Origin of the sequence: Pontibacter diazotrophicus, assembly GCF_003367245.1 — a bacterium.
In the GTDB taxonomy this organism is placed as follows: domain Bacteria; phylum Bacteroidota; class Bacteroidia; order Cytophagales; family Hymenobacteraceae; genus Pontibacter; species Pontibacter diazotrophicus.
In genome coordinates this window covers 1-115,343 of the sequence record NZ_QRGR01000011.1, presented here as the reverse complement: position 1 = coordinate 115,343, position 115,343 = coordinate 1, and the positions used below count along the sequence as shown (strand labels likewise).

91 protein-coding genes and 1 pseudogene (1 of these 92 running past the window's edge) are annotated in these 115,343 nt (G+C 48.4%); 46 read left to right on the top strand and 46 right to left on the bottom strand.

Annotated features, from left to right (window positions below):
• The 3 genes in view from treY to treZ are tightly spaced (each overlapping or abutting the next) and all read right to left on the bottom strand, a layout consistent with a single transcriptional unit that may run on beyond the window.
• On the bottom strand, positions 1-1,559 hold the 5' portion of the coding sequence (gene treY / locus DXT99_RS11835) for a malto-oligosyltrehalose synthase (RefSeq protein ID WP_115565765.1). Its footprint begins 1,156 nt before the window's first position; 1,559 of the gene's 2,715 nt are visible here — the first part of the coding sequence; it begins with the start codon at positions 1,557-1,559; the stop codon falls past the left edge of the window.
• Positions 1,513-3,987, bottom strand: a complete 2,475-nt coding sequence (locus DXT99_RS11830; RefSeq protein ID WP_115565764.1) for a DUF3536 domain-containing protein — start codon at positions 3,985-3,987, stop codon at positions 1,513-1,515. Before DXT99_RS11830 ends, treY begins: the two co-directional genes overlap by 47 nt.
• Positions 3,988-5,835 carry a malto-oligosyltrehalose trehalohydrolase gene (gene treZ, locus DXT99_RS11825; RefSeq protein WP_115565763.1) on the bottom strand — a complete coding sequence of 616 codons (1,848 nt, stop codon included), beginning with the start codon at positions 5,833-5,835 and terminating at the stop codon, positions 3,988-3,990.
• 225 nt (positions 5,836-6,060) lie between these two features.
• Here treZ and DXT99_RS11820 point away from each other — a divergent pair, with 225 nt between their 5' ends.
• Genes DXT99_RS11820 through glgB form a run of 3 tightly spaced genes read left to right on the top strand, consistent with a single transcriptional unit; the run spans position 6,061 to position 13,879 of the window.
• Entirely contained in the window at positions 6,061-8,040 is a 1,980-nt protein-coding gene (locus tag DXT99_RS11820; RefSeq protein WP_115565762.1) for an alpha-1,4-glucan--maltose-1-phosphate maltosyltransferase, read from the top strand.
• Positions 8,041-8,094: 54 nt separating this feature from the next.
• A complete protein-coding gene (gene treS / locus DXT99_RS11815) occupies positions 8,095-11,424 on the top strand; it encodes a maltose alpha-D-glucosyltransferase (protein ID WP_115565761.1) in 3,330 nt (1,109 codons plus the stop codon).
• Entirely contained in the window at positions 11,417-13,879 is a 2,463-nt protein-coding gene (gene glgB / locus DXT99_RS11810; RefSeq protein WP_246000667.1) for a 1,4-alpha-glucan branching protein GlgB, read from the top strand. The genes treS and glgB overlap by 8 nt, the downstream gene beginning before the upstream one ends.
• Before the next feature lie 114 nt (positions 13,880-13,993).
• Here the strand turns inward: glgB and DXT99_RS11805 are convergent, their stop codons facing one another.
• Together DXT99_RS11805 and DXT99_RS27715 are read right to left on the bottom strand one after the other, a co-directional pair.
• Entirely contained in the window at positions 13,994-14,596 is a 603-nt protein-coding gene (locus DXT99_RS11805) for a DUF2179 domain-containing protein (RefSeq protein WP_115565760.1), read from the bottom strand.
• 286 nt (positions 14,597-14,882) lie between these two features.
• The gene (locus tag DXT99_RS27715) at positions 14,883-15,017 is read right to left on the bottom strand and encodes a hypothetical protein (RefSeq protein ID WP_262511360.1); all 135 of its coding nucleotides are present in this window, start codon (positions 15,015-15,017) and stop codon (positions 14,883-14,885) included.
• 332 nt (positions 15,018-15,349) lie between these two features.
• Between DXT99_RS27715 and DXT99_RS11800 the strand changes: the two genes are divergently transcribed.
• Positions 15,350-17,566 (top strand): bifunctional alpha,alpha-trehalose-phosphate synthase (UDP-forming)/trehalose-phosphatase, encoded by a 2,217-nt coding sequence (locus DXT99_RS11800; RefSeq protein ID WP_115565759.1) that lies wholly within the window; start codon positions 15,350-15,352, stop codon positions 17,564-17,566.
• 534 nt (positions 17,567-18,100) lie between these two features.
• Here DXT99_RS11800 and xseB read toward each other — a convergent pair.
• The 5 genes from xseB to DXT99_RS11775 form a co-directional block, all read right to left on the bottom strand.
• A complete protein-coding gene (xseB, locus tag DXT99_RS11795) occupies positions 18,101-18,379 on the bottom strand; it encodes an exodeoxyribonuclease VII small subunit (protein WP_115565758.1) in 279 nt (92 codons plus the stop codon).
• Positions 18,369-19,928 carry an exodeoxyribonuclease VII large subunit gene (gene xseA / locus DXT99_RS11790; RefSeq protein WP_115565757.1) on the bottom strand — a complete coding sequence of 520 codons (1,560 nt, stop codon included), beginning with the start codon at positions 19,926-19,928 and terminating at the stop codon, positions 18,369-18,371. Before xseA ends, xseB begins: the two co-directional genes overlap by 11 nt.
• A gap of 168 nt (positions 19,929-20,096) precedes the next feature.
• On the bottom strand, positions 20,097-20,654 hold the full coding sequence (locus DXT99_RS11785; protein WP_115565756.1) for a GNAT family N-acetyltransferase: 558 nt from the start codon (positions 20,652-20,654) through the stop codon (positions 20,097-20,099).
• A 122-nt stretch (positions 20,655-20,776) separates the two neighbouring features.
• On the bottom strand, positions 20,777-21,454 hold the full coding sequence (locus DXT99_RS11780; RefSeq protein WP_115565755.1) for a hypothetical protein: 678 nt from the start codon (positions 21,452-21,454) through the stop codon (positions 20,777-20,779).
• Between the two features lie 270 nt (positions 21,455-21,724).
• The gene (locus tag DXT99_RS11775; RefSeq protein WP_115565754.1) at positions 21,725-23,026 is read right to left on the bottom strand and encodes an NCS2 family permease; all 1,302 of its coding nucleotides are present in this window, start codon (positions 23,024-23,026) and stop codon (positions 21,725-21,727) included.
• Positions 23,027-23,310: 284 nt separating this feature from the next.
• On the opposite strand from DXT99_RS11775, the gene DXT99_RS11770 reads away from it, so the two are divergent.
• Positions 23,311-23,616 (top strand): Dabb family protein, encoded by a 306-nt coding sequence (locus DXT99_RS11770; protein WP_115565753.1) that lies wholly within the window; start codon positions 23,311-23,313, stop codon positions 23,614-23,616.
• Positions 23,617-24,281: 665 nt separating this feature from the next.
• Entirely contained in the window at positions 24,282-25,040 is a 759-nt protein-coding gene (locus tag DXT99_RS11765) for a Mut7-C RNAse domain-containing protein (RefSeq protein ID WP_115565752.1), read from the top strand.
• Between the two features lie 19 nt (positions 25,041-25,059).
• Here DXT99_RS11765 and DXT99_RS11760 read toward each other — a convergent pair whose 3' ends face one another.
• A complete protein-coding gene (locus DXT99_RS11760) occupies positions 25,060-25,527 on the bottom strand; it encodes a MaoC family dehydratase (protein WP_115565751.1) in 468 nt (155 codons plus the stop codon).
• A 274-nt stretch (positions 25,528-25,801) separates the two neighbouring features.
• On the opposite strand from DXT99_RS11760, the gene DXT99_RS11755 reads away from it, so the two are divergent.
• The 9 genes from DXT99_RS11755 to DXT99_RS11715 all read left to right on the top strand — a co-directional run bounded on the left by DXT99_RS11755 (position 25,802) and on the right by DXT99_RS11715 (position 35,754).
• Positions 25,802-26,959 carry an XdhC family protein gene (locus tag DXT99_RS11755; protein ID WP_115565750.1) on the top strand — a complete coding sequence of 386 codons (1,158 nt, stop codon included), beginning with the start codon at positions 25,802-25,804 and terminating at the stop codon, positions 26,957-26,959.
• 29 nt (positions 26,960-26,988) lie between these two features.
• Complete coding sequence (locus tag DXT99_RS11750) at positions 26,989-27,573, top strand: nucleotidyltransferase family protein (protein ID WP_115565749.1); 585 nt, start codon at positions 26,989-26,991, stop codon at positions 27,571-27,573.
• A gap of 101 nt (positions 27,574-27,674) precedes the next feature.
• The gene (locus DXT99_RS11745) at positions 27,675-28,136 is read left to right on the top strand and encodes a (2Fe-2S)-binding protein (RefSeq protein ID WP_115565748.1); all 462 of its coding nucleotides are present in this window, start codon (positions 27,675-27,677) and stop codon (positions 28,134-28,136) included.
• 2 nt (positions 28,137-28,138) lie between these two features.
• Positions 28,139-30,283, top strand: coding sequence for a xanthine dehydrogenase family protein molybdopterin-binding subunit (locus DXT99_RS11740; protein WP_115565747.1), 2,145 nt, complete (start codon positions 28,139-28,141; stop codon positions 30,281-30,283).
• Between the two features lie 316 nt (positions 30,284-30,599).
• Complete coding sequence (moaA, locus tag DXT99_RS11735) at positions 30,600-31,589, top strand: GTP 3',8-cyclase MoaA (protein WP_115565746.1); 990 nt, start codon at positions 30,600-30,602, stop codon at positions 31,587-31,589.
• 109 nt (positions 31,590-31,698) lie between these two features.
• Positions 31,699-32,904, top strand: a complete 1,206-nt coding sequence (locus DXT99_RS11730; protein ID WP_115565745.1) for a molybdopterin molybdotransferase MoeA — start codon at positions 31,699-31,701, stop codon at positions 32,902-32,904.
• Positions 32,905-33,010: 106 nt separating this feature from the next.
• Positions 33,011-33,487, top strand: coding sequence for a cyclic pyranopterin monophosphate synthase MoaC (moaC, locus tag DXT99_RS11725; RefSeq protein WP_115565744.1), 477 nt, complete (start codon positions 33,011-33,013; stop codon positions 33,485-33,487).
• On the top strand, positions 33,447-34,625 hold the full coding sequence (locus tag DXT99_RS11720) for an NTP transferase domain-containing protein (RefSeq protein WP_246000665.1): 1,179 nt from the start codon (positions 33,447-33,449) through the stop codon (positions 34,623-34,625). The genes moaC and DXT99_RS11720 overlap by 41 nt, the downstream gene beginning before the upstream one ends.
• A 70-nt stretch (positions 34,626-34,695) precedes the next feature.
• Positions 34,696-35,754 (top strand): HesA/MoeB/ThiF family protein, encoded by a 1,059-nt coding sequence (locus tag DXT99_RS11715; protein WP_115565743.1) that lies wholly within the window; start codon positions 34,696-34,698, stop codon positions 35,752-35,754.
• A 27-nt stretch (positions 35,755-35,781) separates the two neighbouring features.
• Here the strand turns inward: DXT99_RS11715 and DXT99_RS11710 are convergent, their stop codons facing one another.
• From DXT99_RS11710 to gloA2, 3 genes are all read right to left on the bottom strand, one after another.
• Positions 35,782-36,252 carry a GNAT family N-acetyltransferase gene (locus tag DXT99_RS11710; RefSeq protein WP_115565742.1) on the bottom strand — a complete coding sequence of 157 codons (471 nt, stop codon included), beginning with the start codon at positions 36,250-36,252 and terminating at the stop codon, positions 35,782-35,784.
• Positions 36,253-36,387: 135 nt separating this feature from the next.
• Entirely contained in the window at positions 36,388-37,452 is a 1,065-nt protein-coding gene (locus DXT99_RS11705; protein WP_115565741.1) for a ferredoxin--NADP reductase, read from the bottom strand.
• Between the two features lie 55 nt (positions 37,453-37,507).
• A complete protein-coding gene (gloA2, locus tag DXT99_RS11700) occupies positions 37,508-37,897 on the bottom strand; it encodes an SMU1112c/YaeR family gloxylase I-like metalloprotein (protein ID WP_115565740.1) in 390 nt (129 codons plus the stop codon).
• Between the two features lie 403 nt (positions 37,898-38,300).
• Between gloA2 and DXT99_RS11695 the strand changes: the two genes are divergently transcribed.
• Together DXT99_RS11695 and DXT99_RS11690 are read left to right on the top strand one after the other, a co-directional pair.
• Positions 38,301-39,581: an NAD(P)/FAD-dependent oxidoreductase gene (locus DXT99_RS11695; RefSeq protein ID WP_394851326.1), complete on the top strand. Its 1,281-nt coding sequence runs from the start codon at positions 38,301-38,303 to the stop codon at positions 39,579-39,581.
• An 8-nt stretch (positions 39,582-39,589) separates the two neighbouring features.
• Entirely contained in the window at positions 39,590-41,146 is a 1,557-nt protein-coding gene (locus DXT99_RS11690; protein WP_115565738.1) for a 4Fe-4S binding protein, read from the top strand.
• A gap of 80 nt (positions 41,147-41,226) precedes the next feature.
• Here DXT99_RS11690 and DXT99_RS11685 read toward each other — a convergent pair whose 3' ends face one another.
• A complete protein-coding gene (locus tag DXT99_RS11685) occupies positions 41,227-42,273 on the bottom strand; it encodes an alpha/beta fold hydrolase (protein WP_220273381.1) in 1,047 nt (348 codons plus the stop codon).
• 191 nt (positions 42,274-42,464) lie between these two features.
• Between DXT99_RS11685 and DXT99_RS11680 the strand changes: the two genes are divergently transcribed.
• Both DXT99_RS11680 and DXT99_RS11675 read left to right on the top strand, forming a co-directional pair.
• Entirely contained in the window at positions 42,465-42,854 is a 390-nt protein-coding gene (locus tag DXT99_RS11680) for a hypothetical protein (RefSeq protein ID WP_115565737.1), read from the top strand.
• A 313-nt stretch (positions 42,855-43,167) separates the two neighbouring features.
• Complete coding sequence (locus DXT99_RS11675) at positions 43,168-44,097, top strand: hypothetical protein (protein WP_115565736.1); 930 nt, start codon at positions 43,168-43,170, stop codon at positions 44,095-44,097.
• Between the two features lie 246 nt (positions 44,098-44,343).
• On the opposite strand, the gene DXT99_RS11670 is transcribed toward DXT99_RS11675, so the two are convergent.
• The 3 genes from DXT99_RS11670 to DXT99_RS11660 form a co-directional block, all read right to left on the bottom strand.
• Positions 44,344-44,904, bottom strand: coding sequence for a hypothetical protein (locus tag DXT99_RS11670; protein ID WP_115565735.1), 561 nt, complete (start codon positions 44,902-44,904; stop codon positions 44,344-44,346).
• Entirely contained in the window at positions 44,897-46,399 is a 1,503-nt protein-coding gene (locus tag DXT99_RS11665; RefSeq protein ID WP_115565734.1) for a PQQ-dependent sugar dehydrogenase, read from the bottom strand. Before DXT99_RS11665 ends, DXT99_RS11670 begins: the two co-directional genes overlap by 8 nt.
• Positions 46,400-46,746: 347 nt before the next feature.
• Complete coding sequence (locus tag DXT99_RS11660; RefSeq protein ID WP_115565733.1) at positions 46,747-47,469, bottom strand: hypothetical protein; 723 nt, start codon at positions 47,467-47,469, stop codon at positions 46,747-46,749.
• A gap of 306 nt (positions 47,470-47,775) precedes the next feature.
• On the opposite strand from DXT99_RS11660, the gene DXT99_RS27340 reads away from it, so the two are divergent.
• Genes DXT99_RS27340 through DXT99_RS11650 form a run of 3 tightly spaced genes read left to right on the top strand, consistent with a single transcriptional unit; the run spans position 47,776 to position 51,772 of the window.
• Complete coding sequence (locus DXT99_RS27340; protein WP_220273380.1) at positions 47,776-49,023, top strand: glycosyltransferase family 1 protein; 1,248 nt, start codon at positions 47,776-47,778, stop codon at positions 49,021-49,023.
• 45 nt (positions 49,024-49,068) lie between these two features.
• The gene (gene glf, locus DXT99_RS27335; protein WP_220273379.1) at positions 49,069-50,301 is read left to right on the top strand and encodes a UDP-galactopyranose mutase; all 1,233 of its coding nucleotides are present in this window, start codon (positions 49,069-49,071) and stop codon (positions 50,299-50,301) included.
• Positions 50,258-51,772 (top strand): glycoside hydrolase 5 family protein, encoded by a 1,515-nt coding sequence (locus DXT99_RS11650; protein ID WP_181885105.1) that lies wholly within the window; start codon positions 50,258-50,260, stop codon positions 51,770-51,772. Before glf ends, DXT99_RS11650 begins: the two co-directional genes overlap by 44 nt.
• 57 nt (positions 51,773-51,829) lie before the next feature.
• Here DXT99_RS11650 and DXT99_RS11645 read toward each other — a convergent pair whose 3' ends face one another.
• Entirely contained in the window at positions 51,830-52,390 is a 561-nt protein-coding gene (locus DXT99_RS11645; RefSeq protein WP_115565732.1) for an NUDIX domain-containing protein, read from the bottom strand.
• Between the two features lie 457 nt (positions 52,391-52,847).
• On the opposite strand from DXT99_RS11645, the gene DXT99_RS11640 reads away from it, so the two are divergent.
• The 8 genes from DXT99_RS11640 (at position 52,848) to DXT99_RS11605 (ending at position 62,204) form a co-directional block, all read left to right on the top strand.
• Complete coding sequence (locus DXT99_RS11640; protein ID WP_115565731.1) at positions 52,848-55,274, top strand: PAS domain-containing sensor histidine kinase; 2,427 nt, start codon at positions 52,848-52,850, stop codon at positions 55,272-55,274.
• Positions 55,275-55,582: 308 nt separating this feature from the next.
• Positions 55,583-56,254 carry a response regulator transcription factor gene (locus DXT99_RS11635; protein WP_115565730.1) on the top strand — a complete coding sequence of 224 codons (672 nt, stop codon included), beginning with the start codon at positions 55,583-55,585 and terminating at the stop codon, positions 56,252-56,254.
• 1,155 nt (positions 56,255-57,409) lie between these two features.
• Positions 57,410-57,727 (top strand): hypothetical protein, encoded by a 318-nt coding sequence (locus DXT99_RS11630; RefSeq protein ID WP_147294206.1) that lies wholly within the window; start codon positions 57,410-57,412, stop codon positions 57,725-57,727.
• A 470-nt stretch (positions 57,728-58,197) separates the two neighbouring features.
• Positions 58,198-59,082, top strand: coding sequence for a TIGR02587 family membrane protein (locus DXT99_RS11625; protein ID WP_115565728.1), 885 nt, complete (start codon positions 58,198-58,200; stop codon positions 59,080-59,082).
• Between the two features lie 6 nt (positions 59,083-59,088).
• Entirely contained in the window at positions 59,089-59,508 is a 420-nt protein-coding gene (locus tag DXT99_RS11620; RefSeq protein ID WP_115565727.1) for an ATP-dependent Clp protease adaptor ClpS, read from the top strand.
• Positions 59,509-59,552: 44 nt separating this feature from the next.
• Positions 59,553-60,449: a cyanophycinase gene (locus tag DXT99_RS11615; RefSeq protein WP_115565726.1), complete on the top strand. Its 897-nt coding sequence runs from the start codon at positions 59,553-59,555 to the stop codon at positions 60,447-60,449.
• 32 nt (positions 60,450-60,481) lie between these two features.
• Positions 60,482-60,868, top strand: coding sequence for a hypothetical protein (locus DXT99_RS11610; protein WP_115565725.1), 387 nt, complete (start codon positions 60,482-60,484; stop codon positions 60,866-60,868).
• 13 nt (positions 60,869-60,881) lie between these two features.
• Positions 60,882-62,204: a hypothetical protein gene (locus tag DXT99_RS11605; protein WP_115565724.1), complete on the top strand. Its 1,323-nt coding sequence runs from the start codon at positions 60,882-60,884 to the stop codon at positions 62,202-62,204.
• 117 nt (positions 62,205-62,321) lie between these two features.
• On the opposite strand, the gene DXT99_RS11600 is transcribed toward DXT99_RS11605, so the two are convergent.
• From DXT99_RS11600 to DXT99_RS11590, 3 genes are read right to left on the bottom strand one after another with little or no spacing between them, the layout of a single operon-like run.
• Positions 62,322-63,677, bottom strand: coding sequence for a DUF2254 domain-containing protein (locus tag DXT99_RS11600; RefSeq protein WP_115565723.1), 1,356 nt, complete (start codon positions 63,675-63,677; stop codon positions 62,322-62,324).
• Between the two features lie 40 nt (positions 63,678-63,717).
• Positions 63,718-64,632, bottom strand: coding sequence for an isoaspartyl peptidase/L-asparaginase family protein (locus DXT99_RS11595; RefSeq protein WP_115565722.1), 915 nt, complete (start codon positions 64,630-64,632; stop codon positions 63,718-63,720).
• A gap of 51 nt (positions 64,633-64,683) precedes the next feature.
• On the bottom strand, positions 64,684-66,006 hold the full coding sequence (locus DXT99_RS11590) for an erythromycin esterase family protein (RefSeq protein WP_246000664.1): 1,323 nt from the start codon (positions 66,004-66,006) through the stop codon (positions 64,684-64,686).
• A 561-nt stretch (positions 66,007-66,567) separates the two neighbouring features.
• On the opposite strand from DXT99_RS11590, the gene DXT99_RS11585 reads away from it, so the two are divergent.
• Entirely contained in the window at positions 66,568-68,568 is a 2,001-nt protein-coding gene (locus tag DXT99_RS11585; RefSeq protein ID WP_115565720.1) for a heavy metal translocating P-type ATPase, read from the top strand.
• A gap of 64 nt (positions 68,569-68,632) precedes the next feature.
• Here DXT99_RS11585 and DXT99_RS11580 read toward each other — a convergent pair whose 3' ends face one another.
• From DXT99_RS11580 to DXT99_RS11565, 4 genes are all read right to left on the bottom strand, one after another.
• Complete coding sequence (locus tag DXT99_RS11580) at positions 68,633-70,237, bottom strand: peptide chain release factor 3 (protein ID WP_246000663.1); 1,605 nt, start codon at positions 70,235-70,237, stop codon at positions 68,633-68,635.
• A 335-nt stretch (positions 70,238-70,572) separates the two neighbouring features.
• Positions 70,573-70,782, bottom strand: a complete 210-nt coding sequence (locus DXT99_RS11575) for a dodecin family protein (RefSeq protein ID WP_115565718.1) — start codon at positions 70,780-70,782, stop codon at positions 70,573-70,575.
• Between the two features lie 180 nt (positions 70,783-70,962).
• Positions 70,963-72,054 (bottom strand): acyltransferase family protein, encoded by a 1,092-nt coding sequence (locus tag DXT99_RS11570; protein ID WP_115565717.1) that lies wholly within the window; start codon positions 72,052-72,054, stop codon positions 70,963-70,965.
• A 108-nt stretch (positions 72,055-72,162) separates the two neighbouring features.
• On the bottom strand, positions 72,163-72,495 hold the full coding sequence (locus DXT99_RS11565) for a hypothetical protein (protein WP_115565716.1): 333 nt from the start codon (positions 72,493-72,495) through the stop codon (positions 72,163-72,165).
• An 805-nt stretch (positions 72,496-73,300) separates the two neighbouring features.
• Between DXT99_RS11565 and DXT99_RS11560 the strand changes: the two are divergent.
• Positions 73,301-74,835 (top strand): annotated as a pseudogene (locus DXT99_RS11560) (SulP family inorganic anion transporter).
• Between the two features lie 187 nt (positions 74,836-75,022).
• On the opposite strand, the gene DXT99_RS27020 reads toward DXT99_RS11560, so the two are convergent.
• The 6 genes from DXT99_RS27020 to DXT99_RS11530 all read right to left on the bottom strand — a co-directional run bounded on the left by DXT99_RS27020 (position 75,023) and on the right by DXT99_RS11530 (position 79,430).
• Entirely contained in the window at positions 75,023-75,169 is a 147-nt protein-coding gene (locus DXT99_RS27020) for a hypothetical protein (protein WP_181885104.1), read from the bottom strand.
• Positions 75,170-75,238: 69 nt separating this feature from the next.
• Positions 75,239-76,450, bottom strand: a complete 1,212-nt coding sequence (locus DXT99_RS11550; protein WP_181885103.1) for an MFS transporter — start codon at positions 76,448-76,450, stop codon at positions 75,239-75,241.
• Between the two features lie 240 nt (positions 76,451-76,690).
• The gene (locus DXT99_RS11545; RefSeq protein ID WP_115565835.1) at positions 76,691-77,458 is read right to left on the bottom strand and encodes an ADP-ribosylglycohydrolase family protein; all 768 of its coding nucleotides are present in this window, start codon (positions 77,456-77,458) and stop codon (positions 76,691-76,693) included.
• 70 nt (positions 77,459-77,528) lie between these two features.
• Complete coding sequence (locus DXT99_RS11540) at positions 77,529-77,720, bottom strand: hypothetical protein (RefSeq protein WP_115565714.1); 192 nt, start codon at positions 77,718-77,720, stop codon at positions 77,529-77,531.
• A gap of 73 nt (positions 77,721-77,793) precedes the next feature.
• On the bottom strand, positions 77,794-78,504 hold the full coding sequence (locus DXT99_RS11535) for a class I SAM-dependent methyltransferase (protein ID WP_115565713.1): 711 nt from the start codon (positions 78,502-78,504) through the stop codon (positions 77,794-77,796).
• A 299-nt stretch (positions 78,505-78,803) separates the two neighbouring features.
• Positions 78,804-79,430 (bottom strand): DUF2490 domain-containing protein, encoded by a 627-nt coding sequence (locus DXT99_RS11530; protein WP_181885102.1) that lies wholly within the window; start codon positions 79,428-79,430, stop codon positions 78,804-78,806.
• A 560-nt stretch (positions 79,431-79,990) separates the two neighbouring features.
• Between DXT99_RS11530 and DXT99_RS11525 the strand changes: the two genes are divergently transcribed.
• Together DXT99_RS11525 and DXT99_RS11520 are read left to right on the top strand one after the other, a co-directional pair.
• A complete protein-coding gene (locus DXT99_RS11525) occupies positions 79,991-81,571 on the top strand; it encodes a SulP family inorganic anion transporter (protein WP_246000661.1) in 1,581 nt (526 codons plus the stop codon).
• Between the two features lie 300 nt (positions 81,572-81,871).
• A complete protein-coding gene (locus DXT99_RS11520) occupies positions 81,872-82,654 on the top strand; it encodes a polysaccharide deacetylase family protein (RefSeq protein ID WP_115565711.1) in 783 nt (260 codons plus the stop codon).
• 19 nt (positions 82,655-82,673) lie between these two features.
• Here the strand turns inward: DXT99_RS11520 and DXT99_RS11515 are convergent, their stop codons facing one another.
• The 6 genes from DXT99_RS11515 to DXT99_RS11490 all read right to left on the bottom strand — a co-directional run bounded on the left by DXT99_RS11515 (position 82,674) and on the right by DXT99_RS11490 (position 88,841).
• Positions 82,674-83,972 (bottom strand): glycosyltransferase, encoded by a 1,299-nt coding sequence (locus DXT99_RS11515; protein WP_115565710.1) that lies wholly within the window; start codon positions 83,970-83,972, stop codon positions 82,674-82,676.
• Positions 83,973-84,176: 204 nt separating this feature from the next.
• A complete protein-coding gene (locus DXT99_RS11510; RefSeq protein WP_147294205.1) occupies positions 84,177-85,094 on the bottom strand; it encodes an O-fucosyltransferase family protein in 918 nt (305 codons plus the stop codon).
• A gap of 372 nt (positions 85,095-85,466) precedes the next feature.
• The gene (locus DXT99_RS11505) at positions 85,467-86,240 is read right to left on the bottom strand and encodes a metallophosphoesterase family protein (protein WP_115565708.1); all 774 of its coding nucleotides are present in this window, start codon (positions 86,238-86,240) and stop codon (positions 85,467-85,469) included.
• A gap of 76 nt (positions 86,241-86,316) precedes the next feature.
• Positions 86,317-87,405: an ACR3 family arsenite efflux transporter gene (gene arsB, locus DXT99_RS11500; protein ID WP_115565707.1), complete on the bottom strand. Its 1,089-nt coding sequence runs from the start codon at positions 87,403-87,405 to the stop codon at positions 86,317-86,319.
• Between the two features lie 209 nt (positions 87,406-87,614).
• On the bottom strand, positions 87,615-88,460 hold the full coding sequence (locus DXT99_RS11495) for an arsenite methyltransferase (protein ID WP_115565706.1): 846 nt from the start codon (positions 88,458-88,460) through the stop codon (positions 87,615-87,617).
• Between the two features lie 48 nt (positions 88,461-88,508).
• Positions 88,509-88,841 (bottom strand): ArsR/SmtB family transcription factor, encoded by a 333-nt coding sequence (locus DXT99_RS11490; RefSeq protein WP_115565705.1) that lies wholly within the window; start codon positions 88,839-88,841, stop codon positions 88,509-88,511.
• 443 nt (positions 88,842-89,284) lie between these two features.
• Between DXT99_RS11490 and DXT99_RS11485 the strand changes: the two genes are divergently transcribed.
• From DXT99_RS11485 to DXT99_RS11465, 5 genes are all read left to right on the top strand, one after another.
• The gene (locus DXT99_RS11485) at positions 89,285-90,223 is read left to right on the top strand and encodes a ring-cleaving dioxygenase (protein WP_115565704.1); all 939 of its coding nucleotides are present in this window, start codon (positions 89,285-89,287) and stop codon (positions 90,221-90,223) included.
• Positions 90,224-90,450: 227 nt separating this feature from the next.
• Positions 90,451-90,987, top strand: coding sequence for a YceI family protein (locus DXT99_RS11480; RefSeq protein ID WP_115565703.1), 537 nt, complete (start codon positions 90,451-90,453; stop codon positions 90,985-90,987).
• Positions 90,988-91,122: 135 nt separating this feature from the next.
• Positions 91,123-91,836: a pirin family protein gene (locus tag DXT99_RS11475; protein WP_115565702.1), complete on the top strand. Its 714-nt coding sequence runs from the start codon at positions 91,123-91,125 to the stop codon at positions 91,834-91,836.
• Positions 91,837-91,846: 10 nt separating this feature from the next.
• Positions 91,847-92,782 carry a ring-cleaving dioxygenase gene (locus tag DXT99_RS11470; RefSeq protein WP_115565701.1) on the top strand — a complete coding sequence of 312 codons (936 nt, stop codon included), beginning with the start codon at positions 91,847-91,849 and terminating at the stop codon, positions 92,780-92,782.
• 83 nt (positions 92,783-92,865) lie between these two features.
• Positions 92,866-93,495, top strand: a complete 630-nt coding sequence (locus tag DXT99_RS11465) for an alpha/beta hydrolase (RefSeq protein ID WP_115565700.1) — start codon at positions 92,866-92,868, stop codon at positions 93,493-93,495.
• 44 nt (positions 93,496-93,539) lie between these two features.
• Here the strand turns inward: DXT99_RS11465 and DXT99_RS11460 are convergent, their stop codons facing one another.
• Together DXT99_RS11460 and DXT99_RS11455 are read right to left on the bottom strand one after the other, a co-directional pair.
• Positions 93,540-94,754, bottom strand: coding sequence for an AI-2E family transporter (locus tag DXT99_RS11460; protein WP_115565699.1), 1,215 nt, complete (start codon positions 94,752-94,754; stop codon positions 93,540-93,542).
• Positions 94,755-94,999: 245 nt separating this feature from the next.
• On the bottom strand, positions 95,000-95,992 hold the full coding sequence (locus DXT99_RS11455; RefSeq protein ID WP_115565698.1) for a helix-turn-helix domain-containing protein: 993 nt from the start codon (positions 95,990-95,992) through the stop codon (positions 95,000-95,002).
• Positions 95,993-96,100: 108 nt separating this feature from the next.
• On the opposite strand from DXT99_RS11455, the gene DXT99_RS11450 reads away from it, so the two are divergent.
• Positions 96,101-98,539, top strand: a complete 2,439-nt coding sequence (locus DXT99_RS11450; RefSeq protein ID WP_115565697.1) for a TonB-dependent receptor — start codon at positions 96,101-96,103, stop codon at positions 98,537-98,539.
• 104 nt (positions 98,540-98,643) lie between these two features.
• The gene (locus tag DXT99_RS11445; protein WP_115565696.1) at positions 98,644-99,915 is read left to right on the top strand and encodes a PepSY-associated TM helix domain-containing protein; all 1,272 of its coding nucleotides are present in this window, start codon (positions 98,644-98,646) and stop codon (positions 99,913-99,915) included.
• A 370-nt stretch (positions 99,916-100,285) separates the two neighbouring features.
• Here the strand turns inward: DXT99_RS11445 and DXT99_RS11440 are convergent, their stop codons facing one another.
• Positions 100,286-101,362 (bottom strand): NADH:flavin oxidoreductase/NADH oxidase, encoded by a 1,077-nt coding sequence (locus DXT99_RS11440; protein ID WP_115565695.1) that lies wholly within the window; start codon positions 101,360-101,362, stop codon positions 100,286-100,288.
• A 350-nt stretch (positions 101,363-101,712) separates the two neighbouring features.
• Here DXT99_RS11440 and DXT99_RS11435 point away from each other — a divergent pair, with 350 nt between their 5' ends.
• Complete coding sequence (locus DXT99_RS11435) at positions 101,713-102,153, top strand: hypothetical protein (protein WP_115565694.1); 441 nt, start codon at positions 101,713-101,715, stop codon at positions 102,151-102,153.
• A gap of 67 nt (positions 102,154-102,220) precedes the next feature.
• Here the strand turns inward: DXT99_RS11435 and DXT99_RS11430 are convergent, their stop codons facing one another.
• A complete protein-coding gene (locus DXT99_RS11430) occupies positions 102,221-103,678 on the bottom strand; it encodes a M48 family metalloprotease (protein WP_115565833.1) in 1,458 nt (485 codons plus the stop codon).
• Positions 103,679-103,925: 247 nt separating this feature from the next.
• On the opposite strand from DXT99_RS11430, the gene DXT99_RS11425 reads away from it, so the two are divergent.
• A complete protein-coding gene (locus DXT99_RS11425; protein ID WP_115565693.1) occupies positions 103,926-104,387 on the top strand; it encodes a DUF4268 domain-containing protein in 462 nt (153 codons plus the stop codon).
• A 20-nt stretch (positions 104,388-104,407) separates the two neighbouring features.
• On the opposite strand, the gene DXT99_RS11420 is transcribed toward DXT99_RS11425, so the two are convergent.
• Together DXT99_RS11420 and DXT99_RS11415 are read right to left on the bottom strand one after the other, a co-directional pair.
• Positions 104,408-104,725 carry a peptide-methionine (R)-S-oxide reductase gene (locus DXT99_RS11420; protein WP_115565692.1) on the bottom strand — a complete coding sequence of 106 codons (318 nt, stop codon included), beginning with the start codon at positions 104,723-104,725 and terminating at the stop codon, positions 104,408-104,410.
• Between the two features lie 107 nt (positions 104,726-104,832).
• A complete protein-coding gene (locus DXT99_RS11415; RefSeq protein ID WP_115565691.1) occupies positions 104,833-106,671 on the bottom strand; it encodes a PAS domain-containing sensor histidine kinase in 1,839 nt (612 codons plus the stop codon).
• Positions 106,672-107,395: 724 nt separating this feature from the next.
• Between DXT99_RS11415 and DXT99_RS11410 the strand changes: the two genes are divergently transcribed.
• Both DXT99_RS11410 and DXT99_RS11405 read left to right on the top strand, forming a co-directional pair.
• Complete coding sequence (locus DXT99_RS11410) at positions 107,396-108,562, top strand: hypothetical protein (protein ID WP_147294204.1); 1,167 nt, start codon at positions 107,396-107,398, stop codon at positions 108,560-108,562.
• Positions 108,563-108,789: 227 nt separating this feature from the next.
• The gene (locus DXT99_RS11405; protein ID WP_246000658.1) at positions 108,790-109,728 is read left to right on the top strand and encodes an NADP-dependent oxidoreductase; all 939 of its coding nucleotides are present in this window, start codon (positions 108,790-108,792) and stop codon (positions 109,726-109,728) included.
• A 146-nt stretch (positions 109,729-109,874) separates the two neighbouring features.
• Here DXT99_RS11405 and DXT99_RS11400 read toward each other — a convergent pair whose 3' ends face one another.
• Entirely contained in the window at positions 109,875-110,750 is an 876-nt protein-coding gene (locus tag DXT99_RS11400; RefSeq protein ID WP_115565688.1) for an NAD(P)-dependent oxidoreductase, read from the bottom strand.
• Positions 110,751-110,859: 109 nt separating this feature from the next.
• Positions 110,860-113,325, bottom strand: coding sequence for a penicillin-binding protein 1A (locus tag DXT99_RS11395; protein ID WP_394851325.1), 2,466 nt, complete (start codon positions 113,323-113,325; stop codon positions 110,860-110,862).
• 568 nt (positions 113,326-113,893) lie between these two features.
• Here DXT99_RS11395 and DXT99_RS11390 point away from each other — a divergent pair.
• Positions 113,894-115,219 carry a sugar porter family MFS transporter gene (locus DXT99_RS11390; protein ID WP_115565686.1) on the top strand — a complete coding sequence of 442 codons (1,326 nt, stop codon included), beginning with the start codon at positions 113,894-113,896 and terminating at the stop codon, positions 115,217-115,219.
• The last annotated feature ends 124 nt before the right edge of the window (positions 115,220-115,343 follow it).

The following is a 115,343-nucleotide window of genomic DNA, read 5'->3' as shown; positions in this document are numbered from 1 at the left end:
AGCGGCCCCGTATATTGCTGGCTCCGCATCACAAAGTACAGCTTGTCATGCGTCGTCTGCTCTGTATCGCCGGGCTCTAATGTAAAGAGTTTGTGCAGCTCCTGAAAATACTCCTGCAGTTCCGGGGCCTGCGTATGGGCCTCCTCAAAGGCCTTATCCACCACCTGCATTTCGTCCTTAGACAGCGGCAGGCGGTTGCCATAGATACAGTAAACCGGCCAGGCACACAGCAATATTGCCAGCGCCTTTCGCCATTCCTCCTCCGGGTCAAGCGGTATCAGGTGGCGCTCCTGCAACAGGCGCATCAGGTTCTGCAACTCGCCCTGCATCTGGTCTTTCAGAATGAACATCTTCTTTTCAAACACCAGCTCCTCATAGACTTTGGCGGCACTTGGCACCAGCTTACTATAAGTTTGTGTCAGCTTTCGACGGCCGGAACCAGAGGTATAGAGGTTGCTCACCCACGCCAGAAAGTCGTAGCCGCTGTTGCCCTCAATTGGCCAGCGTTCCGGTAACTGCTCCTCGCCCTCCAATATTTTTTCTACCACGAGATAAGCATCGGGGCCAGCCAGCTTCCGCAGGCGCTTCAGGTAAGTGGTTGGGTCGAAGAGGCCATCCACGTGGTCTACCCGCAGGCCCTGCAGCAGCCCCTGGTCTACCAGTTGTTTTATAAACTGGTGATACTGCTCAAACACCTCCGGGTGCTCCATGCGCAGGCAGATCAGGTCGTTCACGGTAAAGAAGCGGCGGAAATTGATGCGCTTCTCTGTTTCCTGCCAGTGACATAGGATATAGTGCTGCTGCTGGAGTAGCTGCTGCAGTTTTCCATTGTCGTTGTTCATGCTTTGCACCATCCCCTCCAGTTCCTGCCTGAGCTGCGCATTGCTGTGAAGCTTCTTTTTAAAGTTATTCCAGGCGGCAGGGGAGATGCTTTCTTCTGATTCGAACAAAGCCAGGTCGTTGAGGAACTGCTGTACCAGGTTACTTATATCCGGTTCTCCCGCAACCGGCTGTATCTCCTTCAAAAGCGTTCTGTAGCTGGATATACTTAAGGGATAGGCGCTGTCGTAGTAGTTGACAGTGAGGCCTTTGTCTGTAAGCTTGAGCTGCAATTGGTTTTGCCTGAGTACCTCTTCTAAGGAATCCCCCAAAAAAGGAACCATCACCTGGCCTGCAAAGTCCGGGTGGTGAAAATCGATGTCGAAGAAGGTGTAGAAATGAGACTGCGGGCCTTTTTCCAGCACATCCATCAGCCACACATTTCCGGGATGGTAAGCCATGTGGTTGGGCACAATGTCCTGCAGCCAACCCATGTTCCTTTCTTTCAGTTCCGAGGCAATTTGCTTTAGCTCCTGCTTGGTGCCAACATCAGGGTTGATGTCGTAAGGGGCGGTTACGTCGTAGCCGTGCTCGCTGCCGGGGCGGGAGCAGAAAAAAGGAGCCGAGTAAACCGTGCTGATGCCCAACTCGTGCAGGTAGGGGATAATCTCCCGCACTTGTTTAAACGTAAATTTAGGCGATATTTGTAGCCTGTAAGTGGCTGCTGGAATGTATACCATGTTGTGTTGTTTTCAGATTTAGGTTTGAACAAAGCACATCGAACTTCTCAATCCATGCTGCGGCCTCTTTATCGCCACGTTCGCTGTGCTCCAGGTACTTCTTATATATAGTTTGTTGCATCCGGAAAGCAATGTTCTGTGCCTGCCAGTAATCGCCCTCTAATTTTGAGCTTTCCAGTACGTCGAGTAAATCAATCAAAAGCTGCATTTTACGCAGATCGCTAGGGTGCTCCTGTACATACTTTATTAGCTGACTTGCCCGGTGCGACAAGGCAAACTCGAGGGAGGTATAGCTTAGTTTTACCTTCATGCGCTTCGCTTCCTCCAGGAGCCGTTTTATCTCCGTTGTATTAGGGAATTCTGAATCAAACTCATGTAGCAGTTTAGTGTTTACAATATACTCTACAGTTGTTTGCAGTGGTTCCGGCAGTTTCATTCCCAAGGTTTTGATGGCGGATATCAGGGGGTAGTTGTTGTCGAAAAGCTGCTGAAAATTACTCTCCACGTTTTGCATGGCATTTTCCAGCACTTGATCCAGTATTTTCTTCTGGTCATCTTTAAATAAGTGCCAGAAGGAATAGCTATGGGATTCAAAGTGTTTGTCTAACAGCATAATTACCTCGCTCACGTTTCCGCGCTCAAAGGCTATACGTAACTCCCTTGTCAGGTTAGCATAATTTTCAGAAGTCATAGACTCACGCACGCCGCCAAACAGCTGGTGGTCGCCGAGGTGCAGCACGCCGAAAGTAATAACCTCTTCCTCCCAGGTAACCATAGAGCGGATATTGGCACGGCCAACTGCCAGCTTCTGCCGTCCGGCTGACATCTGTTCGTACTCCAGCGATGTTGCCCTGTAACTGTATAGCTCCACCTCTTTTGTATGTTCTGCAAAGAGCGATGATACAGCGTAATGCGCACCCACCCGCAGCAGGTTGATGATGGTTGGCTTTACTGAGTTGAGGTAGGCTTGTGCTGCATCTCCCATGTCTTTGTGATTGCTCTTTGCCTGCCCCAGCAGCTTGACGAATGGTCGCTCATAGTCCTGCCCGCTAACACTGTGTGCCAGCTGAATGGCTCTGGCTGCATAATAAATATCCTGCACCGTTTCTATGCCTGTCACCTCGTCGAAGAACCAACCGCAACTGGTATACATCAGCAGGGTATGGTACTGCATCTCCAGCAGCTTCAGAAAACGCACCTTCTCCTGCTGGCTCAGTTCGCGTGTGGTATGGCTTTGAATAAACGCAGCCACATTCTGCTCTGAGCGATCCATGATAACTTGTATGTAATCATTTCGGGTGGTCCATGGCGCTGCTCCCAGCTTTTTCATCTCCTGTTCAAAGAGCGGCGTAAGCTGGTCGCGGAGCCAGTCAAAGGCTTTCCGGAGAGGACCGCGCCACTGCTGATCCCAGCCATTATTGGCGCCTGTATTACAGCCGCAGTTACTCTGCCAGCGTTCTACGCCGTGGGCACAGCTCCAGGAGGTTTGCTCTAGGATTTCTGCCTCATACTGCGGCGGAAACTTTTCCAGGAATTCCCCATATACTGTGATCTTTGCATACTCTTTTGCCTCAATGTGTTCAAGCGCGTAGGAGAGGGCCATCTCTCCAAAGCGGTGGTGGTGGCCATAGGTTTCGCCATCCGTGGCAATGTGCATCAGCTGTGGTTCGTTTCTTCTCACATCGAGCGCGCCTACCAGGCGGTTTGCCAGATCTTCTCCACGGTTTAGCAGCCGCTCAAAGGCAATACCCTGTGAAACCGGGGCATCGTAAAAAAACAGCACGATTTCTTTGCCCGAGGGTAACTTGCAAAGGTAGGGCCGCCGCGGATCAATATTGGCTCCTATGGCATTGTGCCATTCCTTTTCCCCAACACGGCGGTAACGCTTTGCCTGGTACGGCGACAGGATGGTGAACTTAATGCCATTTGCTGCCAGCACCTCGAGGGTAGGGGTGTCAGCAGCTGTTTCTGCCAGCCACATGCCTTCAGGTTTACGGCCAAAGCGTTTTTCAAAATCATAGATGCCCCAGATAACCTGTGTCTGCTTATCGCGGTCATTGGCCAGCGGCATAATGATGTGATTGTATACCTGCGCCATAGCCGAGCCATGCCCCGAGAAGCGTTCCCTGCTTTCTATGTCGGCCTCCAGTATGGCCTGGTACGTCCCGGGCTCTTTCTTCTGCATCCACTCCAGCAATGTTGGCCCGAAGTTAAAGCTGATGTAGGCGTAGTTGTTGATAATATCCTCAATCTTTCCTTTCCCGTCGAGGATGCGGGAAGCGGAGTTGCGGGCATAGCACTCGTCCGTTATCCGCTCGTTCCAGTCATGGTACGGGGAAGCGGATTCCTGCAGTTCTACCTCGTTCAGCCAGGGGTTTTCGCGTGGGGGCTGGTAAAAGTGCCCGTGTATGCAGATGTAGCGGTTCATTTATCTTTGTTGTTCAAGGATGAGCACAGACGCTGGCGGAAGGCTCAAAGAGGCTTCTGCTTTCAATACTTCCCCGTTGCCTGTGCCGCCGCCGCCCCAGGCCGTATCGGCTGAGTTCAGAATCGGCTTCCAGTTTCCTCCTGCTGTTGTTGTATTCACTAGTGCTGTTTCCTGTGGTTGATTACTTATGTTAAATATACAGTATAGATTAGGTGCCGCCCCTTTATGGATGAGGTGCAGCACAAGTTTCTCTTCCTCCAGGTTTACCTCCATGTTCGGCTTGTCCGGCTTGGCCAGGGCAGGGGCGGTCTTGCGCAGCTGTATCAGCTGTTTATAAAACTCCCGCAGTTGCTTTTGCTTCTCATTAGACGTATAACTCCGCTGCAGTTTAGACCTGTTAAAGGTTTCCTCGCTTTGCGGGTCAGGCGCTTCCCCTTTCGAGGCAAAGTAGGCAAATTCCGCTTTCCTTCCTTTCCGCACAGCCTCCACCAGGTCCTTGTCTGTGTGGCTTACAAAGTACAGGAAAGGATTCTCCTCCCCATACTCTTCTCCCATAAACAGCATCGGCACATAAGGCGAGAGCAGTACCAAACCAGCCACCGCTTTCAGCATCTCAAAAGATACCAGCTGGGTGAGGCGCTCACCCAGCATGCGGTTACCGACCTGGTCGTGGTTTTGAGAACAAACCACGAATTGCTGCGCCGGGTTAGCGGTGGCATCGGTGCCAAGGGTTTTCTTGCGGTGCTCTGAATAAAGGCCATTGTAGACAAAGGTATGCTCCAGCGCTTTTTTCAGTTGTTCGGGCTTGCCGTAGTCTTCGTAGTAACCTTCCTGCTCACCCGTTACGAGTGTGTGGATGACGTGATGGTAGTCATCAAACCACTGCGCATCCAGGCCATAACCTCCTTTTTCAATCGGGTTAATCAGGCGCACATCGCTCAGGTCGGTCTCTGCCGTGAGTATATAGTTGCGGCCTTCCTGCTCTTCCAGCTGGTTTACATGTTCGCGTAGCTCCTGCAGAAAATGCTTGGCGCCGGTGTCGTAAATTGCATGTACGGCATCAAGCCGCAGGGCATCTATATGGAAATCACGGAGCCACATCAGCGCGTTTTGGAAGAAGAAATTGCGGACGTGGTCAGAGTGGGCATCGTCAAAATTAAGCGCATTTCCCCAGGGCGTGTGGTACTTGTCTGTAAAGTACGGGCCGTAGTCGTTGAGGTAATTTCCCTCCGGGCCCATGTGGTTGTACACCACATCCAGCACCACAGAAATCTCCTGCTCATGGCAGGCGTTCACGAGTTTTTTCAAACCCTCCGGACCTCCGTAAGACTCCTGCGTGGCGAAGGGGTAAACACCGTCGTAGCCCCAGTTACGGTTGCCAGGGAACTGGGCCACCGGCATTATCTCGATGGCCGTGATACCCAAGTCTTTCAGCTCCGGAATTTTTTGGATGATGGCTTCAAAAGTACCTTCCTCTGTAAAAGTGCCTACGTGCAGCTCATAAATAATCAGCTGCTCCAGGGGTAGCCCCTTCCAGTTTTTATCTGTCCAGTTAAAGTGGCTGTGGTCTATCACGGCAGAAGCTTTATGCACGTCATCAGGCTGAAAGAGAGAGGCGGGATCCGGCCTCTCTTTCTCCCCGTTCAAAGTAAACATATAGCGTGTACCAGGGCCGGCGTCCTCTGCCAGAGCCGTCCAGTAACCGAAAGCCTCACGTTGTAGTTTTAGCCTTTTTTTATTTGGAGTATGAAGCGATACCTCTACCTGCTCCACCTCCGGTGCCCACACGGTAAAGGTAGTTCCTCTGCCTGGGGTGTAATCTGCTCCAATTTTTCTTAATATTGACATAAAAGTAATGGATTTTCACAGCTCGTATTAACTTGCTTCACGGGCTTAAGGTTATACCTTTTGGTGAAAAGATAGGTGCCTGAAGATAAGCTTTTTGCTACATTGGCTATAGGTATGGGTGCAGTTACGGGTGATATTTGCTAATATAGAATATTGTCCGTAACCTATTTATCTGAGCACAGTAACTAGTAAGTGACAAAATAGAACTACTACACAGACTACTACATGGAACATCTTGCAGGAACCAAACGCATTATAATTGAAAAAATAAAACCAGAAATAAACTGCGGAAAATTCCCCGCCAAACGGGTAGTGGGAGAGGAGATGACAGTGACAGCCGACATCTTTGGTGATGGGCATGATGAAGTAAAAGCGCAACTGATATACCGCAACACCAGCAACACAGACTCAGAAGAATGGACAGCCGTTCCAATGGAATTCCTGGGGAACGACCACTGGCAGGCCACTTTTACCCCCGATACCATGGGGCGCTATGAGTATACCATAGAAGGGTGGGTAGATCATTTTTATACCTGGCAGAAAGGCCTTAAGAAAAAGTTTGAGGCGGGCCAGGATATAACAGTGGAGTTGCAGATTGGGGCGCAGATGATAGAAGAAACCGCTGCCCCCGCAGAGGCTAGTCAGCAGGAGCCACTGTACAGTGTAGCACACCAGCTGCGCCACAACCCCAACCATGCCGATGCCGTGGCGCTTGCTACAGGCAAAGAGATCTCAGACCTGATGAGCACTACCGGCGAGCGGGAGAATGTGACGACGTATGACAAGCGGTTGCAACTGGACGTAGAGCGGAAGAAAGCCCTATTTAGTGCCTGGTACGAATTCTTCCCGAGGTCCGCTTCGCCACTGGCCGGGCAGCATGGTACTTTTAAAGACTGTGAACGACTGCTTCCCCGCATTGCCGAAATGGGCTTCGATACCATTTACCTGCCACCTATCCACCCGATAGGGCATGCTTTCAGAAAAGGTAAAAACAATAATCCTTCCGCTCAGCCAGGTGAACCCGGATCTCCGTGGGCAATTGGTGCTGCTGAGGGAGGCCACGATGCAATTTTGCCGGAACTGGGTACGCTTGATGATTTCAGGCATTTTGTGCAGCAGGCAAAGGAGCATGGTATAGAGATCGCGCTTGATTTTGCCATTCAATGTTCCCAGGACCATCCTTATGTAAAAGAGCACCCGCAGTGGTTTAAGTGGCGCCCGGACGGAACCGTGCAATATGCCGAGAACCCACCTAAAAAGTACCAGGACGTACTGCCTGTCAACTTCGAGACAGAAGACTGGCAGAACCTGTGGCAGGAACTGCGCCGGGTGCTGCAGCACTGGATTGACCAGGGTGTTGTCATATTCAGGGTAGATAACCCACATACAAAGGCTTTCGCTTTCTGGGACTGGGTAATTGAAGATATACATAAAGATCATCCGGAAGTCATCTTCCTGGCAGAGGCCTTCACCCGCCCACGCGTGATGGAGCGCTTAGCAAAAGGTGGGTTCACGCAATCGTATACCTACTATACATGGCGCAACTCTGCCGAGGAACTGAAAGAGTACATGCAGGAGCTCACAAAGACGGAGATGCGCGAGTACTTCAGACCGAACTTCTGGCCGAATACCCCGGATATCAATCCACCTGCGCTGCAGGAAGGGGGCGAGGCGGCACACATCACACGTGTCGTAATGGCGGCCACCATGTCCTCTAACTACGGTTTGTACGGCCCGGTGTACGAGTTTAATATAGCCACGCCTGTACCCGGAAAGGAAGAGTACCTTAACTCTGAGAAATATGAAGTCAAGCACTGGGACTGGGGTAAACTGACCAAAACCCGGGAGGTGATTACTATGATTAACAGGGCACGCAAAGTAAACACGGCACTGCAGACAACCTGGAACATTGCCTTCGGAGGAACCGATAACCCGGCATTCCTGTGCTATGCCAAGTGGAGCAGCGACTTCAGCAACAAAATCATTGTTGTGGTTAACCTTGACCCGTATAACACACAGGCAGGCTGGGTGCAGGTGCCGCTCGCTGACCTGAAAATGGGCAATGGGCAATACGTGGTGCACGATCTCTTAACTGAACGAAAATACACCTGGACAGACGAGTGGAATTATGTTGAACTGCGCCCGCATGAAATGCCGGTGCACGTTCTGCGCATCGAAGAAACCAGCGCAGGCCACAACTTATAAAAATAACCGGTTACCTTAAACCAACTAAAAAAAGAACCCTTTTCACCACAAAATATGGCAGACGAAAAAGAACTGTTAGACGACAACATCCATTGGTACAAAGACGCCATCATTTATGAGCTGCACATTAAAGCTTTTAAAGATGGAAACGGCGACGGTATCGGCGACTTTAAAGGCCTGATGCAGAAGCTGGATTACTTAGAAGACTTAGGCGTAACAGCTATCTGGCTGCTGCCCTTTTATCCTTCACCTCTCCGCGACGATGGTTATGATATTGCTGATTATTTAGGCATCAACCCATCTTACGGCAACATGCAGGACTTCAAGCTTTTCGTGAAAGAAGCGCATCGCCGGGGTCTGAAGGTGATTACAGAGCTGGTTATTAACCACACTTCTGATCAACACCCGTGGTTCCAACGCGCCCGAAAAGCAAAGAAAGGATCGAAACACAGAGACTTCTACGTCTGGACCGATGATAACACGCAATGGAAAGATGTCCGCATCATTTTCACTGATACGGAACAAAGCAACTGGACCTGGGACCCGGTAGCACAGCAGTATTACTGGCACCGTTTCTTCTCGCATCAGCCGGATTTGAATTACGATAACCCGGAGGTGCAGAAAGAGGTGTTTAAAGTGTTGGACTACTGGTTTGATTTAGGAGTGGACGGCTTCCGCCTGGATGCGGTTCCTTACCTGTTCGAGCGCGAGGGCACCAATGGTGAGAACCTGCCGGAAACACACGATTTCCTGAAAAAGCTGCGCGCGCACGTGGATAGTAAGCACGAAGGAAAGCTGCTGCTCGCAGAGGCGAACATGTGGCCGGAAGATTCTGCCGCTTACTTCGGCGATGGCGATGAGTGCCATATGAATTACCACTTCCCTATTATGCCGCGCCTGTTTATGTCGGTGAAGATGGAGGACCGCTACCCGATTATAGATATCTATAACCAGACACCGGCTATACCGGAAAGTTGCCAGTGGGCCATGTTCCTGCGAAACCACGATGAGCTGACGCTGGAAATGGTAACCGACGAGGAGCGTGACTATATGTATAAGGTCTACACCAAAGACCCGATGGCACGCATCAACTTAGGTATCCGTCACCGCCTGGCCCCGCTGCTGGGCAACGACCGCAACAAGATTGAGCTCATGAACGTGCTGCTCTTCTCGATGCGCGGTACACCGGTGGTATACTATGGTGATGAGATTGGCATGGGTGATAACTATTATCTCGGTGACCGCGATGGCGTACGCACGCCGATGCAGTGGAACGAAGACCGCAACGCAGGATTCTCTTCTGCAAACCCACAGCGCCTGTACCTGCCTGTTATCATTGACCCGGAATATAAGTATGAGTCAATAAACGTTGACACGCAGACCCACAATGCCAACTCGTTACTTTGGTGGATGCGCCGCATCATCAACATGCGCAAGCGCTACAAAGCCTTTGGCCGCGGTACCATCAAATTTCTGTCGCCTAACAATTCAAAAGTGCTGGCATTTGTCAGGGAGTATGAGAACGAGACCATCCTTGTGATAGCAAATCTTTCACGCTTCCCGGAGGCGGTAGAACTGGACTTGCACGATTATAAGGGCCGCACCCCGGTAGAGGTATTCAGCAAAAACAAATTTCCTAATATCAAAGAAGAAGAGTACCTGTTCACCATTAGTGGTCACGGTTACTACTGGATGGAGTTACAGCCGCAGGAAGTGGCTGAAGATTCGGATGGGCAGCAGAAGGCAACACGCATAGGTTCTTTAAAAGCGGCACTGGATGCTAAGACACTGAAAACACTGGATGCTGAAATATTGCCGCCTTACGTGTTAAAGCGCCGCTGGTTTGGAGGCAAAGCCCGTACGGTGCAGCGCATGCAGGTTATTAACAACATGCCGATGCCACTCGGCAAGACAGGCGCCTCGATGCTCTTTATTGAAGTGAACTACAACGAGGGACTGCCGGAGTTGTACCAGCTGCCTATAGCCTTTGCCACTGGCGAGGAGGAGGAAGAGCTGCGCAGCGATTCACCGACAAGTGTGATTGCCCGTGTCGCTATTGATGGCAAAGAAGGTATTCTGTACGACGCCCTCTTCAGTGATGAGTTCCGCCAAAGTCTCTTGCAGATGATGGTGAAGAAGAAGCGAGTTAAGCAGGATGACGCGGAGCTTGTTGGTTACAGCAACAAGAGTGTGGCATCAGACCTTCGTAAAGCCGAAGAACCCCTCACCTCTAAAATACTGGCAGCAGAGCAAAGCAATACTTCAATTATCTTCGATAATTCGCTCTTCCTGAAAGTATACCGCAAGCTGGACAGAACCATGAACCCGGATGTGGAGGTAGTGCAGATGCTGACAGAGAAAGTTGGTTTCGCAAACACACCGCGCTTCCTGGGGGCAATTGAGCAGCATGAATCTGGTAAGCAGCCGATGGTGCTGGTAATGCTGCAGGAGCTGGTGCCGAATCAGGGAGATGCCTGGAGCTACATCGGAGATTCACTCAAGCGCCTTTATGAGCGCATCCTGACGCAGAACGAGCGCCTTAAAGCAAAACAGCCTGCCGGTTCCCTTTCCCGTCCGCAGGCCTTCTCCGAGATTCCGGAAGAAGTGCAGATGCAGATAGGAGGTGCCCATGTAGAGCGGGTAGAGTTATTAGGCCTGCGTACCGCTGAAATGCACCTGGCCCTTGGCAGTGTTGACGATGAAAAGGATTTTGTGCCGGAGGGGTTTTCGCTGCACTACCAGCGTTCCCTGTATTCATCCCTGACCTCGTTGGTGCGCAGTAACTTCGATAGTTTGCAGAAACACCTGCCAAACCTGCCGGAGAACGTGCGCGGAGAGGCCGAGGAAGTGCTGAACATGCGCGAAGAAGTGCTGGAGCGCCTGAAGATGATTTTCGCCAGAAAAATTGATACCCTGAAAATCAGAACCCATGGCGATTACCACTTAGGGCAGGTGCTCTTTACTGGTAAAGACTTCTACATCATCGACTTTGAGGGAGAGCCGGCACGTTCCTTTAGTGAGCGCCGCTTAAAGCGCTCTGCCCTGCGCGATGTGGCTGGAATGATTCGCTCGTTCCATTATGCCGCTTACAGTGCCATGTTCCAACAAGAGGGGCTGCGTCGTGAAGACGTGGAGTACCTGGAGACATGGGCGGAGCAGTGGTACCAATACGCCAGTGGCTTCTTTATGCATAATTACTTGGGTAAGACCCGAGGTTCTGGCATTGTGCCGGCTAAAGAAGAAGACTTCGAGACGCTGATCCATACCTTCCTGTTAGAGAAGGCGATCTACGAACTTGGATATGAATTGAATAATCGTCCGGATTGGGTGCTCATCCCCATCAGAGGCATCAAGTACATCATGAAAAAGTATAAGAATGGCTAAGAAAAAAGAAAGCACAACCACCGAGACCACGAATAGAACGCAAGCAACCGGCCAGGATACTGGTCAGGATATAAACAAGACAACCTCTAAAAGGGGCCGTAAGCCAGCAGCATCCGCTGCTGGTGAGAGCCAGGAGGGGACTACTGCAATGCGGGGCAGAAAGAAGAAAACGGATGCCCCTGCGGCTGAAATGGGATCTCCTGTAACCGGTGCTACATCGGGTGAGGAGGGAGCAAAGCCTGCGAAGCGTGGCCGACCAAAGAAATCAGAAACAGGAGCTGCGCCTCAAACTGCCTCAAGGGGTAGTAAGACTAATAAACCTGAGGTTTCGGTAGAAGACTCAGAGGTAGTAGTGCCTGTTGCAGGTAACGATACGGTGCAGGAAAACATTGTAGTGAAAACAAAAGGCACCGATAGAACTGCAACGGCAACGGAAACTTCTGCTACATCGGCAGCCCAGGAACAAATAAGTGCAGGGAATGGAAACCAATCCACTGCAGCACAAACAAGAGAGGAGGAAACCATCACAGAAGAAACATCATCACCGGCAGTGCAATACGCCAGCTTGTTATCAGAGTTCGATATTTATCTCTTTAAAGAAGGCAGGCACTATAATTTGTATGATAAGCTGGGCTCGCACTCTATGGAGCATGGCGGAAAACAGGGTACCTACTTCGCTGTTTGGGCTCCCAATGCAGAGCAGGTATCTGTGATGGGGGACTTTAACGGGTGGAGCCGCGACAGCCATAAACTAAACCTGCGCGGGGATGAATCCGGTATATGGGAAGGCTTTGTGGCTGACGTGTCGGCTGGAGTGATGTATAAATACCACATCAAGTCGCGCTACAACCTGTATCATGTAGAGAAAAGCGATCCTTTTGCTTTCAGCCGTGAGCGGCCACCTCAAACAGCCTCTGTTGTTTCAGACCTGAATTATGACTGGCAGGATCAGCAGTGGCTGGATCGCCGCAAAAGTATAGCTGATCAGGCACAGCCATACAGCGTGTATGAACTGCATTTAGGCTCCTGGCGCCGTAAACCGGAAGAAGATAACCGTTCGCTCACATACCGTGAACTTGCTGAGGAACTGCCTGCCTATGTGAAGGATATGGGCTTTACGCACATAGAGCTGATGCCGATTATGTTCCACCCTTTCAATGGGTCATGGGGATATCAGGTAACAGGATATTTTGCACCGGCCAGCACATTTGGTTCGCCACAAGACCTGATGTACCTGATCGATGTACTACACCAGCACGATATTGGTGTTATTCTGGACTGGGTGCCTTCGCACTTCCCGTCTGATGAGCACGGCTTGGCTTACTTTGATGGTACGCACCTGTTCGAGCATGCCGATCCGCGAAAGGGCTATCACCCTGACTGGAACAGTTACATCTTTAACTATGGCCGTAACGAGGTACGCTCTTTCCTGATAAGTAATGCGCTTTTCTGGTTAGACAAGTACCATGCAGATGGGTTGCGTGTGGATGCCGTGGCCTCTATGCTGTACTTAGACTACAGCCGCAAAGAAGGAGAGTGGATACCGAACGAATATGGCGGCCGTGAGAACCTCGAAGCCATCTCTTTGCTGAAGGATTTCAACCACGCTGTGCGGGAACGCTTTCCTGATGTTAAAACCATTGCAGAAGAATCTACTGCATGGCCAGGTGTAACAGCACCGGTAGAGCATGGGGGCCTTGGCTTTGACATGAAGTGGATGATGGGTTGGATGCACGATACCCTCGACTACTTCTCCAAAGATCCTGTCTATCGCAGATACCACCAGGGCGAGATTACTTTCAGTATGATGTATGCTTTCTCGGAGAAGTTTATGCTGCCGCTTTCACACGATGAAATTGTGCACGGTAAGGGTTCACTTCTGCAGAAAATGCCTGGAGATGAGTGGCAGCGATTTGCTAACCTACGCACACTCTACGCTTACATGTACGCGCACCCGGGAGGTAAACTATTGTTTATGGGGGCGGAAATAGGCCAGAGCAGCGAATGGAACCATGACAGCAGTGTGGAATGGCACCTGCTTCAGTACGGATACCACCATGGCATACAGGAGGTGCTGCGCGAGCTGAACGCTATCTATAAGCAGGAACCTGCACTTTATGCGCACAGCTTTAGCCCGGAAGGCTTTGAGTGGATTGATTATAACGATGCCCACAATAGTGTAATGAGCTTCCTGCGCAAGAGCGATAACCCGGATGATACGTTGCTGGTGGCTTGTAACTTTACACCGGCCATGCACGATCATTATCGTTTAGGTGTGCCGCAGGCAGGTGAGTGGGTACAGGTATTTAACTCCGACGATAACCGGTACGGAGGCAGCGATCAGCATAATAGCGGGCCTATCAGCACGGTTGATGAACCGCTCCATGGGCGCGATTACTCGCTAACGCTGAAGTTGCCACCACTTTCTGTGGTGTTCTTTAAGATACAGCGATAGGTATAAGTATCTTCAGAAACTTTACAAAACAAAAAGAGGCAGCGTAATTACACGCTGCCTCTTTTTGTTTTGCTCTTTTCGTCGTACTACCTGTGACGTCGTATCAGTGTCTTACTATTTTCCTTTGCGCAGTGGAAAAAGTTTTCGAAAGCTCTTGTTTTCATCTTCTATAGTATTAGGTGACGTTTCGGTTTCAGAAACAGAGCGGACGTCTTCTATAGAATAAAAGGCCTGCGGGTTATAATTTCGGATAATGTCAATAACGTCATTCAGCTTTTTGCGCTTCACGATCATGAATAGCAGGTTTACTTTGCCCCGCGTGCCGCGTGCATCCACGCTGGTAAGCCGATAACCGTGTCCCTTTAGCTGCTCAATCAGTTTATCTGCGGGCTCTACCGTAATCACACGCACCACTGCTTGTCCTAGTGCCAGCTTCTGCTCAACCCGCAGGCCTAAAAAGTTGCCTGTGGCAAACCCGCCGGCCCAAGCCAGGTAAGAGGCCACGTTGCTCAGGTTCTCCATCACCTGCGTAATAGCAATCAGCCAGATAAGTACTTCTAAAAAACCAAGCAAGGGTGCAATCACTTTATCTCCTTTAGAGATAAAAACAATCCGCAACGTGCCTAAAGTTACATCGCAGATGCGCGCCAGAAAAATAAGAGCGGGTATGATGACCCACTCGACTATTCCCGGATCGATTCCTTCAAAATAATTCATTTCTTCATCAGGAGGCGGAGGTAGCACCTCATTCTTTATTTATAGTTTTTAATAAACTCAACTGTCGCAGGTAATACATCCCCGACAAACTCAGTACGTGCTTTAGACAAAACGACGGTGTAGTGCTGTTGTACAAACAGAAGCTTTTCGCCTACCCGACAGCGCAGGGCCCTACTTATCCCAGAGCTACCGGTGCTCATCAGTGCACGGAACTTAGGTATCCGTTTTTACAACTCTAACCTGCAGCCCTGCCAGCAGGTTAGGGACAGGCCTCTGTGCGGTAAAGTCAATTACCATACTGGCCTACACCGGCAGTTGCCAAAGAGTCGGCATCTGGTTTCCGGACAGCTTCAAAGCTCAGCAAAATAAATGAAGCCGCCATAAAAGTGTCAATAGAAAAGGGCAGTTTCTTTGTTAACATAGGCTGTGCTGATATGGCACGTTATTCTATAAATTTTCAAGAACCGGACAAACCGGATTAAGAGCTAGCGGAGGTTTATATGATAGCGCGATACTACTGCAGATTAGACTATGAAGGTATGTTTTATCAAATAAAAGCTGTAAATACTTTGAAAGAGACTTGATTATAGCTATTTTTATATATTACCTCAACACAAATGATATTTTATGCGTATGGATAAATAGGTAATTGTATCCGACCGAAACTAAATTAACGCGAAAAATAGGCTTGTAAGATAGCATTGATATTCCCCAACCGCTTTCTTAAACTGCCTGCATAAACATACCTGAAAAATGGCAAAACTGATCATCGTATCTAACAGGCTTCCTGTAAAACTGCAAGAGAAGGAGGGTGAGTTACTCTACAAAACAAGTGAAGGCGGGCTTGCTACGGGCCTTGGTTCCATCTATAAACAAGGGGATAACCTTTGGATAGGATGGCCTGGTATGGTGGTGGACGATCCGAAGAAGCAACAGCGCATCGCCGATGATATCCGGAAGGAGAGCATGAGCCCTGTTTTTCTAACTGAAACTGAGATAAAGGAATTCTACGAAGGCTTCAGCAACGAAACGCTTTGGCCTACATTCCACTATTTTAGTCAGTATGCCATCTATGAGCAACAGCTTTGGGAAACCTATGTGGAGGTGAATCAGAAATATTGCGATGCGGTAGTGGCACAGGCCGGACCGGAAGATACCATTTGGGTACATGATTACCAGCTCCTGCTCTTGCCGTCTATGTTGCGCGAAAGACTTCCTAACAGTACCATCGGTTTCTTTCAGCACATCCCGTTCCCGTCTTACGAGATATTCCGTTTACTGCCATGGCGAAAAGAACTGCTGGAAGGTATGCTCGGCTCTGACCTCGTGGGCTTCCACACCTACGATGACATGCGCCACTTCCTAAGCTCAGTGAACCGCATCGTAGGATACGGTAGCATGCACGGGTGGATCAATACCAACTCCCGCTCTCTGCTTGTAGACTCGTTTCCGATGGGAATAGACTACGAAAAGTATAGTAGTACAGCCGCCACCGAGGAGGTACAGAAGCGGGAGCAGATTTACCGGGGCAACCTGAATGCAGAGAAGGTGATACTTTCCATCGACAGGCTGGATTATTCCAAAGGTATAGCACAGCGCCTGAAAGCCTTTGAACTGTTCCTGGAGAAATACCCGGAGTTCCATGAAAGGGTGACGCTGCTCATGCTGGTGGTGCCAAGTCGTGATGCCGTAGAGAAGTACAAAGAGCTGAAAGAGGAGATAGATGAACTGGTAGGCCGTATTAATGGCAGGTACAGCCGTATCAGCTGGAACCCAATCCAGTACTTCTACCGCTCTTATCCGCTCGAAACGCTTTCCGCTTTCTATCGCATGGCCGATGTAGCGCTGGTAACGCCTATGCGCGATGGGATGAATTTGGTATGTAAGGAATACATCGCCAGTAAATCAGACCAGAAAGGAGTGCTGATACTCAGTGAGATGGCAGGAGCCTCTAAAGAGCTTTCTGATGCCCTGCTTATCAACCCGAATGATATAAACCAGATGGTAGAGGCGCTGAATACCGCCCTCACAATGCCAGAGGAGCAGCAAATTGCCCACATGAAAAATATGCAGGAGTCGCTGCAGCGCTATAACATTCATCATTGGGTGAGCATGTTCATGGACCGCCTGTCATACGTCAAAATCAAGCAGTTGTCGCTGGCAACTTCTTACCTCGACGATGCGACGATCCAGGAAATGAACGATGCCTACGATTCTGCCAGCTCACGCCTGTTTTTCCTGGAGTACGATGGTGCTTTAGTTGATTACCGTAATCGCCCGCTGATGGCCCGTCCGGATGATGACCTGATGGAATTACTGGAACGCCTCAGCAGCAATAAGAAAAACAGGGTAGTAGTAGTCAGCAGCCGCGAAAAAGCAACTATGCAGGATTGGCTCGGGCACCTGAACATCGATATTATAGCAGAACACGGCGTCTGGATAAAGCAGCGAGGCACTGGCTGGCAAACCATGCTAAGCCTGCTGGATGACTGGAAGAAAGATATCCGGATGATTCTGGATTTGTATGTAGACCGTACGCCAGCCTCCTTTATAGAAGAGAAGGAGTATTCGCTGGTGTGGCACTACCGCCGCGTAGAAACCGGGCTTGGCGAGCTGCGTGCCCGTGAGTTAGTAAACCACCTGAATTTTATTGCCTCCAACAGTAACCTTCAGGTGCTGGATGGGCAGATGGCAGTAGAGATAAAAGCGCAGGAAATAAACAAAGGAAAAGCATCCAGCTATTGGTTGAGCAAATTCCCGCACAAATTCGTGTTAGCCATTGGCGATGATTGGGGTGATGAGGATATTTTTAAAGCAATGCCGCGCGAAGCCTATACTGTGAAAGTAGGTAACTCCTATTCAGTAGCCAAGTACCATGTGGATACCTGTGAGGAAGCCCGCCAGACACTGGACAGATTGGTGCAGACAAGAAGGCAGGAACAGTCTCCTGGTGCCCTGATGACTGGTTGATTAATCAATCAATAGAACTTGCATTGACAAAGAACGCCCTCTGTTACAACTCTGTAGCAGAGGGCGTTTTGTTGTAAGGTATGTTGGGAATTGGAAAGCCTCCATTGATTTTAAGTTGACCTATGCGCATCGGTTTACTTGTCAAAAGGCAAGATTTTCTATCGAGCGGCAGGTTCAGATTACATCACATAGCCTGATGCATGGCTTCATTCGCAACATTCCTTTGGTGTAGGTACAATGGCAGTGGAGCTCTATAATTTATAACGCATGCTATTCTCTCTAATAAAAGAATTTAAGTCCCAGCGGGACGGCCTGTAGATAGAAACCAAGCATTCAACCATTTGAGCTCCAGCGGAGCGGCCTGTATGGGAGACTTAACAGGCCACTCCGCTGGAGCTTGAACTTAGCATTAAAAAGAAACTATCAACAGGTCGTCCCGCTGGGACTATTTATATGATGGATACAAGTAAAAAGCACAAAAGGCTGCCTTCCTACAGAAAGCAGCCTTTTGCGATAGCTTGGTTTAATCAAAGTTTAAAATAATGAGCCGTTTCCATTGGCAGTTCCTGCTCTTCCTTCCTGCGCTTTATCCAGGGCAGGGGCCTCACAATTTTCCTCGTTAAAAACCTGGTCGATGGCCTTCTCAGCGCTACGTAGTTTCTCTTTGCAGAGCTTGATTAACTGCGACGAACGCTGTACTTTCTGGGTCAGCTCATCTACATCCACGGAATCATTTTCAATAGCCCGTAAAATTTCTTCCAACTCCTGCGTCGCCTCGCGATACGTTAAATTCTTTAGATCTTTATTTGTCATCTTCGTCAATGTTTACAACCATACTGTGGAGTGTGCCGTCCTGCATTTTCGTCTCAATCACGTCTCCGTTGTTAATGTCTTTAATACTTTTAGTGATTTTACCATTCACCAGCGTTAAGGTATAACCACGCAAGAGCAAACGCTCCGGGTTATTCGCCTCTATACCCATTTCCAATATCCGCATGCGGTGGTTTTCGTTCTGCAACTTCTTTTGAGCGCAGTAAGCAACTTTGTCGCTGTTCTTCGTGAAGCGAAGCTGCGCCTGTTTCAGCCCGTCTTTGGCTTCTGTTTCAATACAATGGACCAGCGTTTTCAGGTCTTGCTCCTTCATGTGCAGGTAGCGCTGGCTCTTACCCTCTACACAAACAGACAGCTCCTGCAGATAGGTTTTAAGCTCGTGCAGTAAATCCTTTGTATTGGCGCTGATATCCTTGTCCAGGTTACAGACACGGTGCTTTTGCACCTCTAAATAGTTCTTTGGCTTTAGCAGCAGCCCCCGCGAAAGTAGCTCTAATGTGTCTCTTTTCTTTTGCAGCAGTTCCTTTGTCTGGTTGGAGATGCGCAGGCTTACACGCTCCAGCAAACCATCTGTCACTTTCAGTTGCTGTGCCGAGAACATCCGGATACTGTCGAGCAGGCTTTCGTTGTACTCTTCCGCTGACCTAAAGCGGTCGATTAGAAAATTAGCAACGGCTGTCGGTGTTTTTAAGCGCGTATGCGCTATCAGGTCAGAGATACTCTCGTCCCGCTCATGCCCAATGCCTGTCAGCACGGGGAGAGGGGAATGGCCTATAGCAGCGGCAATGGCGTAGTCATCGAAGCAGCTAAGGTCGGTCTGTGAGCCTCCGCCCCTGATAATGATAATTGCATCAAACCTGTCTTTATGTTTTCCTGCCAGGGCCATTGCGCGCTTTACAGAGGCCGGTGCCTCATTGCCCTGCACGCTGGCCGGGAAAAGTGTTGTATGGAAGGAGTAGCCAAAGCTGTTGTTTTGCAGCTGATGAATAAAATCCTGGTAGCCCGCTGCTGTGGCCGACGAGATGACCGCCAACCGCTGTGGCACCAGGTCTAGCTCCAGGGCTTTGTTGGCCTCTATCAACCCTTCTGCCTCCAGCCGTTTCAACGTTTCCTGCCGTTGCCGTGCCAGGTCTCCGATGGTATAATTCGGGTCGATGTTGACAATGTCGAGGCTCAGGCCGTACAACTCATGGAAGCGCACTGTTGCCTGGAAAAGAACTTTAAGGCCCGCCTTGAGCGGTTGCCCCGTCTTCTCCTCAAAGTAGCGGCCCAGCATCTGGTACCGGGAACTCCAGATAGTAGCGCGGGCCTGCGCGAGCATCTGCCGTGCATCATCGCCTTTGTCTACCAAGGTAAGGTAGCAGTGGCCTTTGCGACGGTCAGCAGATACCTGTGCCACCTCTGCCACCACCCAATAGCTATCCGGAAATGCCATTTCCAGCTCTTCCCGAATCTGCTGGTGCAGCTGGTGGAGCGAAAGAGGCGTATGCAGCTCTTCTTTTACGGTCTGCCGGATGGAAAATTGAGCCATGTAAGGGATAGTGGATTTCTGGTTGTGTCAGTATATCAGGCCAATATAAACCTGCTTCTGAGGCACAATATAAGCTTTTGTCGTCGGAGCACAAAGAGCAATTAGCCGCCTTTTTTTAATTTAAAATATAGATGTGATTGTATGTAAATTGATTGTCAACAGCTTCTATTAGTGAAACCGCTCATACACCTGCTGTTTTATGTGGCTGGCAACCTGCACTAGTTCAGCTGCATCGGCTATAGGTTCTGCCGACATAAGGTACAATGGCACTGGCTGCCCTCCTCTCTGATAAGGTGGCTGGTGGTAATCGAAGGTGTTATGGAGGGTAAAGCCATGCAGATCCTGATAGAAGCGGATTCGTCTTTGACTGGTTTCATCTACCGGACGCTCCACTTCCAGCACAAGCTTTGTGCTGCTCCGGGTCAGTAGCCATTGTGTCACGTGCTTTCCCAGCCCATGCCCCTGGTGAGCAGGATCAATAGCTAAATGCTCCAGGAAATAGAAACCCTCTAACTGCCAGTAAATGCACAGTCCGGCTACCTCTTTGGCAGAGGCGATCATATACAAAAACATGTCTGGCTGATGGAGGAGCGTGAGCAATTGAGAGAACTCCCGCCGCTCCTCAGCAGGGAATGCTGCTTCATAGATGTTTTGGAGAGCAGAGACAGCCGGGTGATGTTTGTCCTGGATGTGCAGGAGATCAATAGACTTGTTCACTGCTGGCATGTTTTTTCTTTTACGCTGCTGTTGTATATGCTCCTAAACGCCCTGTGCCGTTACCGGTGAAAACACCAATAACGGCACAGGGCTTTAGTTCTAAGTATGAAGCTGGCAGGTAAACTGCCCCCTTACACGTGAGACTGCTTTTTCAGAGCAGCGATTTGCTGATTCAAATCTTCTATTCTGTTCATCTCCGTCTGAAGCTCTCTTTTCAGCTTAAGTTCTTTTTCGCGGGCGCCTTTTTTATACTCATCGTACTCCTGGTTTACTTCATCATAGGCTCTACGCTTTTCTACAGCTACGTTTTTGCTGCTTTTGTACTGCAACAGGAAAATACCCAGCAGGATAAGCAGCGTGATGATGACCACAAAACTCAGGATAACATACGTTTGCTTCTCCATATCTATCCCTAAAACAGAGAGATTGGCAACATCATGGGCATTTTGCTGTACCTCCTGTTCTTTGGCCGCATACTGCTGTTTTAGTGCCTGTAGTTGCTCCTGCTGTGCTGCAATGCTGTCCTTCGCCTGCGCCAGGTCTTGCTCTGTTTGCACGCCCGCTTGTTTCAGGTTTTGCTCTCTTGCCGCAATCGTCTCCTGCACACTTTTCCAGAAGGAATCGAGCGAGGCAACATTCACGACCTTATACGTTCTGTTGTTCTCCGTGTAGGAGTTAGAATTAGCCTTCAGGTTATTGAATTGCCTGGCTAAGTTATCTGTTGCAGGAGTTCCTTCTTTGGCTGTTCCCTGTGCACTTGCTACCAAGCCCGATAGCACAAAGAAAAATGATAAAAAGACTGCCTTCATAATATAATAAATAAAGATCCAGGAGCTAGCCTGGGTTTAACATAAATAAAAAAGCCTGTTTGTTCTGTCAGGAGATAGTATTTGCTCTAAATGGTTGAATAAAGCTTACAAAGACTAACAATCGAATTTCGTTTTTATTGTTAAAGCTGGCAAAACATCTCCATTTAGTTAAGTGTAAAGTTCAGTGACTGGTGCAAATACAGCCAATTCTGTTCTTCCAACGCATACTCTACCCCCCTTTTTAAGGAGCCAGAAATATTCTTTATGATGCTATAGCAGAGCAAGAATACAAAATGCATCGATAACTAGCAAAGCTAAAGTGATATCCTTTGTCTTGCCTGTGGCCAGTTTTATGGCTGTCCAGGAGAGGAACCCCCAAATAATGCCCTGTGTAATGGAGTATGAAAATGGAATCAAAACCATGGCCAGAAATGCCGGAATAGCCTCATCCAACTGCCCCCAGTTTATCTTCACAACAGGCCGCACCATAAAGACACCCACCAGCACAAGGGCCGGAGCAGTGGCGATGGCCGGTACTACAGACAGGAGAGGAGCAAGAAAAAGGAAAGGGAGGAACAGCAAAGCACCTACTACTGCAGTGAGTCCTGTGCGTCCACCTGCCTCTATACCCACTGCCGACTCAATATAAGCTGTTCCGGGGCTCGACCCCACCAAACCAGCCAGCGTTGTGGCAACGGCATCCGTCATAAGGGAGCGCTTTACATTTCTTGGCTCACCCTGCTCGTCCAGGAGGTTGGCGGCTTCTGCCAGGCCCACAAACGTAGAGACACTGTCGAACATATCCGTGAATACAAATGCGAAGATGATGGGTACCACCGCCCACTGCAGCGAGTTCACGTAATCTAGCTGGAGCAGCAGGCTGAAATCCGGAGCCGCGAAAAGTCCCTGAAAGTTCACTAAAGGTGCTACGCCCTCACCGCCATACCAGCGGCCTATCGGGTATGCGGCCAGCGTTGTGAACAGAATGCCAATCAGTATGGCCCCTCTTACATTTTTTGTTAGCAGCACTGCAGTGAGCAGCAAACCTGCGAGAAAGGTGAGTAGGGCAGGAGTAAGCTCCCCGATGCCAAGGATGGTGGCTGGGTTTGAAACGATAAATTTCGCATTTGCAAAACCTATCAACGTGATAAACAGGCCAATACCTGCCGCGATGGCAAAGCGCAAAGGACGCGGAATAGCCCGTACAATGAGCGTACGTACATTGAAGGCAGACAAAATCAGGAAAACTACGCCCGACCAGAATACTGCTCCCAACGCCACCTGCCAGGTAATCCCTAGTCCTAACACAGCCGAGTACGTGAAGAAGGCATTTAATCCCATACCGGGGGCCACCAGGATCGGGTTGCGGGCGTAGAGGCCCATCATCAGACTGCTAAAGAAACTCACGAGCACGGTTGCGGTGAGCACTCCGGCAAAAGGCATTCCCGCCTGGCTAAGGACGCTGGGGTTTACTACAATGATATAAGAAGTTGCCAGAAAGGAAGAAACACCGGCAATAACCTCAGTTTGTACGCTTGTGCCGTTTTTCTTCAGCTCAAAGTATGACTCCATTTTAAGTCGGTTAATCTTTGTTATAAATAGGTGCTGGACAAATAAAGCCTCAAAGGTACTAAAATCTGATGTGTTCGTAGCTGCCAAAAAGGCAGGTGTGGTTTTGTCTCTCTTTGGTGCTAGGGCCTTTGTGTCTGTTACCTGTTGACTATGGTTCTGGAGATAGGCCTCGGAAGAATAAGGGACCCAATTTGGTAATAGCACGTATTAATGCTAATTTTCAGATATAGAAAATAGCTATTTACAGACTATTCAAAATCAAATAATCATCAAAAGATAAAACTATGTTTGTACACCACGTATTTTTCTGGCTAAAGAATGCCGACTCGGAAGAAGATAAAAGTAAGTTGCTGGAAGGGCTGAATAAGATGAAGTCCATAGAAGGAATTCGCACCGTTCACATTGGTGTGCCGGCCACAACGAACAGGGATGTAATTGAAAAGGGGTATGCTCTTTCGTGGTTGTTAATATTCGACAGCCTGGAGGACCAGGAAACGTATCAGGTGCATCCGGTGCATAAGAACTTTGTGGAAGAGTGTTCCTCTCTTTGGTCGAAGGTAGTGGTGTATGATGCTGTAGACGCCGGATAACGAGGCCTACTTCCTATATGAGGAGGAGTTTTGTCTAATAGAGCGAAGCTATATCATCTGATGGTGTGGCTTCGCTTTTTTATGCAGGATAATGTGAAGCTATATGAATGAGACTAATTTACCTGAAGCTTTCCATCGAATAGGCTTTTTGAAGTTTTGTCTAAGCTGCCGTAGCAACGGCTTATTCAGCGAATCATAAACAGCCCTTTTCATTTTGTCTTCCTGTGCTCTCAAGGCCGAGTGGCCTCGTCGTGGGGGTAGGGGCCCTCTTAAGGGCATCGCGCTGTGTATATTTCCTGTCAGGAGGGGCCCTTTTAAAAACGGTTGCCACTGGCGTGGCACCGGAAATTTACTAATAGAGGGCCCCTATCCCCAGGCGCTCAACCCAAAGACTGGAAACAGATTCACTTCGTGCTGACGGTTTTTGGTAGTAAACATTGACGATGGAAAAAGCCTAGAGCGACCTGAAGCAGCAGGCTCCCATCCTTGGACAAGGAGGGGTAGGGGTGGTTTGACCCGGTACATCAGAAAAAGCGATGGAAATAAGGTGTAGACTTGAATAGATTCGATATCAATACAAGGCTAGAAATCAGAAACTTAGTTCAATACTGCCACACCTGCAGCAGTAAGGCAAGTACAAAGCCTGGCTCTAACTATAGAAACGTATGGATGCAACAGCGACAATTGAGTTTTTCGGCAGCCTGAATGATTTCCCTGCTCTTTCAGGAAAAGAGAGTAAGCTACAGTACAGGTTTGCAGGTACTCCAGCCGTAAAAGATGCGATTGAAGCTATTGGCGTTCCCCACCCGGAGGTAGATGTGATTCTCTTGAATGACATGCCTGTTGACTTTACCCATCCTTTGCAAGCCGGTGACAAGGTAGCCGTATACCCGGCTGAGGCAAACAGAGGATGGCCGGAAAGCTTTTCGCTGCAGGCAAACTACCCCGCTCCAGACCGATTTGTTTTAGATGTGCACCTCGGCAAGCTGGCAAGGGCGTTGAGGATGCTGGGGTTTGACACCTGTTATGAAAACGACTACTCAGATAAAGCCATCGCACACATAGCCGCAACAGAAGAGCGCATCGTGCTGACGCGGGATGTTGGCCTGCTAAAGCATAAAAGCATCCGTTGGGGCTATTGGCTGCGCTCCCAGCACCTGGAGGAGCAATTGACAGAAGTTGTCAATTATTATAACCTGAGGCACAAGCTGACTCCTTTTACCCGCTGCTTAGCCTGTAATGGAAGCATTGCACAGGTGCCTAAAGACAGCGTAATAGAGCAGCTGCCGCCTAAAACGAAGCTGTACTTCGACGCGTTTTATCAATGCGACTCCTGTAACCGCGTCTACTGGAAAGGATCACACTATGAGCGGATGCAGCGATTTATTCAACAGCAGACGCAGTCTCCGAAAAGCCTGGAGTAGCTTTCAGAAGGGTACAAGTCTAATCATTAAAGTGATACAGGAAGGTAATGATGCCGGTGAAAGCAGGTTTTTTGCTGCCTTCAATCTCCATAGTAACTTCCAGCCTTGCCTTTGCAATACCCCGCAGGTCCTTTACCGACAGCAGCTTTGCCCGCAGGCGTACCTGGCTGTCCACAGTGACGGCCTGGTTAAAGCGGAGGCTTTCAATTTCATAGTTCACCTGCATCTTCAGGTTTTCGATAGAGGTAATCTGCTGCCACAGGTAAGGCAGCAGCGACACAGTTAAGTAACCGTGTGCAATGGTGGCTTTAAAGGGGGTTTCTGTTTTGGCTCTTTCCGCATCAAGGTGAATCCACTGATGGTCCAGCGTGGCATCTGCAAACTTATTAATTTGCTCCTGCGTGATGGTGTGGTAATCTGATACGCCCATCTCAGTTCCTTCGTATTGCTCTAGCTCCTGTAAGCTCCTGATTGTTACCTTGCTCATGTATAGCGTTCTTTCTTTAGATTGATTTGCGTCGTGTTGATTGGCCTCTTTTCTGGCTTACTGCTACAACTTGCGTAGCATTTGCATTGGCTAATATAGCGTAATTTTAGCAATCGTGTTGCATGATGATAGTCTTCTGCAGCTCGATTTGATCCTGCAAGGGAACCGGTTGAAGCTAAATCTCCTTGTATACGTTATATAAGCCACGACAGAAATTAGTAACTTGCTATCTTATCACACTGCTCGTTTTTAAGATAGAATGAAATAGTCTGAGATGAAGGAAGTGCAGGACATAGTGCGGGCTTTTGAAGAAGCCCAGAAGGAAGGCAGACAAACGGCGCTGGCAACGGTAGTGCATGTGCAGGGCTCTTCTTACAGACGGCCCGGCGCCCGTATGCTCGTAAACGAAGACGGCAAACTGACAGGTGCCATCAGCGGCGGTTGCCTAGAGGGGGACGCGCTCAGAAAAGCAAGGCTGGCGATGGTACAGCAAAAGGCGATGCTGGTGACGTATGATACCACCGATGAAGATGATGCCAAACTGGGCGTAGGCCTGGGTTGTAACGGTATCATACAGATTCTGATTGAACCCATCGACCCGGAGGATCCGGAAAATCCTGTCGCGCTGCTTCAATCCTTTTTAAGTAATCGCCTGCATGCGGTAATGGTCACGCTGTTTTCCCTGGACTACCAGGCAACCGTGCAGCCGGGAACCTGTTTATTTACTTCTGAAGGGGGTGCCATAACAGGCAGTTTTCAGGACAAATCCCTGGAGAAGGCGCTTATTGCTGATGCGCAGCAAGTGTTAAAGGATCGTGCTTCTATGACGAAGACATATGCGACACCTCAGACGGTTCTTACCGGTTTCATAGAATTACTGAAGCCTGCCGTTTCTCTCATCATAGCAGGTGCAGGAAACGATGCCATTCCGCTTACAGAGATGGCATCCATACTCGGATGGCAGACAACTGTAGTAGACGGACGCGCAAATTACGCTACGGCAGAAAGATTCCCTGTTGCACAGCAGGTACTTGTAGTAAAGCCAGAGCAGGTTTTGCCGAAAATAAAGCTGGACGAACAAACCGTTTTCGTGCTGATGACGCACAACTATAACTACGATACTGCTATGCTGCGCCAACTGCTACCGCTGCGTATGCCTTACGTGGGTGTGCTCGGCCCTAAAAAGAAATTGGAGCGGATGCTGGAAGAACTACAGGAGGAGGGTATGCAGCTAAGCGAAGAAGACTTGAAAAGCATCTATGGTCCTGTTGGATTGGATATAGGGTCAGAAACGTCTGAGGAAATTGCGCTTGCTGTTGTTTCCGAGATAAAGGCAGTGCTCTCCAAAAGAGCAGGCACGCCTCTTCGTGATAAACAGGATGTTATTCATTCGCGTGAGCAGGAAAAAATCAGGCAGGTGACGCTGGAGTAGTACAAAGGATGACAAAGAAAAGTAGATAAATGACAGGACTTGTTTTATTAGCAGCAGGAGCATCAAAACGCCTGGGTAAGCCGAAGCAGGAGCTACATTACCAGGGGAAAACGCTGTTGCAACACGCTATAGATGTTGCTGTTGCATCTGCTTGTAAGCCAATTGTAATGATAACAGGAGCTAATGCAGAGAAGCTTTCTACCGGAAATATGGATGAGGCTATCATTACAGTACATAATCCGGAGTGGCAGGAGGGAATGGCTTCCTCTATTCGTTTAGGACTTGATAAACTAATGGCTGTTGAACCTGAAGTCTCAGATGTCATCCTGATGGTGTGTGACCAGCCATTTGTAGATGCCGCACTGTTAGATAAACTTATTCAGACGAAACAGGAGAGTGGCAAAGGCATAGTGGCCTGTGCTTATGGAAACACCTTGGGTACGCCTGCCTTGTTTGATAAAGCTTACTTTACGGAGCTGATGGCGCTGAGCGGGAAAGGGGGAGCCAAAGAGTTTTTATTCAGGTACAATACCGATACTGCCGCTGTTCCTTTTCCTCAGGGCGCTGTTGATATCGATACTGCTGCTGACTATGATTTCTTATTGTCGTCATAGTCAGTGTCTTAGGCAGATATATTTTAGCTGTTTTTTGAATTTCCTACTGCATACTGGCAATATTTAATTAATTTAGAATTTAATCTCATACATAGATTCATATGGCCACTTATAAGCTGCAAATCAACGGTCGAAGCTACGAGGCCGACGTTGAGGCAGACACTCCTTTATTGTGGGTGCTGCGCGACAACCTGGGGTTAGTCGGAACCAAGTACGGGTGCGGCATTGCGCAATGCGGCGCGTGTACGGTTCACGTGAACGGGGATGCCGTTCGCTCCTGCGTTTACCCGGTTTCTGCCGTAGGCACCTCCAAAGTCACGACCATAGAAGGACTTTCTGAAAACGGTGACCATCCGGTGCAGTTAGCCTGGAACGAAGTAGACGTGGCGCAATGTGGCTACTGCCAGGCGGGCCAGATAATGGCAGCAACCGCCTTGCTCAACAAGAACCCGAACCCGACGCAGGAAGAAATCGATAACACGATGAACGGAAATATCTGCCGTTGCGGCACCTATCACCGTATTCGTGAAGCCGTTGCTTTAGCCGCCAATAAATCTAAATAGCCATGTCAAGTTTATCTAAACCAAGCAGACGCAATTTTATGAAGCTGGCCGCTACGGCAAGTGGCGGTCTCTTCCTGGGTTTCAGCTGGACCAGCTCTGTCGCTTCGGCGCTGGAGGTAGTAAGCGATACAGCCATTGCCGCAGGTGAAATTGAATTCAACAGCTTCTTAGCGCTTTCGCCAGACGGTATTGTGACCATCTTTTCCCCTAACCCGGAGCTGGGCCAGAACATCAAAACCTCTTTCCCGATGATTGTGGCCGAGGAACTCGACGCAGACTGGACAAAGGTGAAGGTGGTGCAGGCTCCATTAGATACAAATAAGTTTGAGCGCCAGGTAACTGGTGGTAGCGGTGCCGTTCCGCATTCCTGGGATCGCCTGCGCACAGCCGGTGCCACCGCACGCCATATGTTAATGGAAGCAGCTGCCAAGCGCTGGAAGGTGTCGGCCAGCACTCTCACCACTGATAATGGGATGGTGGTGCACCAGGCAACTGGCCGCAAACTGAGCTATGGCGATCTGGCGACCGAGGCTTCAAAAGTACCGGTTCCAAAGGACGTAAAGCTGAAGGACCCGAAAAACTTTAAGCTGATTGGTACAGCGGTACGCAACGTGGATAATCATGAGATGATCACGGGCAAGCCCCTTTATGGCATGGATGTCTATAAAGAAGGTATGTTGTTTGCCATGATTCAGCGCCCGAAGGCCTTCGGTATGAAATTGAAGTCAGTGGATGCCGCCGCAGCAAAGGCCATGCCTGGTATTGTGGACGTGGTGACCTTCAAAAGCAATGTAGCCGTGGTGGGTAAATCTACCTGGCAGGTAAATAAAGCCCGTAAAGCCCTTAAATTAGAATACGAGGAGGATGCTCCGCTTGAAAGCAGTACTGATCATGATCGTATTTTCAAAGAACTGCTGGACAGCCCGGATGCAACTGTTCACAGGAAAGATGGTGATGTAGCGGCAGCCTTCCAGAAGGCGGCGAAGGTTATCAAGAGCGAGTACCAGTGCCCGTTCCTGCCCCACAGCCCGATGGAGCCCATGAACTTTTTCGCGCATGTGCGCCTGGATGGGGTAGAACTGGCAGGACCTACCCAAACTCCTGAAAGAGCACGCAGCGAGGTAGCAAAGTTGCTTAACATTGCTCCAGAGAAAGTAACGGTGGAGTTAACCCGACTCGGTGGTGGGTTTGGCAGAAGGCTGAGTGCCGACTACGTGGTGGAGGCAGCTGAACTTTCCAGCATCATCAAAGCACCGGTAAAAGTTATATGGACCCGCGAAGATGACATGACAGGCGGTACGTATCGCCCGGCGGTGCGTTACCGCTTTGAGGCCGCCCTCGATGCCAAAGGCAATATGATTGGCTACAAACTGCGTGGTGTGGGAATGAGCTCCGGTAATCCGACCCGTGAAGACAATTTCCCATCTGGTAGCGTAGACAACCTGCTGATTGATTCGGTAGAGCACAAATCGCCGATTACCACAGGCCCATGGCGCGCACCAATTACCAATTTCCTGGCATTTGCAGAGCAATCGTTTTTGGACGAGGTGGCTCAGGCAGCCGGCAAAGACCCCGTGCAGTTCCGCCTGGAGTTGCTGGCTAAAGCAAAGAAAGCACCTGTAGGTGAAATCAAGTATGACATCGACCGTATGAAAGGTGTCATTGATTTAGCTGTGGAAAAATCCGGCTGGGGCAGGAAGAAAGGAGTAGCGCAGGGATTCAGCGTTTATTTCTCACACAGGTCTTATGTGGCCCAGGTAGGAGAGGTAGCGGTGAAGAATAATGTTCCAGTCGTAACAAAGGTATACGCTGCCTGCGATTGTGGTATGGTGGTTAACCTGAGTGGCGCTTATCAGCAGGTAAAGGGTGGAATCGTGGATGGCCTCGGTCATGCAATGTACAGCAACCTCACGTTCAAAAATGGGGCACCGGACCAGAAAAACTTTAACAATTACCGGCTGATTCGCCTGAAGGAAGTGCCTGAGGTGGATGTTTATTTTGTTAACAACGGCATAAACCCAACCGGTTTAGGTGAACCGGCGCTTCCGCCAACTGGTGGGGCTGTTGCAAATGCCATTTACAAAGCAACAGGCAAGCGACTGCGAAACCAGCCATTTATAGAGCAGGCAGAGTTAAAAACCGTTTAAAAGAACTTTATATAGAATAAGATGGGACATGTCGCCAAGTGTAAAGCTCAACCTGACACTGGCGACATGTTTCTTTTTTCAGGGATGGTGATATAGTTTTGATGTATAAAAGAATACCCACCCCTGCCCCTCCGAGGAGGGGAATTTCTACAAGTATAATTTATTCCCCTCCGTGGAGGGGCAGGGATGGGTCCTTTTTGTACTTCGCGTAACCAGAAAGAATCAAACTAAGGTATCGGAAAAGTGGTTACAGAAACAGGCATGCTGCGGAGAGATTTCTGCAATACCCTTCACCAGAATTTCAGAGGAACAAAAGATGTTGATAGACAAACACGGAAGAAAGATAAACTACTTAAGGCTGGCGGTAACAGACAGGTGCAACCTGCGCTGCTTTTACTGTATGCCGGAGGAGGGGCTTGACTGGCTGGGCAGAAAGGAATTGATGACCTATGAAGAGATGCTCCACATTTGTTCTGTGATGGTGAAAATGGGGATAGAGAAAATACGCATCACGGGAGGGGAGCCTTTCGTGCGGAAAGAATTTATGTCCTTTTTAACTAAACTGTCTAAGCTGCAGGGCCTGCAGGAACTTACCATTACCACAAACGGCGTACTAACTGCTCCCTTTGTCCCTGAGCTTAAGAAACTAGGCGTAAAATCCGTTAACCTCAGCCTTGATACCCTCGACAGAAACCGGTTTTTCGCTATCACGCGCCGGGATGAACTGCCAAAGGTATTGGAAACCATGGAAGCCTTGCTGCACCACGACATAGAGGTAAAACTGAATGCAGTGGTCATGGAGGGTAAGAACACAGATGATATTCTGCCCCTTGTAGAACTTACCAAAGACTTACCAGTCAGTGTCCGTTTCATTGAGGAGATGCCCTTTAACGGGGAAGGCAACCACTACACCAGCCTTACCTGGGACCATGTACAGATACTAAATACCATCAAAGATAAGTATCCTGATATCCAGAAAGTCCCTGACGCACCTTTTTCAACCTCTTATAACTACCAGGTTCCCGGCCACAAAGGCAATGTAGGAGTAATTGCAGCTTATACGCGTTCGTTCTGCGGCACCTGCAACCGTATCAGGCTTACCCCACTTGGCGTACTGAAAACGTGCCTGTATGGTGATGGTGTGATGAATGTAAAAGACCTCATGCGTGCAGGTGCCGGCGAAACTGCATTACAGGCAGCTTTGATGGATGCTATTGGTAAGAAAGAGATAAACGGCTGGGAAGCGGAGAGAAACAGTTTAGAACGTTCTTCTCTAAATGCTTCCATGGCCACTATCGGAGGATAGTTTTTACCACCACCCATAATCCTGTTCCTTTATTCTTAGGAATACAACTGATGCACTTCACTCATCAGTGAGAAAATCATTTACACAGACTCAAATCCCATTTTCAGATATGGTTCAAGTTGAGGAAGCAGAAGCAATCATTAAGGCAGAAGTTAAAGATTTCGGTACGGAAAGCGTGCCGTTTGAAGAGGCTTTAGGCAGAGTGTTAGCCGAAGATTTAAAAGCAGACAGAGACATGCCACCTTATAACCGTGTGGCCATGGATGGCATTGCATTTCGGTATGAGGCGATTGAACAAGGTATTCAAACTTTCAACATCACCGCGACACAGGCAGCAGGAGACAAGCCTGTAGAAATCCAGTCTGCAGAAGAATGCGTTGAAATTATGACGGGGGCCGCTTTACCCGCCTCCACAGATACAGTGGTAAGGTATGAGGACCTGGTGATACAGGACGGGATGGCAACCCTCCAAACAAACGGAATCAACAAAGGCCAAAATATACATGCGCAGGGGAAAGATAAAAAGCAGCAGGAGCCTGTTGCGTTGGCGAGTCAGGTAGTTACTCCTGCGCTTATAGGCGTAGCTGCAGCAGTGGGAGCGAAGGAACTGCAGGTAAAAACGCTTCCGAAGGTGGTGGTGATTTCTACCGGAGATGAACTGGTGAAAGTAGAGGAAACACCCTTGCCTTACCAGATAAGGCGCTCTAACAGTTATACCATAAAAGCTGCTCTACAGCAATATGGCTTGCAGGCTGACTTGCTGCATATTCCTGATGACGTAGCCACTCTGAAGCGGCAGCTGAACAATTGCCTGCAACAGTATGATGTGCTCATCCTGAGTGGAGGCATCTCTATGGGGAAATTTGATTATGTGCCGCAGGTGCTGGAAGAGTTGGCGGTAACGAAGCTTTTCCATAAAGTGAAGCAAAGGCCGGGGAAGCCGTTTTGGTTCGGGAAGCATGACAATGGCGTGCATGTGTTTGCTTTACCGGGTAATCCGGTCTCCACCTTCATGTGCTTTCACCGGTATTTTCTGCCCTGGCTCCAGGCGTGCCTGGGTATTGGGGCAAAATCAAGTCTATATGCTGCGTTAAGCAAGGACATCACTTTTAACCCTTCCTTACAGTATTTCCTGCAGGTGAACATAAGCCTGAACGAGCAGGGGCAAATGCTGGCCACACCGCTGGAGGGCAACGGCTCCGGCGACTTTGCCAACCTGGTAGAGGCAGATGCTTTTTTGGAGCTTCCCGCTGAAGGGTGTAACTTTAAGCAGGGAGAGGTATACCGGGTGTGGCCTTTCAGGCGGAAGGTTTAAACTATAATACCCGAAGCTTTCCTTAGAGCATGTTTAAATTTCGTTTTCGCTTGCAAAGTATGAATTTTAAACATACTCTAAGTACTCAGATTCTTAAGACTATAGCATGAGTGAATTTTCACACTTAGACAAAGAGGGAAAAGCCACGATGGTGGATGTAAGCGGGAAGCAGGTGACTCACCGCACTGCCACAGCAAGAAGCATCGTGGTGCTGCCATCCGAAGTACTGGAGAAATTTACCGCAGACGATATACAGACGAAGAAAGGCTCCGTATTCCAAACAGCTATTATTGCAGGTGTGATGGCGGCGAAGAAGACCGGCGACCTGATTCCGCTCTGCCACCCGATTGGTATGGATAACTGCAACATCAGCATTCAGATAAACGAGCAGCAGGAAGTGGTGATTGACTGCACGGCCAGCATCACGGCGAAAACGGGTATCGAAATGGAGGCTTTGGTCGGGGCATCTGTGGCAGCGCTCACCGTATATGATATGTGTAAGGCCCTGAGCCATGATATTGTCATCAAAGAAACGAAGCTGATTGAAAAAACAGGAGGAAAGCGTGACTTCAAAAGAGCATAAAAAACACAGTGTAATTTCGAGGCCTGCGTATGGCAACTTCGCACGCAACGAGTGGGCAATAGTGGGCACACCTTGTGGAGCTATCAAAACGCTGGCGGATGCGGTTATTAAGGCTCTGTCTGCTGATTATAAATGCGCGTATGTAGATGCTTCGCATGCCCATTCAGATGGGGGTGAGACTCTGCCCGGCCGCATGGCAGCAGGTGCTGTAGCAGAATATACCGACCAAATCAGTTACCATCAGTTTGACTTAAACACTGAGTTGGATCCTTTCCAATTCAGACAGTTCTTTTCTGATATGGATGCGGTGCTGGTAAATGGAAACCACCAGCAGGCGAAAGCGCAGGTGGTGGTGATAGATGAAAGTAAAAAAGCATCCCTACAAAAGCGCCTGGAACAGCTCACGAATGTGCAGCTTATCTTGTTGGCTGATAATGCAAAGGAGGTGTTTGACTTTGTGCAGGAGGTGATTCCGGATTGGCAGAAACTGCCCCTGTATCGGCTGAGTGAAACAGATAAGATTATCACCTTCTTTCAGAAGCAATTGCAGCAGGCAAAGCCAGTGCTGAACGGATTGGTATTAGCGGGAGGAAAAAGTGTGCGCATGGGGCAAGATAAAGGAACCATGCAGTGGCACGGGAAAGAGCAGCGGTATTATGTAGCGGACCTGCTAAAGCAATTCTGTCCGGAGGTGTTTATTTCCTGTCGCCCCGAGCAACAGGAAGAATTTGACAGCAACTACAAAACAGTGGTAGATACCTTTACAGGTTTAGGCCCTTATGGCGCTATCCTTTCTGCGTTTCGGGAGCAGCCGGATGCGGCCTGGCTGGTAGTAGCCTGCGACCTGCCTTTGCTGGACCAGCATACCTTGCAGCGCCTGACTGATAACAGAAGTATTTCTTCTGTTGCTACGACTTTTGAGAGCCCGCATGATGGTTTCCCGGAGCCGCTCATTACCATTTGGGAGCCGAAAAGCTACCCGCTGTTGCTCGCTTTCCTGGCCCAGGGGTACACGTGCCCGCGCAAGGTCTTACGTAACAGCGACATCAACATGTTGAAGCCTATAAACCCTGATGCACTCCTGAATGTCAACACGCCGGAAGAATCTGAGAAAGTGAAACAGATGATGCAGGAGTAATTCATCAGACATCAGTATTTTAATTTCCCAGACTTAAATCATCTTATTTCAGAACCAAAAGAATACCCTCATGCAACCCGACTTACTGCGATACAGCTGCCAGATGTCTTTACCAGGCTTCAGCGAGACTTCACAAAAACAACTGCAAAATGCACGTGTGCTTATTGTAGGAACAGGAGGTTTAGGCTGTCCTGCGGCACAGTATTTAACGTCGGCAGGAGTGGGTACTATTGGTATAGCGGATTTTGATACGGTGTCGGTCAGCAATCTGCACCGGCAGATTTTGTTTACGCCGGAGGAGGTAGGCCAGAAAAAAGCCTTAGTAGCATGTGAGAAGCTACAAAAGCAAAACCCCGGCGTAAAGCTGGTGCCGCATGATGTAAAAGTCACTTCTAATAATGTAATGGACCTCCTGCAGGACTATGACCTGGTGCTGGATGGAACAGATAATTTTGACACCACCTACCTGTTAAATGATGCCTGTGTGCTGGCTGATAAACCCTTGGTGTACGGTGCTATTTATCAATTTGAAGGGCAGGTAGCGGTGTGGAATGCACCCAATGAGGACGGAACAAGAACCCCGAACTACAGGGACATTTTTCCGGATGTAGACGCTTCTCAGGTGCCTAATTGTGCGGAAGGGGGTGTGATACCCACGCTGGCAGGTATGATAGGCTGCATGCAAGCGAATGAGGTGATCAAGTACATCACAAAAACAGGGGAGGTGCTGACTGGGAAAATGCTGCTGGTGGATGCACAAACTATGCAAAGCCGCATCATCAAAATCGGTACCGTAACCAATACAAGCATCACGACTTTACCGGAAACAGATTTTGTGCCCACTATCACTGCCCCTGAGTTAAAAGCAGGTATAGAACAGGGAGTTTATGAACTGGTGGATGTACGGAATACAGCTGAACGCTTGCTGTACAGTATAGGAGGGAAGCATGTGCCGCTCGATAAAGTAGAGCAGGACACTTCTTTTCTGGAAACAGGAAAGCCAGTGGTTTTCTATTGTGCCTCCGGAAAGCGAAGCGCCGAAGCAGCAAAGCTTATTCGGAATAAGTATCCCAATGTGGAGGCGCTTTCACTGGAGGGTGGTGTAAAAGCCTGGATGGAGCAGGGTTAAAAGAAGAAACCTGTCCTGGTTAGCAGTCTAGGCATCAACTTTATGGTCGGCTACTACCTTTTTCATGCACACGCTGTTCTCTACATTTTCATACTGGCCGTAGTTAGGCATGATTTGATAGTCGCTTTTGGTATATAACCGTATGGCTTCCGGTTGGGCCTTTCCTGTTTCTAAAATAAGGGTATGAAAGCCTATCTCGGCCGCCCATTTTTCTAGCTCGCTCAATATCTTTCCTGCAATTCCTTTCCCGCGAAACGCAGGCCGCACGTACATGCGCTTCACTTCACCGGTGCCTTCTGCATAAGCCTTTACAGCCCCGCAGCCCACTGCCTGCTCCTGTTGATAAGCCACTACGGCATGCTTTATCATGTCTATCTTATTAAACTGCGCATAAAAGCTGTGGTCTTCTCCATCTCTGATACTTAGATCCGCATCGAGAAGGCGTACAAGCTCTACAAAGTCTTTATTGCTGGAGTCTGTCCGGGTTACAGTTACCATGGCTTTTTAAGGTTTAATTTGACAAGATAAATGTAGCACTTTAATTCAATCCTATTTCTATAAAACTGTTTGGTATTCGTCGCAGGAAAGTTGAAGATACACCATGTAACCAGTAGTATACTTACCTTTCAATCTTTACATTACCTCCAGCACTACTTCTCCTCCAAAGGGGTAGCCTACACAAGTCAGCGTTAAACCTCTGGCGAGATCCTTTTCGGTTAGCACTTCGTTATAGGACATCCACACCTGGCCTTTTGTGCAACGGGCGGCGCAGCTGCCGCACTTACCGGCTTCGCAACTATAAGGGAGTGGCATACCAGCCTTGTTAGCTGCCTGTAAAATGGTTGTCGGGTGCTGTACCTGCACGTTGTACTCCCGGCCTTTGAAATGCAGTGTCACCTGGTGCGAATCAGTATCGGGTGGCAGGAGCGGTACCTTCACCTTTGTCGTGCTGAAATTCTCCCGCCTGATGTTATCGTTCGGGACCTCAACCTGTCGCAGGGCATAGAAGCACATGCGCATATAGGTGGTTGGTCCGCAGAGGTAAAACAGCGTCTGGTGGTATGGAGCCACGGCGTATTGCCGCAACAGGTCCTGCAGCAGGTCTTTGTAAAGCCTGGCCCGTGACAGATCCGGAGAAACACTATACAGGAACTCAATGTGGAGCTGCTCCGGGAAGGCTTGCGCCAGTTGCTCCAGCTCCTTCCGGAAAATAGCTTTTTTAGGGTTGTTGTTGCTGTAAATGAGCACCACTTTTAGCGCAGGGTAAGCATATAGTAAAGTCTTGAGCATGGAAAATACAGGGGTGATGCCGCTACCAGCCGCCAGCAGGAAGAACTGCTTATACTGGCGCATATCGTCAGGTAAGGTGAAGAGGCCTGAGGCACCGATGGTGTAGAGTTTGTCGCCTACCCGGGCTTTGTCAATTAACTCCCTTGAAAAAAAGCCGTTCTCTACGCGTTTTACGCCTATGGTCAGCGGTTCCTGCAGCGCTGGAGTGGAGGTAATGGAGTAGGAGCGGCGTACTTCCCCGCTGTGGCCCTGGTGGGCAAAAGTCAGGTACTGCCCCGGCTGATACTGAATATCTTTTGCATCGTCGCCTCCAAACACAAAGGTTTTTACCCCGGGGGCCTCCTCCCGAATGTCAGTGATGGTTATGGCTATGTAATCCGGATTTGTCGCTAATTCATTTTCTTCCATACTGTAGGTTCTTACGGAAGTTCAAATTAAAAAGGTCCTGCTGGAGGAGAAGGCGTTAGATTTCGTACAACTCCAGTGGCAGATCATCGGGGTCAGAAAAGAAAGTAAAGCGCTTGCCGGTATACTCATCTACACGAACTGGTTCGGGAGTTATACCCTGCCGTTGCAGTTCCTGCACAGCGGCCTTGATGTCTGCTACCTCAAAAGCAAGGTGGCGCAACCCACTTGCCTCTGGTCGGGAAGGCCGCTGAGGAGGAGCAGGGAAGGAGAACAGCTCGATTATATATTCCCCGTTCAACGCCAGGTCAAGCTTGTAAGACTGTCGCTCTGCCCGGTACACCTCCCGGATAACCTCCAGGCCAAGTATGGTGGTGTAGAAGTGTTTTGAAATTTCATAGTCAGAGCAGATAATGGCAATGTGGTGAATTTTGTGTAGTTGAAGCATATGCTGCAAGGGGTTGAACGCCTGAAATGGAAAAGCTAGTTTACAGCAACCGGCACTTTAAACCTAGCAGGTCCGGGTAAATTCTGCGGCTATACCTGCTTTCGGCTACCGGTACAGTAAATTCCGCTTTAAAAGCTTTATCTTTAGTATCCGCTTCCCAGCCCGTGTTAAGCAGGGGTGGTTGCAAAAGGTTGAACAACTGTAAGAGCTGGCGGTTACACCCAAAGATACATCGTGGCACAGCAGGCTGATTATTTTGCTGTACAATACTATACACAAACGGGAATTAGCATCAAAAAGAAAAGAATTATAAGTGAGCGATAACCCTGAAAAGAGCACCAGCAAAGGGCGCAAAATCGTCATCATCGGGAATGGCATAGCAGGCGTTACCTGTGCGCGCCATATCCGCAAAAGAGACAGTGCAGCACAGATCTTCCTCATATCTGGCGAAACAGAGCATTTCTTCTCCCGCACGGCGCTGATGTACCTCTACATGGGGCACATGAAGTATAAAAACATAAAGCCCTACGAAGATTATTTCTGGGGCAAAAACCGGCTGCAACTAGTGTATGACTGGGTAACAGGGATTGATTTTGAGGAGAAAACCCTGCAGCTACAACAGCATGACTCTATTTCCTACGACACCTTGATACTGGCCACAGGCTCTGTTGCAAATAAATACGGATGGCCGGGGCAGGACCTGCAGGGCGTGCAGGGCTTGTATAGCTACCAGGACCTGGAACAGATGGAGGCGAATACTATCTCGTGTAAGCGGGCAGTAGTAGTAGGGGGTGGACTTATCGGTATTGAGATGGCAGAGATGCTGCGCAGCCGCGACATTCCCGTTACCTTTCTGGTGCGCGAGGAAAACTTCTGGGGAAACGTGCTCCCGAAGGAGGAGGCGCAGCTGGTGAACCGGCATGTGCTGGAGCATCACATTGATCTGAAACTGGTATATGAGCTAAAGGAGATTCTGGATGATGGTACCGGTAAAGTAGGTGGCGTTGTCACCTCCGCAGGAGAGCGAATCGATTGCCAGTTTGTGGGATTGGCGGTAGGGGTGAGCCCTAATATTTCATTGTTCAAAGATACACCACTGGAGACTAACCGGGGGATACTGGTAGACGAGTACTTTGCCACCAACATACCGGACATTTATGCCATCGGCGACTGTGCCGAGTTTCGAACACCGGTCGTGCACCGCAGAAGCGTAGAACAGACGTGGTATACAGGCCGCATGCATGGCGAAACGCTGGCCTACAGCCTCACCCAAAAGCCAGTGCCTTACCACCCCGGTGCCTGGTTTAACTCCGCTAAATTTCTTGATATTGAATATCAGACCTATGGCGTCGTGCCCGCCAGGTGGGGCGATGAGTTGCAGTCGCTGTACTGGGAACATAACGAGGGCAAAATCTGTTTTAGAGCGATGTTCGAAGCCGATACCAAAGTGCTGACTGGCGTTAACGCTTTCGGGCTGCGCCTGCGGCACGATTTCTTTGACAAGGCCCTCCGAAACGGCAGCACCATAGAAGAAGTGCTTGCCAGGCTGGACAAGGCAGATTTCAACGGCGAGTTTTTCGATAAAGGCTATCAGCAGGATATTGTACGGGCGTACAACGAGCAGTTTGATGCATCGCTGCCGGTTCATAAGAAAAAGGGCCTGTTTTCGTTTTTAAGGAGTTAATCCACACCATGAAGTATATAAAACCTATCGGACTGACGCTGTTTTTAGCATCGCTGGTCTTTTTTACCTCGCTGTTGTTTCTGGGGCAGTTCCGGCTCACGGATGCTGTTTTACAGGAAGCGGTGAGTGAGGAGCATTACCCTATTCTGAAGGAGGAATTGGCGCCTATGATAGGCGAAACATACGACTACAACTTTACCTTTGCCAGTGACTTTAACGCTTACTTCGGAGCCTACAACGACAGGCTAAGGATAGAGGGGCAGTATGAAAAGGTGATTTGGGATGATTACGCTTTCTCAGTCACCAAAGCCGCCAGCATAGGCTTTGTCGCCGATAATAAGCTGCTCCTGCTGCTGCTAACAATAGTGGCGGGTTCCCTGGGAGTGCTACTATACGTGTTGCCAACGCCGCAGCATAAAACCGGCGGGCTAAAACAGGAGGGCGTGTACCACTCATCTCTCAAATCAAGAGGCTGGGTGGGTATTGTGGTGGGTACTTACCTGATTGCCTTCTATGTGTTGCTTTATTGGTTTGCCGAGTATATTACTAATTGGGTGTTGCTGGCCGACCCTGTCAGTATTGCCCTCTCCGGCAACCAGGCCAGCAAGTGGTTTATGTATGGCCTTATTTATACACTGGCGATTCTGGTAATGGGCGTGCGCATGTTCCGGAAGTATCGTGGCAACAAATACCAGACACTGCGCACGGCCTCGGTTATGTTTTTTCAGCTGGCGTTCGCTTTCCTGATTCCGGAAATACTGGTGCTGTTCAATAAACCCTGGAACGACTTCAAGCACATCTGGCCCCTGGATTATACTTTCTTTTTTGAGTACCGGGTAGAGAACATGCTGAGCAGCGGCGCCATCGGTATGTTTATGCTGATATGGGGAATCCTGCTCGTCATCATTGGTGTGCCCCTCATGAGCTACTTCTATGGCAAGCGCTGGTATTGCAGTTGGGTATGTGGCTGTGGTGGGTTGGCCGAAACAGCAGGTGACCCGTTCCGTCACCTGTCCACCAAATCTTTAAAAGCCTGGAAAATTGAGCGGTGGATGGTGCACGGTGTGCTGGTGTTTGCAGTCGTAATGACGGCGATGACCATTGCCAATTACTTTGCCGAATTCACCTTGCTCGGCGATGCAACCGGTGTGGTGCACCAATGGTACGGCTTCCTGATTAGTGCCGCCTTTGCCGGTGTGATAGGTGTTGGATTTTACCCGTTCATGGGTAACCGTGTGTGGTGCCGCTATGGATGCCCACTGGCGGCTTATATCGGTATTGTGCAGCGCTTCAAATCCAGGTTCCGGATTACGACAAACGGCGGGCAATGTATTTCCTGCGGCAACTGTTCTACCTATTGCGAAATGGGCATAGACGTGCGCTGGTATGCGCAGCGCGGGCAGAATGTGGTGCGGGCTTCCTGTGTGGGCTGCGGCATTTGTGCTTCTGTGTGTCCGCGGGGTGTGCTGAAGCTGGAGAATGGCCCCGAGCAAGGCCGCATCACCGATATTCCTATCTTAACCGGGAACGACTCCATCACAATCCATCAGACCGTTCGCAGCTAAGGCGAAGGACTAATGAAGTAAGAGTGGAGGAGCAGGCAGTTGCACATCAGTAAGAGAAAAAACTTTTGATAATTTCTCTCTTAAACTGGCTGTTTCTTCAGAACCTCTTGTAACACGTCGTTTATGGCAGCAGCAACTTCCCCTGGGTGATCTTCTGGTGTGAAGTGGCGCCCGCCCGGTATGCGGGTGAAGGTGGCTCCAAGTTCCGTGGCAAGCCTTTTACCGGAGGCCATGCTCAACGCATCGGCCTCGCCCCAAACAACGCGGGCAGGTGCATTTATCTGATATAATTTGCCTGCTACAGCCATGGTGTCTCTTGCGCGCAGGTGCCGTAACTGGTTTGCAAAAGCTTTTGGGCCAATGGCACGTGCATACGGCTTCCAGTGTAGTGCTATCGACTCCAGGAGGCGCCCGGCGTTGTCATGCCCAAGGTTCAGTAGCCCGGCCAGGAAGAAAGGTTTTACCAGTTGCGGCGGTAGCTTTTCTATGTTCTCTTCCATAGCGCGAGCCATGTGAACGGCCGTAACGGGCCAGTTAGCATAAGCTACGGAGTCAGCCAGTACCAGTCCCTGGCATAATTCCGGGTGACGCGTCAGCAACTCCTGGAGCACGCCTCCTCCAAGGTCGTGGCCTACGAAAACAGCTCTTGTAATGCCCTGGTGGTTTAGCCAGGCATAAAGGTATTCGGCCTGGCGTGCAACTGAAATGTCTCGTCCTATGCCTTCAGACATTGACCAGCCAAAGCCCACCAACTCCCAAGCGAAGCATTGTACCCCAGCCCGTTCTACTTTTGGAATCACATAACGCCAGAGTCTCGGATGAGTCGGTATGCCGTGAACCATAACGATTGGGATACTGCCTTCGCTACTGTCGCCATGCGCTTCCCATCGCATTTCTATGCCGTCCACAGTAGCATGATAATCATTTTCCGGGGCAGACACGTCATCCTGATTGGCAGGAGCAGGTTTGAATTGTGTTTTCCACAGTCCCTGTCCTAGTTCTATGGCGGCTACCGTAACAAAAGTAAGTTTCCATTTACTCCGGCGGGGAAGCGCAAGTGCCAGTCCAACTGCCGCTGCGCCCATGATAAGATGAATATTTTGCTTGATGTTTATATTTGTCTTCATTCCAGAAATGTTTGTATGGGAGCCTGTTGCACAGGCCACGCAGGATGATATTCCATCTTATACGGTTGCACTTTGAAATGTTTGGGATGCTTTTTTGAATGAGCAACAGGTTTATCTGAAGTTTGAGAAGTTATTCTTGGTTTTATGTCCTGGGTTTTAAAACTTGTCATACCTAAAGCTGTTAAAAACACATGAACCAAAGGCTGCAGTTTGTATACAACGCGAAGACGGGGCTCTTCAACAAGCTGACCGATTTTGCACATAAAGCCATTTCGCCAGCCACTTATAACTGCAATTTGTGCGCCTTAACTTACGGCACTTTTGCTATGAAGCAGGAGTGGGCGGAGTATATTAAAAGCCTGCCGCTGGAAGTCGTGTTTATTTACCGCGACGAGTGGAAGTTTAGAGCTGCTCACCGTGATTATCCACTGGTGGTGCTGCAAACAGGGGCGCAGGAGCCGGAGGTGCTGCTAGATGCCGAGCGGCTGAATGAGCTGAAAAGCCTAAAGGAGCTGAAGCAGGCCATACAGGCTGCCTTGCAGGACGCACGCAGCAAACATATAAGTGCTCCTCCAATTTAGTTGCTAGAGAGAATTCTCCCCTCAAGGGGACAGTTTCGCAGTTATTACATGTAATATATATAATAATTTAATTAGAGGAGCACTAGTAACTGACATCACAAAAATGTCCCAGCGGGACGACATGTAGATAGAACAACCACCTGACAAATCTTTAAGCTCCAGCGGAGCGGCCTGTCACATATCCCAAATAGGTCGCTCCGCTGGAGCTAAGTATGTCGACTAACTATTAAACTACCAACAGGTCGTCCTGCTGAGACTATAAGCTGAGAAACGTTGTTTTGTGTAACATCCATAATCAATATCCCATTATAACATGACACTACTTACATACCTCCTGCTACTCTTTTCAATAGCCGCCTGTAGTCCTTTAGGAGCGAACAACGCGAATCAGAGCGACCGAAAAGTTGATTTTGATGCTTTCGGAGATTACTGGTATCAGGGTAAGGCGGAACTGAATTCTTATGACCTCGAGCAGTACCGCTACGGCGAAAAACGTACAGGTGAAGCTGTACTCATATTCGTGACGGAAGACTTCTCTAAGGCGAAGCAGGTAAAGCTGGATAACCCACAGGAAAATGAGCAGGATGCGCAGAAAGTGCTGAAGCTGAACATGACAAAGAATTTCATCACTGGCATATACCCGTATTCGATGATGCTCTCGTCCTTCACGCCAGTATATGATAAGGTGCCGGCTGTTAAAGTTGCAGCCAGCGTGCAGGAGTGGTGCGGGCAGACGTACACGCAGATGAACCGGCAGGCAGGCGGGTATAATGTGGAGTTACGTTCCTACTTTGAGCGGGAGGGAGACCAGCAATTAACCGTTGATGCCCGTGCAGAAGATGAAATATGGAACCTCATCCGTTTGAATCCCAAAGAAGTACCAACAGGAAAACTGAAACTCATACCGGGCCTGCTTGACCAGCGCCTGACGCATATTCCGCTGGAGGCCCAGGACGCGACTATCACCATTCAGCCGGCCCAAGCCGGGGTTGCAGATTTTGAAGCAGGAAAGCTTAGCGTGTGCACCGTTACGTATGAAAGCTATCCCCGCGTGCTGCGCATTTATTTTAGTTCTGCTTTTCCTTATGAAATTGCCGGATGGGAAGAAGTGCGCAAACTAGATGACGGGCAGGAAGAAGTGAGCAGCGCTACCCGTAAAGCGGTCATGCTGCAAGACTACTGGACCAAGAATGGAAATGAGTTTCAGCCACTGCGCAGGGATCTGAACCTTACTAATCCGTAGCCTGCCTTGGGCGTGTGTCCACAAGCATGAATGATGGTTGTTTCGTTTCAGCTGAATAGGTTCTGAAGGACGCAACAGTTCCAGCGGAGCGGCCTGTTTGAAATGTATGAACAGGCCGCTCCGCTGGGACTAAATGTGCTTAAGGACCATCAGGCTGGAAACAGGTTGTCCCGCTGGGACTTCTATCTTCTTGTGCATTTACTATCAGAAAGGGAGAAGTCCCATACCTGTCAAAGCCCCTCAACTTTAAAACCGCTCATGATAAAGAATTGACATGGAGCACATTTCCAGCACACATTCCTGCAAGAGGAGCTGGTCCGTGGACTTATCTGCTACTAGTTGAAAGGCGATGTGGGCCACCTGCGGGATGCCCAGCGCCAGACCCAGTTGCTCCGCCACCGCAATCGCTCCCATGGAATTATAGTTGGAGAGGTATACCTGGTGGAGGTCCTGCCAGGGGCCTCTGGCCCCGCCTGTGAGTGCAATCATATCACCCAAAGCCTCCCGGGCTTTTCCGGCCATCGTGCCCAAGGCGGTGCGTATATCAGAGGGTGTGCGGTCTATGGCAGAAAACAGCTCTCCCCGGATCACCTCCTCATGTGTTTCTGCCCGCATCGCTATTTCTGCGAGGTACTGCTTGATGTGGGGCTCGTCTATTTTCTCCACCGTGTCCTGAACCAGCTTCCGGTAAGATGCCTGTGTGAGCAGCACGTTGTTGAACCAGGTGGCAGCTCTGTCGAGTTGCTTGCTCCGGGTTTCGTTGTCTAACTCAATGAGGATGGGCTGCATTTGTGTTGTATTATCCATTATTCGCTTCCTTTTTAGTTATTTTCCATAGAACACCTGTGTGCGCAAAGGCCAGCATATTGCCTGATGTTACCTGCACTCCGCCAAAATCCAGCACATAAAGGCTCTTACCATCAGGGCTGAACTTGCAGGAAACAGGGCGCTCTATACCGCCGCCGCCTACTTTAGAGGCCGGACCCATCTCTTTGTTATGTACAAAAGGTTCTGCTGTGCCGTTTTTCACGTTTACCCGAATCACTCTGAAGCCATGGGTGAGGTCTTCCGGGTGTGGTGAGTTTAAGGGTGCCATACTTCCCCACTCCGCCACAAAAAGGTCGCCTCGGAAGCCGAATGCATCTGACCGTGAAAAGTCCATGCGGCACATACAGGAATGCGGCTGCTCTAAAAAGGCAGCAGGGCCAGCTAACGGAGGATGATTTTCCATCAGCATTTCAGCCGGTGTGCCTCTGCCTGGCAGGTGGGATGGGTGGTTTACCGGTAGTCCATCATGGCAGAAGTCGGGGAAGCCGTACCAATCAGGTGTTGTAATGGAGCCAAAAGGCTGGGAGGCATTTTTAATGTGCCAGATACAATCGGGGTCCATGGAGATGGCACGTTCTCCTTTCTCCTCGAAATCATTATCCGTTACGTAAAGTTCATCCTCCTCATTCAGGGCCATGCCAAACGGATTCCGGATGCCCCAGGCCAGTAGTTCCATATCAGTGCCATCCGGGCGGGAACGCCAGACGGCAGAGTTGCAGTTGATATCGCCTTTTACTACTTCTCCTTTTTCTGCTGCTATCCCGAAAGGTTTAAATGGTCCTGTCTCTACCATATAAGGGTAGGGCATACGCGGGTCTCGACTTCTGACGTTGTTCCCGCTCAGTGTCACATCCTGCCCCGGCACGTCATGCGCCAACGGGTGCTTTGCCATATCCACAGTAAACCCTGCCGGCAATACCACGCCTTGCTGTGATACAGAGCCGTTTCCGAAATACATCAGTCCGTCCTTCCCGAAAATAGGTCCTCCGGGCTCGTGCCAACCCCCGCTGGGCAGCGAGTCAATCAGCACTTTCAGTTCACCAGATTGGAGGTTGTACTTGACTATCTGCATATGATAGCCGCCTTTCAGGGCCATGTACAGTTCGCCGTCCCGCCAGGTAATGCCTCGAGGCCCAGCCTGCACGTTCATGTCTATGGTTTCGGTCTCTCCGTTAGCATGAAGTGCAATAACACGGGCAGGCATATAGGGGCGGGTGGGCCACGAACTGCCTCCTTCGCTCACGTACACGGTTCCTTTATCGTCGAATGTTACATCAGTAGGGAAGGAGAGGCCTACCATCACGGGCTCCACAGTATATCCTTCCGGAACCACCACATCACGGGCATCTACTGTGGGTCTTGCGGGAGTTGGTAAGTTATGAAGGTCCTGTGGGCTGGCAGTGCCTGCCTGGAATTTGGATTTTGAGATTTTGAACCCGGTGTTCTTGCGCCTTTCTGCGTTACTTGTTTCCATAGGTTGAGTTTAGAGGTATAGCTGTTTCAGCTCTGCCAAAACAGGAGAGCATAGTACTAAAATTGGAGATGCAGGCAAGGGTGTCGTGCCAAATCAACTGGCTGGGTACACTCTCCATCAAAGCTGCTTTTCTATTCAACAGATAGAGAGAAAGCAGCAGTTGGGTCGGTAAATCGTGTCAGGGTAATGTGGGTAATTTATACAGTTGCAGATAAGCAAAGGTTATCCTAAAAACTTTCTGACAGAGGAGGTGCGTAATCGATATTGGAGAGGGGGGTAAGGGATGATGTAAGGCAGCACTGCTTTCCGGGTGAATTGCGCTGAGGAGCAAACATCCTATTTGCAGGCTAATCTCCTTCCTGAGAACTAAACAGCAGCTCATTACGGTTTTTGCCGACGACTGTGACTGCTCCCATCTTACGCAGGCAATAGGTTATCTGGCGGCAACGATGAAGCGGTAACTGTAAAGAAGCAGCCAGATCTTTGTTGGAAAAAGGTTGGAGAAGTGTTTTGGGTATAAAGGCGATAAAATCTTTTGTATTACTGAACTGATGAGATGCAACAACTGCTATGAGCCGCCTGTCCACCACGCTCACCCGTTTACGGTGCTTGCTGCCTTTCCCGTCGCGGCACCTGACTTCTTCTTCATTGATGAAAAGCACCTCTAACGAGAAATTGTCATGTGTCATTAGTTCGGGTATCCGCACCAGTTCTTCAAACAGATCAGTCAGTTTCCCTTTGTAAGGCGACTTGCGGCGGGAAGTTGTCTTTTGCCCGGTGGCATCCACCTGCACCACCCATTTCTCAGCTGTAACAGGATGCAGCAGGTGCACCTTGTGTTGCGCTATAAGTGAGGTTAATTTGTTTCGTATGGCTGAAAAGTTGCGGGTCTGAATTTCAATGAGCTGATCCCCCCGCACCATGTCAATCACGTAACCGTCTAAAGGCACTTCAAACTTATCCTCAGGCAACGCAGCCCATTGTTTCAGGGCTGCATGCAGCGAGCGTTCATTTCGTAACCCTATTCCATTGCTAACTACTTTTTCTGTCTCTTTTGCTGCTCCGGGCATAAATTAAGAATGCTGCTTTGGCTTTTTGATAAGTGAGGCTGGCAAAGATAACAAAGCATCCGGAAAGGGCCTTGCCTTCATAAGCATAAACAACTGGATGGTAAAAACAGGGCTTGTAGGAGGGAGATTTTAAAACGGAATATATAACTATATAAATTTAATGTTTAAACATTTTGCGTATTTGTACTTAGTGTTTATACGTGTTTATGGCGTATTTTAAAAAGATTAAAGTGCGTATGTACAGGGATGTTTACACGTTCCTGTTGTAGCTGTTCCTGCTGCTGCAGCTTTTACTATTAATTACATATGCTTAAAACAAACTTGATACCCCCGGTTTCGGAAAGATCCGGTGAAAATTGGACTGCCACTACTACCAAGGCCCCTACTGATAAAAGAAAATCAAAGAGTAATACAACAGAAATCGATAACTTCTTACAAAGCCTGCCGGATGTTGTTTGTCTTTCTCACCTTCGCTGGGATTTTGTTTACCAGCGCCCTCAGCACCTGCTTTCTAGGTTTGCTAAGTATGGGCGGGTGTTCTTTGTAGAAGAACCCATCTTCGGGCAAACTCAGGCCCCAAGACTGGATGTCTCCTCCCGCGAAGAAAATCTGTATGTGGCGGTTCCTCATTTGCCACACGGCTTAACGTCAGAACAAGCTGAAGAAGCACAGCGCACGCTCCTGAACAGCCTGCTGAAAGAGCAGTTGCTGGAGCGTTTCGTGCTTTGGTATTATACCCCAATGGCCCTGAGCTTCTCAAACCACCTCACACCAGCTTTAACCGTTTATGACTGCATGGACGAGCTGTCGGCGTTTAAGTTTTCGCCGCCACGCTTAAAGGAATTGGAGCAGGAACTGTTCAAAAGAGCTGATTTGGTTTTTACCGGAGGCCAAAGCCTCTATGCCTCTAAGAAGAAGCAACACATGCAGACGCACCTGTTCCCGAGCAGTATTGACAGGGCACATTTTGCCAAAGCAAAAGAACCGCTGGACCAACCCACAGACCAGGCTGCTGTACCGGAGCCACGTATCGGTTTCTTTGGCGTGATTGACGAACGGATGGACCTACAATTATTAGAAGCCGTAGCCGATACACGACCGGAGTGGCAGCTTGTGATGGTAGGACCGGTGGTGAAGATTGACCCGGCGGATTTGCCAAAGCGGCAGAACATTCACTACCTCGGAGGCAAGACGTACCAGGAACTGCCAGCCTATATAAGCGGGTGGGAAGTGGCGCTCCTGCCATTCGCCATCAATGAATCAACAGAATTTATCAGCCCCACCAAAACACCTGAGTACTTAGCGGCCGGAAAGCCGGTGGTGTCCACGCCTGTGCGGGATGTGGTGCAGCCTTATGGGGAGGCAAAACTGGTGCACATTGCCCGGTCACCGGAGGAGTTTGTAGTTGCAGTAGAAACAGCCATGGGCCAGGCAAACGACCTGAAGTGGCGCAGCGAAGTAGAAGCTTTTCTGGCAGACAGATCCTGGGACAACACATGGCGCGGCATGGTGGCGCTCATGAGCCAGGCACTGCAACAACACAAGACAGCCTAGCCTTTAGCCAGGGTTTTCATTCATTTAAAGCAGAAAGGGAGAAGTATGTTCGATTATCTGATAGTGGGGGCTGGCTTTGCCGGTAGTGTGGTGGCTGAAAGGCTTGCATCCCAGTTAAATAAAAAAGTACTCATCATAGACAAGCGGCCGCATATAGCGGGCAACGCTTTCGATCATTATAATGAGGAGGGAATTCTGGTGCATAAGTATGGGCCGCACATCTTCCATACCAATTCAAAGGATGTGTTTGACTACCTCTCCAACTTCACGGAGTGGCGGCCTTATGAGCACCGCGTACTAGCTAGTGTGGACGGGCAACTGGTGCCCATGCCTATTAACTTAGACACTATCAACAAACTGTACGGCCTGCACCTGACCACCTTTGAGGTGGATGATTTCTTTAAGTCTGTGGCAGAAGAAGTGCCGGAAATCCGTACCTCCGAAGATGTGGTGGTGAGCAAGGTAGGGCGGGAGCTGTATGAGAAATTCTTCCGCAACTATACGCGGAAACAATGGGGTATGGACCCCTCTGAACTGGACAAGTCGGTGACTTCGCGGGTGCCGGTGCGTAACAACCGGGATGACCGCTACTTCACCGACACTTTCCAGGCCATGCCCAAACACGGGTATACGGCTATGTTTGAGCGGCTGCTCGCCCACCCGAACATCAAAATCATGCTGAACACGGATTACCATGAAATACTCGATGTAATACCGTTCAGGCAGATGATTTACACCGGGCCTGTGGATGAGTATTTTGATTTCAGGTATGGAAAGCTGCCCTACCGATCGCTGGAGTTTAAGCACCAGACCCTGGAAACTGCTTTGCATTTGCCTGCTGCGGTGGTTAACTACCCAAACGAGCACGCTTACACCCGCGTAACGGAGTTCAAGTACCTGACAGGGCAACAGCATCTTAAAACCAGTATTGTGTATGAATACCCGAAGGCAGAAGGTGACCCGTATTACCCGGTGCCGAAGGCTGAGAATGCGGCCATATACAAGCAGTATAAGAAGTTGGCCGACCAGACCAAAGATGTATATTTTGCCGGGAGGCTGGCCACCTACAAATATTATAACATGGACCAGGTAGTGGCCCAGGCGCTGACACTCTTTAAAAAACTGAAGGAAGCGCAGGAAGAAAAGCCTCTTGTATTGGATGGTGTTGCCGTTCTAAACGGGAATGGAAACGGCAAGGGAACTTTAGTAGCAGCTACTTTAAAAAATGGCATAAATGGAGCGGACGAAGGAGCTCATACTCAATTCAAAGAAAACTGATTTAAAGGAGAAACAGGAAAGCGGCGCTGCAGCGCAGGGGCAACAGGCGTTTCAGGGTGGAGCAACAGATTTTCCCTGGATACAGGTAGCCCCTGACGCACCCTATTTTATCACGGAAGAGGGAGAGAACTGGACGCCCATCGGGCAAAACGATGCCATTACCTGGCCCGACTTTGCCAACGCTTTCAGGCGAAAGGACCTGAAGCAGGTGGAGGATCACCTGGCGTGGCTTTCTGAACACGGTGTAACCTGCCTGCGCTTTATGCTGGAGTATGCGCAAACAGAAAACCGTTATTTTGAGCGTCCAGCCGGTACATTCTCGCCCAACATGGTGCGCCTCTGGGACGACCTGTTTGAACTTTGCGGCAAATATAAGCTCCGCATCCTGCTCACGCCCGTGGATACTTTCTGGATGTGGATCAGGTGGAAGCACCACCCGTACAACAAAAAGAACGGCGGGCCGTGCAGCGACAGGCCGCAGTGGCTGTTGTGTACTGATACGCGAAAGTTTATCAAAGACAGGATCACGTTTGTGGCGGAACGCTGGGGCGGAAGTGGCGTTCTGTTTGCCTGGGACCTGTGGAACGAGATACACCCGGCCCATGCCAACAACAGAACCGATGTTTTCCATAGTTTCATTAAAGATATAAGCGAGCACCTGCGGGAAATAGAAATGCGTTTGTACGGCCGTAGCCATCCGCAGACTGTATCGCTTTACGGGCCGGTGCTGGACGAGAACCCGGAGGTAGCGGATGCTATTTTCCGTCACCCTAACCTCGATTTCGCCACTACCCATTTTTATGATGCGGCCACCATCAACAATCCCAAAGATACCTTATGGTCCGCCATCGTGACGGGGCGGCTGGTGCGGGAGGCGCTGGAGCATGTGAATAAGGCGAGACCATTTTTTGACAGCGAACATGGCCCGATCCACGCCTTCAAAGATCGCAAAAAAACGCTGCCGGAGCCTTTTGACGATGAGTACTTCCGCCACATGCAGTGGGCGCACTTTGCCTCTGGTGGTGCCGGAGGAGGTATGCGCTGGCCAAACCGCCATCCGCACGTCCTGACACACGGCATGCGCCGCGCCCAGAAAAGTATGGCCGCTTTCGCCAGCCTCATCGACTGGAAGCACTTCAGGCGTAAGAACCTGAACTATGAAGTGCAGACAAATACTGCTGCAGTAACTGTGTTCGCCTGTGCTGATGAGGAGCAGGCAGTCGTGTGGGTGCTGCGCACAGACACTGTACGCAAGCGCGAAGGAACGTTCAAGCAAACAGTGCCGCCCATTGAGGTAGGCTTGAAGGTACCCGGCATGTCGGAAGGAAAGTACCGCTTCACGATGTGGAGTACCGCTGAAGGCAGGCCGATACTTCAGGAAGAGGCGCTGAATACGATCCAGGGAAGCCTGAGCATAGTAATTCCTGCTGTTGTGACAGATATCGCCCTGGCTATCCGGAAAATTGGCTGAGGTGGTATGGTTGAGGGCAGCGCAGCTTCATGCTACACTTGCAGTTCATCCCATACATCACTTCTTTATAGAAGTTTCCTGCTTTTGCGGGATTTTCCCGAGGCGGGCTGCCAGCCATTGCACGGCAATAATGGTTTTGGCGTCCCGTAAGGGGTGGCTTAAGGGGTGGCTTAGCAATTCTTCTTCAGTTAGGGTAATTATCTCAATGTTTTCGTGCTCATCATCTAAACCGCCACCTTTTTCAGTTTTGGCACTTACCTCCGCATAATAAAGGTGCACCACCTCGGTACAGGCGCCGGGAGAGGTGAAAAAGTCCCATATATGCTCTATGTGGTCAGCTTTATACCCTGTTTCTTCTTCTATTTCTTTTAATATTGTTTTCTCAGGATCGTTGTCTTCTACAACACCGGCCACTACCTCTACTAAATCGGTTTCGGCACTGTAGCGGAACTGCTTCACAAAAATGTACTTATCCTGTGTGGTGTCGTATAGCAGTGCCGCCGCAGCACCACCGCTGTCGAACTGTTCACGCTCAATCTCTTCGCCCTTATCTTCTAATATTACTTTCCTGAAAGTATAGAAACCATTGTATATCGTCTCTGTCCGTTTTATTTTCATATGCTGATTTTATTCTGTAGTTGTGCCTGTTTACGCTTTCTGGCTTACTATAGCTGTTTATAAGCAGCGTATAAGAAGGAGAGGGTAAAGAGGTTTCACCAGTAGAACAGCCTGCATGCAGCATGTTGTCAGTATAAAGTATATATTCTGGATATAATAAATATGAATTTCCTTATCTAACAACCAAACAGGCAATAGAGGCTGCTACCGCTGCACAAAGGTGAAATATGCGTAGGGAGGTGGTAAAATACGGAGCGGTAAATACTTAATTGTGATCTTTAAAGTATGATTCATCCGGTATCATCAATAGCTTGTTCTTAATACGCGTAACTTTATAGGGGGTATAAAGATGCAGGCTGAGGAAAAGTAACTGAACATTGCTTTTGTCTAAATGTGTAGTGTGGTAGTGGTCGCTGGCTAGCCTGCTTCTATTTATCTGCTTTAACGGAAATTTAAAATGAGTAAATCAGGAGCTGGTAATAGAACTGAAACTGCCAGAGAATCGGCTGAAAGGGTGAGGCGGAACCGTGTGGCAGAGGCAAATGGGCGTGAGAATAAGCAGCTACAGAATGTTGCAGAAAAAAAACTGCTGTGTAGCGAGATGCTACTCCGCGAAACGCAGTCTATTGCCAGCATCGGAAGCTTCAGCTATGATATAGAAGCCGATGAAATGGAGTGGACGGATGAGATGTACTACATCCACGGCTACCAGCCCGGAGATGCAGCCCTGAACTTCAGCGGTATTGTCAGCCACACGCACCCAACGGATCGGGAAAGGGTGGAGCGTATCATACACCATGCGTTGCAAAACAGGGAAAACTATGCTTTTACGATGCATTATGTGCTGCCTTGCGGGGAATCACGCTATATCCATAACATCGGGCGTTTTGTGACGGAGGCCGGTAAGAGCGCCCGCCTGATAGGTACTGCACAGGATATTACCTCTCTGAGGCAGGCGGAAGCGGAGGTAAAGCAGAAAAACCTGGCGTTGCATGGAAGCCACCAGCGGCTGCTGAGGGAGGTAGAGGAACGAAAACTGGCAGAAACGGCGCTGAAAGAAAGCGAGGAGAAATGGCGGTCGCTTGTAGAAAACACCCCCGATGCGATCTCCCGCTTCGACCATGAACTGCGCTTTATTTTTGCGAATAGCAGTGCGCAAAAGAAACTCGGGCTTAGCCCCGGTCAATTGCTGGGCAAGACATACGCTGAATTGGGGTTGCCTGAGGAATTTGCCAGATTCGCTATGGCGAGCTTTAGACATGTGTTTGAGACTGGACAACAAAAAACAAGATATGTCTCCCTGAATTCGCCAGCAGGAAGAAAGCACTATTACTCCATTTCGGTTCCCGAGTTAGACGCGTCCGGGCGTGTAAAAACAGTGCTGAACATAAGCCGGGAAATAACGGATGTTAAAGAGAAGGAGAATCTGTTAAACGCTGTCCTGAATAGTTCAACCAGCGGTATCGGGGCTATAAGGGCTATCAGAGACCAGGAAAAAAGGATAGTTGATTTCAGTTTTCTGCATGTGAACAGGCAGGCACAGGCGATGCTGCAGCAAACAGCAGAGCAACTACAGAGCATGACATTACTCGAGGTACTACCTAGTTTTAAAGAGTCAGGATTGCTGGACAAGTGCATCAGGACAGTAGATACCGGTGAGGTCTTGTATGAAACACTGTACTATGGCTATGATCACCGACCGGCCTGGTACCAATTGGTGGCTGTGAAGCTGGAGGATGGTTTAGTCATGACTTTTGCCGATATAAATGAGCAGAAGCTGACGGCCCTGGCCCTTGAGCAGGCAAACATTGTCCTGCGGCAGGAAATAGCAGAAAGAAAAGAAGCTGAACGGGTGGCACGGCTGGAGAAAGAATTTAAAGATAGCATTATTGAGCACGCAACAGACGGCATCAGTGCTTTTGATAAAGATGGTGCCTACACCGCATGGAACAGAACGGTCGAGCTATTTACAGGAATCAAACGTGAGGAAGTTATCGGGAGAAAGTTCAGGGAGGTGTTTCCTGCATTAGCGCATTCGGAACTGGCAGAGAAGATTGACAGAGCCCTGAACGGAGAACATACCCAACTGCGTAACATTCCTTTCATGAACCGCGAGGGCTACTATGATGCTAAAGTTGTCCCTAATTTTGATCAGAAGGGGGAGCTTATAGGCGGCATTATTGTGGTGCACGACATAACGGAAAGCCTGAAGAACAAAGATAAAGCTATTGCCCAGAACCTGTTGCAGCAAAAGATGGTCGTGAATGCCATACTCGAGGCGCAGGAGGATGAACGTAAACGCATAGCAGAAGCGATGCACAACGGCCTGGGCCAGCTGCTGTATGGCATCAGGCTGTATGTAAATCAGCTGGAAATAGAGGATATAGTACAGGATAAAAATTATAGAATAAGGCAGCATATAGATCAGCTTTTAGCGGAAGCCATAGACAGTACCCGCAACCTCTCTTACGAACTAACTCCTGCCATATTAAAAGATTTCGGGCTGAAAATAGCGCTGGGGGAGCTTTGTGAGAAGCTCTCGAAGGCGGGGCTTACAATTTCGCTTGCCACGTACGAGGTGAGCACGCAACTGGAGGAAAATGTGGAGCTGGTTACCTACCGTATTACACAGGAACTGATAAATAACGTGCTGAAGCACGCCAACGCCACCGAAGCAGAGATTGAGATAGAGCAGAAGAATGACAAACTAGTGATCTGCGTCAGCGATAACGGAAACGGATTTAAACAGGAAGACAGATTAAGGCAGGGCATTGGGCTCTACAGCATTACAAACTGGGTTAAATTGCTGAACGGGCAACTGGATATTATGAGCAAAGAAAACACGGGTTCAAAAATAAAGGTGGTGCTGTCTCTTGAGCCCTGATGCCGCTCTTTACTTTACCAGCTTATTTTGTTTGAAACCGCAGCCGCCTCAGGGTAAGGCAGTGGGCCTGATGGCTAAAAAACCTACGGGATTAGTGCGTACTGGAGTAGTAGGTATATATTACCATAAATCATTTAAATGTTTGCATAAAAAGTGTACGGGAACTACGGAGCATACGTATAGAGTTTGTAAGGGCACGGTTCAGAAGAAGCATCAAACTATAAATAGGAATCAGAATGTTTTACGCCTGAACTATTTTTAGTAAAAGTATAAAAGAGTTTTATAGAGCTTCAACAGGAGAATTTAAAATGGGAGAGAACAATTTGATAAGAGTAGTACTGACAGATGACCATAATATTATCAGAGAGGGGCTAAGGTCTTTATTAGAAGACGATGAAGAAACAGTTGTGGTAGGAGAGGCTTCAAATGGTAAGGAATTATTGGATTTGCTGGAGCACACACCTGCGGATGTAGTGCTAATGGACATTAACATGCCTGTAATGGATGGCTACGAAGCGACAAAGCAGGTAGCCGAGCGCTTCCCCGATACAAAAGTGTTGGCGCTCTCGATGCTGAACAGCGAGCCATTTGTTCAAAAAATGATGGAGAATGGTGCGGCAGGGTATATTCTGAAGAACACAGGTAAAGCCGAACTCCGATCAGCCATTAAGTTAGTTGCGAACGGCAGCCAGTTTATGTGTGCAGATTTAGCCATTAAGTTCCTTCACAAATCGTCGACTCCCGAAGAGGATTCAGATAAGCCAAGCCGCGGCGGCAACGTGCTGTCCAAGCGCGAATTAGAGGTATTGGGCTTGATTGCTGAGGGATTCACCAATGCAGAGATAGCTGATAAACTGTTTACAAGTAAGCGCACCATCGAAACGCACCGGCAAAACATACTTGAAAAAACCAATGCCAAAAACACGGCTAACCTCGTTAAGTACGCCATCCAGAACGGCTATATCAGTATCGACTCCTAAGAGCAAATTTTTACTCCCCTTTGAACTAGTGAAGGAGGCAAACCTGAAAAGGCTCATTTTAAGTTTCGCCGTGCAGGCTGCGAAACTTAAAATGAGCCTTTTCACATCTTACTTTTGTTGAGCCAAACATCACCCTGGCATGCGTTAAAAAGGGAGTCTTATCGTACAGAAAGCACAAAAAAGAGGGCCTTCACTCCCAACTTAAGTTGAAGAATAAAGGCCCTTCTATAATAGCTATATGATGTAGACTGCCTCAAGCACCCATTTATCAGCATCCACATCATTCTTAGCTTTTTTAGGTCTGTTCCAGGTACAGGACTTCTTCCTATACTGGCAGTGACTTATCAGATAGCTTAACCAACCAAAAGTATCTGTGCACTTAATAACAGCCGTTTCCAGTCTATACGGCCTTCTTTCTGTTATGGCTTCCTTAAGCGATACTATTGGTTACTAATACAATTAAACTACCACTTTATACGGTATGCCTACGTATCTCTTTGCACCTTTTCTTTACCATACCAATTGGCTGCTGCGCAAAGTAAACATCGGCTAATGATAGCCCCAGCGCAACAATGTGTTCATTGCCTGATGTGAGAGAGTTCTTTCGCGCCTACGGATCTGGCGTGTTTGTGGGATATAGTTCTGAAGCAGGCGGTTCTGATGGAGGTGTTGCGCCAGTACCTCATTTACCCTTTCCAATTGCTGTATACAGTTTGGCTACTCTTCCAGCCTGCGTTGGAGGGAAGCAGAGGCCATATTGGGGTGCTGGCTCCATTTTAAGGTTTTGCTAAAAATAGAATGGTATAAATAGCAGGAATTAAAAACAGCTACGCAGGAAGGCTGCGTTATTACGGTATTTTGAAAGCGGAAATACTTAATAACGCCTGGTGTGCTTGACCCGAAGGCAGATAAGCCGTAAATTTAGACAAATAAAGCAATTAAAAGCAGCGCCATTAATCTGACGCATTAGTTTTTAAAATGCTATGTTTTTACAAGACTAAGGAGCGGCCAAACTTAAACGGGTGCTGAGGATGGCCCTCCTTACGTCTTGCTAAACATATCGTTCTCTTCAGAACCACCCTTCCTGTAACGTGTTGCAGCACGAAACAGCATCTGGCAGCATCGATGCACCCGCTCAACAAAAGAGGAAACTTTATGAGCACATCAAAGATAAACCTAACAAGCATTATTTACAGTAGCGCAGAAAAGCATGCAGTAAATGGAAATAAGAACCTGATGGCGCATGACGGGAATCAGATGTGCCCACCCTTAAAGAGAACAGGTTTCATCAAGGTTGATGAAAGCATGCATAAGTCTGGCGGTGGTTACGCTCCCAAGTCTCATGGAGTGGCCATGGATGAAAACAAGTCTGACAAGAAAACTGGCGCTTCTTCATATAGTGATTTTATTCTCTATAACTATGGGAAAGCAAACGAGCACTCTCAGGCACCAGACGCGGGCAACGAGCCTTAGCCTTACCTAATTATATAAAAATATTGAATAGACCAGGAGCTCAACAGATCTCATAGTAAATAGTTTTTCATAGTATATAGTTTTAGTTCAATTAAGTTTAGTTTTAACACGTTCTGCAAGTATTAGATGTTCTTGTGTTCAAATGAAAGAAGCCTGCATATTGCAGGCTTCTTTCATTTTATTGGCTGTGTAATATGCTTTGAGCTGAGAGTAAGAGTTGCCATACTAAGGAAGGATATAGAGCTAAATTCAGTATTTAACCGTGTGCTTGATAGGTGTAAGTACTGATATTGTACACAATATTTAACTCTTGAAACCGGCCAACGTAAATCCACACACCTTATTCCTTGGTAACGAAAATACGGTTGTAAGACTTATTTGTGCAATTTTTTGGCTGAGAGAAGCAGTTATTGCTATACCAGGACTTACGATAACGTTTGCGGGGTAAGAACAAAGACAGATTAAGGCAAATGGAGCAAAAGCAACAGCAGACCAGCATGAACAGGCCGATATCGCAGTCGCTGAAAGAGTATGCGCGCGGTATAGCCGGTGGTTTGCTGTTCAGCTTTCCGTTGCTGTACACAATGGAGGTGTGGTGGTCCGGCTTTATCGTCACCTCCCTGGACCTTATCGTGCTGATAGTGGTAACATACCTGCTGCTACTGGGCTACAACCGTTTTGCCGGCATGCGCCCCGATGTGTCGTGGCGCAGCGTCTTCGTGGATTCTGTGGAGGAGATGGGAATAGGTTTTTCCCTGTCCTTTTTGATGCTGCTGATGCTGGGCCGGATTGATTTCGACGGCATGTCTGTCCAGGAAATAATGGGCAAGGTTGTGATAGAGGCGATGGCTGTGTCGATTGGAGTGTCTGTGGGTACGGCGCAATTGGGCATAGGCAGGCAAGGGGACCCGCAAAGGCCCGACAAAGGCTATGACAGCCCTGAGAAAGATGAAAAAGGGGCGACAGGCACTATGGCAGCCGTTGTGTTGTCTATTTGTGGCGCTATACTGGTTGGAGGTAACGTGGCCCCTACAGAGGAAGTGCTCCTGATTGCGGTGGAGGCAAAGCCGATTCAGATTCTGTTTATGGCCATCCTGTCGTTGGCGCTAAGTGTTATCGTTATCTATTTTAGTGACTTTAAAGGCACCCCTGTCAGGTTATCCGGAGTTTTGGTGTTTGATGTAGCCTTCGATGCCTGCCTCTCTTACCTAGTGGCCCTTACCGCCTCAGCCTTTGCCCTGTGGTTTTTTGGGCGCTTTGATAATATGAGCTTTTGGATTGCCTTTTCCCAGTGTATTACGCTGGGTGTAATTGCAACACTGGGCGCCTCAGCTGGGCGGCTGCTCATAAAATAAATTTAGATGGATGACAACGGTAATCATAAGAAGCAACAGGAGGTAAAAGACCAGAAAAACCTGCTGGAGTGGGCGGTGTTCTGGCTAAGCCTGTTGCTGGTGACTACTGTTATAGGTTACCTGGGGTACCAGGCCTATACCTATACGCCTTCCTCGCCGGAGATACGGGTGGAGGTACAGCCGGAACCTACTCCGCAGCAGCCGAACCGGTACCATGTGCTGGTGCATAATGATGGGGCCATAACCGCAGAGGCCGTGAAGGTAGAATTGGTGCTGCAGGAGGCCGGAGAGGAGGTGGAAAAAGTAGAGATGGAGATGATGTGGGTGCCGCAGCAATCCAGGCGGGAGGGTTGGGCAAACTTCACCCGAAAACCAACGAATAAAAATAGTGTCTCAGCCCACGTAGTAAGCTATCAAAAACCTTGATGATTAATTTAATAAGATGACAACCTACTTAATATACTGAGACTGTGGCAAAGAAGAAAGTATCAGACCGACATAAGGATAAACAAGAGGCTCCGGTGCCAAAAGGACGCCTGCTCGCTATTGGCGGGCACGAGGACAAGGGCAAAAAGGAGCTGACGGAGGAGCAGTCACGGAATGTGAACTTTGAGAAAAAGGAAATCCTGCAATTCCTGGTAAGTGAGCTAAAAGGAGAGAATCCCATGATAGCCATCGTGCCTACAGCCTCTACTGTGCCCGCGGAGATTGCCCAGGATTATAGGGAAGTGTTTCAGGAGCTGGGTGTAAAGAACATAGAGGTGATTGATATAAGGAAACGCCCTGATGCAAGAAACAAAGAATTCTGTGATATAGTAGAGCGGGCAGCGGGCATTATGTTCCCAGGGGGCGATCAGCTGCGGTTAACCTCTATTCTGGGTGGCACATCTGTGCTGGAACTCATGAAAGAGCGGTTTACCTACGATGAGGATATCATCATTGCAGGCACAAGTGCCGGTGCAACGGCCATGTCTACTCCTATGATTTATGAAGGGGAAACGAAGGAAGGGTACATCAAAGGAGATGTCCGGATTACAACAGGCCTGGAGTTCCTCAAGAACATTGCTATTGATACGCACTTTATCGAGCGGGGCCGTATCGTGCGCATGTCGCAATGCATCGCTACAAACCCGGGTTGTATTGGCATAGGCCTGGAGTCGGACACTGCTATTTATGTAACAGAGGGGAAGCATATACGGGTAATAGGGAGCGGACTCATAACGGTGGTAGACGGAATGGGGATTACAGACACCAATATTCACGAGATTGGTACAGGGGAGGCCTTTACTGTCCGGGACATGAGGGTACACCTGTTATCTAAGGACGAGTGCTACACCATCCCTACCTTCGACCAGTTACACGCTTAAAATAGAAGCTTAAAGCCCCACAAACATCATTCATGAGACCTGACCTGAGTTTAGTTGCTATTATACAGGGAGCCTATTGGTTTTTAACCGGTGTGTGGCCTTTCGTGCATTTGCGCAGCTTCCTTTGGGTAACAGGTCCGAAAGAGGATATCTGGCTGCTGTACACAGTGAGCGTGCTCATTACAGTGATAGGTGGTGTGCTGTTAGCGGCTGGTTTACGGAAACAGGTAACGCAGGAGATAAAATGGCTGGGTATTGCCAGTGCGGCGGGCCTGACAGGCATCGATGTTTATTATGCCTTATCCGATGTTATCTGGGATGTGTACCTGCTGGATGCGGTGGGGGAGGTGATACTTATTGTGTTGTGGTTTTGGGCCGGAAGAAAAGGTCTTGTGGCAGGAGAAAGTAGTTTTAAGTGAAGGGAGGAATAATATGCAGCATTTAGAAGAGCAGGTGAAAACGAGGCATTATCCTAAAATAGCGAGGTTGGCAGAAAGTGCCACGCCGGATCTGAATCAGAACGAGTTTCGCCGGCATTGTGTAGCAATAAGCGTTCTGCAGGAGTATATGACGCTGCCTTCAGACCCTTGCCTGATACCCAGCGCAGATGGTGCGCTGGATGCGCTTGTGCTAAACATGCCGGCATTTGCGCTGCAGGGGCAGGACAACCCGCTGTGGAAGGCAAACCAGGATCTGCTCCTGAAGCTGCCCGCTGATACAAAGCTTTACATCATGATACAGGCTTCTGTGGAAGGTATTTTACAGGAATGGCTGGAAGAACATAATCTGCTGGCACGTGCCACTATCTATACTGTTCCGGCGCAATACGAAAAAGCCGCATGGTCGGAAGATGAGTATACAATGGTGGTGGATGCAAAAGATGAAAAAGTATACATGGTGCAGCCCCACACGAACCGGAAAGCTGCTGATGAATACGTTTGCTACCATGCCAGCAGGCACTTTGGGTGGGAGCGTATTAAAGTGCCACTCTATTTTGAAAGCGGAAACATTCTTGTCGGGGATAATTTCTTCCTATTGGGTGCTGACCATGCCGTAGATACCTTCCTGGATTTAAACGAACTGGTGCCGCAAACCAAAACACTTTCTGCCGGCAAGGCGCTTATAGAGCCATTCCAGCGGTACCTCGACCAGGAAAGGGCTTTGTTCTTTGTTGGCAGTGCCTTGCAAATACCGTCAGAGAGGAAAAGGGAATTCTATAGAGACGGAGAAAAATGGACAGAAATAATTTACCAGCGGAACAAGGAAGGAACCTCCCAGCCCACGTCTTACCTGAACTTATTTCTGACGCTGGCAGGCCGGAACGGAGACGGCAGGTACCGGGTGTTGGTCGGCGACCCGCAGGTGGCTTCGGAGTTGTTGGGTAACGCCACCACAGAACTGGCCACGCCGGAGGTATTTGATAATATTGCGGAAGTTTTGGAGCGGCTTGGCTTTGAGGTTATCCGCAATCCTCTCCCGCTGATTTACGTGGACGACGAGAAAGAACGGCTGCGGCAATGGTATTTTGCGTCCTATAACAACGCGCTCGTGGAGATAAGGGGAGAGCAGGATAAAACAGTATGGATGCCCACGTATGGCCATGGGAGCTGGCAGGAGCTGGAGGTAACGGACAGAGAGAATGAGGCAATTTGGCAGCGCTTAGGTTTTAAGGTCATCAGGTTAGGAGACCATCACCCCTTTGCTGCTCACTCAGGAGTTTTGCAGCTGATAAAAGGGTATGTTCGAAAACGGTAAATCCTTAACCTTCCTGACGCATTATCTGAGCCGGCAACAGTTGTGCTCTTATTATAATTTTACGTTCGGGCTGGTAGCAACCTGTCCGTACGAGGACATGTGACTTACATAATTCAATCAACAAAAAACATCTTCTACATCTAACAAGTGAAGCTGGTAGCGGGGCGGGGCAATAGCATTGAAGGTTGTTATTGCTTCATTCAGCCGGCCTCTGTCTATGAGGTTCTCGATGTTTTTGTCTGCATCGTATACCACTGCGAGGGCGTGTTTCGCGATTACCTCTTCATGCGCATTGTAGGGGCTCTGGTGAAGCAGGTTATATAAGCACCTTAAGAGGCGAATATTTATTTGCAAATCACCTTTCCCATACGTTCTGATAGGGCTCAGGTAACGGTGCAGTAACTCATCCAGCGTAATTTTTTTCTCAATTACCCGCAGGTTGTTTTCCGCATCGAGCAGGCAGTTCCGTTCTTCGCTCTGTACCCGGTAAATGAACAGGAGTGTCAGGAAGTCAATCGCTTTCAGGGCGGTGCCCGGGTCGTTGATGCCCGGACTTAGCGCCTTAACAGCCACCTCTGAGATCTGCTTGACTCCCTGCTCATAGTCCTCCATTATTACCTCTTCTTCGCTCAGGTCAAAGCAGTCCTGCAACTGCTGTGTAAGTTCTGCATGCTCCTTTGGGTCAGATGAAAGGCGCATCAGGGGCGTACCTTCCACTGTAAACGCCCCTACTTCCACTAGTATTTCCAGCTGCAGATCGTGCTCCTTAGCAAGTTGCTTCAGTTCTGTTAGTTGTATGCGCTTTAAGTAGCCATTTCCGTCGTTTTTCAAGGTATAGGTAAGCGCCCTGACTTGTTCTACTTCTGAACTTTTGGTTCTGTTAGCCAACTCATTTTCACGGGACAACGCATTTTTTGCTTTCCTGAAGACACTGTTTATGATGTTATCAACCTGTATTGCCTTTGAAATAGAATGGATAAAGTACACGAACAGCACGAGACAGACAACCGCGAATGTCATTGCCAGTAAAATTGCAATGGCTGGTACATCGTCCTCTCCTCCTCCGTTCTCCGTTTTGAAGTTGAGCAGCAGGAGCAAGGTATAGATGATGGTGCCAATATAAAAGCCAAGCACCACCTGGTGATATTTTACCGTTGTTAAACCTGGAATTACCCGGGGAGACTGGTTACTTGAAGCCTGGCTCAGCACAATCATTACCATCGAGAAGCTGAACACGGTTAAGGAGATAATGCCGCTAGCAATGGTGCTCAGTATGAGCCGGGCATTATCTTCTTGTGGTACCAGCAGGGAGGGCAGTCTCCGCTCTATAGCCAACGCAAGGGGCAGCGACTCGAAATATAAGCTGCCCACCGCCAGAAGAAGAAAGGCTGTAGAGATAACAGCCGGGAGAAAAGCGATGCTGCTGGTAAACGTAGCTTCTCTTTTATAGGTGGATGTGGTCAGTTTACTCATGTTTGCACCATGTTCTCTTTCCTGAGGGTGTAACTGCTTTTTAGTCAGTGTCGTCTTTCCAGACAGCCACGACAGACTCCCCACCTTGTATACGATAGGCGCGTTTCATCTGGTTCGTGTTAAAGGCGATGGCAACTTCTCCGGTGGGGGATACCGCAATGATGCCTTTATCGCCCTGCAGCTTATCGTCATCTACTTTGATTGCCTCCTCACAGGCATGCTGCAATGAGTTCCCGGCGTATTTAACCTGCGCATATACCTCATGCGCCAGCACACCCTTCATGATAGGCTCGCCTTCCCCCGTGCAGCTAACGGCGCAGTAGGAGTTGTGCGCATATGTGCCGCCACCAATTATCGGGCTGTCGCCCACCCGCCCTTTGTGCTGAAACGAGAGTCCTCCTGTAGAGGTGGCTGCCGCCACATTGCCGGCCTTGTCTACGGCTACAGCGCCTACAGTGTCATGCTGGCCAGTCAGCTGTTCCTCCAGTTTGTCTTTCCACTTTTTTGTTCTCTCCTCAGTAACAAAGTATTCCGGCGCCTCCATCTCGAGCCCCTGGCTCAAGGCAAAGGCTTCGGCTCCTTCTCCCGACAACAGCACATGCTTGCTTTCCTGCATGATGGCACGGGCCAGGGTAATAGGGTATTTAACATAGTGTATGCTGCAGACAGCACCGGCTTTCAGGTTTTTTCCATCCATGATGGCCGCATCGAAGGCAGTTTCTCCCTGTTCGTTCAGGTTGGCACCCCGGCCAGCATTAAAGAGCGGGAAATCTTCCATGCTTCTTACGGCTGCCTCCACGGCATCAAGGGCGCTGCCGCCTCCTTCCAGAACGTCATACCCTGCCTGCAGCGCTTGTTGCAGGCCCTCTCTGAATTGTTTTTCCTTCTCAGGGCTTATCGTCTCTGGCTTTACAGTTTCTGCGCCTGCGTGTATGGCAATGGCATATTTACTCATAGTCGCTGTTCTTTGGATGTTTAAGAAGATGTTCAGCATCTAGTGCATTCACTACTGCAAAGGATGCAGCGCCTCCGTCTGGTCTATAAAAATAAAGGCATTATACCGCTCAGGCAGCACAGACGGAACATAGTTTCCTGTTTCATCACCCGGGTTGTAGGTTACCCCGATGGCCCGGTGGCCAATCCGCTGCATAAATAGCTGTTGCCGGCGGAGCTCATCCAGGAGTATGATTTTGTCTGACGGTCCGTGCCTGTGCAGCATCCATTCCCAACTGCCGGACTGTGCCTCTGGCACGTTCATCACCTGTGTGGCGCTTCCCCAGCTTTGGGCCGCCATCACTGTTCCGCTATACGTGCCAAACCCAACAATGTACACTTCTTCTTCTCCGTACTCTTCCCGCGTTAGCTGGCCTACGTTTACCATGCCGTTATCTGCCATAGTGGTAGCCCGCGCGTCGCCTACGTGCGTGTTATGTTCCCAGACTATAATTTTAGCATCGGGGCCATGCTGTTCCAGCAGCCGGTCAATGGTGCCCATCATGTGCTCGTCGCGGATGTTCCAGGACTGGGCACTACTCACGGCGGCAGCGCGGTAGTAGCGTTCTGCATTTACGGCTACCATGGCGTTCTGTAAAGCATTGAAAGCGGCTTCATCCCGGGGAGACGCAGCTGCCACCCTGTTCTGCACAGCTTCCAGCAGCGCGGCCAGTTCATCGGCACAGTTTTCAGACGAGGCGCGGGTAGCACTGCTATAGGCGTTTTCGTTTTGGTTATAGGGGGCAAAACAACTTATTGCTTCACGTGCAGTCTGAGCCGCGGCGGGGTCTGTGTTCTCCAGGTATTCTGTTACCTCGTCTAAAGACTCCCACATGCCATATACATCCAATCCATAAAACCCAACCTGTGCCTCCGCGGCTCTTCCGGCATTATACGCTTGTAGCCATTCTGCCAGGTCCGCTATTTCTTCATTCGCCCACATCCAGGTGGGCCAGCGGTCAAAGCCTTGCAGGAGTGCTTCTTCTGCTGTAGCGGCATTGCTGTTGCTGCTGATGTGGTTATTCAGCGTATAGGCATCTGTCCAGTCGCCTTCCACAGCGATTATAGAAAAGCCTTTTTCTTCTATGAGCCTCCTGCTTATTGCGGCGCGCCAGGTATAAAATTCTGAAGTGCCGTGCGTGGCTTCTCCCAACAATACCACCCGGTCATCGCCTATTTCGTTCAGGAGTACATCTATATCTGCTTCCGTTTGCAAGGCATGAACAGCTGCAGCGGGCAGTTCCTGAGTGTTTCCTGTAGTGGTTTCCTGCTCCTCTTTCTCACAGGAGAAAAAGAACATGGTTAGTAAAATGATAACTTGTTGTATGCTTTTCATCCTGATTTTCCCTTCTTTAAATTCAATATCTTCCCAAAAATATCAGTACAAACCAAGTGCAGCCCAGTTTCATAGGACTCCTAATTTGCTTTATGCCTGATGGGTTTACCACAGGGGTATAAGTATTATTTTACTTTTTCCAGAAGATGTGGTTGACCAGGTATACCCGCTGAACTAATTTTTAGTGTTTTATGCTCTATTTATACAGGTTTATACGGAGGGCCTTTATTTGTATAATTTAGTAAGAGTTGAACAAAACCTTGTTTTGGTAAAACTGATACCGTGCTGCTATGATTTCCGCTTGGCTTATGAGCGTGTTAAGGCAGTATTTTTGCATTGGCTATGCGTGGGCAGTTAAGAGCAGGCGGTAAAATATGCAATTTTGATTTAGAATTGTGTAACCAATCACGCAGAGAAGAGGAGTATCTTTGTTTATAGATAGAAAGCAGATTCATAATCCCTTGTTTTCTCTGCAGCATGATGTAAACAGGCCTTGGTAGCGGAAGCGGAAAGGAATACGTACAATTAACAGAGGGTGACAAGCGGGAAGAAGATATACTTATGAAGAACAATAAAGCAGATATAGAAACAGAATTCAAACCATTAGAGATAACCTCGCCCAGAACAGCCGAGGCGCCGGGGCCGGACATGGACAGCTGTTGCTCCGGTGGGGCGTGTGCCGCCTCCTCCGGCCAGGTGAAAGAGGCACAGGAAGAGGCGAAGGAATCATACCTGCCCACTATCGTGAGTTTTGTGCTCCTGGTAACGGGTATTGCCTTGGATTATTTCGATGTTGCCTGGTTCACGGGCCTAATCAGGTTCCTGACATTTGGGGTGGCTTATGTACTGGTGGGCTGGCGCGTGGTGTGGCATGCCATCAGGAGCGCACGAAGCAGCTTCTTCAATGAGTTCCTGCTGATGACGGTGGCCACGCTCGGCGCTTTTTACTTAGGTGAATATGCAGAGGGTGTGGCGGTGATGCTGTTCTACGTGGTAGGAGAGCACTTTCAGGAAGCAGCCGTTATCCGCTCCAGAAGGTCCATCCGGGACCTTATTGACAACCGACCGGACATGGTAAACCTGCAGACAGCAAGCGGAGTGACCAGTGTGCCTGCCAAAGAGGTTAGAGTAGGAGAAACAATGTTAGTGCGGCCAGGGGAGAAAGTAGCCCTGGACGGACAACTGCAGTCAGACGCAGCTGCCTTTAACACAGCAGCACTCACCGGAGAAGCGAAGCCCGATACAAAGCGGCAGGGCGATAAAGTGCTGGCAGGTATGATTAACCTGAACACAGCGGCTACCCTGCAGGTGACGGCTGCTTACGAGGATAGCGCCCTGTCTAAAATACTGCAGCTGATTGAGCAGGCAAGTGGGCGCAAGGCAAAAACTCAGAAATTTATTACCCGCTTTGCCAAGGTTTATACACCTATTGTGTTTTTCCTGGCGCTGGGCATTACGTTGCTTCCTTACTTTTTTGTAGACACCTACGTGTTCGGCGACTGGTTTTACAGAGCCCTTGTGTTCCTGGTCATCTCCTGCCCCTGTGCTCTGGTGGTGTCTATTCCGCTGGGTTACTTTGGAGGTATTGGAGCTGCTTCGCGTAATGGTATTCTGTTTAAGGGAGCTAACTTCCTCGACCAGGTAACGCAACTGGACACCGTGGTGATGGACAAAACCGGAACCCTGACAGAAGGTGTTTTTGAGGTGCAGAAAGTAAGTACGCTGTGCCCAGATGAGCAGGAGTTTCTAAGCTATGTAACAGCCGTGGAAAGCCTTTCTACGCACCCGGTGGCGCAGGCTGTAACTGCGTATGCAGGCAAGCCAGAAGTACAGGCAACGCAGGTGCAGGAAGTGCCTGGCCATGGCGTGAAGGGGCTGGTAAATGGCCGCGAGGTGCTGGCCGGAAACGGAAAGCTGCTGCGCCAGTTTGGGGTGACTTATGATACATCCATCGATGCCATACCAGATACAACAGTGCTTGTAGCCATAGATGGCAGCTACGCCGGCCACCTTGTAATTGCTGATAAAATAAAGGCAGATGCAACTGCTGCTGTTAAGGCGCTACGTAGTTTGGGCATCAAACGCCTGGTGATGCTTTCCGGCGACAAAGACAGTATTGTGCAGAAAGTGGCGAAAGAGCTCCAGTTAGACGAAGCTTATGGTGGCCTGTTACCTCAGGATAAAGTAGCTAAGGTAGAAGAGTTGAAAGCACAGCAAAAGAAAGTGGCCTTTGTGGGAGACGGTATTAACGATGCCCCCGTCATTACGCTTTCGGATGTGGGTATAGCGATGGGGGGCTTAGGTTCCGACGCTGCCATTGAAACAGCTGATGTGGTGATACAAACAGACCAGCCTTCTAAAATTGCGACGGCCATCTCTGTGGGCAAAAAGACGAAGCAGGTTGTGTGGCAGAACATCGGAATGGCTTTCGGTGTGAAGGCAGCCGTACTGCTCCTGGGCGCTGTAGGCGTTGCCTCTATGTGGGAGGCCGTATTTGCCGATGTAGGCGTAGCCTTGCTCGCTATTCTAAACGCCGTCAGGATTCAGCGGATGAAGTTTTAAAGCAAAAAGCCTGTACCTCGATTAGGAGGTACAGGCTTTTTGCTTTAAATGCAGTATCAGTTACTTAATACACTTCTGCTGCAGCATCGAGTTTAAAGTCTGATGTAAAGTGGAATTTCAGAGCAGGGTAAGACTCCTGCACCGACCGCAGTACCCAGGCGGTATCGGCGAAAAATACCGGGTTTTCGTCTTTGTCGTAGGCGATGCTGCTGCCTTTGAACGATATAAAGCGAGCCAGCGCCTCCTTGTCTTCTGAAGTTATCCAGCAGGCTTTGTAGTAGTTGAGGTTGTGCAAATCGGCGGTAGCGCCATACTCCTGCAGCAAGCGGAATTTGATTACGTCGAACTGCAGTTCGCCCACTGTGCCAATGATTTTGCGGCTACCCGGCTGCTGCACAAAAAGCTGTGCCACCCCCTCGTCCGTCAGTTGCCGGATGCCTTTCTCCAACTGCTTTGTCTTAAACGGATCTCTGTTGATCACTTCTTTGAAAATCTCAGGGGAAAAGCTCGGCAGGCCTTTGTAATGCAGCAGCTCACCTTCTGTAAGCGTGTCGCCGATTTTAAAGGAACCGGTATCATACAAGCCTACTACATCGCCGGGCCATGCTTCCTCCAGCAGGGTTTTCTCGTTGGCCATAAAGCTGGTAGGGCTGGAGAAGCGAAGCTTCTTGTCGAGGCGTGTGTGGTAGTAAAACTTATTCCGCTCAAACTTGCCCGAACATACCCTGCAGAAAGCAATGCGGTCGCGGTGGTTGGGGTCCAGGTTGGCGTGTATCTTAAAGATAAAGCCGCTGAAAGCATCCTCATCCGGCATCACTTCGCGCTGCGATGCCTCGCGGGGCTGCGGGTAAGGGGCAACTTTCACAAAGGTATCGAGCAGTTCACCCACACCAAAGTTGTTGATGGCGCTTCCGAAAAAGACCGGTGCCAGGTAAGCCTCCCTGTAAAGGTCCAGGTCGAAGTTCTCATAGTACCCCTCCAGAAACTCCACATCCTCCCGCAACTGCGCGGCGAATTTGGGCCCCACAAGCTGGTCTACCTGTGCATCATCTATATTTTCTATTTCGACAACATCCTTTGCCATTTTGGTTTTGTTCACCGAAAAGAGGCGGAGTTCTTTTTCATAGATATTGTATACTCCCTTAAACTGGGCTCCCATACCAATGGGCCAGCTTAGCGGCCGCACATGTATGTTCAGTTCCTGCTCCAGTTCGTCCAGCAACTCGTAAGGGTCGCGGCCCTCCCGGTCCATTTTGTTGATGAAGATGATAACCGGTGTATTGCGCATGCGGCACACCTGCATTAGTTTGCGGGTTTGCTCCTCTACGCCCTTTACGCTGTCTACCACCAGTATCACACTATCAACGGCAGAGAGGGTGCGGTAGGTGTCTTCGGCAAAGTCGCGGTGGCCGGGGGTGTCGAGGATGTTTACCTTATAGCCGGCATACTCAAAACCCATTACGGAGGTGGCAACCGATATACCCCGTTGTTTCTCTATCTCCAGGAAGTCGGAGGTGGCTGTTTTGTTTATCTTATTGCTTTTTACAGCTCCCGCTGTATTGATAGCGCCTCCGAAGAGGAGCAGCTTTTCTGTAAGGGTTGTCTTGCCCGCATCGGGGTGACTAATAATCGCAAATGTCCTTCTTTTAAGGATTTCTTCAGTTACCATCAGGTGTATGTGTTCTCTGGTCTGCGGGAAACCAGGTAAAAAGTAGATTTAGTAAATACCTTTCCTGCTAGCCCTGCTTGTACAGGAAAAGGATGAGCATGTCAGGGTTGTGTAGAAATGCTGTTGTATGCGTAACAAAACATAAGGATATAAAATTACAAAAACAGAGGATGCAAACAAAGCAGGAGGGAAAAGGCACTATAGGAAGTTGCTGTTTGGCATGTGCTGCCGACAGGAGCAGGAGCTATGGTAAAAGGTTGGTGCAGGCGAAATAACAGTGTATGTAAAAAGGCAACCGTAAGATTGCCTTTTATGAAATGTCTGGTTGTTTTCAGTTAGTCTAACTTGTTTACTTCAAAAGAAATCTTAGCATTCACGCCATAGGACACAATCTGGTTGTTTGTCACATTTGCGTTCATTTCTTTAATATAAATAGATTTTATATTTTGAACAGACTTAGCTGCCTCTGCGAGTGCGTTTCGGGTTGCGTCATCAAAGCTCTTCTCTGAACTTGCGATTACTTCTATAATTTTTATTATTGCCATGTTGATAGGATTATACGTGAAACAATTTTATTACAATATTTTTTACGCGACAATCTGTATAGGGTTAACTAAAGTGTTGCTAATCAGTATTTATCAGGCTCTTGTGTCCTCTGGCTTTCGCAGTAACATTCCTGCTTAAAGTATTTGTTTATCTCTTATACAGATAAAGCTGTTTTATTGTCAGCTTGGTTTCATAGAAAAAACCCGCTCTACTCTTGCAAGGTTAAATTTTTGAATGATACGCTGGGTAACAGGAGTCAGGATAATTTCCCGGATTTTATCAATGATAAAGCCTGCAAAGAAAACCAGCACTGTAATAAGAAGCAGGCTGAAGAAGTGTAGCCAAACAGAGCGATGCTGGCTCAGGTTGAACAGGTTCTCGATAAGATATTTTCGGGTGAGCGGGTGATCATGAAACAGGTATACGCCCAGCACATACGGTGATATGCTGTTGACGAAGCTACTTCTGAACCGGAGGTTTTTGAAGAAAAAGAAAAAGGAAACTGCCGCAATCAGCACCAGCGGGTTGTTATAGGCATATATCTTTCCAATACCTGTCTGGCTCATTTGGGTGATACTAAAAATAGCAAGCAGGAACACCGTCAGCGAAGAGACTACATACACTGCAGGGGAGTATTTTGTCAGCTTATCCAGGTTGACGTATTTGCTGATGTACTGGGCAATCAGGTAGATATGTACAAAGCTTATCAGTGAAAAACCACTGTTGGTGCCTACTATGGGGCCTGCCCCAAACATGAACCCGGAAACACTGTTAATGAGGGTGACACTGATAAGGATGAACAAAAACTGGTGCTTATTAAAGGTGTCGATGGCATTGTTCAGAAGCGGGCTTAGCAGGTATAAACCCAGGTAAGCAGTTAAAAACCACCAGATGCCTGAAAAAGCAGCGAACATGGCTTTAATGTACATTTTATAACTAATGTACTCTAAAGACAGTAAGTCAACAGCCAGATTGATGGCAACAGAGTAAAAGACAGCCTGAAAAAATAAGCTGAGAAGGGTCTTGATTTTAAACTTGATCCTGTAAAAGCCGGAAATGAAAACAAAGCAGTTCACGGCAATAATCAGAAAACTCTTCAAAAAGACATAAGCCACCGACGAGCTGTCTGTTATAACATGATCCCCTATAGGGCCTCCCATTTGCGCGCCATGCACAATCAGGTGAAAGCCTATAATCATCAGCATTAAGACAATCCGCAGCAGCTCGATGTTTGAATCCCGGGATGTCTTGTTGTTATTATTGAGAGTCATGTTTCATAGCTTATCGTGCCGGAAGCGCCATATTTTGTCTTCTGGCAGTAGATGGAGGCAGTGGAAGTAAATGGGGAAGTGACTGGAATCTAATTTTCCGGCGAAAGGTTAGCTGCCCTTTACTGTCTCTTTCAGATGCCAGGAACTATGGTTATGCTGCCAGTAAACTTCATAGTAAACCCACTGCGTTTCCTGATCTGAAAACGGCAGTGTTGGCTTTTCCTCGGGTTGGGAATACTTCTCCAGAAAGTCGACGAATTCTTCTTTGTTTACTTCACGCCTTATAAAGCGCGGCTTTTCAACGGCAGCAAACGTATGGTCGGCACTGACAAAAACATAACCGGCTTTTGGTGCATGCTTTATAAATTCTTCCATAATAGCAGGTCTGTTCTCACCTAAAAACTTTAGCTGTTGCAACGCAACACCTCTATCCTCGTCCATGAGTCTTCATTTAAAAATAAATGCAGGGAATAATTCTCCGGTTCGACAAATCTAATTGTCGAGCTAAGCGGTTTTTTTAAGACAAATCGGGAAATACGGCAGCAGACGCGGCCGCAAAACTATTGTGTCAAACGCTGGGGAAAGGTATGCAGCAAAAGAACCTGCCAACAAATGCGGCTGCAGTTATTGCTATAAAAGGCACAAGCAGGAAGGAGCATACCGGGAGGTGAGCTTACTTCAGGGTGGAGTGGGGGTAGAGTGTAAGAAGGTAAGAAACATAGCTGTTTAGAGTCATTTCCAATCACATTAAACTGCACTTAGCAAAATAGGTTACGAGTAAGCTGTATTAATTACAGGTAAGTAACAGGAAATGAACGCAGTGCCGGATACTAATTTGGAGGGTTTGAAAGGTAATAACGTAAAATGTTCTATTTTATGATTGGCTTCTTAGAAAAAATACTTTTACCTTTGCAGCAGTAATGACAACAGCAGTAATGACAACAGCAGTTATACATACAAGCAATACGCCAGACTGATTTAGCCTGGTACAAGCAGCAGGCAATCCCACGCCATAGGCTGCTTCCCTCTATCTGATCTTCTTGAACTCAGATTTGTGCTGCCTTTTCCAGGCCGCATAATATTATCCCCTTATTACCTATTCCGTTCGCTGCCAAAAATGATGTAGCGAAACAGCAGAGAACTTAGTGGTTCTCTCTTAAATCTCTTATCAAGCAGAGCATTACACAGGTGTTTTTCACATGTGCTATGCCTCCAAAAAAATCAGTTTTTATCTCTTCTCAAAATCATGAAACAACATCTGAAAATTTTCAGCTTCAGTCCGACGGTTGAATACAAAATCGAAATCTTAGCTGGTTTAACCGTTGCACTGGCACTCATACCCGAAGCAGTGGCTTTCTCCCTGATTGCCGGTTTGCCCCCTTTGGTAGGCCTCTATGCCGCCTTTGTATTGGGCCTGGTGACCGCCTTATTTGGCGGAAGGCCTGGGATGATCTCCGGAGCCACTGGAGCCATTGCCGTTGTGATTGTGGCGCTGGCACAAACCCACGGGATTGAGTATGTGTTTGCCACCGTTATCCTGGCTGGTATTATACAGGTTATTGTTGGTTTGCTGAAACTAGGGAAGCTGATCCGCCTGGTGCCGCACCCGGTGATGTTTGGCTTTGTGAACGGCCTGGCCATTATCATCTTCATGTCTCAGCTTGACCTGTTCAGGACTATGTGAATGGAGAGCCGGCATGGGTGACAGGCACACCATTGTATATCCTGCTTGGGCTGGTGGGGCTGACCATTGCTATTATGGTGCTCCTGCCCCGGCTTACCAAAGCAGTGCCTTCGTCGCTGGTGGCAATTCTTGTTGTATTCGCCATTGTGGTCGGCTTTAACATCGACACCAAAACGGTAGGGGATATAGCCTCTATTAGTGGTGGCTTTCCTCCTTTTCATATTCCAGCCGTTCCATTTACCCTGGAGACGCTGAACATCATCTTTCCTTATGCCGCTATTATGGCGGGGGTAGGTTTGATTGAAAGCCTGCTGACGCTGAACCTGGTTGACCAGATCACAGAAACCCGCGGAAACGGTAACAGGGAGTGCTTAGCGCAGGGTGGTGGCAATATCCTAAGCGGTCTGTTCTTTGGAATGGGCGGGTGTGCGATGTTGGGGCAAAGCCTTATTAACGTATCATCTGGTGCCAGGGCCAGGCTGGCAGGTATCGTAGCTGCGGTCACGCTGTTGATTTTTATCATGTTCGCCGGCCCCTTGATTGAAAGGATTCCTATGGCGGCCTTAGCAGGCCTGATGATTATGGTGGCGGTAGGTACCTTTGAGTGGGTGAGCTTTAAGATGATTGGGAAAATGCCTACCACCGATGTGCTGATTGGTATATTGGTGGCAGCCGTAACAGTGCTGCTGCACAACCTTGCCCTGGCCGTGCTGATAGGTGTAGTGCTCTCCGCTTTGGTGTTTGCCTGGGAAAGCGCCAGACGCATCAGGGCAAGAAAGTACGTGGATGAGCATGGCGTGAAGCACTATGAGTTATTCGGGCCGCTGTTCTTCGGTTCTGTAACAGCTTTTGAAGAGAAATTTGACGTGCTCAACGACCCGGAGGAGGTTATCATCGATTTCAAGGAAAGCAGAATAGCTGACATGTCGGCCATAGAGGCGGTGAACGTGCTGACGGAGCGCTACCACAAGCAGGGTAAGAAGCTGCACTTAAGAAACCTGAGTGACAGTAGCCAGCGCAAACTCATCAAAGCAGACTCCGTTATCGAGGTTAGCATACTGGAGCCTACTTTTGCAAGAGCTACGGACAAATATTAAACGATGAGCTTTGCTTGATTCACTATCAGCATATCATTTGCAAAAAGGAGGTTATGCCTCCTTTTTGTTTTTAGGTCTATTCTTTACTTTTTCAGTTGTAAACTGTGCAGTGGCTATACTTCCAGCAGGAAAAAAGGCGTCTCATAGCCGGCGTGCTGTAGTACGGGCTTGGAAACATTATATACTTTCACGCCCGTAGAAGTTTCTCCCTCCAGTGTGTCGATGTGCGCGTGCTAAAGAAGTCTGTCCATTTACCTTGGTCATGCGCATGCACGTGAATGTCGCCCACGGCGGCTATTTTCATTTTGCCTGCTGGTGTTTGCTGTTTCTCCATGTTAGTAAAACCTATTCCCCTCTGTTTAGGTTACCTCCGGCTTTCTGCCTGCTAAAAGCTGTTTATTACCTAAACCGGGACCTGTTGCCTCTTAAGCAGCCTGATTCGGAAGCTGTTGATTGTTACCAACCCCAGCGCTGCCGCACAACCAAAGCCAATCTGGCTGACAGTGGTGCCCTGATCAAGCAGGAAACCAATTACCACCGGGGCCAGAGCCGTGCTGAGAACCATGATCATAGAGAACAGGCTTCGTACCTGCCCCACGCGATCGGTACCATAAAGCTCGGCTATCACCGCCGAGGTGACGATGCTGCTCGTGCCGGCTGATACACCAGTAAATAGCAGGAAGACCAAAGCCGCTATTTTACCCGGGATAATGGCGAGGGCAAGCAGCCCGAGCACGAAGGGCATCAGGTAATAAGGGAAGAGTTTACTGGCAGAGAGTTTATCTGTTAATATACCCCCGTATAGCAGGAACAGGAGGCGCACAACAGCATAGCCCGAGAAGCACATCGCATACCACTCCAGGGGCCAACCTTTTTCATTGGCCAGCACATACTGGAAAAAGAATATTCCTGTTACTACAAAACTATAGGCGAATACCGGCGGAATCAGTACCCAGAATGGCTTTTCAGTTACAAGCTGCTTAAAGTAGGCCCATTTTGCCTTGCCGGATACCTCCTCCTTTTCCTCATGCACATCCAGGGCCTCCAGGTTAAGCTTCCGAATGGGGATGAAAATAAGAAGCAGGAAAGAGGCCGTGATTATCAGGGCCACATGCCAGTTCCAGTAGGAGAGGAGCAGGCCAGCAACAAGCGGAAATACCATTTCTGCTGCAGGATAGCCCATTGCAGAGATACTCAGTGCCTTTCCGCGGTCAGCAGAAAAATAGCGGGACATCACACTCAGGCTGATGTGGCTCATAAACCCCTGCCCGCCCAACCGCAGGCCAACCAGTGCGATGAATACCATCGCCGGGTGTATGGCCAGGCCCAGCATAATGGAAGAGGCGAGCAACAACAATATCGTCTGTATAGTGAGGGGCCGGAGGGGGCGGCTATCTACCCGGTGGCCGAACTGTAACAGGAAAAAGGAGGCAATAATGGTGGCAACAGCATAGTACCCGCCAAATACCGACTTTGAAAAGTGAAACTGGTCCAGGATAAACGGGACAAACAGTGAGATAAAGAACGTCTGCCCGAAGCTTGAGAAAAAAGTGAGAAGCCAGCCAAAAAATACCGGGCCTGCGTTTTCTTTAAGGAATAGGTAATAGGTTCGCATGCTAAAATTTAATCTTGAAAGCTGATTCAGACTTACCAGAGTATTGTCTCTCCGGGGCTTCATCAGCAGGTATTCTAAGCCCCGCCAGAAAGTGGGGCGCTACTGGCGCTGAGAACGCAGCGCCAAAAATAAAATCATAAATTGTAAAATACTTCGGAGCAATCCTGCAGCCGGAATGACTTTGTTTCGTTCTGCTTAACAGAACGCAGGAAAAACAGTACAGCGTTTGAGCCCCTGGACCTAGCGATACTTTCTCTCAAACTGTTCCACCACCCTCAGCAGGTCTGCATCCAAACGCGCCTTCGCCTCAGCAACAATACTGTCCGGAACAGATTGATAAAAAGCCTGCGCAATGCCTCCTGCAATGCAGGCAATAGTATCGCTGTCGCCGCCAAGCGAGACGGCATTTCTAATAGCATCCTCATAGTCTGTGCTCTCCAGGAAAGAAATGATGGCCTCCGGCACAGAGCCCTGGCAACTCACGTCAAAGGTATACATGGGCCTTATCTCGTCCAGTTTCCGATCAAGGTCATAGCCGAAGGTGCGGGAGAGGTAGGTTTTAATTTCCTGTTTGCTGTTGCCTTCTCTGGCCAGAAAGATAGCGGATGCCGTTGCCTGTGCCCCTTTTATACCTTCGGGGTGGTTGTGCGTTACTTCTGCACTGCGCTTTGCCTGCGCCAGTACTTCGTCCAGGCTGTTATAGGCAAAGCCAATCGGACTCACCCGCATGGCCGAGCCGTTGCCCCAACTGTTGTAGGGCTGCGGGTCGGGGCGAAAGATCCAAGAGATAAAGGTACCGCCGTACCCTGCATTCGGGTACTTTCTGCCATACTCCTGCAAAGTGCCGGCATAAGCTTTATTGTTCAGGACACAATCTGCAACGGCCACCGTCAGCACCGTGTCATCTGTAAAAACAGCGTCAGGTGAAAACAGTAAGAAGTCTTTGCTTTTAATGTTGTCAGCTTCATACACCGAGCCGATAATGTCTCCTGCTATGGCTCCAATCATATACATTCAAATCTAGAGGGAATGGCTTCTTCAAGCGTGCACCTGTTGCAGGGAAAGCTACTGGTTTTTTCTATTCTTTAATTTTGTAATTACAGGCTCCTTCTGCCATACGGTATTCGATTTTCTCATCGGCCAGCAGTGCCTCTATCACCTTGTCAGTATGTTCTTTGCTGAAGCCTATTTTCTCGCCTAAGGCTATTTCATCCATTTCTCCCTTGTTTTCTTTTAAAGCTTTCAGGTACTTCTCTTTATCTTTTTCCATGATGCTTATAATGTTTGGTTTTTAAGATGCTATACGCAGGCACCTAAAAAAACAGCTGATTTACTTGCTGTTACTATAACGCAGAATGCTTAGCTGTGTTAAACAATGCTTCTTCTAGGGCTCTTTTTTCTTTCTTTAGCATGATATCAGACTTGCGCTGTAGTATCACGACGCTTTTACTGTCCATAAACCGCTGCTCAAAACCGAATTTGCTGCATATTTTGTCAAACGTGCGGCTGTGGTAAAAGACAACATGTGTCGGATCTTTGGCATAGTACCAGTGCTTAAAATCCTCTTCCTCTTTCCATCGCTCCGTCATCACAATCAGCAACCCTTTGTTCTGCAACAGGTTGCTGAGGCGCTGTAAATCCCTGGCCGGGAAAAAGAAATGCTCAAAGCATTCCGTGGCGAAAATAAAGTCATACTTTCTGACCTCTTCAAGTTCCGGGAAAAAACAGGGATCATAGTCATCTACTTCATAACCGGCCTCTTTCAGCAGCAGCGAAAGCGTGGGAACAGGGCCGCAGCCATAGTCAAGGCCTCTCATGCCAGGCTTCAGAAACGGAAGGGCCGGCTGAATGGCTTTATTAAGAAAATCCACATAACCTTTGTGCTGTATGCCGTTCTCGTGCTTCTGGTAATGTTCCGCCTCCTGTGCCCTGGTCGGGTGATGCGCCACGTCAGCAAATATGAGAAGGCAACTCCCGCAGCGGTGGTAAACGCGGGTATCTGGCCCTTGTATCCGCGTGAAGCCGGAGGTATCATTACATAACGGACAATTCATAATTCATTCATCAGGTTTTGGATGAGGCATATTTCGTGCACTTCGTGCTTTCAGGCATAGCAGAAGCCGGCCCTTTGAAATTGGCAAGCTCCAGTGCTCGTACTTATCAGTTCACTGGCCACAGCGTTACCACGCTGCTTCTCTATTTCCAGGGAACAGAAAATAGAGACCTTTGTTATTTGTTATTTTTTACGGCTCCCTTCGTGTTCATAGCACTCCGAACAGGAGTAATTTACTTGAAGGGACTGTCTTGCCTGCGTCTAAGTAGCCGATGGTGGCAAACATGCGTTTGCACAGCATTATTCCAAGACCAGATGCTGATTAATAACAAGCCTGAAGATACTGCCATACTGAAAGACAGCAGGCTCATTTTGCAGTATCAGCCAGCTGTGGGATAGCACGATACTTATTGCGTCTGATAGCTGGTAGAGCACTCCTGTATTGAGCTGATTTTCTGTGAAGAACACGTTTTCTCCAAAAGGATACACATACACCTCATTCCAGAGATGAGCAGCTACATTGCCCCGCCGGCCACTTTCCTTTCTCAGATCATAGCTCACCTGTAGGAAATATCTTGTCCTGGGGGTGAAAGAATAGCCTTGCTGCAGCTTCTCGTTTTCAACAGGCCGACCAAACAACTGCTCAACCCGTAGACGTTGTGCAAAATTAAACCTGTTTCGCTCCAGTCCCAGTACTACTTGCTGGTGTGAGCGCCACTCTGGCTGCCACATGTCTGCTTCGGTATCAACCACACCATTAAAGCCAATTCCTAAGCCGATATTCAGCATTTTACTCACAGGACGCGCCAGCGTGGTACGGGCCAGTATCTCTCGTTGCCTGTCCGGCGAGAAGGACCTGGTGTTTTCATACTCCGTCATTAGCAGCCATTCATCACCAGCATTTAGCTCATTATAGTATCTTAACAAATAAAGTTTAAGATACTCATTATCTGCCTGGGCACTTACACTAAAGGAAAATGTATTTAACAGAAACAACATCAAAACCGCAAAATGGCGCATATGCTAAAACAAAATGTATTGGGCATATCTCTTCTCAAAGTGATATGTTCATGAATTCTTAAAGTGGGGGCTGGGCATTATAGGACTTCCTTGTTTGTATTCGAAAAAAGGGAGTGAGATGTTTAGTTTCTAAGAGGATGAAGCAGTTATGTTAAAATGAAAACGGAGCTGGTTATGCGCATTTAAAGAATATTTCTATCTTTGCAGCCACAATGACTATCACAGCCCCACATATAAGTAATACTCCAGACTGATTTAGTCTGATACAGGCAGCTGGCATTTCCTTGCTTCAGGCTGTCCTTTTCCTCTCTGATCTTCTTGATCTTTGATGCCTATCGCCTATACCAGGCGGAGCATACACCATGCTTCAGAACTAAGTCAAGGAAGAGGTGAAGGACTAGTATATAGATTAGCACTCGATACAATCAATAAGCAATCATTTACAAATAAACACTAAAAATCATTTTATGGATCAAAATAATGCATCTTCGCCCGGAGAGGTAAAAAGCGGGATGTTCTCGCATGTTAAGACAGATATTCCTGCGGGTTTAGTAGTATTTCTGATTGCGCTCCCTTTGTGCCTTGGTATCTCACTGGCCTCTGGCGCTCCCCTTTTCTCAGGAATTATTGCTGGTATAGTAGGCGGTATTGTGGTAGGCTTAGCCAGTGGTTCCAAGATTAACGTAAGTGGGCCGGCAGCAAGTGTGGCGCTTATTGTGTTCACAGCAATACAATCTTTAGGCTCATTTGAGATTGTACTGAGTGCTACCATTATTGCCGGAATATTTCAGATCATACTGGGGTATATCCGTGCCGGTACCATTGCATACTTTTTCCCTTCTTCCATGATCAAGGGAATTCTGGCTTCCATCGGACTCATCCTGATTATCAACCAGATTCCGCACGCTTTTGGATATAGAGGAGAGGGCTTGTTCGGAAGTATGGAAGATGGCTTTGTGAACGGCATCTTTACTGTTATCAATAACATTGTGGATTATATCAGTCTTGGGCCTACCATCATCACGCTGGTTTCCCTGGCTATTATTTTTATATGGGACCAGCCTGCTCTGAAGCGGCATGCCTTTTTCAAATTTGTGCCATCTGCGCTGGTAGCGGTACTTGTCAGTATTGGTCTTTACCTGCTGTTTAACTCCTATTTTCCAGGTCTGGCGCTGGCAGAAAACCACCTGGTGCAGCTTCCGGTAGCCGATGGCATCGTTGATTTCTTTTCCTTCTTTACGTTTCCTGATTTTTCTCAAATCGCGAATGTTGAGCTGTACACCGTAGCACTTAGTATTGCCTTCATCGCCAGCCTTGAGTCTTTGCTGAGCACAGAGGCAGGCGATAAGCTGGACCCATACAAGCGTAAAACCTCCACCAACCGTGAGCTGAAAGCACAGGGAATTGGTAACATCGTGTCAGGTTTCATAGGTGGATTACCTGTTACGGCTGTTATTGTGCGTACTTCTGCCAACGTTACGTCAGGAGGTAGAACACCACTTTCTACCATCACGCATGGTACTATTATGTTGATCTGCGTGATGGCCATTCCCCGAATCCTGAACATGATTCCGTTAGCGTCCTTGTCAGCGGTACTGTTTGTGGTGGGGTATCGGTTAACCTCTGTCACCCTTTACAGAAACATGTACAGGCTGGGTAAAAGGCAGTTTGTGCCATTTTTTGTAACGGTGCTGGCCGTGATGTTCACCGACCTGATAACTGGTATATTAATTGGTGGCGCTGTATCTGTGTTTGTTATTCTGCGCGATAATTACAAAACACCTTTCTTCGTTGATAAGGAGAGCCATCACGAAGGGGAAAAAGTGGAGTTGGTGCTTGCACAGGACGTTACTTTCCTGAACAAAGCCAGCATGATGCTGACGCTCGATCACGTGGCCAGAAACTCGGAAGTAGTGATTGACGCGACACGCTCTGTGAACATAGATGATGATGTGCTGGAGATTATTGAAGAGTTTAAGAACACCGCCGCATACAGAAACATCCGCCTTACATTGATTGGGATGGATAAATTTGGTGTAACTGCTTAATATCAGCGGCAGCTTTTAATTGACGTCTTTTGAGCTGAATAAGAATATTTCAAATATTGAGCCTTTTAAGTGGCTATAGGTAGAAAAGCGGTGTAGGAGTTTCCTGCACCGCTTTTCTTTTTTTGAAGTACTACCTGAACCTGCGTGTGCAAAAAACTAGATCATACGCAGGTATGGCAGGCATTTCCTTTTGTGCTTGTGTACTTACATTTTGTTTATGATATTGACTTGTCATCAGGAGCCTGAACAAGATAGACAGGAAGAGGGAGCTTCACGATAAGTAATTTTGACACCTTTAACATGGAAAACAATATTCAGCCGGCACCTCTCAAAAAGCTCTACCTGACCATAGACGACTTCCCTACAGCAGCCTCAGAGGATATGCTTCATTTTCTGTTGGAAAAGGACATTCGGCCTATTATTTTTTGTATTGGTCATACGCTGGAAAAACAGAAAAAATTAGCTGTAAAAGCACTTTCTGAGGGTTTTATACTTGGCAACCATTCCTACGCACACCAGCATTTTTCAAGGCTTTCGTTGAAAGATGCCCTCGAAGATATCTTCAAAGCCGACAGGATTCTAGAGGAAATTCATGCAACGGCTGGGGTCGCCTGGGAAAAGAAATATTTCAGGTTTCCTTACGGTGACAATGGGGATGGCAGGTTGGGGAGGATATTTACAAGAAGCTTCAATCCCTGGAAGAAGTTAAAGAAAAAAGCGATTCAGGAAAAGCTGGCGGAACTGGGTTATGTGACTCCAGCCATTCCGGGCATCTTATATTCATACTATAACCAGACACTGCTGCAGGAAAAGGATATGCACTGGACCCTGGACGTAATGGAGTGGTGTCTGAAAAAGGAGGAAGGAATGTTTGGCATTCAGAAAGAAAGAGATGTGCTGCAAAGGCTGTTTTCAGCAAAACCGTTTGATTGCAGAGGCAGTGTTCCGGAAAAACAGTACGGCTTGCCTTGCTCAGATTCAAATGAAATTGTACTGATGCACGATTGTGAGAATACCTTCGACACCTTCAAAAATATAGTAAATGAAATCCTGTCCAGGGGGTACACCTTCTCCAGTTTTTGAGTAGGAGCCTGTTTAAGTCTTAACTTTCCAGCGACTGGTAAATTTTTACATACTCGGTGGCTACTTTTTCATTAGAAAAATGTGCTCTGGCCGTCTGCGCTATTCTTTCTCCAGGAAACTCGTTCCGCAGCGTTTGAAAGTCCATGCCCTCCACGGGTGTTTTTTTAACATCCCGGTCACCCAGGCCAATATCTATCACCATACCTGTATGATGTTCCTGCACGTAACTGGCAGCACTCAGCACGTTGCTGTTAACAAGAACAGGCAGGCCCACAGCGTTGTATTCCACTACCTTGGTGCCGAGTGCTATTTTTTCTTTCCCTAAATACAGCAGCCCAAAGTCAGCTGCCGATAGCAGTTTAGGAACCTCAGCATAAGCAGGAGAGAGTATCAGGTATTCGTTGTCGCTGATACCATTGTCCAGAAACACTTTCTCGGTGTATGACCGGGAGCCATGGGGTATCAGGAAGAGGAACAGGTGTTTATTAGCAATAGCCCGAAAATGAAGTATGAGCTGCGCGTATAGCAGCGGGTCATGCCATGTGCCGGCACCTAAGGTGCCCAGGTAGCAGAACACCACCTTACCTTCTAGTTCATACCTTTCTCTGAAGTGCTTCCTGTAAGTTGCATCGAATTTAAAATCAGAGCAGCACACATTGTTAGGTATCACTTTGTGCTTAAACCCAGGGCTGGCTTTCTGATAATGCCGGTAATACTGTTCGGAGATGCATACCGTAACAGAAGATTTTTCTAAAAGCTCCCGCTCCTGCCTTTTCCAGAAGCGGAAAGGAGTACTGCCTTTTTTCCAGGAGTTCTGGATGAGGTTTTCCTCCGGGTAATCGGAACGCGGGTCGAAAACCAGTTTCACACGACTATGTAGATTCTTTAACGCCAGCACTGCGGCCGCGGCCCGGTAACTGCGGCAATGGAAAATAGAAATCTTGTCCAGGTGAAGGTACTTTAAAAGAACGGGCAGCACCAGCAGCTTTAGGACCCAGAGAAAAGTGCCTGTGTGCGCTTCATGCGGCCTGAAGCCTACGCCTTTTTTGTAGGTGGGGAAAAAGTAAGGCAGTGGAAACGGGAAAGGAACCGGTAGAAAATTCAATTCAATGGGGTGTGCACTGAACTCCTTTGCGAAAGTTTTGAAATGGCTCTTTTTGGTAAACTGCCAGAACCAGGGATAGATGTATAAGAGTCGAATGCTTAAACGATTGTCAAGACCAGCAGCTGTCTGCAAAAGTTCCAGCACCTGCCGTTTAAGCAAAGGGCTCCAGATTTCTTCACCATAAATAACATAACAAACTTTCAGGTGGCTCATGTAAACCGGGAACAGGATGGTTTCATTTTTAAAGTTAATTTCGAAAGGTCATTAAAGCGAGCCAAACTTGGTTTTGAGGTAAGAGGAGTTTCTCTATTAGCGGGAGTCGGCGGCTGTCTTCAATCTTCACTTCTGACTGCGGCTCATGCGTTGAAGCTGTTCCTGATTCTTTCATAACCAGATGCTGCATACGCTTTACTTCCTTTAGCACTCACTGCTGGCAAGCCTGTCGTTGTGAACAAATCTTTTTCCATCTTCAAACACATCCTGAGATATAATCACACTAAACTGATGTAAGGCTATTTTCTCATCTTTAAACTGTAGAATCCGGAGGGGCACTTCTCCATAAAAGGAGGCCCACATGGAAAAAGTACTGGGAGCACCCATAATATAGTCTGTTAGTGCTAAAGCATATAACTCCTCTACATCAACAGAGCTAGAGACTTGAAATGTGTTCAGTCCTTCAAAATGTGCAGGATCTACTTTTTCATCAGAGCACAGTAAGAACACAACGCTCTTGCCCATGGTGTTCAGTTCTTTCTCCAGCGCAGCCATGTACTTATAATATGTGGCGTCTTGGAAATAGTAGGCGCCACCTTTAAATGAGCGATAGTCGTTGCGGCGGATATGTACACCAACGATTACCTCATGCTTTGCGCGTTGCGCATCTATTTGCTGGTCTATATTATGCGCTAATGTCTGTTTGGGCTTAAACAAAAGCCGGACCTGCTCATGGTATTCAGGTAAAAGAAGGTTCTTCTGAATGTGATCAACGCCGCTTTGAAAAAATATGCGGGTTTTCTGACCGGAGAGAACCGCATTCCAACGCTCGTTCTCCCAAAAGTCTTTATCAGCGTAAACATTAGAAAAGCGCAGCACACCTTGCGGTAGCTTCTGCGTAAAATGGTACAATAGTTTTTTTCCTAAGCCACGCTTTTTAAAAGGATGGTGCTTCTGCACCTGGATGCCCGGTATTGCCTGTAGATTCTCAAACAAATCGTAGTATTCTTCAAAGTGAAGTATCAGCAGTTCCTTCTCTGCTTTAAGGCAGAAAGAGATAAAGGGTACGTAAGACCACAGTCGGTTGCACAACCTCCCGGGATGATCCTGAAGAATTATCATCTAGCCAAAGGTTGAATTGTGATGTGGAGAAAATTTAACATAATAGAGACAGCTTTAAATATAAACATAGCTAAATACTATTATATTTAACATACTTTAACTTTAAAGTTTTATAAAGGTTCTATTTAGTTGCTCTTTCTGCTCCACGCAGGGTTTTCAGATGACTAACAGTTCATTGCCAGGTGTAGGCAGGAGACAAGCAGACACTGCTTTCATATTGTATAACTCGCGGGCGGACTTTATTTTGTGCGTCTGGTAAGAGGTGGCGAGGTGCAGCTTGTTAAGCTAGTGCTGAGGAGGTACTGAAAAAGTACATTCTCATGTAAACAGAAAAGCTACCTGCTGGGAGGTAGCTTTTCTGCTGTGTTTGCTTTAATACGCCTTTCGCAGCATGTCCGCGTACTTGTCGGGCAGCGGGCTTTCTTCTACGGCTTTGGCAGCCTGCTCCACATCGTATTTAAACCGCACAAATTCCACTTCTATACTTTCTCTTGTGGCGGCACTTCCGTTTTCATCTATTGTGATAATGGCATAGCAGCCCCTGGTGTCCCCGTCTTTTGGTTTTCCCACTGAGCCGATGTTTATCGCATGGCGGTAGCGGGTGGCGCCTTCCTGCTCCTGGGGCAATACACGGTGAAAAGGCTTATGGGTATGGCCGAAGCACATGATGTCGGCATCTGCGTCCTGCATAATGCGGAGCAGGCTTTTCTCCTCCCGGTCTTCAAACAGGTACTCATTTATTTTGCGCGGACTGCCGTGCACCAGTAGCAGGTTCAGTTGCTCATCATTCAACTGGTATTCTACCCTGATGTGGGCGGGCAGGGTGCGCAGGTACTGGCGCTCTGTCTGCTGCACTACCTCATTCGTATAGGAGATAGAGACTTTCCCCATGGCCTTGTCTTCATCTGTTTTATAGGCACAGCCGCACTCATCACTGGTTCTGCCAATACCAAAGTCGTAGTTGCCGGCGATAGTGGGGATGTTGCGCCTGCGGACTTCATTGATGACCTCGTTTGGCCAGATGTTATAACCCACCAGGTCGCCGAGGCAATAGGTGGCGTCTATCGTGCGGGTTTCCATATCGGCAAACATGGCTAGCAGGGCCGGCAGGTTGGCGTGTATATCCGAAAAGAGAGCGATTTTCATTTTATGAACTGCTTTAGATAATGAACTTCAGAAATCAAAATTGGGAATGAACTATAAACGAATAGTTAAGGAAACGCTAACTTTCTACAGGAGCCAGTTGTACTGGCTTAGGGGCATAATATTTTCTCCTGAACCAGAAAGCCACGTTTACCAGCGCAATAAGGGCCGGTACCTCCACCAGCGGACCTACCACTCCGGCAAAGGCCTGGCCTGAATCAAGTCCGAAAACTGCAATGGCCACTGCAATGGCAAGTTCGAAATTGTTCCCGGCAGCGGTAAAGGCTACAGAGGCGTTTTCAGCATAGTTGGCTCCGGCAGCCTTGCCCATAAAAAAGCTGATAAGGAACATGCTGGCGAAGTATAGCACCAGCGGCACCGTAATCCGGAAAACATCGAAAGGGATAGACACCATGAGCTCACCCTTCAGGCTGAACATCACCAGAATGGTAAATAACAAAGCGATGAGTGTGATAGGGGAGATGGCAGGTATAAACTTGTTCTGGTACCATTCCTGCCCTTTAAGAGGCACCAGTATGACCCGACTCAGCACGCCTGCCAGAAAAGGAATACCCAAATAGATGGCCACACTCTCTGCAATAACACCAATAGATATTTCTACTATCGCACCTTCAAACCCAAACAGCGGAGGAAGTTTTGTGATGAAAAGCCAGGCATAGAAGGAATACAAAAACACCTGGAAAATACTGTTGAGCGCCACCAGTCCGGCAGCATATTCCCGGCTGCCATCCGCCAGGTCGTTCCAGACCAGCACCATGGCAATGCAGCGGGCCAGGCCAATGAGTATCAGGCCCGTCATGTACTCGGGGTAGTCGCGCAGGAAAGTGATAGCGAGCCCAAACATCAGCAGTGGACCAATAACCCAATTCAACAAAAGCGAAAGTCCGATGACTTTCACATTACCAAACACCTTCGGCAGCAGGCGGTAATTTACCTTCGCCAGTGGCGGGTACATCATCAGGATGAGGCCAATGGCAATCGGAATATTGGTTGTGCCACTGGAGAGCGAGTTTACATAGCCGGAGCTCTCGGGGATAAAGTAACCGATGGCAACTCCAACCAGCATTGCCAGAAAAATCCAGAGGGTAAGGTAACGGTCCAGAAAACCGAGGCGCTTCCGGTTATGAGCAGGGGCGCAGTGTTCCATATTTATTAGCATTCAAGGCCCCTTGCACATAGATATGTGTGCGAGGCGTAAGATTAAGTAAGGTGTGTAAATCAGCTGATACACCTGAACTAGCATGAGAGCCCGAGGTTGTTTACCCACCTCTGCCCCTCCGAGGAAGGGAATATACTAGGGAGGAAAATTCCCCTCCTTGGAGGGGCAGGGGTGGGTTCATTTAATTGAGTAGCAATTTAGCAACAACCTGCGCCGGGGGCACAGCAGGCAGAACTGGCAGGCTTATCGCCGTAAACGGTAATGCTGTAGATACCTGTGTTGCTTTCGCGGAAGGCGCGGAGGCCAGCCTCATCGAGGTAGTCTCTCAGGATTTCGTCCGGTACCTGGATGGCTTTTTCTTTTTGCACCACCACATTCTCAAAACCAGTTTCCCGGATGATCTGAAGGTATTCTTCCTTCTGAATGGCACCAGACACACAGCCGGCATATAGCTCACTCGCTTTCACAAGGCCTGCAGGCAATTCGCCTACCAACACTACATCAGATATGCTGAAATGTCCGCCCGGCTTCAGAACACGGTATGTTTCGGCAAAAGCCTTACGCTTGTCAGGCACCAGGTTCAGGACACAATTGCTAATCACCACATCAGCACGGTTTGCAGCGATTGGCAGGTCCTCGATTTCACCCTGGCGGAACTCTACGTTATGGAAACCAAGCTTCTCCGCGTTATCGCGGGCTTTGGAGATCATGGCCTCCGTCATGTCCACCCCAAGTACTTTCCCTGTTTCGCCTACTATGGCACGGGCCACAAAGCAGTCGTTGCCGGCACCGGAACCAAGGTCAATCACTACATCACCGGGTTTTAGCTGCGCAAACTCTGTCGGCACACCACAGCCCAGGCCTAAGTCGGCATCAGGATTGTAGCCTTCTAACTGGGTATAATTATCAGCGAAAATAGCATAGTCTACAGTGCAGCAGCCGGTGGCGCCACAGCAGGATGCCTCATTTTGCTCCTTGCTTTGCAGGGCTATTTCACCGTACTTCTCTTTTACAATCTTCTTCAACTCTTCTGCGTTGTTCATAGTCTTTAAGTTTTATCGGTTTATTACGATTAATTATATCAAATTTTTTTAACAGCAGTTCGTGCCACAAGGAGTATAGTTCGAAAACAATACCTGCAGCATTTGCTGTGCCTGCTTCCAGGCTTGTTCATCTATACAATAGCATACTTTTTTCCCGTCTATATCGCCTTTGATCAGACCTGCTTCTTTCAACTCTTTCAGGTGCTGCGACACCGTTGACTGCGAGAGCGGAAGTTCCTCCACAATATCGCCACAGATACACGACTGGCGCTCCAGCAAAATGCGTAGGATAGCTACCCGTGCCGGATGCGCCAGCGCCTTTGCATATTTTGCCAATAGCAGGTCGGTTGCTGTAAATGCTTCTGTCTTAGTTGTTCCCATTGCGCTGGTTTATCATCGTAAAGTTACGATAATAACTGGTTTAGCCAAAAAAGGTTTTACAAAGTTTAGGTGTTCTGATTAATTTTTTCTTTTGAAGAGTGTAGCTCACGAAGGTGCTGGCAAAGTTCCAGTTTCGTGCAGTATGCTGCCCTGCTGATATTTTACTATGAAGCCTATGCGCACCTGCCAAAGCTCTCTGGTAGATACAACCCTATCTGCTCACTATAAGTAAAACGGATGCGTGCCTTACAAATCAGAAAGAGCTTTGGTAACCTAAAAACCAGGAGTGTTCTGTTACAGTGTTAGCTAGTTAGAATTAAAAGTCTCAGTGGTTTGCTGAAGGAGTTAAAAAAGCGGAGATGCAGCCCAATTAGAGGATTTTTATAGCGTCAGCCGTTTCTTGTGCCTGGCTCTTTTTTAGTAATTTAAATTAAAGACATACCATGAGCGATATTATTTTAGGCCTGCACCATATCACTGCTATTGCAGGAGACGCCAGGCGCAACCTGAACTTCTATACCAGTGTGTTGGGGCTGCGGCTTTTGAAGAAGACTGTCAACTTTGATGATCCCAAAACCTATCACTTTTATTACGGAGATGAGGTTGGTTCCCCGGGTACCATCCTTACGTTTTTCCCATGGGGAGAAGAGATAGTGCCAGGCAGGAGAGGCCCAAGCATGGCAACAGAGATAGGCTTTTCCGTGCCACAGGGCAGCTTTGACTTCTGGTTAAAACGCTTTGAGCAGCACAACGTGACCTACAACAAACCAGCAGATAAATTTGGGGAGCGTTACCTGACATTCCTTGATCCGGATGGGCTAAAACTGGAACTAATTGAGTCTGCAAGCCCGGACAATAGGCAGCCCTGGGAAATAGCGGAGGTTACTGAGGAGGTAGCCATCAGAGGGTTTCATAATGTGACGTTGACATTGAATGATGTAAAAGCTACGGCAGAAGTTCTGACAGATATTCTCGGTTATAAGCAGATAAATAAGCACGTGAACCGCTACAGGTTCAGTACAGATGCGGTTGAGAACGCTGCCATCATTGATATGGTGGAAGTGCCCCATGAGATGCGCGGCCATCAGGCAGGGGGCACAGTACATCATGTGGCTTTTAGGGTAGAAAATGAGCAAATCCTGCTGCAGTTCCGGGACAAAATTGCGGCCAGTGGGCTGGAGGTGACCGAGCAGATAGACCGTAACTACTTTTACTCTATCTATTTCCGGGAGCCGGGCGGCGTACTGTTCGAAATTGCCACCGATAATCCTGGTTTTACTGTGGACGAACCCCTGGAAGAATTAGGTGCTCACCTGAAACTACCGGAGCGCTATGAACACAGAAGAGAAGAGTTGGAGCAAGTACTTCCGAAGCTGGACTAAGTTATAACAGTCGATTAGGTTTCTTATTTGGAAGAAAGCCCCCCTTTACCAAATAAATCATTTTTCGGATGGGGATAGAGCAGTGTTAGTCAGAAATGAAAAATGATTCTGTGAGCAGATGAAATTTTTTTGATGATTCTATTGTATATACATTAAATGTACATACATTTGTTAAATCTTACTTCAATAGAAAATTAATATCAACATCAACAAAAAACTATAAGAAAATGGCGAATGTAAAATGGGCAGTAGACCCGACGCACAGTGAAGTACAGTTCAAAGTAAAGCACCTGATGATTACTACAGTGACAGGTTATTTCCAAAACTTTTCAGTAGAGGCTGAAACCGAAAATGAGCAATTCTCAAACCCTACCAATGTAGTGTTCACAGCCGATATTGATTCTATCAGCACAAACAATGAGCAGCGTGATACACACCTGAAATCTGCTGATTTCTTTGATGCAGCGCAGCATAATGAACTTCGTTTTGTAGGCACTAAATATGAGAACGTGGGTGGCGATGACTACAAACTGCACGGTGACCTGACTATCAGGGGCAACACGAAACCTGCAACTTTTAATGTAGAATTTGGTGGTATTGTGGTAGACCCGTACGGACAGACTAAAGCCGGATTCACAGTATCAGGAAAAATAAGCCGCAAGGAGTTTGGCTTAACCTGGGATGCTGTAACTGAGGCAGGTAGTGTAGTAGTGAGTGATGATGTAAAGCTGCAGGCTGAGATTCAGCTGGTAAAGCAAGCTTAATCTCAGCTAAGGGACGTAAGACAAAGTACAAAAGATGATCCTGTCAATTCTGAGTCTTTTGTCTTACGTTCTTAAACCTTTTAAGATCGTTTTCTACAACGTGAACCTGGTTCACAATCTAGATAAAATGGAGCTATGAAACACAAGATATTCAAATCCGGTGAGCGTGGGCTGAAAGACATTGGCTGGCTGAAAAGCAATTTCACCTTCAGCTTTTCCAGCCACTATGATCCGATACGGGCAGGCTTTGGTTTGCTTCGCGTTTTTAATGATGACTTTGTAGCACCCGAAAATGGCTTTGGCCTGCATGCCCACAGCAACTTAGAAATTATCTCCGTGATGCTGGCAGGCTCTATGAACCATTTGGATTCATTAGGCTACAAAGAGGTAGTGCACAAAGATTGGGTGCAGATTATGAGTGCCGGTACAGGTTTGCGCCATGAAGAGCACAATGTAGGAGACGAGGAAGTGAATTTTCTACAAATCTGGATAGAGCCGAAGCTGCAAAACATAAGCCCCCGTTACCAGCGCCGGTATTTTCCCGAAGAGGACCGCCAGAATAAGCTGGTGACCATTGTGAGCAATGAGGAGGGGCAGGGGCATTGCTGGATAAACCAGAACGCAAAGCTCTCTCTGGGGAATTTTGAAAGAGACAAAGAGGTAAGATATCTGTTGAACCCGCTTAATAAGGCAGTCTACATCTTTAATATCAGCGGAAGTTTGCTCATCAATAATGAAGAACCACTGGAGCAGCGGGATGCCATAGGAGTCTGGGAAACCGACCACTTGCAGATCACCTGTTTAACTGACAGTAAGTTTCTTGTAATAGAAGTACCCATCAACCATTGAGGATTAAATTATGGAAGACAGAATACTAGGGCTGCATCACATCACGGCGATTGCTGATTCAGCTAAAAGCAACTTAGACTTTTATACAAAGGTGCTGGGGCTGCGCCTGCTTAAAAAAACCGTCAATTTTGATGACCCGGGCACCTATCATTTATACTATGGGGATGAGGTGGGTAGTCCGGGCACTATCCTTACCTTCTTTCCTTATGAAGGTTCCCGCCGTGGCAGGGTAGGTACGGGGATGGCTTCGCATATTGGTTACGCTGTGCCGGAAGGCAGCTTCGACTTCTGGATCAAGCGCTTTGAGGACCACAACGTGTCCTTTAGCAAGCCGGCAGAAAAATTCGGGGAGCAGTACATCGCGTTACAGGACCCGGATGGCCTGCAACTGGAACTGGTGATTCCGAAAAACGGTGATACACGGCAGCCCTGGGAGACGGAAGATGTGAAGGCAAATGTAGCCACACGCGGCTTCCACAGTGTTACCCTCACCCTGCGAAGTGTAAAGCAAACGGCACAGGTATTAACAGAGCTTCTCGGTTACAAACTGCTGGAGCAGAAAGATAAGCACCACCGCTACATCACCGATGCCGTAGATCATGCTGCTATCATAGATTTAATAGAGGAACCCAATGCAAACCGTGGGGATGGCGGTGCCGGTACAAACCATCACATTGCTTTCCGGGTGAAGGATGAGGAAGTCCTGATGCGGTTCAGGGAAAAGATAGCCAGCAGTGGCCTGAACATCACAGATAAAATAGACCGCAACTACTTCTATTCGCTCTACTTCAGGGAGCCGGGAGGCGTGCTTTTTGAAATAGCCACTGATAATCCTGGTTTTGCAATTGATGAGCCGGTTGATAAGCTCGGTAGCAGCCTGTTGCTGCCACCGCAGTACGAGGGGCACAGAGCCAGGATAGAGGCAGCGCTGCCGAAGCTGGATTAGTGTATGCTGCATTGCAGTCTGTTTTTGTTACACTACTAGATGCGTAGAAAGGAAACTCTTTTCAGCATCTGAAAATATCTCTTATGTATACACACGAACAAACCATCATAACCCATGGCAAGCCGCTGGAGCAAACAGGCAAAGCACTTGTCATGATACACGGACGAGGCGCGACAGCTGAAAGTATTCTGTCGCTGAGTGAGCACCTGGATGCAGCTGATTTCTCTCTTTTTGCTCCACAGGCGACAAACCTCAGCTGGTACCCTTACAGCTTTATGGCACCTGTTTCGCAAAACCAGCCAGCGCTCGATTCTGCGCTGGAGTTAATCCATACAACCGTGAAACAGGTACAGGACCAGGGGATAGATAGCAGCAATATTTACCTGCTTGGCTTTTCTCAGGGAGCTTGCCTGGCATCAGAATATGCTACCCGGGATGCACAGCGCTTTGGTGGTCTGCTCCTCTTTACCGGTGGGCTTATCGGGCAGCAAATAGACACAAACAACTACAAAGGCAGCTTTAACGGTACTCCCGTCCTTATAACCACCGGAGACCCGGACCCGCACGTGCCGGTAAGCAGGGTAGACGAGACGGTAAAAATAATGGAGGAAAAAGGAGCGGAAGTGACGAAGAAGATCTATAAGGGACGGCCGCATACCATCCTGCAGGAGGAACTAGATCTGGCAAAAAAGATCCTTGCTAAGCGTAGCTGATTTTAAGCAGGTAAGTTTTTCCTGCTATTCATCTGCCGCACATGTTATTTTTTGAACTTGTTTAAGGCCCAGCGTTTCGTTTTGTCGAAAATGTTGTCATCGTCGTCATCGCCGGTGCCCTCTGTGCCGAACAGGTACCCCAGTGGATTGAGAGCCGGAATATTATCAAAAACGACCTTGGCAATTCCCAGTGCCGGAATGGCGATGAGCATGCCAATTACCCCCCACATGGAGCCCCCTAATACTACTACTACAATCGTGAAGGTAGGGTCAAGGTTCACCTTGTCGCCTACAATATAAGGCTCCAAAATATAGCTTTCTACAAATTGGGTAAGGGCAAAAGTAGCCGTTACGCCAAGAGCTCCGGTTAAGCCGCTTCCAGAAATAAAAGCCATTGCCAACGCCAGTGTATAGCCGATGATGTTCCCGATGTAGGGGATGAGGGTAAGCACGGCGGCCAGGATAGAAATGAAAACAGCCTGCCTGACACCAGAGAACGATAGACCGATAGAGTAAATGACAGCTAGAATAACGATGAGTACCAACCTGCCAAAAAGGTAGCCATGGGCCACCTGAACTGAACCAGAGATAATCTTCTTTGTATCTTCTTTCCTCCCTTCCGGTGCCATTTTAATGAAGGACTTTCTGAACTTGCTTCTGTAAAGCAGAAAGAAGAAGATGTAAACAAAAGTGAGCAGGAATGTTCCAAGAAAACCAATCAGCCGCATCATATAGCTTCCTGCCGAGGACATAATAGAACCATTGGGTTGCTGGAATTCTGAACCTGATGCTTCCTGGTCTTGCCCTTCCCCTTGTTCTTGCTGCTTTGCCCCGGTTTCTTCCGTCTGGCCGTTTGCTTCAGCCGCTCCACCTAGAATTGGCAGGTTTTGGTTCTGCTGCTGAATAGATATTCCTGTCTTATCTGCTATAACCTCTTGCAGATCGTTTATTTTCGGCTCTACTCTTTCTTTTATCTCGGGCCAGTCCTGCGAAAAGTTATTCACCTGATAAGACACTACGCCTGCAAGTACAACGAAGAAGAGTAGGATGAGCAAGTCAGAAGATAAAGCGGCCCACGCACGGCTCAGGCCTTTGCTTTCAAACCATCGGGCAACAGGTACAACTACCATCGTAAGCAGTGCAGCCACGGCAAGGGGGGCCAAAAATGACTTTGCCTTTACAAGGCCATAGAAAAAGAAGAACAAGCCAACAGCAAGCAGCACAAAATAGGTAAGGATAGGTCTCGCTCTGTTTTCCATAGATGTTATTCAAACATAGACGTAAACGGGAGGGCGAATGATTTTCACCTGCATGTTATATCACTGCTTCAGAAGTTGTTTTGATGATTTTATAACAGGAGCAGCTTCTTTACTTCAGGATATTTCCTTCTCCTTCCGTTTTAAGTGTATGGCTTTTGCCGTTTCATAAAGGATGCCTACGCTTTGTACGACCTGAAGCAATACCTGTTGTACTTTTTACAAGTACAGGAGGGGAAGGAAAATTACTATACTTTTATTTCGCTTGGCAGAAAACCAAAGTGCTTTTTGAAAGCAGATGTAAAATGTGCTGAATTTTTATAGCCGACCTGGTACGCGATGTCCCCAATGCTTTGTTGTGACTGCTGTAACAACTGCCGGGCCTTTTCCATCCGGAGCCATACCACGTAACCGTGTATGGTGTGGTTGCAGCATGTTTTGAATCCCTGTTTCAATTTGGTTTCGTTCAGGTAAACCAGGCGCGCCAGTTCCTGTATAGTAGGTGGGTTTTGATAATTTTCTTCCAGTATGGCCCTTGCTTCAGCAATACGTTGTGCATCGTCGCCTCTGAGAATGCTGTTCCTGATTTGCTGTTCTTGCGGCTTCTGGTATTGCTCCAGTTGCAGCATCAGCAACTCCATTATTTTTGCTTCGAGGAAGAGCCTTTTAAGGGGGCCTGTGCGCTGGCAGTTTCGGATATCATTTAGTACCCATTTCATTTCCGGTGTTATCTCCAACGGATTATCGCTGAGGTAGGTGTGGCGACCCTGCAGTACTTTATCCGCAAACTCCTGGTGCAACTCACTGTGCTGGTGCAGTAGCCGGAAATAGAATTCTTTGGAGAGGATTACGAGAAAGTAACGATGCAACTTGTTCGGGGGCATCCGAAATTCAGCTTTAAAAGACGGGGTGTAGCAGATGTAATGGACATTGGGCGGGTGAACAGAGTGCTGTAACAGTCCCGTGATTTCTGCTGAGGCATCTCCCTCCAGGTAAAAGCCGAGTATGATGCTTTCACCGGTAACCTGAAAGTTATCGCAGACGGGCTGGTTAAAAACCATCTGCGTTTCTATGATAAAGAGTCCTTTAGCGCTGATTTGCGTGCTGCGGAGCAATGAGATGGCAGGATCCTCCAGCACCACTTCCTTTTCCTGTGGTACGCAGCAATTATCATAGACAGTAGCCAGTGTTTCATTACATATCCAGGCGTCAACAGCGTCTAATTTAGAATCAATCTGCATAATAATTCCTTTAGCGGTATTCTTTATTCTTTTTTCGATAACAGCCTCCTGCTGCGGTGCGTTACTTTTGCCAAAGTTAGTTATTTAAAATAAGTCTAAATAAAGATAATGGATAAAAGATTTACGCTTCTCATGCTCTGCCTCTTTTTCACACAGCTTGTGTGGGCACAGCATCGCAGTGCCGCCATCAGAGGTCGTGTGCTGCAGGAAAACGGCGAGGCTGTAGCCGCTGCCAGTGTAGTAATAGAGAACACACGCTATGGAACCGTTACCAACGACGATGGCTACTTCGATATGCAGAAGCTGCCGGAAGGCAAGTATCAGGTGCGCGCTTTTTCTATCGGGTTCGACAGTAACACCATTGAAGTGCAGTTGGAGAGAGGCGAAACAGAAGAGTTAACATTCAACTTACCAGACAAGACCAATGCGGTAACAGAAATTGAGGTGTTTGGTGAGCGGGACAAGCAGCCTGAGAAACTGGATGCCATCACACGACTGCCGCTGAAGCCAAGCGAGCAGATCCAGAGCATTTCCGTTATTTCGGAGCGGCTGATTGAGCAGCAGGGGGCCTTAACAGTTATTGAAGGCGTGCGCAATGTGCCAGGGGTATATACCTATGCTACTTTTGGCGGTGTGCGGGAAAGTATTTCTTCCAGGGGTTTCCGTGGTATACCTACTCTCAAAAACGGCGTGCGTGTAATGACGGATTTCCGTGGGGGCGGTTTCTCTACAGACATGCAGGGAGTGGAAAGCATTCAGGTGTTGAAAGGGGCCAGTTCTGTTACCATGGGTGCGGCAACGGACCTTGGCGGACCGGGCGGTATCGTGAACATCGTCACCAAAACTCCTAAGTTTGAGAACTCGGGTGCTGTTTCGCTGCGTGCCGGAAGCTGGGGCCTTATTCGCCCTACCTTTGATGTGCAGCGCGTAGTAAACGAATCGAATACCCTTGCAGTACGTGTAAACGGAGCCTATGAAAACGGAGGCAAGTTCCGCGACCACATGAGCAACGAGTCGTTCTACATTAACCCCTCTGTGGAGTGGCGCCCGAATGCCAGAAGCACATTAACCCTTGAAATGGATCATTTTGATGAGGAGCAGAGCATAGACGTAGGAACAGTAAACCTTTCTGTGGGTAACGCAGAGAATGAGATTTACGACCTGCCTTCCGACAGATTCCTGGGTTTTGAATCAGATGTTACGGATATCAAGCACACCACTTTCGCTGCCCGCTTCAAGCATAACCTCAGCAATAACTTATACATTCGTGCGGCTGCCTTCCACTCTGATTATAATGCGGATGCTATCAAGAGTAACCTTTCGGCAGTAAAGCAGGATGTAGAGAACGACATTAATGTAAGCCAGGTAAACTGGTACAACCGCTCTATTGCACACAACTCTACCCGCGATGATAAGAGCACTGTGCTGCAGTTTGATTTCATTGGCCAGAAGGTAAAAACCGGAAGCATCCTGCATACTTTCCAGGCAGGCGTAGATTACCGCTACATCGACCTGTACCAGCCAACCTTCAACTCCATCGCCATAGATAGAATAAATGTATTTGACCCGGCTACGGTATCAAACACACTTCCGGAGGGCATTCCTGCTTTTGAGCTGACAAGAGAAAACCAGTCTTACGATTACCGCTTTGGCGCTACTTTCCAGGATGTGATACAGCTGACAAACTGGGCAAGGGTATACGGTGGTGTGCGTTACAGCACAAACAAAACAAGAGCTAACGGAGAGTCCAGCGAGACTTCTGATTTCTGGAATCCACTGGCTGGCGTGATGTTCACAGTGAAAGATAACATCAACATTTTCGGTTCTTATACCAACAGCTCCAATCCCCGATCTGCTGCAGTGGTGGATGTAAACGGAGACCCGCTTGGGGCAGAGCGCATCGACCAGATTGAAGCAGGTCTGAAGACAGAGTGGTTGAACAACCGCCTGCGCTTTAACCTGACACTCTTCCAAATCAACAACAAAGACATGAACCTGGAGGTGTTCCGTGTAGATGATACCGGTGCAGTGGTAGGTGCAGGTTACTATATGAAAGGCGGCAACGATGAGCGCAAGGGAGTGGAAGTGGAACTGACAGGACGCGTGCTGGAAAACCTGGAGATTGTAGCTGGCTACTCCTACATCGATGCGCAGTTCAAAGAGCACACCACCTTTATTCCGGGATCAGCGCCCAACAACACGCCGAACCATACTTTTAATGCGTGGGCTAATTACAGCATCTCAGAAGGCATTGCGCGCGGTCTGAACATTGGCCTGGGGGCCTATTACTTAGGCGAGCGCCCTTACAACGACTGGACACAGAAGGGGGTACAGTACCACGCGATAGAGCCAGGTTCTGCCCCGTGGTACAACAAAGCCTATACTATAGTGAATGCACAGGTAGGGTATGAGTTTCAGAAGCATTGGGGTGTGAGGGTGTTGTTTAACAATATCCTGGATGAGGTAGGATACGATGCGTACCGCTCTAACTTTATCGATAGAATTCAGCCAAGGAATTTCTCTGGCGTCGTGACTTACAGATTTTAGAATATTTATTTAGAATTATTCTAAATTTGCATACATGCTGCTGACAGCCAATGTCAACAGCATGTATGTTAGAAAATGAATCAGTACAACTTCATAAACAAATCATGAAATACACCTTCCGCAAGCTTTTCAACGACATTCACCTGTGGCTCGGCATAGCCAGTGGTCTCGTGCTGTTTATTGTTTGCCTGAGCGGTACCATCTATACGTTTCATTCTGAAATTGAAGCGCTGGTAGAGCCTGCTAAGTATCATGTGGAGGCCGATGCACAGGCAAGGCCCATTCCGGTTGATGCGCTGAAGGAGCAGCTGGGGAAGGAGCTGAAAGGCAGCATAGTTGCCATTGAAATTCCGCAGGACAGGGAAAGCACTTACCGGGTAAGTGTAGCCCCTGAAAGTGAAGGTGAAGAAAGAGGTCATGGCCGCGGAGCCGATAAGCAGCAGGCATCAGAAGGCAAAGCAGCCGCGGGCGCTCCCGGAAACAAAGCAGGTGCGCAAGCTGGCCATGGCGGCGGACCAGGTGGCGGTGGCCGCCCCACTACCTACTTTGTAAACCCTTATAATGCTGAAGTGTTAGGCACAACGGACGGCCCTGCCACAGAGTTCTTCCGGACGATGATGCAACTGCACCGCTGGTTGTTGATTGATGGCGGCGTGGGTAAAATGATTGTGGGCATATCCACCATTATCTTTGTATTCCTGGTGCTTACAGGGCTGGTGCTCTGGTTTCCTGTAAAACTGAAGAACTGGAAACAGGGCCTCAAGATTAAAACAGATGCCAACTGGAAGCGCGTAAACCATGACCTGCACAACACGCTCGGGTTCTATTCCTCTATATTGTTGCTGATTATGAGCATAACAGGCCTTTGCTGGTCTTTTGAGTGGTACCGGGATGGACTAAGTAGTTTGATGGGAGCGGAGGTATTTAAGGGTAGGGGAGAGAAGCCGCTTTCAACTCCTCCTTCAACTGCTGATGCTGCTACACTAAGTATTGCTGATTACATCGCACGGGCAAATGCCATTATGCCGGAAGAAGGGAACATCAGAATAGCATTGCCGCAGGACGATACCACCGCTGTCGTTGTGACTAAAACAGCCGCTGGTTTCTTTGCTTTTTCTGCCCCGGACAAGGTGCAGCTAAACCAGTATACCGGGCAGCCCCTGAAGGTGGAGATGTTTGCCGATAAGCCGCTGAATGTACAGCTGGTATCGCTGATAAAGCCTCTGCACCTCGGCGAGGTATACGGTACTTTCTCTAAAATACTATACTTTATTGCCTGCCTTTTTGCCACCAGCTTACCTGTTACCGGTACTCTTATCTGGATAAATAAGCTAAGGAAAAAGAAGCCAAAGAGGCGTGTGGCTACTGCAGCATAAGTTTTATGGTGCTGCGAATGTGCAGTATACAAAGACAGAAAAGCGGCTGAGGAGATAATTCTTCAGCCGCTTTTTTTATGCAAAACAAAAGTACACTGCTCCTATCCAAGTGAATCCAAAAAGAGCTTTTAGTTCTGGCGCGGGAATCTATCCCGTGCCGCACAGTGTGCGCGAGTCTCCAGACTCGCTTGTACAAGCAAGGGCTGTTGTTGTACAGAAAGAAGTATCTCCTCTATGAGTGTGACTGTGGGTCTGATTATGTTTTACGTCCTCCCAGATTCAATCTCTTCGTCGAGATACCTGACAGGAGTATCGGAATACGTATTTCACTTTCTTTGTCGAGATACCTGATACGTGTGTCGTGATACCTTCACCTCTTTCTCGGCTTAGCCCGCTCATACTGCACCGGCCACGGCACATCAGCACCAAGTTCAAGGGCGGCATGTAGCGGAAAATAAGGGTCGCGCAGCATCTCACGCGCTAGCAGTACAATATCAGCTTTGCCTTCTGATATAAGATTCTCAGCCTCTTGTGCTGTGGTTATCATCCCAACGGCACCGGTCATGATGCCTGTTTCCTTCTTCAAACTTGCCGCAAACTGGGCCTGGTACAAAGGTCCAACCGGAATATCGGCTTTGGGTACGTTTCCGCCGGTAGAACAGTCTATCAGGTCTACCCCTTTTTCTTTCAGAACTCTTGCCAACGCTATGGAATCCTCCCCGGTCCAGCCGCCTTCGGTCCAGTCAGTAGCGGAGATGCGCACCAGCAGCGGGTATTTTGCCGGCCATACTTCCTGAACCGCTTCTGTTACTTCGAGGAGCAGACGGATGCGGTTATCGAAAGAACCTCCGTAGCTATCGGTGCGTTGGTTGCTGAGTGGTGAGTAGAACTCGTGCAGCAGGTAACCATGGGCCGCATGTATCTCCACCACTTTAAAGCCGGCTCTTACAGCCCGCTCAGTCGCGGCACGATAGTCATCTATTACCTTTCGGATACCGGCATCGTCCAGGGCTGTTGGCACAGGTTCCTCTGGTGTAAAGGGCAAGGCGCTGGGTGCTACTGTTTGCCAGCCTCTTTCTTCGGAAGGGGCAATGGCAGTGCCGCCGTTCCAGGGGCTTCTGTGGCTGGCTTTTCTGCCGGCATGCGCCAGCTGTACGCCGGGCACGGCACCCTGGCTCTCTAAAAATGTATTGATGCGCTGCAGACCTGCAATATGCTCCTCCTTCCAAAGGCCCACATCATCCGGCGTAATACGCCCTTCCGGCGAAACAGCTGTGGCCTCTACAATTACAAGGCCGGCACCGCCCACAGCCCTGCTACCCAGGTGTACCAGGTGCCAATCGGTGATAAAGCCATCTTCGCTGGAGTACTGGCACATAGGTGAAACGGCTATTCTGTTTCTTAAGGTAATCTCTTTTATAGTCAGAGGACTGAATAATTCGGCCATGCTTTGTTCTGCTTGTTAGTTTCAAGTACTGATACTATCATACATTTTCCATGTCAATTTGTTTTGATTTCGTGCTTTTCAAATCGCCTGCTTTACCTGCGCCTTATTTATCAGCATCCTGCTAATTGTTACTTTCTGCTGTGCCTCTGACTATTCTCTTTTTGGAACTTTCCATCCTTTTTGCTTTACTGCAAGCTTATGTGTAGAGACAATCCTAAGTTATAACCGATTTGGTTTACAGATAAATGGGGGCATGGTTAATAGTACTGATAATACAACCCGGTATCTGTCAACTCAGTACAAATTAAATATTAATATAATTGATTGTTCAATTATCAAAACATAAGACTATGAGTAACAGACTATCAGTAGGTTTTATAGGCGGTGCACTGGGTGCCATCATACTCGTCATTGTGATGTACATCATGCAGGCCGCCGGAATGGGAGCGCCAGCCTTCGTAAATATGTACCATGCGATGTTTGATACCAATCCGCCCCTGGATCATATCATTGCTGCCATCATCTTTATTATCAGCGGGGGCATTTGGGGCATTCTCTTTACTTTACTAGTGAAGCACCCTACCATACTTAAGGGTATGCTCTTTGGCTTGCTCCCTTCGTTATGGCTTTGGGTTGTCGTGAACCCGGTTATCGGGGAGCCCCTGTTCAACAATTTTACAGTAAAAGGTTTGTTGATGCCGTTGCTGTTTAATGTCGTTATCTGGGGTACGTTTATGGGGTGGTATGCATCCAGGAAGTATGGCCACGAAACGGCCGGAACAACTTATTAAGCTGCTGCCTGTGCATCAAAAAAGGGGCTCCAAAATCTGGAGCCCCTTTTTTGATGCACAGGCTATGTTAGTAACTGGTTAATACTTTAATCATGGTTCCCCGCTCTACACGATCGCTTAACTGCAGGCCGTTGAGAACAGCCAGTTCTTCCATTCTGGCTTGCGGCACCTGGTATTGCTGGAATAACTGTTGTAGCGTTGCCGCCTGCTGTGCTGTTTGAATCTTGATGCGCGTTGGCTGCCTGTTCAGTTTATCCGGTTCGGTAAGTTCGCTGAAGTTCTGCATGGTGGCTGTGAAAGTTTGGGCATAGCTGTTAAAGTCACCGGGGCTGCTTACGCCAATCATACTATAAATATTACCACCATACTGAATGAGGTAAATAAGCGCCCGAAGTGGCTGTTGCTGTTGCTGTTGTCCTTGTTGTGCCTGCTGGTCAGCCACAATGGCAAGTGCGGGTAAACCGTTCACGGTTACGCTTCTGGACTCTGAAGGCTGCAATCCGTAGTTCTGGAGCAACTGCTGCGCGGCAGCCTCTAGTGTTTCGCCCGGAGCCAATGTCAGCATCATCATTGCTTTTCCATCTGGTGCTACCATCTGGAACTGCTGCGGAGAATTCATATGCTCCCAACCTCTTGGAATTGGAAAACTGAATCTCAACTCCGGATGATAGAACGTGTTGTTTTCTACGAATCCCTGCTTCGGATCCTCCCCATAAATGATTCCATCAATCAGCTTCAGGTAATTGTTCCGGTTTACCTGCGCATTTGTTAAGTTCAGCTGCTGCTTCCATTCAGCTGCCAGTTCATGTACTGTTTCATAACGGTCGGCCGGGTTGGGGTGCGTTGATAAGAAAGACGGCACGGCCTGGTCTCCGTCTTCCTGCTTGCGTTGCAGCGTCAGGAAAAAATCGGCCATCTCTGATGCGTCGTATCCTATTTTAGAAGAATACTCAACGCCCAGCCTGTCTGACTCGCGCTCATCGTCACGGCCAAACTTAAGGAACAAAAGACCTAAGCCCTGTGATGCAGCATCTCCTAACTGCGCCAGTTGTGGTGCCAGCACCATACCGGCAATAAGCCCCACCTGCGCCAGAATAGACTTGCTTTGCTGCTGTGCTGAGTGGCGTGCCGCAATATGGCCAATCTCATGGCCCAACACCCCGGCAAACTGGGCTTCATTGTTAAAGTGGGCCATAATACCCCGGGTAAAGTACACGTAGCCGCCAGGCACAGCAAAAGCATTTATAACAGGTGAGTCCACCACCTTAAACTCATAGTTTAAGTTACTGCGGTGGGAGACGGCTGCCATTGCCTGCCCTTTTTCCGAGATGAAGCGCTGTAGTGCTGGGTCTTCATACAAGCCAAACTGCGCTATGATGGCCGGATCAGCTTGCTGCCCCATGGCAATTTCCTGCTGTTCCGACATGAGACTCACCTCCCGCCTGCCTGTCACAGGGTTTGTAGCGCAGGAGTTGAAGAGAAAGAATACAGCTGCCGTGAAACAGGTTATAGCATGTTTTTTCATTTTATAGTTGTTTAGTGCTTCCTTCTTGTTGCTTCTGAAAAAAATCATATATAGGAAGCGGTTAATTTCTTATATGGAACGGCAATGCAAAATGATAAGTTACAAGATGCTGCTGCTGCCAACGTGAAAGGTCTAATGCAGCTGTTAAAGTGGGTTTATATCCTGTGGCGCTAGTATACTTTGCTAAGTGCAATATCACACGAAACCTGCTGTGGAACTTTAACAGCAGAATCATTAACTTAGCTGCATGTATAAAAGAGAAGAAGCGTCACAGCTCCGGCAGGCTTTCTGGACCACATTGGGGCAATACATCGCGCCACTTCCGTCTGCGGATGGTGTGAAAGTGAACTGGCTAAACTATAAAACAGGACTGAAGCATGTTTATTTCAGAATGCAGGCAGATAAGAAATTTGCTTCTATCGGCATCGAAATCACAATTCCTGACCCGGAAATACAGCAGCTGTTTTTTGAGCAGTTTACAGAACTCAAGTTTGTATTGCATGATTCTCTGGGGGAAGAGTGGGAGTGGCAGCTACACACTACAGACGAGAACGGGAAAACCATCAGCAGAATTTATAAGGAAATAGCCCCGGTTAACGTGTTCAACCGCGACGACTGGCCGCAACTGATCTCCTTTTTCAAGCCCCGCATTATCTCTCTGGATGAGTTCTGGAGTAATGCGAAGTATAGTTTTGACAGTTTGATGTAAATGTCTTGCCTGATGCGGCATCACGCAACTTCCTTCAGCTGGATAGCATCTGCATTGATACAATACCTGACTTGGGTGGGGGTTAAGGTATGTTCGAAGAGATGGCCCAGGTGCAGACCGCATTGGTTGCAATCGAGTTGTATTCTCGACCTGCCATACGTGTCCAGCTTGTTTTGCCTGACATTCTCCCCAATATGCGCCCAAAAGCTCGGGAAGCCACACCCCGAATTAAATTTCTTTTCAGGCGCAAACAGTGCTGTTCCACATACGGAGCAGGCATAAATGCCTTTCTCATTCCTGTCAGTCTGTTGCAGGTCGAATTTGTAGCCGATGTTCATTTTCAATTGTTTGTTTGAAAACAACAGGTGAGGGGCTATGATTCCGTTAGGTGAATTTGTCTTTCTACTGCCAAAGGAATTTTGGTGTGAAGTAGCAAGGTTGAACGTTAGCCTTTGTCTGTAGCAATACGGATATAGAATGTAGTGCCTGTGCCTGGGGTGCTCTCTACGTCAATGGTTCCGCCTAATGACTCTACCTGTGCTTTCACCATGTATAAGCCGATGCCTCGCCCTTCCGTCCTCTTTTCAAGTTTACCGTAGAGTCTGAACAGGCGTCCTCCAAATTTTTCCAGATCGATGCCTATACCGTTGTCCTGAATTTTAATGAGGTGTTGCCCGTCTTCCGTCATGTAGTTGATAGAAATAAAGGGTGCTCTATCTTTGTCCCGGTATTTTAGTGAGTTAGAGATCAGGTTGTGAAATATGCTGTAAACATACGCCCTGTTAGCTTTCAGGCAGACCTCCTCCGGAATCGTTACCTGCACAATGCCTCCCAGCGCTTCTATTCTGTCCTGCAGGCTTTGGGTTACCTCATCACAAACAGATTTTAAACATACCTCTTCCTGGTTACCTATTTTGTCAAGGTCACGGAGTGACAAAATCTCATCCAGGTCCTTGATAACGGTGTCAAGACCGAGAGAAGTTTGCCTTAGCTTGTTTAGTACCTTCAGAAAACTTTCATTTTTTTCATCCAGGTTTTCTAATAGTGATACCAGGCCAACAATGTTTGCGACTGGTGCACGTAGATTGTGGGAAACAATATAATTAAACTGCTGTAACTCCCGGTTGTGCCTGATCAGGTCCTCTGAAAGCAGCCGCATTTTATCCTCCGCTTCTATGCGTTCTGTGATGTCATACTGAATGGCGAAGTACTGGGACACTTTGCTTTCGTCATTAAAAATAGGGGTAATGTCCATATGAAACCAGAATTTCTCCCCATTCTTACGGTAGTTAAGTACCTCCACAGACAAAGGCTCATTGTTCTGAAACAGCCTGTGCATTTCCTCGATGGCCTCAGGGGCTGTCTCTGGTCCCTGAAGCAACTCTCCGGGTTTCTTTCCCAGAGACTCCAGCATGCTGTAACCTGTTACTCTTGTAAATTCACTGTTTACCCATTCAATTTTACCTGCAGCGTCCGTAATCAGCACACAACTGACCGCTTTGCTGGCAATCAGGGAAAGTTTCTCCAGCTCCTTCTGTGCAGCTTTTTCAGCGGTAATGTCTTTCGCAACGCCTAAAGTGGCGGTTTGCTGCTGGTCTGAGCAGATGGGGATAATGGTAAAACTAAGCGTCTTTACCTTCCCTTGCTTGTTCACCACTTTCCCCTCTAAAGAGCTGGACTCGCAGTTCCCGGCCTTGTTCAAGGCCTTTATAGCCTCAAAAGAAAATGAAGGGGCAATAAATTTAGAGAAATGCTCACCTACAATCTCCTGTTTGCTATAAGAAAGAATGCGGCAGACATTTGAATTTACCTGCTCAAAAATGCCTCCGGGGGTTAAGGTGAAGACGGCATGTGGGTGATTCTGAAGGAAGGAATTATAAAAACTGTGGCCTCTCGCAAGGTTTTCTTGTGCTTCCTTTTTTAGTGTTATGTCCCGTGCATCAATCACATAGCCTTTCACATGCTCATCATCCATTCCGTTTGTAAAAATGGCCTCTAACCACTTCCAGTTGCCGTTCTTGGTTCTGTACCTGAAGGGTGGAGCCTCCACCTCTTTCTTTGTGTTCAGCAGCAAAAAGGCTGTTTTGATAACATGCAAATCGTCGTTATGAATGTACTCTAAAGCTGTTTTGCCTAATAGCTCCTCCGGCTGATATCCTACAAGTTGTAAAGCCGACTTGCTGACATACTTATATAAACCTGTTTTATCTACCACTGAAATAAGAGCAGCACTTTGCGTTACAAGTGCATGGTAGAACTCCGGCGTTAGTGCCTCATCATTCATTTGCGGTTCGTTTAATGGCTATTTTATCCGGATTGCTTTTATATATGGATCAAAAAAAATTACAGTTGCTCAAAAAAATCAAACTGATTTAATAAAAATAAAGGAATAAAAAATTATACTATGGAAATGAAGTTAGGGTTTGAAAAATATAGTTATATGCATAATATTTAGTCTGATAGTCAGGTAAACTGATAGGTCTGATAGTAATGCTTTGCTCGTTAGGAGCTACTTCGAAATCAAAAAAACGGGAAGAGAATATATCGTATTTTAGCTATAATTGATTGGTTATCTTTTGATTGCAAATCGTTTTTTTTCTAAAGAAGGGCCGTACTATTTACGTCAGGACGTACAAAATTTCAGCAGGAAGCTATTCTTTTCATAGCGCCTGAAAAACTGGAAAAAAATAACGCCGCAAGCAGCTCCTGAACCTAAGGAGCTTTACCTTTTAAAAATAACTTGAATTTTGTAGCACCTGTTATCACGGGAGGGCAGCTGTTGGGAAGCACTTCAGTTAGTATGGTAAAGCGCCACCTCTCTTGAGCTTATACTGCCACGTTAATCAATCAAGTTGTTGAAGCTACTACTGCTTACCAGATTAGAGAACTGAAACACACAGGTTGGTGTTCGTATCAAAGGCGGCAAAATTGTTTCTGCACCAGGTTTCATGGCCTCGACTGCGCAGCATAATGGAAAAAGCCACCTGTTTAAACTGATAGCCCATACTATGAGAGATGATTTTTCAAGTGGTCGGTACACCTTCAATGCTACTATTCGCTTCCTGAAGAAGGGGGGGCTGTGGACATTCGCAGTTTTACTGGTGGCTCTGTTATGGTCAGCAGGCAAACCCACGGACGATATAGCACCCATTGCTTTCGTTGCGGAGCCTTTGCCCTTCAAACCCAAAGAGTTTTATATTGCCAACGTAATAGATGAGCGAAAGGACCGCAAGGCAGTTGCTTATCTGTTTCCGCTACCGCTTAGTGCCGCCGAACAACCCGGTAAGGCGCTTCCTGTTGATTTACAGGGAGGAGGACTTAGCGCTATCCGGCAATTCATGCGGAACAATGCCCCTGCAAATTCCAAACTCCGCCCTGTGGTTATTCGGCTGAAAGAGTACCAGCTACAGGAAACTGCTGGCTCCAGTCCAGGCCGAGTGGATGGTAAAATATCAGTTGCCATGTCGTTTGAGTATGAGCGCGAGGGGGTAAATGTGCCTTTGATAGAATACAGAGGAGGAGCCCGCTACGACCGGCCAGCCAGACAACATGGTGTGGTAGAACCTACCTTGCGGCGCTCGCTGGCAGATGCTTTGCAGTACCTGAACACCTGGATGGACCGGGAAGCAAACAGCAACGAGAAACTGGCCAAAGCATTGAAAGTTACCTTTACGGATCATGTTCTTAATGTGGAAGATGATACTGTTTTTTATGCCAACGACAGGCAACTTACCTGGAACGACTTTCAGGGCAGATCTACAAAACCCAGCAGTTTTGCAGCTTCCGTTTTTCCGAGTTTCGCTTACGAGGGGCAAAGTGAGGTAATTGACGGGGTGATCCACCTTAACCTAGTCATGAAAGTATATGTGTTGAAAGAGTTTTCCTGGGTTAAACCAAATGCCAAAAACGCCTACGGGTTAAACCACGAACAAAAGCATTTTGATATTGTGAAGCTGGTGGCAGAGCGCTTCAAGCAGAAGCTGAACCCCGGCCGCCTGACCATGGAAGACTATAACAGCATCCTTCAGTATGAGTACATTGAGTCGTTCAGGGAAATGAACCGCCTGCAGGAGCAGTACGACGGCGAAACCCGCCACGGCCTCGATCAGGCAGCGCAGGCAAGCTGGAATCAGCGCATTGAGAAGGAGCTGCTGGAGTTGGGGGTTACACAATAATCAAGTCTTCCTGAGCGCAGCTTTTTAAAGCGGTTACGCTTCTCTGAGATTAACATACAAGTCATCCTACCGGTATAAGAAATTGTACTGGTAGCCTGACTTTTTTTATTGTACTCAAATAAAAATGGACTTTTTGCCCCGTTAGCAGCCCCTCTGCTCCAATCTGCGTAAATCTATTTGTACTAAACATTCTAAGAAATTAAGAAACAGTTACTATGGGAAAACAAATGAAAGCAGCAACATATAAAGAATTTGGAGGAAAGGAAACGATTAAAGTAACCACCGTTGATGTACCTGAACTAAAGGAAGGAGAGGTACTGGTGCGCATAAAGGCTGCTGGCGTGAATCCGGTTGATACAGCAGTAAGAGAAGGTTATCTGAAGGACTTTCTGCCTTACGAGTTCCCGGTTATTCCCGGTTGGGATGTGGCGGGCGTAGTAGAAGACAGAGGCTTTAGCGCCAGAAGGTTCAATGTAGGCGATGAAGTATACGCCTATGCCCGCCGGCCAAAAGTGCAGTATGGCACCTTTGCCGAATACATTGTTATTCCGGAAACATACTTTGCCAGAAAACCGGAGAACCTTTCCTTTGAAGAAGCTGCCGGCATACCGCTGGTGGGGCTCACCGCCTATCAGTCTCTTTATGATGCAGGAAATTTACAGGAGAACCAGACAGTGCTCATACTTGGTGCCTCCGGCGGAGTGGGTAGCTTAGCAATTCAGTTGGCTAAGGTAAAAGGAGCTACGGTGATTGGTGTTGCCAGTGAGAAGAACCACGGTTTTATGAAAGAACTGGGAGCCGACCATACAGTAGACTACAAAGACAACCACGTAGGTAATGCTGTGAAAGAGATTTTCCCGGATGGGGTAGATCTGATTTTTGATTGTGCCAGTGGTGAAACGCTGGAGCAAAGCCTGGCGGCGCTGAAGAAAAATGGCACGCTTGTCTCTATTCTTAACCATGGTGAAAACATTGATAAGAGCATAAACTTCCATTATGTGTTTGTGGAGCCAAACGCCAGGCAACTGGAACACCTGCGGGAACTGGCGGAGTCAGGTAAGCTGAAAGTACATGTAAGCAACACCTACTCCCTGGATGAGACTGCGGAGGCAATGCAGCAGATACAAACACTACACACAACGGGTAAAATTGTGATTGTGCCGTAGGGAGTAGACACAAGCTACTAGACAAAAAACGAGCACGAACCTATCCGTTCGTGCTCGTTTTTTGCGAATAATACAATATCAAATCTTCTTGTATGCCTTGCAGTTGGCACCCTACTAGTCGAAGTCTAATGTATAGCGTCTAAGGTCTACTTATTACCTTCATCCGGGCGAAGAACACGGTAAACGGCAGACAAGTCCTCTTCTCCGAATCCTTGTTGCTTGGCCAGGGCGTAGAGTTCTTTAGTGGTTTGCAGAGAGGGGAGGGCCACATTTTGTTCGTAGGCCGTAATGCTGGCCAGGTGCAAATCCTTGTGCATCCATTCCAGCGGAAACTCAGGTGAAAATTCCCGGTTCAGGAGTTTTTGTTGTTTCAGTTTCAGGAAAGGGGCGGCGGCAGGTGTGTTCAGGAGCGTCTGGCAAACCATTTCCTCGGAAATGCCCAGGGCAGTTCCCAAACGCAGCGACTCCGTGAAAGCAGCCATGGCCTGTGCCAGCAGCATATTGATCACCATTTTCATGCTCGCTCCCTGGCTGTTTGCACCTACATGCACTGTTGATTTGCCCATGACATCCAGCAATTCCTGAACCTGCTCCAGGTCTGAGGCTTCTCCGCCCACCAAAAAAATCAACTCGCCTTTTTCGGCGGGAACAAGTGAGCCCGAAACAGGTGCATCTAAAAAGCGCTGGCCCATTTTCCTGGCGTGTTTCGCCATCTTCTCTGTAAAGGAGGGGTTTACAGTGCTGCAGTCTACCCAAAGGGAATTACCCGGCAAAGCGCGCAGAAAACCTTCCGGGCCCAGTGCTACCTCTTCCACGGCTTCCGGGGTAGAAAGCATCGTCATCACCAGGCGGCACTGGTTAGCCACCGCTTCCGGCGATTCGGCCCGTGTAGCGCCTTTCTCTACCAGTGCATCGGCCTTTTCCTGTGTGCGGTTGTAAACCACCAACTCATGGCCGGCGTTCTGCAGGTTAGCTGCCATACGACTGCCCATTATTCCTAATCCTATAAATCCTACTTTCATGCGTTCTATCTTAATATTTACTGTAAAGCATCAATAGTAAGACTTACGCAAAGAAAGGGAGGTTGGGCACAGGTGCGTCTAACACCTCTAAGAAATACGCACAACAAGCTTAATTATTCCTCCTGCGCCCTCTTCTGTCTTCCCGGCGCTTTTTCAATTGCTCTTTCCATTCTTCATAAGTTTTCACAGCCTTATCAGCTACGTTGTCCAGAACGCGGTCGAAGAAGTTCTGGGGAGGTGGCTCTGCCCGGAAAGACTCACAGGACAAGCGCTTTTGAAGCCTCTCAGGAAGCGGATCAAACTGGCTTTTCATATACCCCGGATAAGCAGGGTCAAGCGCAATTTGCTTCATAAAGTCACCCCAGATCGGAAGCGCTGTGCTGGAGCCCTGGCCCAGGGCCAGCGTTCTAAACCGCACCTTTGGGCTTTCAGCGCCTACCCAGACACCGGTTACCAGCTTCGGTGTGATACCGATAAACCAGCCATCAGCGTGTTTCTGCGATGTGCCGGTTTTGCCGGCAATGTCCATTTTCAATCCGAATTCTGAGCGCAGCCGGCGGGCACTGCCTTCCTCCACCACACCCTGCATCAGGTGCAACATAGTAGCTGCATTGTTTTCAGACAATACCCGTCTTGTGTCTTCATTGCCCCGGTGTTCCCGGAGCACCTTGCCATTGCGGTCGGTAATTTTTGTGATGTATACAGGATTAACTTTGTATCCATTGTTTGCAAACGAGGCATAGGCGCTCACCATCTCAAACAACGATATATCAGCTGTGCCAAGCGCAATGGAAGGCACCTGCGGTAAGTCGCTCTGTATACCGAGCCGGTGCGCCAGTGCCACCGTTCGGTCTACGCCTGTCTGCATAATAAGCTGAGCTGAGATGGTGTTGACGGAATGGGCCAGTGCACCACGCATCGTGTACTCCCCGCCATACTGCCCTGTCGCATTCTGTGGCGACCAGTCATCATACTCAGTGTATGTCTGGCGCTCGTTAGGGAAATAAGTACAAGGTGCTATTCCTTTTTCCAGCGCAGCGGCATACACGATAGGCTTAAAAGTAGAACCTACCTGCCGGTGCGCACGCACGTGGTCATACTTGAACACTTCATGGTTAATGCCGCCCACCCAGGCCCTAACGAAGCCTGTGCGTGGTTCCATCGAAAACAATCCGGTGTTCAGGAAGCGTTCGTAGTAAGCAAGGGAATCCATAGGGCTCATTTCCTGCTTTTTGCTCCCGTTCCAGCTGTACACGGTCATAGACACAGGTTGCCGGAACCTCTCTTTAATTTCTTCCTCTGATAAACCGGCACTCTTTAGCTTTTTGAATCGGTCGGAGCGCAACATAGCATTTTGTACCACTGTGGCATCTTTGCCCCAGGGAGCCCGGCCTTTCCAATGCGCATCAAACTGTTTCTGCAGCCGTGCCATCCTGCGGGCCACCGCACGTTCCGCATGCTTCTGCATTCCCGCGTCAATGGTGGTATAAATTTTCAGGCCGTCGGTATAGAGGTTATAAGGGTCGCCGTTGCGCTTTCGCTGCGAGGAAGCCCACTTGTCCAGCTCCTGGCGCAGCTGCTCCCGGAAGTAGGGGGCCAGGCCATCATTATGGGTGGTGTAACGGTAGTTTAATTTAAGTGGTAGCTGCTTGAGTGAGTCTGCCTGGGCAGGCGTTAGGTAGTTATACTTGGCCATCTGGTTCAGCACCACGTTGCGCCGTTGCTTCGACCGCTCAGGGTACAGACGGGGGCTATACGTAGTGTTGGCCTTCAGCATGCCAATGAGTACAGCTGCTTCCTCTGTTTTAAGAGAATCGGCAGAGGTATTAAAGAAGCGCCTCGCAGCCCGCTCAATACCAAAAAGGTTGCCACCCATCGGCACGGTGTTCAGGTATAGCTCCAGCAGTTCCTGTTTCGTGTAGATGCCTTCCAGCTTACGGGCGATGATGATTTCGCGTAACTTGTTCACCGGCATATCCCAGAGCAAGTAATCCTTGCGGGGATACATATTTTTAGCCAGCTGCTGACTCAGGGTACTGCCGCCGCCACTTTCGCCCTGCAGCAGCAAAGACTTAATTAGTACCCGAAAGGAGCTCCTGATATCGACTCCGCTATGCTCATAGAAACGAACATCCTCGGTGGCAATAAGCGCATCAATTGCCGCTGGTGAAATATCCTCAAACTCTACGTTTGTGCGGTCCTGTATGTAATAGCGACCCAGCAAAACACTGTCGGCGGAGTATACTTCTGAAGCTGTGTTATTTTGCTTGGACCTTAGTTCCCGTTTGGAAGGTACATGGCCATAAGCCCCGACAAAAACAGTGAGGTAAAAGATGCAGGCGAATAAGAGTAGAAAAAGCCCTGCTTTATAAGCTGCCCTGAAAACAAACCCAAAATCTGAGAACCGCGCTCCTTTCCAGTCGAACTCCCGCGCCCTGGTCCATTTTCTTGACCAGTAAGTGCGGGTAAACTTCGGTTTCTGGCTCAGGTAGAACTGGTGAAGTTGCCCCTTCAGGAACAGGGTAACCGGTAAGATTAATCCGTATACTATTAGCTTGATTAACTTTTTCAGCAAACGCCTCATGTTTTGTCTCAGATACCTCTTATAGCAGTTTTCAGTGCTAATATTAAAAAAACTCCTTTACCCTCTCTTAGCAAATTGGTTGCAAAAATATGTTTTTCAGCTGAGTGCACACCAAAAGGATTCAATGCTTTTGCACGACAACAGACAAGAATTGCGCCAGATCAGTGCTGGAATTTTCGTCTGATACACAAGTAATTGGCTTTCAGTAACATGGTAAACACAAATGACTTACGACACTTGTTACAGGCCAAGGGCATTGCCACAATAATCGCCAGCCACAAAATGTTGGCAGCGCCTGTTAGTTAAACCTTTCAGTCTACAAAGGAAGGCTTTAAAAGCTTAATCTGCTGTTTTTCTGTACATAGTCTGGACTGTGCGGCTTTGTAGGAGTGCCACAGGAATACTTATCTTCTCTTTTTCATCATCAAAATTAAAATATAAGCAGGCTCTTTATTTCGATTTTAATATATTGAAGGGTATTTTGATATAGTGGGTTTGCTTGAGAGCAAGGCCAAAGCATATCACACAAGGCAAATCATGTCATTTTATAGATGTTGTAATGAATAAGAAAGTTTTTTTGTGGTCGATTGTCGTAGCACTGGGTGGTTTCCTGTTTGGCTTCGATACGGCTGTTATCTCCGGGGCTGAGCGGGCCATACAGGACTACTGGAGCCTGAACGTTTTTGAACACGGGTTTACCGTTTCTATTGCGCTATTCGGAACGGTGATAGGAGCGCTGCTCGGAGGTATTCCATCTGATAAACTAGGCCGTAAGAAAACACTTATCTGGATTGCAGTTTTCTATTTTATTTCCGCTGTGGGGTCAGCACTGGCAACGGGGTGGTACGCTTTCCTGTTCTTCCGCTTTCTGGGCGGCTTAGGGGTAGGCGCATCCTCGGTAGCGGCTCCGATGTATATCTCTGAAATAGCACCTGCAAAATCCCGTGGCAGGCTGGTGGCTTTGTTCCAATTCAATATTGTGTTTGGTATTCTCATCGCGTTCTTGTCTAATTACCTCATTGGCGGGGCCGGCCCGGATGACTGGCGCTGGATGCTAGGCGTGGAAGCGCTTCCGGCCATTGGGTTTCTGGCAGGGATGTTCGTGGTGCCGGAGAGTCCACGCTGGCTTATCCTGCGCAGAGGCAGAGTAGAGGAGGCAAAAGCCACGCTGCAGGCTGCCAATCCAGAAGCAGATGCAGAACAAACTGTACGGGAAATACTTTCCTCGGCAGAGGTGAATACAGGTAAACCAGCCGATGCCTTCTTCTCAAAACGTTATAGCAAACCGATTACCCTGGCAGTGCTCATGGCCTTTTTCAACCAGTTGTCAGGCATCAACGCCATCATATACTATGCGCCACGCATTTTTGAAATGACTGGTTTAGGCACAGAGTCTGCTCTTTTGTCCTCGGCAGGGGTAGGACTGGTGAACTTCCTGTTCACGCTGCTGGCCCTCAACTTTATCGATCGGTTTGGGCGCCGGACGCTCATGCTCATAGGCTCCTTTGGTTTGATTGTTACCTTAGGCCTGGTTTCCCTCGCTTTCTTTAATCAGAGTTTTGAAGGGTATACAGTGCCAATCTACCTTTTTGTTTACATTGCTTTCTTTGCCTTCTCGCAGGGAGCTGTTATCTGGGTTTTTATCTCGGAGATTTTCCCGAACCAGGTGCGGGCATACGGGCAGGCGCTGGGCAGCTTCACGCACTGGATACTGGCTGCCGTAATAGCCTTTATCTTTCCGTATATAGCCGAAACGCTGGGGGGAGGGATTACCTTCCTTATTTTCTGTTTTATGATGGTGCTGCAGCTGCTTTTCGTTTGGCGCATGATGCCCGAAACAAAGGAAACATCACTCGAGGAAATCGAAAAAGAAGTGGTACACTAAGAGGCTGTTTTGATTTCATTTAGATAATTTCTTAAGCATGATATGTATCATGGTAATCTGAATCATTGTCTCGGCTGATTTGGTGCTGCGTTCATAGTCCTTGGAGAGCCTCCGGTAGAGGTTA

Coding starts and splice junctions, on each gene's coding strand:
- DXT99_RS11830 (WP_115565764.1), bottom strand. CDS start 3,987: ATGAACCGCTACATCTGCATACACGGGCACTTTTACCAGCCCCCACGC.
- treZ (WP_115565763.1), bottom strand. CDS start 5,835: ATGTCAATATTAAGAAAAATTGGAGCAGATTACACCCCAGGCAGAGGA.
- DXT99_RS11820 (WP_115565762.1), top strand. CDS start 6,061: ATGGAACATCTTGCAGGAACCAAACGCATTATAATTGAAAAAATAAAA.
- treS (WP_115565761.1), top strand. CDS start 8,095: ATGGCAGACGAAAAAGAACTGTTAGACGACAACATCCATTGGTACAAA.
- glgB (WP_246000667.1), top strand. CDS start 11,417: ATGGCTAAGAAAAAAGAAAGCACAACCACCGAGACCACGAATAGAACG.
- DXT99_RS11805 (WP_115565760.1), bottom strand. CDS start 14,596: ATGAATTATTTTGAAGGAATCGATCCGGGAATAGTCGAGTGGGTCATC.
- DXT99_RS27715 (WP_262511360.1), bottom strand. CDS start 15,017: ATGTTAACAAAGAAACTGCCCTTTTCTATTGACACTTTTATGGCGGCT.
- DXT99_RS11800 (WP_115565759.1), top strand. CDS start 15,350: ATGGCAAAACTGATCATCGTATCTAACAGGCTTCCTGTAAAACTGCAA.
- xseB (WP_115565758.1), bottom strand. CDS start 18,379: ATGACAAATAAAGATCTAAAGAATTTAACGTATCGCGAGGCGACGCAG.
- xseA (WP_115565757.1), bottom strand. CDS start 19,928: ATGGCTCAATTTTCCATCCGGCAGACCGTAAAAGAAGAGCTGCATACG.
- DXT99_RS11785 (WP_115565756.1), bottom strand. CDS start 20,654: ATGCCAGCAGTGAACAAGTCTATTGATCTCCTGCACATCCAGGACAAA.
- DXT99_RS11780 (WP_115565755.1), bottom strand. CDS start 21,454: ATGAAGGCAGTCTTTTTATCATTTTTCTTTGTGCTATCGGGCTTGGTA.
- DXT99_RS11775 (WP_115565754.1), bottom strand. CDS start 23,026: ATGGAGTCATACTTTGAGCTGAAGAAAAACGGCACAAGCGTACAAACT.
- DXT99_RS11770 (WP_115565753.1), top strand. CDS start 23,311: ATGTTTGTACACCACGTATTTTTCTGGCTAAAGAATGCCGACTCGGAA.
- DXT99_RS11765 (WP_115565752.1), top strand. CDS start 24,282: ATGGATGCAACAGCGACAATTGAGTTTTTCGGCAGCCTGAATGATTTC.
- DXT99_RS11760 (WP_115565751.1), bottom strand. CDS start 25,527: ATGAGCAAGGTAACAATCAGGAGCTTACAGGAGCTAGAGCAATACGAA.
- DXT99_RS11755 (WP_115565750.1), top strand. CDS start 25,802: ATGAAGGAAGTGCAGGACATAGTGCGGGCTTTTGAAGAAGCCCAGAAG.
- DXT99_RS11750 (WP_115565749.1), top strand. CDS start 26,989: ATGACAGGACTTGTTTTATTAGCAGCAGGAGCATCAAAACGCCTGGGT.
- DXT99_RS11745 (WP_115565748.1), top strand. CDS start 27,675: ATGGCCACTTATAAGCTGCAAATCAACGGTCGAAGCTACGAGGCCGAC.
- DXT99_RS11740 (WP_115565747.1), top strand. CDS start 28,139: ATGTCAAGTTTATCTAAACCAAGCAGACGCAATTTTATGAAGCTGGCC.
- moaA (WP_115565746.1), top strand. CDS start 30,600: ATGTTGATAGACAAACACGGAAGAAAGATAAACTACTTAAGGCTGGCG.
- DXT99_RS11730 (WP_115565745.1), top strand. CDS start 31,699: ATGGTTCAAGTTGAGGAAGCAGAAGCAATCATTAAGGCAGAAGTTAAA.
- moaC (WP_115565744.1), top strand. CDS start 33,011: ATGAGTGAATTTTCACACTTAGACAAAGAGGGAAAAGCCACGATGGTG.
- DXT99_RS11715 (WP_115565743.1), top strand. CDS start 34,696: ATGCAACCCGACTTACTGCGATACAGCTGCCAGATGTCTTTACCAGGC.
- DXT99_RS11710 (WP_115565742.1), bottom strand. CDS start 36,252: ATGGTAACTGTAACCCGGACAGACTCCAGCAATAAAGACTTTGTAGAG.
- DXT99_RS11705 (WP_115565741.1), bottom strand. CDS start 37,452: ATGGAAGAAAATGAATTAGCGACAAATCCGGATTACATAGCCATAACC.
- gloA2 (WP_115565740.1), bottom strand. CDS start 37,897: ATGCTTCAACTACACAAAATTCACCACATTGCCATTATCTGCTCTGAC.
- DXT99_RS11690 (WP_115565738.1), top strand. CDS start 39,590: ATGAAGTATATAAAACCTATCGGACTGACGCTGTTTTTAGCATCGCTG.
- DXT99_RS11685 (WP_220273381.1), bottom strand. CDS start 42,273: ATGAAGACAAATATAAACATCAAGCAAAATATTCATCTTATCATGGGC.
- DXT99_RS11680 (WP_115565737.1), top strand. CDS start 42,465: ATGAACCAAAGGCTGCAGTTTGTATACAACGCGAAGACGGGGCTCTTC.
- DXT99_RS11675 (WP_115565736.1), top strand. CDS start 43,168: ATGACACTACTTACATACCTCCTGCTACTCTTTTCAATAGCCGCCTGT.
- DXT99_RS11670 (WP_115565735.1), bottom strand. CDS start 44,904: ATGGATAATACAACACAAATGCAGCCCATCCTCATTGAGTTAGACAAC.
- DXT99_RS11665 (WP_115565734.1), bottom strand. CDS start 46,399: ATGGAAACAAGTAACGCAGAAAGGCGCAAGAACACCGGGTTCAAAATC.
- DXT99_RS11660 (WP_115565733.1), bottom strand. CDS start 47,469: ATGCCCGGAGCAGCAAAAGAGACAGAAAAAGTAGTTAGCAATGGAATA.
- DXT99_RS27340 (WP_220273380.1), top strand. CDS start 47,776: ATGCTTAAAACAAACTTGATACCCCCGGTTTCGGAAAGATCCGGTGAA.
- glf (WP_220273379.1), top strand. CDS start 49,069: ATGTTCGATTATCTGATAGTGGGGGCTGGCTTTGCCGGTAGTGTGGTG.
- DXT99_RS11650 (WP_181885105.1), top strand. CDS start 50,258: ATGGAGCGGACGAAGGAGCTCATACTCAATTCAAAGAAAACTGATTTA.
- DXT99_RS11645 (WP_115565732.1), bottom strand. CDS start 52,390: ATGAAAATAAAACGGACAGAGACGATATACAATGGTTTCTATACTTTC.
- DXT99_RS11640 (WP_115565731.1), top strand. CDS start 52,848: ATGAGTAAATCAGGAGCTGGTAATAGAACTGAAACTGCCAGAGAATCG.
- DXT99_RS11635 (WP_115565730.1), top strand. CDS start 55,583: ATGGGAGAGAACAATTTGATAAGAGTAGTACTGACAGATGACCATAAT.
- DXT99_RS11630 (WP_147294206.1), top strand. CDS start 57,410: ATGAGCACATCAAAGATAAACCTAACAAGCATTATTTACAGTAGCGCA.
- DXT99_RS11625 (WP_115565728.1), top strand. CDS start 58,198: ATGGAGCAAAAGCAACAGCAGACCAGCATGAACAGGCCGATATCGCAG.
- DXT99_RS11620 (WP_115565727.1), top strand. CDS start 59,089: ATGGATGACAACGGTAATCATAAGAAGCAACAGGAGGTAAAAGACCAG.
- DXT99_RS11610 (WP_115565725.1), top strand. CDS start 60,482: ATGAGACCTGACCTGAGTTTAGTTGCTATTATACAGGGAGCCTATTGG.
- DXT99_RS11605 (WP_115565724.1), top strand. CDS start 60,882: ATGCAGCATTTAGAAGAGCAGGTGAAAACGAGGCATTATCCTAAAATA.
- DXT99_RS11600 (WP_115565723.1), bottom strand. CDS start 63,677: ATGAGTAAACTGACCACATCCACCTATAAAAGAGAAGCTACGTTTACC.
- DXT99_RS11595 (WP_115565722.1), bottom strand. CDS start 64,632: ATGAGTAAATATGCCATTGCCATACACGCAGGCGCAGAAACTGTAAAG.
- DXT99_RS11590 (WP_246000664.1), bottom strand. CDS start 66,006: ATGAAAAGCATACAACAAGTTATCATTTTACTAACCATGTTCTTTTTC.
- DXT99_RS11585 (WP_115565720.1), top strand. CDS start 66,568: ATGAAGAACAATAAAGCAGATATAGAAACAGAATTCAAACCATTAGAG.
- DXT99_RS11580 (WP_246000663.1), bottom strand. CDS start 70,237: ATGGTAACTGAAGAAATCCTTAAAAGAAGGACATTTGCGATTATTAGT.
- DXT99_RS11575 (WP_115565718.1), bottom strand. CDS start 70,782: ATGGCAATAATAAAAATTATAGAAGTAATCGCAAGTTCAGAGAAGAGC.
- DXT99_RS11570 (WP_115565717.1), bottom strand. CDS start 72,054: ATGACTCTCAATAATAACAACAAGACATCCCGGGATTCAAACATCGAG.
- DXT99_RS11565 (WP_115565716.1), bottom strand. CDS start 72,495: ATGGACGAGGATAGAGGTGTTGCGTTGCAACAGCTAAAGTTTTTAGGT.
- DXT99_RS27020 (WP_181885104.1), bottom strand. CDS start 75,169: ATGGAGAAACAGCAAACACCAGCAGGCAAAATGAAAATAGCCGCCGTG.
- DXT99_RS11550 (WP_181885103.1), bottom strand. CDS start 76,450: ATGCGAACCTATTACCTATTCCTTAAAGAAAACGCAGGCCCGGTATTT.
- DXT99_RS11545 (WP_115565835.1), bottom strand. CDS start 77,458: ATGATTGGAGCCATAGCAGGAGACATTATCGGCTCGGTGTATGAAGCT.
- DXT99_RS11540 (WP_115565714.1), bottom strand. CDS start 77,720: ATGGAAAAAGATAAAGAGAAGTACCTGAAAGCTTTAAAAGAAAACAAG.
- DXT99_RS11535 (WP_115565713.1), bottom strand. CDS start 78,504: ATGAATTGTCCGTTATGTAATGATACCTCCGGCTTCACGCGGATACAA.
- DXT99_RS11525 (WP_246000661.1), top strand. CDS start 79,991: ATGGATCAAAATAATGCATCTTCGCCCGGAGAGGTAAAAAGCGGGATG.
- DXT99_RS11520 (WP_115565711.1), top strand. CDS start 81,872: ATGGAAAACAATATTCAGCCGGCACCTCTCAAAAAGCTCTACCTGACC.
- DXT99_RS11515 (WP_115565710.1), bottom strand. CDS start 83,972: ATGAGCCACCTGAAAGTTTGTTATGTTATTTATGGTGAAGAAATCTGG.
- DXT99_RS11510 (WP_147294205.1), bottom strand. CDS start 85,094: ATGATAATTCTTCAGGATCATCCCGGGAGGTTGTGCAACCGACTGTGG.
- DXT99_RS11505 (WP_115565708.1), bottom strand. CDS start 86,240: ATGAAAATCGCTCTCTTTTCGGATATACACGCCAACCTGCCGGCCCTG.
- arsB (WP_115565707.1), bottom strand. CDS start 87,405: ATGGAACACTGCGCCCCTGCTCATAACCGGAAGCGCCTCGGTTTTCTG.
- DXT99_RS11495 (WP_115565706.1), bottom strand. CDS start 88,460: ATGAACAACGCAGAAGAGTTGAAGAAGATTGTAAAAGAGAAGTACGGT.
- DXT99_RS11490 (WP_115565705.1), bottom strand. CDS start 88,841: ATGGGAACAACTAAGACAGAAGCATTTACAGCAACCGACCTGCTATTG.
- DXT99_RS11485 (WP_115565704.1), top strand. CDS start 89,285: ATGAGCGATATTATTTTAGGCCTGCACCATATCACTGCTATTGCAGGA.
- DXT99_RS11480 (WP_115565703.1), top strand. CDS start 90,451: ATGGCGAATGTAAAATGGGCAGTAGACCCGACGCACAGTGAAGTACAG.
- DXT99_RS11475 (WP_115565702.1), top strand. CDS start 91,123: ATGAAACACAAGATATTCAAATCCGGTGAGCGTGGGCTGAAAGACATT.
- DXT99_RS11470 (WP_115565701.1), top strand. CDS start 91,847: ATGGAAGACAGAATACTAGGGCTGCATCACATCACGGCGATTGCTGAT.
- DXT99_RS11465 (WP_115565700.1), top strand. CDS start 92,866: ATGTATACACACGAACAAACCATCATAACCCATGGCAAGCCGCTGGAG.
- DXT99_RS11460 (WP_115565699.1), bottom strand. CDS start 94,754: ATGGAAAACAGAGCGAGACCTATCCTTACCTATTTTGTGCTGCTTGCT.
- DXT99_RS11455 (WP_115565698.1), bottom strand. CDS start 95,992: ATGCAGATTGATTCTAAATTAGACGCTGTTGACGCCTGGATATGTAAT.
- DXT99_RS11450 (WP_115565697.1), top strand. CDS start 96,101: ATGGATAAAAGATTTACGCTTCTCATGCTCTGCCTCTTTTTCACACAG.
- DXT99_RS11445 (WP_115565696.1), top strand. CDS start 98,644: ATGAAATACACCTTCCGCAAGCTTTTCAACGACATTCACCTGTGGCTC.
- DXT99_RS11440 (WP_115565695.1), bottom strand. CDS start 101,362: ATGGCCGAATTATTCAGTCCTCTGACTATAAAAGAGATTACCTTAAGA.
- DXT99_RS11435 (WP_115565694.1), top strand. CDS start 101,713: ATGAGTAACAGACTATCAGTAGGTTTTATAGGCGGTGCACTGGGTGCC.
- DXT99_RS11430 (WP_115565833.1), bottom strand. CDS start 103,678: ATGAAAAAACATGCTATAACCTGTTTCACGGCAGCTGTATTCTTTCTC.
- DXT99_RS11425 (WP_115565693.1), top strand. CDS start 103,926: ATGTATAAAAGAGAAGAAGCGTCACAGCTCCGGCAGGCTTTCTGGACC.
- DXT99_RS11420 (WP_115565692.1), bottom strand. CDS start 104,725: ATGAACATCGGCTACAAATTCGACCTGCAACAGACTGACAGGAATGAG.
- DXT99_RS11415 (WP_115565691.1), bottom strand. CDS start 106,671: ATGAATGATGAGGCACTAACGCCGGAGTTCTACCATGCACTTGTAACG.
- DXT99_RS11410 (WP_147294204.1), top strand. CDS start 107,396: ATGAGAGATGATTTTTCAAGTGGTCGGTACACCTTCAATGCTACTATT.
- DXT99_RS11405 (WP_246000658.1), top strand. CDS start 108,790: ATGAAAGCAGCAACATATAAAGAATTTGGAGGAAAGGAAACGATTAAA.
- DXT99_RS11400 (WP_115565688.1), bottom strand. CDS start 110,750: ATGAAAGTAGGATTTATAGGATTAGGAATAATGGGCAGTCGTATGGCA.
- DXT99_RS11390 (WP_115565686.1), top strand. CDS start 113,894: ATGAATAAGAAAGTTTTTTTGTGGTCGATTGTCGTAGCACTGGGTGGT.